This window comes from Streptomyces sp. NPDC002835 (assembly GCF_053591995.1).
Genome location: NZ_JBSFUW010000001.1, coordinates 1 through 112,117, shown reverse-complemented (window position 1 = coordinate 112,117; position 112,117 = coordinate 1). Strand labels below are relative to the sequence as shown.

Sequence of the window (112,117 nt, the reverse complement as noted above, 5' to 3'; positions counted from 1 at the left end):
ACCGACTACGCCCGCTACACCGCCGGCACGGCCATGCTGGAGACCGCCGAGCGGTTCACCGACCACGAGGGCGAGCCGGCCGTGCAGCAGTATCTGCTGCTCGTCGGCGGGCTGCGCACGCTGTCGCGGGGCGAGCACGCGCCGAACCTGGTGCTCGACGCGTTCCTGCTGCGTTCCCTCGCCGTCAACGGCTACGCCCCCAGCTTCGACGACTGCGCCCGCTGCGGGCTGCCCGGGCCCAACCGGTTCTTCTCGGTGGCCGCCGGCGGCGTCATATGCGGCGACTGCCGGGTGCCCGGCAGCGTCGTACCCTCTGCGGAGGCCGTCGGGCTGCTCAGCGCGCTGCTGACCGGTGACTGGCCGACCGCGGACGCGTGCGAGGCACGCCACGTCAGGGAGGGCAGCGGGCTGGTGTCCGCCTATCTGCACTGGCACCTGGAGCGCGGCCTGCGCTCCCTGCGGTACGTAGAGAAGTAGCGAAGCAGCGAAATAGGAGATGTGAACCGCATGGCACGACGCGGAATCCTGGGCCGGTCCCGCCGCGAGTACAAGGTCCCCGAGCCGCACCCCTCCGGCGCCCGCCCGCCCAGGATCCCGGCCGACCTGGTGCCGAACCACGTGGCGTGCGTCATGGACGGCAACGGCCGCTGGGCCAAGGAGCGGGGCCTGCCCCGCACCGAGGGCCACAAGGTCGGCGAGGGCGTCGTGCTGGACGTGCTCAAGGGCTGCCTGGAGATGGGCGTCAAGAACCTCTCCCTCTACGCCTTCTCCACCGAGAACTGGAAGCGCTCGCCCGACGAGGTGCGCTTCCTGATGAACTTCAACCGTGACGTCATCCGCCGCCGCCGTGACGAGATGGACGAGCTCGGCATCCGGATCCGCTGGGTCGGCCGTATGCCCAAGATGTGGAAGTCCGTCGTCCAGGAGCTCCAGGTCGCGCAGGAGCAGACGGTCGGCAACGACGCGATGACCCTGTACTTCTGCGTCAACTACGGCGGCCGGGCCGAGGTCGCGGACGCGGCGCAGGCCCTCGCGCGCGATGTGGCGGCCGGCCGGCTCGACCCGTCGAAGGTCAACGAGAAGACCTTCCAGAAGTACCTCTACTACCCGGACATGCCGGACGTCGACCTCTTCCTGCGCCCCAGCGGCGAGCAGCGCATCTCGAACTACCTGATCTGGCAGTCCAGTTACGCCGAGATGGTGTTCCAGGACGTGCTGTGGCCCGACTTCGACCGCCGCGACCTGTGGCGCGCCTGCCTCGAATACGCCCAGCGCGACCGCCGCTTCGGCGGCGCGATCCCGAACGAGGAGCTCGAGGCGATGCGCGGACGCCCCGACACCCCGGCCTCCTGACCCACCGGGCCGCACAGCGCGGTACGGCACGGTGCGGCCGGGCCCCGGACACCGGCCGCGGCGTACGCGCCGGGCACGGCGCGGCCCGGGTCCGGTCCGGCCGCTACGATCACAGCTCGTCGGCGGACCGGGGAGGGCCCATGGCCGAGGTGGAGCGTCAGCAGGTGGGACAGCCGGTGGAACTGGTCTACGTGCCGATGGCCCGTGACATGGTCTCCGCCCTGCGGGCCCGTACGCGGGCCACGCCCGTCGGCCGCCGCATGCGGCGACTGCTGCATTTCGCCGGCGTGCTGTGCACTGTCTGCTTCGGGTACCTCGTGCTGATGAACGCGATGACCTGGCGGCTGTGGCTCATGATGGGCGCCGGCGTCCTCGCCTTCGCCTGCCTGTACCTGCTGCCGTGGGTACAGGGACGCCAGCTGCACCAGCCGGCCGCCCGGCAGGGCGAGTTCCGTGCCGTCGTCGACGACAGCGGCATCCGGTTGACCACCCGCGACGCCGACGCCACCACCAACTGGGCGGGGTACGCGCGTTACGCGGAGACCGACGACGTGTTCGTCCTCCTCACCGGCGACAGGCACAGCATCAGAGTCATGGTGCTGCCCAAGCGGGGCGTGACGGAACCGGCCGGCACGGAGCGGCCGAGGACCCTGCTCGAAAGGCATCTGGAGAAGGCGCCGTAGTAGGCGCCGGAGAAGGCATGGGCGTGCGCGCCGGCGGCAGCGCCGCGCACTTCGCGGCCGTCGCGTTCCTGGCCCGGCTCAGCTCCGGCGGCCGTGACGACGACGGGACCTACGACTGCCTCGACCTCTGACCCGGCGTACGACAGTGGCCCGCACCCCCGCCGGGAGCGGGCGTGCGGGCCACCGTCGTACAGGTCAGCCGGTCTTCGCCGCGCACTCCGCGCAGGTGCCGAAGATCTCGACCGTGTGGGCCACGCTCACATAGCCGTGCTGCGCCGCGATCGACTCCGCCCACTGCTCCACCGCCGGGCCCTCGACCTCGACCGCCTTGCCGCACGTCCGGCACACCAGATGGTGGTGGTGGTCGTCGGTCGAGCAGCGCCGGTACACCGACTCGCCCTCGCTGGTGCGCAGCACGTCGACCTCGCCCGCGTCGGCGAGCGACTGCAGCGTGCGGTAGACCGTCGTCAGGCCCACCGAGTCGCCGCGGTGCTTGAGCATGTCGTGCAGCTCCTGCGCACTGCGGAACTCATCGACCTCGTCGAGCGCCGCCGCCACCGCGGCCCGCTGCCGGGTCGACCGGCCTCGTACCGGGGCGGTGTTCCCGCCGGTTGGCGCCGTGGTCACAGGTGCCTCCTCGCTTGGCCCGCACATACGTCGGGCCATTGTGCCAGGCCCGCGCGCGGACCCGTTCCGGGCAGGGGAGCGCGCCCCCCTGCCGGGCTCAGACCTTGACGTCGTCGCCCGGGCGTCGCGTACCCGGAACGTCGACGGTGCACTCGGCCCTGCCCGCGCCGCCCGCGCCGCTCGCCTCCATGGCCTTCGCCCGCCGCCGTGCCAGTGGTGTGGCCAGCGCGGTCAGCACGACGAACACGGCGATGGCGAGCATCACGATCGTCGCCCCCGGCGGCACGTCCTGGTAGTAGGAGGTCGTGGTTCCGGCCAGGGCGACCGCCACGCCGATGGCGACCGACAGCGCGTACGTCGCCTTGAAGGAGCGCGAGATCTGCTGGGCGGCGGCCACCGGGACCACCATCAGGGCGCTCACCAGCAGCAGGCCGACGACCCGCATGGCGACGCTGACCGTGACCGCCGCGGTGACGGCGACCAGCAGGTTCAGCGCCCGCACCGGCAGTCCGGTGACCCGGGCGAACTCCTCGTCCTGGCTGACGGCGAACAGCTGCCGCCGCAGACCCAGCGACACCGCCACCACGAACGCCGCGAGCAGCACGATCGCGACGACGTCCTGGTCGGAGACCGTCGAGAGGGAGCCGAAGAGATAGGTGGTGAGGTTGGCCGTGGAGCCGGTGTCCGAGAGCTCGATCAGCAGGACACCGCCCGCCATGCCGCCGTAGAACAGCATGGCCAGCGCGATGTCGCCGCGGGTGCGGCCGTAGGTGCGGATGAGCTCCATCAGCACGGCGCCGACGATCGAGACCAGCGTCGCCATCCAGATGGGGTTGGTCGACATCAGGAAGCCGAGGCCGACGCCGGTCATCGCGACATGGCCGATTCCGTCCCCCATCAGGGCCTGCCGGCGCTGCACCAGATAGATGCCGACGGCGGGGGCGGTGATGCCGACCAGCAGTGCCGCCAGCAGCGCGCGCTGCATGAACGCGGATTCCAGCATTTCCATGATCATGTGAGCAGTCCCGTGCGGAGCGGCTCGTCGGCCGCGTGCGGATGTACGTGGTCGTGGCCCGGCAGGGCGTGCTGGCCGACGGCCTCCGGGGGCGGCCCGTCATGGACCACGCAGCCGTCGCGCAGCACCACGGCGCGGTCGATGAGCGGCTCCAGCGGTCCCAGCTCGTGCAGCACCAGCAGCACCGTCGTACCGGCGGCGACCTGCGTACGCAGCGTCCCCGCCAGCACCTCCTGGCTGGCCAGGTCGACCCCGGCCATCGGCTCGTCCATGATCAGCAGCTCGGGTTCGGCGGCGAGCGCCCGCGCGATCAGCACCCGCTGGTGCTGGCCGCCGGACAGGGCGCTCACGGAGTCCCCGGCGCGGTCGCCGAGGCCCACCAGCTCGATGGCGCGCTGGACGGCGGCCCTGTCACCGCGCGAGGGCAGCCCGAAGCGGGCACGCGAGAGCCTGCCGGAGGCGACGACCTCGCGGATCGTCGCGGGCACACCACTCGCGGCGGTCGTGCGCTGCGGCACGTAGCCGACCCGCGCCCACTGCCGGAAACGGCGCAGCTCCGTGCCGAACAGGTCGATCCGGCCCTCGGTGAGCGGCACCTGGCCGATCACCGAGCGGACGGCGGTGGACTTGCCGGACCCGTTGGCGCCGAGCAGGGCGACGACCTCACCGCGGTCCACGGTGAGATCGATGCCGCGCAGGACGGGCCGCGAGCCGAGCGTGGCCCGGGCTCCGCGGACGGAAATGACCGGCTCGGTGCTCATGGGGGGCCGCCTCTCCTGGTGGTACTGCGTCACTTCGCGCCGAGGGCCTTCTGCAGCGCGGCGAGGTTCGAGCGCATGACCTCGAGGTAGTCATCGCCCTTCGACCGGTCCGTGATTCCCTCGAGCGGGTCGAGGACGTCGGTCTTCAGGCCGGTGTCCTTGGCGAGGGTCTTCGCGGTCTTGTCGCTGGCCAGCGTCTCGAAGAAGACGGTGGTGACCTTGTCCTTCTTCGCGATCGTCTGGAGCTCCTTGATCCGCGCCGGGCTGGGCTCGGACTCGGGGTCGACGCCCGCGATGCCCTCCTGCTCCAGGCCGTAGCGCTCGGCGAGGTAGCCGAAGGCGGAGTGGGTCGTGATGAACGTCTTCGTGGCCGAGTTCTTCAGGCCCTGCTCGAAGTCGGTGTGGAGGGCGGTGAGCTTGGCGACCAGCGCGTCGGTGTTCTTCTTGTAGTCCGCGGCGTGGTCCGGGTCGGCCTTCGCCATCTGGGCGCCGACGCCCTTGGCGACCTCGGCGTACTTCACCGGGTCGAGCCAGATGTGCGGGTCGGCGCCGGCCTCGGCCTCGTGCTCTTCGTGTCCGGCCTCTTCGTGTCCGGCCTCCTCATGGCCCGCCTCTTCGTGACCGGCCTCTTCGTGACCGTGGTCGTGGCCGCCGGAGGTGTCGAAGTTCTCCAGGTGCGTGAGCGTGGTGGCGTCCACCTTGTACTTCACGCTGCTCTGGTCGATGGCCTTGTCGACGGCGGGCTGGACGCCCTTGAGGTAGAGGATCAGACCGGAGTCGTTCAGCTCGGCGGTCTGGCGGGGCTTGAGCTCCAGGTCGTGCGGCTCGACGCCCGGCTTGGTGAGAGTGGTGACGGAGACCTTGTCACCACCTATCTGTTCGGCGAGATACTGCATGGGGTAGAACGACGCGGCGACCTTCAGCCTGCCGTCGCCGTCGACGCTCGCGGCGTCGGAGGTGGAGCAGGCGGAAACGGCCAGGAGACCGAGCGTGACTGCTCCGGCGGTGGCGGCGGTGGGTATGAGGCGTCGTACGTTCATGACACTCATTTTCAACAAAGACGGAAACGATTGTCAATAAACGTCCGTCCCGCACCTCCGTCCGATCCGATTTGATCCCGGGGGTGCCGCCGCCGGTAACCTGAGTCATTCTCCGTTCGTCGTCGTCGTAATGAAGAGAGCACCGTGGCCGCCGACAAGATCGATACGATCGTCAACCTGAGCAAGCGCCGTGGCTTTGTCTACCCCTGCAGCGAGATCTACGGCGGTCAGAAGGCCGCCTGGGACTACGGACCGCTGGGTGTCGAGCTCAAGGAGAACATCAAGCGCCAGTGGTGGCGCTACATGGTCACCTCGCGCGAGGACGTCGTCGGGATCGACTCGTCGGTGATCCTGGCCACCGAGGTCTGGGAGGCCTCCGGCCACGTCGCCACCTTCACCGACCCGCTGACCGAGTGCACCTCCTGCCACAAGCGCTACCGCGCCGACCACCTGGAGGAGGCGTACGAGGAGAAGCACGGCCGCGCCCCCGAGAACGGCCTCGCCGACCTGAACTGCCCCAACTGCGGCAACAAGGGCACCTTCACCGAGCCCAAGCAGTTCTCCGGTCTGCTCTCGACCCACCTCGGCCCGACCCAGGACTCCGGCTCGGTCGCCTACCTGCGCCCCGAGACCGCCCAGGGCATCTTCACCAACTTCGGCCAGGTGCAGCAGACCTCGCGCAAGAAGCCGCCGTTCGGCATCGCGCAGATGGGCAAGTCGTTCCGGAACGAGATCACTCCGGGCAACTTCATCTTCCGCACCCGCGAGTTCGAGCAGATGGAGATGGAGTTCTTCGTCAAGCCGGGCGAGGACGAGGAGTGGCAGCAGTACTGGATGGACCAGCGCTGGAACTGGTACCGCGACCTGGGTCTCCGTGAGGAGAACATGCGCTGGTTCGAGCACCCGCAGGAGAAGCTCTCCCACTACTCGAAGCGCACGGCCGACATCGAGTACCGCTTCCAGTTCGGCGGCAGCGAGTGGGGCGAGCTCGAGGGCGTCGCCAACCGCACCGACTACGACCTCACCGCGCACTCCAAGGCCTCCGGCACCGACCTGTCGTACTTCGACCAGGAGGCCGGCGAGCGCTGGACGCCGTACGTCATCGAGCCGGCGGCCGGTGTCGGCCGCGCCATGCTGGCCTTCCTGCTCGACGCGTACAACGAGGACGAGGCGCCCAACGCCAAGGGCGTCATGGAGAAGCGCACCGTGATGCGCCTCGACCCGCGCCTCGCGCCGGTCAAGGTCGCGGTGCTGCCGCTGAGCCGCAACCCGCAGCTCTCCCCGAAGGCCAAGGGCCTCGCCGCCGACCTGCGCAAGAACTGGAACATCGAGTTCGACGACGCGGGCGCCATCGGCCGCCGCTACCGCCGCCAGGACGAGATCGGCACCCCGTTCTGCGTGACCGTCGACTTCGACACCCTCGACGACAACGCGGTGACCGTGCGCGAGCGCGACACGATGAAGCAGGAGCGTGTCTCCCTCGACCAGATCCAGGGCTACCTGGGCAGCCGTCTGCTGGGCTGCTGACGCCCGGCCTCCGGCGCGTTCACAGCGTTCGAAGCCCCTGGTTCCGGGTAACGGAACCGGGGGCTTCGTGCACACTGGGCCCGCGCGCACCCACAGGCAGGCCGAGGTACAGGCAGGCCAGGCACAGGAGGCACATATGCCGTCCATGACGACCAGCAAGGTTCGCAGATGGGACCAGCACGGACGCGAACACGTGGTACGGGTGGAAAAGGCGGGGATGCAGCGGCAGTTGAGCTGCGGCACCTGCGACTGGCGCAAGAACGCGCAGTTCCTGCCGTGGCTCAAGGCCGAGGAACACCTGACCCAGGCCCACCAGGCGACCGTCGACCCGACGGCCGGTGAGGGCTGAGCCCGGCGGCACCGCCGTGGGGGCCGTGACGGCCCTGGCGGCCGTGAGGGCTCGGGGCCGTGGGCGGCCGTACGGCGTGAGGCCCGGTCGGGCTGGGCCCCTGCGTCGCGGCCCGGCGGCGTGGGGCGCCAGGCGGACGCGGGTTCGGCGGCCCCGGGAGGCTTGAGAGGCGCAGGTCGTACGGCGTGGGTCCTGTGGCGTGGCGGGCGGCGCGCAACACCATGCGGACGCGGGTCCGGCTGCCCCTGCCCCGGGGCCCTGCCGGGGGCTCCGCACCGCGGCCCGCTCTGCGGCGGGGCGCAGGCCGTACGGCGTGGGTCCTGCGGCGCGGCCCGGCAGCGCGTGGCGGCAGGCGAACGCGGTTCGGCGGCCCCGGCGCCTGGCCGAGGGCCCGGCGGCCTCGGAGGCTTGAGAGGCGCAGGGCTCTGCGGCGTGAGGGCTCAGGGGTCTGATGCCCTGCCCCATCGAACCCGGTCGCCCGTGGCCCCGAGACCGCGCGGCTGTCGCGCCTGCCGGCTTGCCTCAGCCCGCGGGCTTGTCCGCAGGGCGGGCCGTGAGGCCGCGCAGGCAGAGGTCCGCGACCGCCGCGAACTCCGCGTCGATTCCCGGCTTCGACCACTCGGGCGCATAGGCCGGATCGTGGAAGCGGGTCGTCGCGTCGAACACCGCCCGCGCCGCGCCCTGCGGCTCCACCAGCATGAACTGGTGTGTCTGCACGCCCTCTTCGACGATCCCACTCAACTGCCCGACCAGGTCGGCGATGTGCTCCTCCACCACGGTGCTGTTCTCGCCGATCAGTACGCCGAAGGTCTCGAACAGCTCGGGGTCGGCGCCCGCCTTCCGCCGCTTCGCCTCGAAGAGCGTCGACAGCCACTGGCGCAGCTTCTCCGGCGCGGGCCGCTCCGAGCCGCCGGCGATCTTCGCCAGCTCGTCCACCGTCCGGTGCAGCCAGCGCTCCGTGACCGCCTCCCGCAGCGCGGCCTTGGTGCGGAAGTGGCGGTAGACGCTGCCGTGGCTGACACCCAGGGCCCGGGCCACGTCCACGACCGTGGCCTTCGCCGGGCCGTACCGGCGCAGCACGTCCTCGGTGGCTTCGAGGATGCGCTCGGGGGTCAGTGCTTCGGGCGTCATGGCGGCTGGTGCCTTTCGCTGAACAGGGGGCACCGAGACGGTACCGCGCGGCTCAGTTCTCGCTGTCCAGGTGGGCCATCTGTGCTGCCGGGTACCGCTCGCCGGCCGCCGCGTCGGCCGGTACGGCCTCCTCGATCGCCGCCAGGTCGGCATCGGTCAGGGTGACCTCCAGGGCGCCCAGCGCCTCCTCGAGCCGGGCGCGGGTGCGGGCGCCGATCAGGGGCACTATGTCCTCGCCGCGGGAGAGCACCCAGGCGATCGCCGTCTGCGCGACGCTGATCCCCTTGCCGTCGGCCACCGCGCGCAGCCGGTCGACCAGCTCCAGGTTGCGGTGGAGGTTGTCGCCCTGGAAGCGGGGGCTCATCCCGCGGAAGTCGCCGGGGCCCAGCTCCCGGTCGCGGGAGAAGTGGCCGCTGATCAGACCGCGCGACAGCACCCCGTACGCGGTGACGCCTATGCCGAGCTCGCGGACGGCCGGCAGGATCTCCTTCTCGATGCCGCGCGATATCAGCGAGTACTCGATCTGGAGATCGGCGATCGGAGCGACGGACGCCGCGCGGCGGATGGTCTCCGCGCCGACCTCCGACAGGCCGATGTGCCGCACATGGCCCGCCTCGACCAGCTCGGCGATCGCGCCCACCGTCTCCTCGATGGGAACGTCGGGGTCGAGGCGGGCGAGCCGGTAGACGTCGATGTGGTCCGTGCCGAGCCGCTGGAGGCTGTACGCCGCGAAGTTCTTGACCGCGGCCGGCCTGCCGTCGATACCGGTGAAGCCGCCCTCGACGGTGCGCAGCGCACCGAACTTGACGCTGACCAGGGCCTTTTCGCGAGCGGCCGCGGGGGCGGTGCGCAGCGCCTCGTTGATCAACAGCTCGTTGTGCCCCATCCCGTAGAAGTCGCCCGTGTCGAGCAGGGTGACGCCCGCGTCGAGCGCGGCATGGACGGTCGCCTCCGACTCGGTGCGGTCGGCGCTGCCGTACAGAGCGGACATGCCCATGCAGCCGAGGCCGAGAGGGAAGACCCTCGGGCCGGTGGAGCCGAGGGCGCGGGAAGCAGGCGCGGTGGTGGTGGTCATCAGGGGGCTCCCAAGGAGTGGGTTCGAGTGACACCGACAACAGTGACATGACGGATGACAGATCGCAATATCTGTCAGCTGTCATTCACTCGCGTGAGTGAATGACGATGAATGCCGGTGAATGCCGGTGAACGCGGGTGACTGCGGAGACCCCGTCGCCGGTGCGCGAGCGCCCGCCGCGGCGCCCGCGGCGGGCGCCGCAGCGAAAAGTGGCTGCCGACCGCATCGAGGACGCGGTACCGTCAGGCCATGTCTTCGTTCTTCCAGATCTACGAGTGAGAGGGCGGCGGTCTCCCGCCCCCGTCAGACGTTTCCCGAGTCACTTCTCACCCACGATGGGAGAACCCCATGGCCAAGAGCCGTAACAACCTTCTCGGTGTCGGTGGACAGCGCAAGAAGATGTCCCGCGCCGAACAGCAGGCGAGCGGTCTCACCCGCGACGTCGACCGCAAGGCGTCGGAGGACCTGAAGCAGGAGCTCGTGCGCAAGATGCGCGAGCGCGCCCTCGATGTCGCGTCGGAGGCCGAGCCGCAGAACGACGGCGCGGCGGCGCCGCAGGAGAGCCAGGCCCAGGCCTGATCCGTACGCAGGGGCCCGGACCGCATCACGCGGTCCGGGCCCCTGCGCATGCGCCGCCGCCCGCACCCCCACCCGGCCCTCCCGTCGGCACCCCGCCCAAGCCCCTCGCCACCGCCCGCCCCCGCACCGCCGCCGGTGCGAGACAATGGGCGAATGACCACGCTCGCCCCCGCCTCCACGAACACGCTCCGGATCGGCCCGCACGCCGTGCAGCCGCCGGTGGTCCTCGCGCCCATGGCCGGTATCACCAACGCGCCCTTCCGTACCCTGTGCAGGGAGTTCTCGGGCGGCAAGGGCCTGTTCGTCAGCGAGATGATCACCACGCGGGCGCTGGTCGAGCGCAACGAGAAGACCATGCAACTCATCCACTTCGACGCGACCGAGACGCCGCGCTCGATCCAGTTGTACGGGGTGGACCCGGTCACCGTCGGCAAGGCGGTGCGCATGATCGTGGACGAGGGCCTGGCCGACCACATCGACCTGAACTTCGGCTGCCCGGTCCCCAAGGTCACCCGCAAGGGCGGCGGCTCGGCGCTCCCGTACAAGCGGCCGCTGCTGCGCGCGATCCTGGGCGAAGCCGTGACGAACGCCGGTGACCTGCCGGTCACCATGAAGATGCGCAAGGGCATCGACGACGACCACATCACCTTCCTCGACGCGGGCCGCATCGCCGTCGAGGAGGGCGTCACGGCCATTGCCCTGCACGGGCGCACGGCGGCCCAGCACTACGGCGGCACCGCCGACTGGGACGCGATCGCCCGCCTCAAGGAGCACGTCCCCGAGATTCCCGTGCTGGGCAACGGCGACATCTGGTCGGCCGACGACGCCGTGCGGATGATGCGCGAGACGGGCTGCGACGGAGTGGTCGTGGGGCGCGGCTGCCTGGGCCGGCCGTGGCTCTTCGGCGACCTGGTGGCGGCCTTCGAGGGCCGCCCGGACGGCTACGCGCGGCCGACGCTGCGCGAGGTCGCGGCTGTGATGCTGCGGCACGCGACGCTGCTGGGGGAGTGGATCGGCGACGAGTCCCGCGGAGTGATCGACTTCCGCAAGCACGTGGCCTGGTACCTGAAGGGTTTCGCGGTCGGCTCGGAGATGCGCAAGAAGCTGGCGGTCACCTCGTCGCTGGACGAGCTCGGCGCTCAGTTGAACGCGCTCGATCTGGGTCAGCCGTGGCCGACGGGCGCGGACGGCCCGCGCGGGCGGACCTCCGGCAACAACCGGGTGGTCCTTCCGGACGGCTGGCTGAAGGACCCGTACGACTGCGCGGGCATCGGCGCCGAGGCCGAACTCGACACGTCCGGCGGCTGAGCGTTGGCGCTGCCCGCCACGTAGCGGTCGTCGGTCCATTCGACCGGGCGGCCCGTGGACATGGTCGTCAGATGGCGCTGGCGCAGCAGCGGGCTGCCGCGGCGGACTTTGAGGAGGCGGGCGTCGACGCTGCCCGCCGGGACCGTGTCGATCAGGTACTCGCCGTAGTGGGCGACGATGCCGTGGTGCTCGGCGATGCTGTTCATGATCGATACCAAGCCGCACCCCGACCCCTACCGGGGCCGCGGACCGGTTCGGGGCCGCGCCGCACACCTGCGTGGCGGTCGAGGACTCCCCGGACGGCACCAGGTCGGCGGAGGCCGCCGGTTGTGCGGTGCCGGTGGTGCCCTCGCTGCTGCCGGTGTCGGCCTCGCCGGGGCGAGAGTGCTGGCCGGGAGCCTGGAGGACATGGATCTCGAGGTCCTCGGCCGGTGTGTCCCGGCGTGTTACGGGAAGCCGCCGATCGGTCCGGATGATGGAATTCCGTCGCCTCCGGCAGCGTGATCCTCGCCACCCCTGATAGGGGGTGCGCTCAGATGAGCGAAATCGGAGCGGCTGCACTTTCCAAAGGGTGGCACTGAGTGCCACCCTTTCGGCGTTCGCTCCATGGAGCATCAGGTAACGCTGTGTATGCATAGTGGCGCGCAGGCGTACCGTAACGTGATCATCCGTTCAAGAGTTGAATAAATCTCGGGCGCCCCCGACAGTCGCCGGGACTTTCGATCTGCTGGCGGACGAGTGGTTAAGGCCGTATGACGCGCAAGTGGACGTACCGAGATGCCTTCGATCTGGGTATGTTCCTCGCCGTCAGGGCAGCCACCGAGTCCTCGAGGAGTCGAGACCCGTGTCGGAAAACAAAGATCAGAAGTTCGTCTACGACTTCACCGAGGGCAACAAAGAGCTCAAGGACCTGCTCGGTGGAAAGGGCGCGAACCTCGCCGAGATGACCAACCTCGGTCTTCCGGTCCCTCCCGGGTTCACGATCACCACCGAGGCGTGCAAGGTCTACCTCGAGAGCGGCGAAGAGCCGCCCGCGCTGCGCGACGAGGTGAGTGCACACCTCGACGCTCTCGAGACGACGATGGGCAAGAAGCTCGGCCAGGCCGACAACCCGCTGCTGGTCTCCGTGCGTTCCGGCGCCAAGTTCTCGATGCCGGGCATGATGGACACCGTCCTCAACATCGGTCTCTCCGACGCCTCGGTCGCGGGCCTCGCCCAGCAGGCCGGCGACGAGCGCTTCGCCTGGGACTCCTACCGCCGCCTCATCCAGATGTTCGGCAAGACCGTGCTGGGCGTGGACGGCGACCTCTTCGAGGAGGCCCTCGAGGACGCCAAGGCCGCCAAGAAGGTCACCGTCGACACCGACCTCGACGCCGCCGACCTCAAGAAGCTCGTCAAGCAGTTCAAGAAGATCGTCAAGTCCGAGGCGGGCCGCGACTTCCCGCAGGACCCGCGCGAGCAGATGGACCTCGCCATCTGCTCGGTCTTCGAGTCCTGGAACACCGACCGCGCCAAGCTCTACCGCCGCCAGGAGCGCATCCCCGGCGACCTCGGCACGGCCGTCAACATCTGCTCCATGGTCTTCGGCAACCTCGGCCCCGACTCCGGCACCGGCGTCGCCTTCACCCGCGACCCCGCCTCCGGCCACCAGGGCGTCTACGGCGACTACCTGCAGAACGCGCAGGGCGAGGACGTCGTGGCCGGTATCCGCAACACCGTGCCGCTGGCCGACCTCGAGTCCATCGACAAGAAGTCGTACGACCAGCTGATGCAGATCATGGAGACGCTGGAGAACCACTACAAGGATCTCTGCGACATCGAGTTCACCATCGAGCGCGGCCAGCTCTGGATGCTGCAGACCCGTGTCGGCAAGCGCACCGCCGGCGCCGCCTTCCGTATCGCCACCCAGCTCGTCGACCAGGGCCTGATCGACGAGGCCGAGGCGCTCCAGCGCGTCAACGGCGCCCAGCTCGCGCAGCTGATGTTCCCACGCTTCGACGAGAAGGCGAAGACGGAGCTGCTCGGACGCGGCATCGCCGCCTCCCCGGGCGCGGCCGTCGGCAAGGCCGTCTTCGACTCCTACACCGCGGTCAAGTGGTCGCGTTCCGGCGAGAAGGTCATCCTGATCCGCCGTGAGACCAACCCGGACGACCTGGACGGCATGATCGCCGCCGAGGGCATCCTCACCTCCCGCGGCGGCAAGACCTCGCACGCCGCCGTCGTCGCCCGCGGCATGGGCAAGACCTGTGTCTGCGGCGCCGAGGAGCTCGAGGTCGACACCAAGCGCCGCCGGCTGACGGTGAACGGCACCGTCATCGAGGAGGGCGACGTCGTCTCCATCGACGGCTCCACCGGCAAGGTGTACCTCGGTGAGGTCCCCGTCGTGCCGTCGCCGGTCGTCGAGTACTTCGAGGGCCGGATGCACGCGGGCGCCGACGACGCCGACGAGCTCGTCCAGGCCGTCCACCGGATCATGGCCTACGCGGACCGCGTACGCCGGCTGCGCGTACGGGCCAACGCCGACAACGCCGAGGACGCGCTGCGCGCCCGCCGCTTCGGCGCCCAGGGCATCGGCCTGTGCCGGACCGAGCACATGTTCCTCGGCGAGCGCCGCGAGATGGTCGAGAAGCTGATCCTCGCCGACACCGACGACGAGCGCGAGGACGCCCTGAAGGCGCTGCTCCCGCAGCAGAAGCAGGACTTCGTCGAGCTGTTCGAGGCGATGGACGGACTGCCGGTGACTGTACGTCTGCTCGACCCGCCGCTGCACGAGTTCCTGCCCGACATCACCGAGCTCTCGGTGCGCGTCGCCCTCGCCGAGGCCCGCAAGGACCACAACGAGAACGACCTGCGCCTGCTCCAGGCCGTGCACCGGCTGCACGAGCAGAACCCGATGCTGGGCCTGCGCGGCGTACGCCTCGGGCTCGTCATCCCCGGCCTGTTCACCATGCAGGTACGGGCGATCGCCGAGGCCGCCGCGCAGCGCGTCGAGGCCAAGGGCGACCCGCGCGCCGAGATCATGATCCCGCTGGTCGGCACCGTCCAGGAGCTGGAGATCGTCCGCGACGAGGCCGAGCAGGTCATCGCGGAGGTGCAGCAGCGGACCGGCATCGAGCTGAAGCTCGCGCTGGGCACGATGATCGAGCTGCCCCGCGCCGCGCTGACCGCCGGTCAGATCGCGGAGGCCGCCGAGTTCTTCTCCTTCGGTACCAACGACCTCACCCAGACCGTGTGGGGCTTCTCCCGCGACGACGTGGAGGCCAGCTTCTTCACCGCGTACCTGGAGAAGGGCATCTTCGGGGTCTCGCCCTTCGAGACCATCGACAAGGACGGCGTCGGCGCCCTGGTCCGCAGCGCGGTCGAGGCCGGCCGGGCCACCCGGCCCGACCTCAAGCTCGGCGTCTGCGGCGAGCACGGCGGCGACCCGGAGTCGGTGCACTTCTTCCACGAGGTGGGCCTGGACTACGTCTCCTGCTCGCCGTTCCGCATCCCGGTGGCGCGGCTCGAGGCGGGCCGCGCGGCGGCCCAGTCGGCCGGCAGCGACTCCCGCTAGGACCAACAGACCCCGGAACCGCCACCGGGCCCGGGGCACGAAAACCCGGAGCCCGGTACCTCGACCCTCACCGGCTGCCCGGTGGCGGTTCCGGCTCACCAGAGAGGGGCGGGCGCCTGTGCGGGGCGCCCGTCCCTTCCGCATGCCGCATCCCCGTCGTGCGGCCGGCGGCTACGGGCTGCCGGTCGAGCCGGCCCGGCGGGGGATACAGAAGGTTCCTGTTGAATCCTGGGTCAGTTGAATTCCGGAGCAATTGAGCTTCCGGCCTCTTAACAATGGTCGAATTTCTGCCGTTCGCCGCGCCCGTCCAACGGACAGGAGCGCGGCCTGCGGATCCCCACCCGCCGACCGCGCTCCATTTCCCGTGCCGGACACGGAGCCGCAACCTTCGTCACCGCCGCCGGACGCGCAAAGCCCCCCACGGTCCTCGCTGCGTCACTTCGGTGAAGTAGGTTTCATGCCCGACGTCGTACAGCTTTTCGGTTGGCCCCCATGGCCCGCGAGGCGTTTCAACTGTGGCTGAAACACCGTGGTAACAACCTGTGATGACATGCATACTCAGTGATGGGGGCGATGGCGGGTGCAACAGTGGGGGTTCGGTGCTTCGTATTCATTTCAACGCGGACGATCTGGCGCGGGTGAGGATGGCGGCCAGGCCGGACGCGTTGTGGGAATCCATTCTCAGTTTTCACCGATTGCGCGACCGAAGGGGCGCACTCGTCTTCGGTGAATGGCGCGCCCAGGCGCGAACGCGGTTGAAAAGTGAAACACGACTGCTCTCCGCCCTCGTGCCCCAGCGCGGATATTTCCCGGACTTTCTCACTCCGCCGGAGTCGTCGGAGGGGCTTGACGCGGGCCTAGAGGCGCTGCGGGCGACGCCCCCGTCCCGACTGCACGCCGAAGTCGCCCTCGCCGCCGCCCACCGCTCGCCCCTGCGCTCGCTGCCGGGCCGGCTACTCTCCCTCGCCGAGGGCAGGGGCGAGTCGGTGGCCAGGCTCGTGGAGGTCCTGCGCGCGTACTACCGCGCGGCCGTCGAGCCGTACTGGTCCCAGATCCAGGGCCGGGTGGAGGCGGACCGTGTCGTCCGCGGCCGGGCGCTGCTCGACGGCGGCGCCGGGGAACTGCTCGCCTCCCTGCCGCCGGTGCTGCGCTGGCGCGCACCGGTCCTGGAGGCCGACTATCCCGTCGACCGCGAACTGCACCTGGACGGGCGCGGCCTGCTGCTCCAGCCGTCGTTCTTCTGCCGCGGGACCCCGGTGGTCTACCGCGACACGTCCCTGCCGCCGGTGCTGGTCTACCCGGTCTCGCACACCAGCGAGCAGTCCGCCGGCGACGGCGGGGGCGTCTCACTGGGCCGCCTCGTCGGCCATACGCGCTCCGCGGTGCTCCAGGCCATCCGCGGCGGCTGCACGACCAGCGAACTGGCCCGCAGGGCAGGGGTGTCCCTGGCCTCCGCGAGCCAGCACGCCGCCGTGCTCCGTGAGGCGGGCCTGGTCGTGACCCTGCGCCACGGCAACGCGGTGCTGCACTCCCTCACCCCGCTGGGCGCCGCCCTGCTGCGCGGCGGCGCCACCGCGGAGCCCGAGCTCGCTATGCGCGGAACGGACCGCTCACTTCGTAGGTGATGCCGCCCGACGAACTGCCGCTGGTGCCGCGCTGGCTGGAGAAGTACAGCCGCTTGCCGTCGGGGGAGAAGGCCGGTCCGCAGATCTCCGACGACGACTGGCCGGTGACACGCAGGAACGGCGCGACGACGTCGTCCGGGGTGATCACGCAGATCTCCATGTTGCCGCCGTCCTCCGCCACGAACAGGTCACCGGAGGCGGCGCCCGTCACGTTGTCCACACCGGTGAGCGGCGCGGAGCCGCCGACGACCAGCGAGTCGTCGTAGGCCAGCTCGTACGTGTTGCTCAGCAGGTTCAGCTGCCACAGGCGGTTGTCGCCCTTGGTGGTGAACCAGACCTTGTCGTCGGCGTAGTGGCAGCCCTCGCCGCCGTTGAACAGCTTGGCGCCGGACACCTGGTCGCGGGTGGCGGTCGGGGAACCGTCCGGGTCCGGCACGGTCGCCCACGTGAAGGAGCCGGAGGTGGCCGTGCCGGCCTTGAGCACCTGAAGGGTGCCGGACGACAGATTGCCCCACGTGGCGGGGACGAACCGGTACAGGCAGCCGTCCGACGCGTCCTCGGTCAGGTAGATCACCTTGCGCACCGGGTCGGCAGCGGCGGCCTCGTGGTTGAAGCGCCCCATGGCGGGCCGGCGCACGGCGGCGTTCACGCCCCACGGGTCCGTCTCGTAGACGTAGCCGGTGCTGACCTCCTCGCACGAGAGCCAGGTGTTCCACGGGGTGGCGCCGCCCGCGCAGTTGCGGTTGGTGTTCGACAGGATGCGGTAGGCGCCGGTGATGGCACCGGTCGAGGAGAACTTCACGGCGCTTGCGCCGCCGGTGGAGGAAATCTCCGAGTTGGAGACGTAGATCCAGCCGCTGCCGTCGGCGAAGCACGCACCGCCGTCGGGAGCCTTGTGCCAGGTGTACGAGGTGGAGCCGACCTTCTGGCCCGTCCGGGCGATCACCCGGCTGGTGAAGCCGGCCGGCAACTGGATACCGTTCGAGTCCGCCGGAAGGAGCGCCCCGTAGGGGCCGGAGCCGGGCTGTGCGGGGGCCGCGGAGGCGGCGCCGTGCCACAGGGTGAAGCCGAAGGCGGTGGCCGAGGTGCCGACGACCGCTCCGCGAAGGAAGCTGCGACGTTCCACTTGTCACTCCAGGGTGGGATGACCGCCCCGCGGCGCCGGTCGGTGCCGCGGGGTCGCGCGCTCCCGGAACATAGAAGCGGTGGGTGGCGCAGACTTCAACGGAGGGTGACCCCGGGAAGCTGTCCGAAGAATTCTCCGCGGACCCCGATGAGTCCGCCGCTGGCCGTCCGTCTACCCCTTCGAAAGCACCGCGCACACCGGCACCGCGCACACCGCGGGCCCCACAGGAGAGAGACCGTCATGGCTCAGATGATCTTCGTCAACCTGCCCGTCAAGGACCTGGAGACCAGCAAGGCCTTCTGGAGCAAGCTGGGCTACTCCTTCAACCCGCAGTTCACCGACGAGAACGCGGCCTGTCTGGTCTTCAGCGACACGATCTACGCGATGCTGCTGACGGAGGCACGCTTCAAGGACTTCACCAAGAAGGACATCGCCGACGCGGCGACCAGCACCGAGGCCATCCTCTGCCTGAGCGCGGACAGCCGCGAGAAGGTCGACGAGCTGGTGGACGGCGCGCTCGCCGCCGGCGGCTCGCCCTCCAACGACCCCCAGGACTACGGGTTCATGTACGGCCGTTCCTTCCAGGACCCCGACAACCACCTGTGGGAGGTCATGTGGATGGACGTCGAGGCCATGCAGCGGGCGATGGCCGAGGGCGAGTGACCGCAGGACGAAGGTGCTCGGGGGGCGGGGGTACCGGGGGTGCCGCTCACGCGTCGCGAAGAGTCAGGGCAGTGACAGACGACGCGTGAGCGGAGCTCTTCCGGTGGATACGGCGGATACGCCGCTCAGCCGACCCGTACCTCGTACGCCGTCACCGACACCGAGTCGTCGTCCAGGCAGCGCCCGGTCCCCAGGTCGAAGCGCTGCTTCAGCAGCGGCGAGGCGACGAACGGCCGGCCGGCCACAGAGCCGACCAGTCCGCGCGACAGCACCTGCGCGCCGCTGAACGGGTCGCGGTTGTCGATGGCGTAGGGCCGGCCCTCACGGTCGAGGAAGACGGCCACCTGACGGCCGTCCGGCAGCAGGGCCGCCACGCCCCGGCCCGGCGTCAGCCGGGACAGCGGGCACAGGGCCGCCCAGTCCTCACCCAGCCTGAGCTGGATCTGGACGTCCGTCGTGGCGGGGGCGAGGGTCGTCGCGGTCATCGGGCGGCACCTTCCAGGGTCTGGTCGAACGGTCGGATGGTCAGCAGGGGCAGGTCGGGCTTGACCTGGTCGCGCTCCGGCACGAACTTCACCGTCGGGTCCGGGACGTCGGGCGCGTTGACGAAGGACTGGAACCGCAGCAGCCGCTCGGGGTCGTTCAGCGTCTCGGCCCACTCGTCGCGGTAGCCCGCGACATGGTCGTCCATCATCGACTCCAGCTCCGCGCAGATGCCGAGCGAGTCGTTCACGACCACGTCCCGCACGTGCTCGAGACCGCCCTCGATGCGGTCCAGCCAGGTCGACGTCCGCTCCAGCCGGTCGGCGGTGCGGATGTAGAACATCAGGAACCGGTCGATGAGCCGGACCAGTTCGGCGTCGGAGAGGTCCTGGGCCAGCAGGTCCGCGTGGCGCGGCGTCGCGCCGCCGTTGCCTCCGACGTACAGGTTCCAGCCGTTCGCCGTCGCGATCACGCCGAAGTCCTTGGACTGGGCCTCCGCGCACTCGCGCTGGCAGCCGGAGACTCCCGACTTGAACTTGTGCGGCGCGCGCAGGCCCCGGTAGCGCAGCTCCAGATCGATCGCCATGCGGACCGAGTCCTGCACGCCGTAGCGGCACCAGGTCTGGCCCACACAGGACTTGACCGTGCGCAGCGCCTTTCCGTACGCGTGCCCGGACTCGAAGCCGGCGTCCACCAGGCGTGCCCAGATCTGCGGGAGCTGGTCGACGCGGGCGCCGAACATGTCGATCCGCTGACCGCCGGTGATCTTCGTGTAGAGACCGAAGTCGCGGGCCACCTCGCCGATGACGATCAGCTTCTCCGGGGTGATCTCACCGCCGGGGATGCGCGGCACGATCGAGTACGACCCGTTCTTCTGCATGTTGGCGAGGAAGTGGTCGTTGGTGTCCTGGAGGGCGGCCTGCTCGCCGTCCAGCACATAGCCGGAGGCGCCGATCGTCGGAGCGAGCGAGGCGATGATGGAGCCGACGGCCGGCTTGCAGATCTCGCAGCCGTCCTTGCCGCGCGCCGTCTCCCGGCCGTGCGCGTCCAGCAGCTGCTGGTACGACGTGATGCGCAGGGCGCGCACGATCTCGTACAGCTCCTGGCGGGTCTGCCCGAAGCAGCCGCACAGGCCCTTGTCGACCTCGACGCCCGACGCCTCCAGCTCGGCGTTGACGAGCTGGCCGAGCACCTTGACGCAGCTGCCGCAGCCGGTACCGGCCTTGGTGCACTTCTTGACCTCGGGGACCGTCGTGCACGAGTGCTCGGTGACCGCGCCGCGGATGGTGCCCTTGGTGACGTTGTGGCAGGAGCAGACGACGGCCTCGTCGGGCAGCGCCGAAGGGCCGAGCGCGACCGGCGCGCCGGCGCCGGCCGGCAGCACCAGCTGTTCGGGGGCCATCGGCGGCACCGAGCCGGTGAAGGCCCGCAGCGTGCCGTACGACTCGGCGTCACCGACGAGGATGCCGCCCAGCAGCTCGCCCTCGGGGCCGACGACCAGCTTCTTGTAGACGCCGGCGCGGGAGTCGGAGTACACGACGTCGAGGCAGCCGTCGGCCGCGCCGTGCGCGTCGCCGAACGAGGCCACGTCCACACCCAGCAGCTTCAGCTTGGTGGAGGTGTCCGCGCCGGTGAAGGTCTGCTCCTGGCCGTCCAGGGCCGCGGCCGCCGCCTCCGCCATCTCGTAGCCCGGCGCCACCAGCCCGTACACCCGGCCGTCCGACGCGAGCGCGCACTCGCCGATCGCGAAGACCGCCGGGTCCGACGTGCGGCACTGGTCGTCCACGACGATGCCGCCGCGCTCGCCGACCGCGAGGCCCGCGTCCCGGGCGAGCTGGTCCCGGGGGCGTACGCCCGCGGAGAAGACCACCAGGTCCGTCGCGAGCGTCGAACCGTCCGACAGCGCCATGCCGTTGACGGCGCCGCCCTCGTCGGCGGTGACCTCCTGGGTGCCGACGCCGGTGTGGACGGAGAGTCCCATGCCCTCGATGGTGCGCAGCAGCGCCGCGCCGCCGCCGTCGTCGACCTGCACGGGCATCAGCCGCGGCGCGAACTCCACGATGTGCGTCTCGAGGCCCAGCCCCTTCAGCGCACCGGCCGCCTCCAGGCCGAGCAGCCCGCCGCCGACGACCGCGCCCACGCGGGCCGTCTTCGCGTACTCCTCGATCTTGAGCAGGTCCTCGATGGTCCGGTAGACGAAGCAGCCCTCGGCGTCCTTGCCCGGCACCGGCGGCACGAACGGGTACGAGCCCGTCGCCAGCACCAGCGTGTCGTACGAAAGGGTCCGCCCGGCGCGCGAGGTGACCGTGCGCGCGGCGGTGTCGATGCGCTCCGCCGGGTCGTCCAGGTGCAGCTCGATACCGTGCCGCTCCATGAAGCCGTCCTCGACCATCGACAGGTCGTCGGGCGTGTTCCCGGAGAAGTACGAGGTCAGCCGCACCCGGTCGTAGGCGGGGCGCGGCTCCTCGCACAGCACGACGATCCGTGCCCGCTCGGTGACGCCACGCTCGGCCAGGGCCTCGAGGAAGCGCTGGCCGACCATTCCGTGGCCGACGACCACGATCGTGGGAGTGGTCGCGGAAGGGGACATCGCAGCCATGTCAGAGGCCTCCATCATTGGTGAGCAGGTGGAGCAGGGGGAGGGAGTCCGGCAGGGCCTCGTCGCCCTCCCAGGCCCGGGCGAGCGCGCCGACGGACGCGAGATCCCCGAGCAGTACGCCGCCGACGAGCCGGTCCCCGCGGACGACGACCTTGCGGTACGCGCCCCGGGTGGCGTCGGCGAGCTGGACGACGTCGTCCCCCGGTCGGGGGGTCGGGTCGCCGAACGCGGCCAGGTCGAGCGGGCTCGTCGCGGACGCCAGCGTGAGCCGGGTCAGCGCGCGGGTGCCGGAGTAGCGGCCGCCTCGGCCGCCGAGCACGGACGCGAGGAGGTCCGCCTGCTCCAGCGCCGGGCCGGCCAGACCCTGCACGACACCGTCGTGCTCGGCGCAGTCGCCGATGGCGTGGATGTACGGGTCGGAGGTGCGCAGTTCGTCGTCGACGACGACCCCCCGCCGCACCTCGAGCCCCGCGTCGACCGCGAGACCCACCCGGGGCCGTACGCCGCAGGCCAGCACCACGATCTCCGCGTCCAGCGCGAAGCCGTCCGCGAGGACCACCGCGCCGACCGCCCCCTCGGGGGTGGTCCGCAGCCCGCGCACCCGGCACTCGGTGTGCACCTCGACGCCGAGCAGCTCCAGATGCGCCCGGAGCAGGCCCGACGCGGACACGTCGAGCTGGCGCTCCATGAGGTGCTCGCCCTGCTGGGCCAGCAGCACCTTCGCGCCGCGGACCGCCAGCGCACGGGCCGCCGACACACCGAGCAGCCCCCCGCCGACCACCACCACCCGCGTCCCGGGGCGGACGGCGTCGGACAGGGCCGCGCAGTCGTCCAGGGTGCGGAAGGGGTGGACGCCGTCCGGGAGCCCGGGGCCGATGCCGCGGAGCGGCGGCAGCACCGGGTTCGAGCCGGTCGCGAGCACGAGGCGGTCGTAGCCGACGGCCGTGCCGTCCGCGCAGTGCACGACCCGCCGCTCGCGGTCGACCGACGTCGCCCGCACCCCGCGCCGCACCGGTACGTCCGGCAGCGCGATCACTTCCGGCCCGTACCTGCCCGCGAGCACCTCCGCGAGCAGCACCCGGTTGTACGGCGCGTGCGTCTCCTCGCCGAGGACCGTGACGCGAGCACCCGCGCCGAGCTGACGCGCCAGCCGCACGCCCGCCGTCCCGCCGCCGATCACCACGATCTCCGAAGTCATGCATGCAGCGTGCGTCGCGGGTGTTACCCGTCAGGTCCCCTTCTGTTTCCCACGGGGAACCTTGCGCTCAGCGGCCCCACTCCAGGACTGTGAGGCCCGGGCCGGGCCCTGTACCTGCCGCGCGGGGGCGGAGCCCCCGAACGGAACCTCAGGCCACGCTCAAGACTTCCGCGATCGATGGACGGCACACGTACCCCGTCCATAGGGTCACCACCGTGCCCGACATATCCCTCACCACTCTCCTCTTCCTCTGTCTCGCCGCCGCCGCGGCCGGCTGGATCGACGCCGTCGTCGGTGGCGGCGGGCTGCTGTTGCTGCCCGCGCTGCTGCTCGGGCTGCCGCAGGTCCCGGCCGCCCACATCCTCGGTACGAACAAGGCGGTCGCCATCGTCGGCACGTCGGGCGCCGCGATCACCTACGTACGCAAGGCCCCGGTGCAGGTGAAGACCGCCGTCCGCATCGGGCTCACCGCGCTCGCCGGCTCGATGGGCGGCGCCTTCTTCGCCGCGGGCATCAGCAGCGAGATGCTGCGCCCGGTGATCATGGTGGTGCTGCTGGGCGTCGCCGCGTTCGTGATGCTGCGCCCGTCGTTCGGCACGGCCCCCGCCGCGGACGCCGACAAGCGCCGTGTCACCCGGACCCGTACCGTCCTCGCGATCGTGCTCGTCGGCGGCGGCATCGGCTTCTACGACGGACTGTTCGGGCCGGGCACCGGCACGTTCCTGGTGCTGGCGCTCACCGCGGTGCTCCATCTGGACCTGGTGACGGCCTCCGCCACCGCCAAGATCGTGAACGTGTGCACCAACGCCGGCGCCCTCGCGATGTTCGCCTACCAGGGCACCGTGCTGTGGCAGCTGGGCGCGCTGATGGCCGTGTTCAATCTGGCCGGCGCGATGTTCGGGGCGCGCATGGCACTGCGGAAGGGCAGCGAGTTCGTCCGCGGCGTGCTGCTCGTCGTCGTCTTCTCGCTGGTCGCGAAGCTCGGCTTCGACCAGTGGACGGCGTGACCGCCGTCAGTACCGGTCGGCGGTCTCGGCGTACGCGGCGTTCGCCTGGGCGATGACCTCGGCCAGCACCCGGCCCGCGACGGCCAGGTCCTCGGCCGGGATCCCTCCGTACACCCGCGGGCCGAACTCCGCGGCGACGGCGGCCAGCCGGGCCTGCTCGGCGCGGCCGGTCCCGGTCAGCGCCACCCGCGGGCTCCGCTCCGGCAGCGGTTCCAGTGGTTCGAGCAGCTCGGTGGCGAGCAGCTCGGCCACGGTGTCCCGGGCCGTGGTTCCGTCGATCCTCAGGGTGGAGGTCAGCAGCTCGACGATCCGGTCCGTCTCGGCGGTGCCGCCCTCGGCGGCGGCCGCGTTCAGTGCCATCGACTGGTGGAAGGTGGTGCCGGTGCGGCTCAGTTCACGGTCGAGCAGGGCACGGACCGCGTAGTGGGCCCGCCCGATGAGCCGGCTGTCGAGCAGGATCGGTGTGGTGGACGACATGGTTACTCCTCGGGTGGCGTGGACGTGTCCTCGAAGGTGTCGGGCGGCGCGTCGAGAGGTGTTTCGAGCAGCACTCGCAGCTCCCGCGTCAGCGCCCGGGTGCGCGGTGCCTCGAGCCCGCCCAGCGGGGCCAGCAGCCGGTCGAGCAGCGTGTGGACCTCTGTGACGGCGCGGCGGGCCTTCTCCTCTCCGGCAGGGGTGAGCGAGAGCTGCACGGCCCGGGTGTCGGCGGGGTCGGGTGTGCGCCGCACGAGTCCCGACGACTCGAGCGCGCGGGCCAGCTTCGAGATGTAGAGCGGTTCGAGGCCCGTGTGGTCGGCGAGTTGCCGCTGGCTGGGCCGGTGCCCCGACTGCCCCACGCCGTGCAGGGAGGCGATCACGGCGTACTGCGCGTGCGTCAGCCCCAGGGGAGCGAGCGCGCGGTCGACCGCGACGCGCCACTTCGTCGAAAGACGCCAGACCAGGTAGCCGGGCGTGGGGCCCTCGGGTGCCGTGCTCATGCCGATACAGTACATGGACACTGTATCCATGGCTATGGTCTCAGTCCGTGCCGCCGCCCCGTACCCCGATCAGGTGCGCGTACGCCACGACGTTCCCCTGGTAGCCGGTCTCGTCCGAGAAGCCGCCGCCGCAGGTGATCACGCGCAGTTCGGCCCGGTCGCCCGCGCCGTACACCTTCCGGTCGGGGAAGGCGTCGGCCTCGTAGACCTCGATCGCGTCGATGGTGAAGACGGCGGTCCTGCCGTCCGCGCGGAGCACCTCGATGCGGTGGCCCTTCTTCAGGGCGCCGAGGCTGTAGAAGACGGACGGGCCGTGCGCGTTGTCGACGTGGCCGGCCACGATCGCGGTGCCCTTGGCGCCCGGAGTGGTGCCGTCCTCGTACCAGCCGGCCAGGTTGCGGTCGGCGGCGGGCGGGACCTCGAGGCTGCCCTTGGCGTCCAGGCCGAGGCCCGTGACGGGGGCGTCGACGTCGATCCGGGGGATGCGCAGCCGGACCGGTTCGGAGGGCGGCAGCGGGTCGGCCGCCGCGTCGGTGTGCTGGTCGGGACCGGCCGCGAAGGCCTGCGCGGCGGACGGGACCGGCGGGGTGACGTCACGGGCGCCGTTCTGGACCAGCCACAGCCCGACGCAGACGGCGACGGCCAGGCTCCACCCCTTGCTCCTGCGCCGGACGGTGTCCTGGGCGGTCATCGGTCCTCCAAGGTCGCGTCGAAGGTCGCGTCGTGCACACCGGCGGGACGCCGCCCGGCGTGCAAAGTCGCCCCGCTCCCGTCGGCTCGAGGCCTGACGGGAGCGGGGGATCCGGCGGTACGGGGACCGGCTGTGATACCGGTCCGTCAGCCACTCTGCGCGCCGCTCGCCCGGCGGCGCAGAAGGAGCGTCCCGCCCACAGCGGCCGCGGTCAGTACCGCCGCGCCCGCCGCGATCTGGGTGGTGTCGGGGCCCACGCTGCCGCCGACTCCGGTTCTGACGTGCCCGCTCGGCTGCTGGTGGTGCACCTCGAGGTCGCCGGTGGCTTCCTTGTCGTTCTTGCAGCGCACCTCGATGCCGTACGTTCCCGGCTTGGTGTCCTCGGGGACCGTGAAGTGGCCCACGACGGTCTCCTTGTGCGTGCCGGGCCGCAGCTTGAACTCGCCGGCGCCGACCGAACGGGCGTCGCCGACGGCGTGGCCGTCCTTGCCGCAGGCCGTGGTGTTCACGGTGACCTTCGTACCGGGGGTGGCGGGCGACGGGTACACCTCGAGCTCTCCGAAGTCTCCGGCGTACGCCCCGTGGGCGCCGAGTCCTATCGTGGCGATCGCCATCGCGGTGCCGGTCAACAGGCGGGCGGTGGTGCGCATGGGGTCCTCCGGAAGCGCGCTGTGCGGTGTCTCGTCTCCTTTGAGGTAAGAGGCCGGGCGTCCGGCACGCCTGCTGATGGCCCCTCAGATTCCCTCGTCCGAAGCGGCGTGTCGCCCTGGACAGATCGCGTACCCACAGGTCAAAGCCGCCAAGGCGAGGGCGGGAGTAGCCGCCGGGCACGCCGTGGCGAACGGGTGAGGCCCGCCCGTACGGCTCGTGGCGCGAAATCCCTGGACGCCGCTTGACCTCAGCCAAACTTGAGGTACCAAGCTCCTCCGCATGGACATCAACACGCCTGACCACACGTCCCCCCTGAAGCTCGCCGTCGTCATCGGCAGCAACCGCGACGGCCGCTTCGGGCCCACCGTCGCCGACTGGTTCCTCTCCCGTGCCGCGGCGCGCGAGGACTTCCAGGTCGAGGTCGTCGACCTCGCCGACGCCGAGCTGCCCACCGCGCTCTCCTACCATCCCTCGCCCGAGGTGCGCGCGGAGCTCGGCAAGGTCACCCCGAAGCTGGCCGGCGCCGACGCCTTCGTCGTGATCACCCCCGAGTACAACCACTCCTTCCCCGCCACCCTCAAGAGCCTCATCGACTGGCACTTCGGCGAATGGCAGGCCAAGCCCGTCGGCTTCGTCTCCTACGGCGGAATCTCCGGCGGACTGCGCGCGGTCGAGCAGCTGCGGCAGGTCTTCGCCGAGCTGCACGCCGTGACCGTCCGCGACACGGTCTCCTTCCACAACGCGGGCGCCCACTTCGACGACGCGGGCAACCACCGCGACCCCGCCGCCCCGGACGCCGCCGCCAAGACGATGCTCGACCAGCTCGGCTGGTGGGCCGAGGCGCTCAGGACCGCCAAGTCCGTCCGCCCGTACGCCGGCTGAGGCCGGCCCGACGCGAGGGACTGCCGGCCGCACGGACCGGTGCACGGTGGCGGCGGCCGGGGCGCGGTCCCCCGGTGCGTACGGTGGCGGGTGGGGCCGCGTTCACGGCCCCGCCCGTCCTGTGCGCGAGGCCGCGCGCCCGCGGAGGAGCCGACGACCGAGAAGGAGCCCGTGCCGTGGAACAGACCCCCGCCACGCCACCGCTGCTCGCCGTGATGACCACGACCGACAGCGCAGAGAAGGCACACCAACTGGCGCAGGGCGCCGTCGAGGCCCGGCTCGCGGCCTGCGCCCAGATCTCCGCGCCGGTGACCTCGGTCTACCACTGGCAGAACGCCATCGAGACCGCGGAGGAGTGGCAGGTGCTCTTCAAGACCACGCCCGCCTGCTACGACGCTCTCGAGGCCCATCTGACCGCGGCCCACGACTACGAGACACCGGAGATCATCGCCATGCCCGTGGTGCGCGGGAACGCGGCGTACGCAGGCTGGGTACGGGCAGAGACCGTGGCGCGATGAACAGGCGACAGGGGCTTCCGTTCTTCGTCTACGGCACGCTGCGTCCCGGGGAGCGCAACCACGACCTGTTCCTGCGCGGCCGGACCACCACGGAGCGGCCCGCCCTGCTCTGCAGCGCACGGCTCTACCGGGGCCCCGGCTTCCCGTACGCCGTCGACGACCCCGGCGGGCCGTGCACGGTCACCGGCGAGGCCGTGTGGGCGGCCCCGGAGGACTACGGACGGCTGCTCGGCGTCCTCGACCGGCTGGAGGAGTACACCGGCTCTCCGGGCCGCCCGGAGAACCTGTACGAGCGGACGGCCCGCACGGTCCTCCTCGACGACGGCACGGCCGTCACCGCCTGGGTGTACGTCGCCGCCGAGCGCGTGGCCCGCGAGCTGCGCGCCGCCGGCACCCCCGTGGACGGCGGCGACTGGCGCGGGACGGTCAGGCCCCGGCAGCCCGGTCCGCCGGCTCCAGCCGGACCGCGCACACCTTGAACTCGGGCATGCGGGAGGTCGGGTCGAGCGCCGGGTTCGTGACGGTGTTGACCCGGCCCTCGCCCGGCCAGTGGAACGGCATGAACACCGTGTCCGGCCTGATCCCGGTGGTGATCCGCGCCGGACCGGTCGCCCGCCCGCGCCGGGACACCACGGCGAGCGGCTCGCCCTCCGCGACGCCGATCCGCTCCGCCAGCTGCGGATGCAGCTCGACGAACGGGCCCGGCGCGGCGGCGTTCAGCTCGTCGACCCGCCTCGTCTGCGCGCCCGACTGGTAGTGGGCGACCACCCGCCCGGTCGTCAGCAGCACCGGGTACTCCGCGTCGGGCTCCTCCGCGGCGGGCCGGTGCCCGACCGGAACGAACCGGGCCAGCCCGTCGGCCGTGGCGAACCGGTCGAGGAACAGCCGCGGCGTCCCCGGGTGCGGGGCCCGCTCCTCCGGTTCTGCCGGGCACGGCCAGAACACGCCGTCCTCCTCCACGATCCGGCGGTAGGTGATGCCCGAGTAGTCCGCCGGGCCGCCCGCCGACGCCCGCCGCAGCTCCTCGAACACCTCCTCCGGATCGGCCGGGAAGCCCTTCTCGTGCCCCAGCAGCCCCGCCAGCGCGCCCAGTACCTCCAGGTCGCTGCGGACCCCGGCCGGCGCGTCGACCGCCTTGCGGCGCAGCAGCACCCGGCCCTCCAGGTTGGTCATCGTGCCCGTCTCCTCGGCCCACTGCGTCACCGGCAGCACCACGTCCGCGAGCGCCGCCGTCTCCGAGAGCACGACGTCCGCGACGGCCAGGAAGTCCAGCGACCTGATCCGCTCCTCGACATGCGCCGCGCGCGGCGCGGACACCACCGGGTTCGAGGCCATCAGCAGCAGCGCCTTCACGTCCCCGCCCAGCGCGTCCAGCAGCTCGTAGGCGCTGCGGCCCGGCCCGGGCAGCGACTCGGGAGCCACGCCCCACACCTCGGCGACATGCGCCCGCGCGGCCGGGTCGTCCAGCTTGCGGTAGCCGGGCAGCTGGTCGGCCTTCTGGCCGTGCTCACGGCCGCCCTGCCCGTTGCCCTGCCCGGTCAGACAGCCGTAGCCGGAGAACGGCTGGCCCGCCCGGCCCGTGGCCAGGCACAGGTTGATCCACGCGCTGACCGTGTCCGTGCCCTTGGAGTGCTGCTCGGGCCCGCGGGCCGTGAGCACCATCGCGGACGGCGCGTCACAGAACAGCCGTACCGCCTCGCGCAGCTCCGGCACCCCCACGCCCGTGATCCGCTCGACCAGCTCCGGCCAGTGCGCCATGGCGGCGGCCCGGGCGTCCGCCCAGCCGCTCGTACGGGCGGCGATGAACTCCTCGTCGGTGCGCCCCTGCGCCACCACCTCGTGCAGCAGGCCCAGGGCGAGCGCCAGATCGGTGCCCGGCCGGGGCGCCAGATGCAGGTCGGCCACCTCCGCCGTCTTCGTCCGCCGGGGGTCGACGACGATCAGTTTCCCGCCGTTCTCCTTCAGCTCGGTCAGATAGCGCAGCGCCGGCGGCATGGTCTCCGCCAGGTTCGAGCCGACGAGGATCACGCACCCGCTCTTCGGGATGTCCTCCAGCGGGAACGGCAGACCGCGGTCCACACCGAACGCCTTGGTGTGCGCTGCCGCCGCCGACGACATGCAGAAGCGGCCGTTGTAGTCGATCTGCGAGGTGCCGAGCACGACGCGGGCGAACTTCCCGAGGGTGTACGCCTTCTCGTTGGTCAGCCCGCCGCCGCCGAAGACGCCCACCGCGTCGGCGCCGTGCTGCTCCCGCGTACGCCGCAGCCCGTCGGCGATCGTACGCAGTGCCTCCTCCCAGGTGGCCGGCTCGAGCCGGCCTGTGGCGTGGCTTCTGATGAGCGGCCCGGTCAGGCGCACCCGGGAGGAGAGAACGGCGGGCGCGGTGCGGCCCTTGCCGCACAGGGCGCCCCGGTTGACGGGGAAGTCGGGGCGCTCCACCACCTCGACGGCCGTCCCGGCGTCCGCGCCGGACCGCGGGACGCCGCGCAGATTCATACCGCACTGCAGGGCGCAGTAGGGACAGTGGGTCGGGGTGGTCTCGTCGCGCATGACGCCCAGCGTGGAACATTCGTGTTACGAGGGCGGACGCGGCGCATTACAGACGAGGTACGCCGCGCTCAGGGAACGGCTCACGGCGGCGTGAGGTGCCGCCGTGAGCACGAGGGCGCGGTGGGACGCGGGAACCGTTCAGGCGCGGCGGCCGGTCATCGCCAGCAGCCGGGTCTGCGGGTCGTCGCCCGGCGGCGGCTCGATCGGCGGGGCGAACAGCCCGGACTTCGACAGCTCGGCGGCGTACGGGCCGACCTCGCCCAGCGTGAAGGCCACCAGCGCGTCCGGCAGCCGTTCCTCCGCGCCGATGGCACGCGACAGGTCCCAGGCGTGCACCACGGCGTCACTGATCATCTGCGAGCAGTAGGCCGTGACCGGCGTCTCCCCGTACGAGAGCTGGACCGTCCCCGACATGGCGCCCTCGTCGGAGAACGCCTTGCGGGCGGCGCGGGCGGCCGCGTCCCAGCTCCGCTTGGGGTGCTCGCCGAGGACGTCGCAGTCGTACGCGTCGCCGACGTCCTCGATCGTCGCGCCGTCGGTCACCAGGTCCGGCACCCACAGCTGCTCGGCGGTCAGATGGTTGACGAGATCGCGCACCGACCACTCGGTGCACGGCGTCGGACCGTCCCACTGCTCGTCGCGGACGGCGTGCACCCGGTCGGTGAACAGGGCCAGCGCCTCGGTGTGCCGGGACAGGAGTGTTGCCACGTCTGTGTTCATGGGACTCACTGTTCCGCGCCGGGGACCGCGATGCGAGCGCACCGGGCCGCGTGCCGCCCGGTCAGCGCACCGCCTGCGCGAGAGCCTCCCGAACACCCGGCTCGCGGTCCCCGAGGAAGCGCGGATCCGGCCGGAAGACGGCGTCCAGCGACGCCTTTCCCGCCGCGAACATCTCGCGTACCCCGCCGTAGTACCAGGTCGCGTCGTGCGGCTCCGCGACACCGACGCCGTACGACTCCACCCCGGCCGACCGGCACAGCGCGACGGCCCGGCGGATGTGGAAGCCCTGGCTCACCAGCAGCGCGCGCTCCACCCCGAAGATCTTCTTCGCCCGTACGCAGGAGTCCCAGGTGTCGAACCCGGCGTAGTCGCTGACGATCCGCTCGTCCGGCACGCCGCGCTCGGTCAGATACGTCCGCATGGCGTCCGGCTCGTCGTACTCCACCCGGCTGTTGTCCCCGGTGACCAGCACGACCTTGGCCTTGCCGGTCCGGTACAGCTCGGCGGCGGTGTCCAGCCGGTGCGCCAGATACGGGGAGGGCCGCCCCTCCCACAGGCCGGCGCCGAAGACGACGGCGACGTCCCGCGCGGGGGCGTCCGCGACCGTACGGACACGGCTGTCGGCGACGGCGTGCAGCCACGTCGCGGGCGCGAGCCCGAGCACGCACGCGAGCATGACGGCCTGCACGGTCCGCCGCCGCTTGGCGGTTCTTGTCACCCCGGTCGCTCTCACAGACGGTCAGACGCCCGGCGGCCGAAAAAGGTTCGCCCGGAGCGGCGCCGTTCGGCCAGCATCACCCCATGATCGACGACAGGGCGCGCACGGCCGCCCGCAACAACGCCGAATGGTGCGAGGCCATGTGCCGCGCGCACGGGCTCCCCGGTGACTTCGGCCCCCGAGCCTGGACCAACCCGCGCCGCACGCCGCTCCTCTACCCCGACGCGGTCACGCTGAGCGAGGCCGCTACGGCGGACGACGTGCTGGCTGCGGTCGACACCGCGGGCGGGGGCTGCTCGGTCAAGGACAGCTTCGCGTCGCTGGACCTGTCCGGGGCGGGCTTCGACGTCCTCTTCGAGGCCCGCTGGCTCCACCGGCCGACCGGCACCCCCGCGCCGGCCCCGCCGCCGGGCGTCGCGTGGGCGCCGCTCACCACCCCCGCGGAGCTGGCCGAATGGGCGACGGCCTGGGACGCGGACGAGGGCCTGTCTGCCCTCTTCCGCCCGGAACTCCTCGCCGACCCGTTCGTCACCTTCCTCGCCGGCCGGAGCGCCGACGACGGCCGCGTGGTCGCGGGCGCGGTGGTGAACGTGGGCGGCGGAGCGGCCGGCCTCTCCAACGTCTTCACCACGTCCGGCGACACGGACGCGGCGTGGGCGGGCTGCGTGTCGTCCGTCTCCCACCTGTGGCCGGACCTTCCGGCCGTCGGCTACGAGCAGGGCGCCGATCTGACGTCGGCGGTCCGGCACGGCTACGAGGAGGTGGGCGCGCTCCGGGTGTGGCTGGCGGGGTGACGTTGCCGGCCACGGGGATGCTGGGCCTGGGGGAGCGTGCCGGTCTTGCGGGGCGCTGCCCCGAGCCCGGCGCCTCAATCGCCGGCGGGGCTGGGTTGGCCGGTCTTGTCGGGGCGCTGCCCCGAGCCCCGCGCCTCAAACGCCGGCGAGGCTGGATGTGCCGGGTCCGGCGCCTCAATCGCCGGCGGGGCTGGAGTTGCCCCGTGGACGCTCCTGTTTCGCGCAGCGAGGTCAGGCGTGCCCAGCTCGGGCTGGGTTGCCGCGCAGCGGCATTTCCAGCCCGGCCCGGGGGTGCTCCCCCTACGCCTGGCGGCCGTGGGAGGTGTCCCTACCCACGGCGGCCAGGCCGTAGGGGGAGATCGAGGCCACCGCGCGAAGCGCGGTACCGGGCCCGGGCGGAGCCCGGCCCGCCGCCCGGAGGGCGGTGCGGGGTCCGGGGCCTGCCCCCCACGCGGCGGAGCCGTACATCCGGCACAGCGGGAAGGGGCGGGTAGGGGAACAGGCCCGCGCAGCGGCCCCCGCCTGCCCCGCCCTGGACGCGCCCACCCCGCACCGCCCCCGCCCCCCGCCGTGAGCCCCGCGCAAAGACCTGTCACCCTCACGCAACAACCCCGCAACCTGCGCCCGCCACCATCGATGCATGACGGAGCCGGAACACCTTCGTGAGTCCCCGCCCCCGCCGTTCGACAGCGCAGTCGACAGCGCCGCGCAGTTCGACACCACCGTCGGTCTGCTCACGCGTATCACCGCTCAGCTCGGCACCCAGCTGAGTCACGTCCGACTGAACGGAACCCGACCCGCATGGCATCCATCGCCGCCACCCGGCCCGCCCTCGTCGCCGTCGCACACGGCAGCCGCGACCCGCGTGCCGTGCGTACCGTCACCGCGCTCCTCGACCGGGTCCGTGAGCTGCGGCCCGGTCTCGACATCCGCCTCGGCCACATCGAGCTGAACGAGCCGCTGCTCGGCGACACGCTCGCCGCGCTGCCCGACGGCACGCCCGCCGTTCTCGTGCCGCTGCTGCTCAGCCGGGGTTACCACGTCCGGCACGACCTCCCGGAGGCCGCCGCCGCGCTGCCCGGCGCGGACATCCGGATCGCGCGCCCGCTCGGCCCGCACCCCCTGCTGGCGGAGGCGCTCGCGGACCGCCTCGCCGAGGCGGGCTGGCGCCCCGAGGACGGCGCGAGCGGCACCGCCGGTGTCGTCCTCGCGTCCGCCGGCTCCCGCGACCCCCGGTCCGCCGAGGACACCCGGCGGATGGCCGGGATGCTCGCGGAGCGGCTCGGTGGAGTGCCGGTCGTCGCCGCGTACGCCTCGGCTCTCGCGCCCACCGTCCCCGCGGCGGTCAAGGCGCTGGAGGCGCGCGGCCGGCACCGGATCGCGGTCGCCTCGTACTTCGCCGCGCCCGGCCTGTTCTCGACCCGCAGCGCCGCCGCCGCGCCCTGCGTCGCGGCGGAGCCGCTCGGCACCCACCCGGCTCTGGCCCGGCTGCTGCTGCACCGCTACGACGAGGCGCTGTGCCTCCAGGGCGCCGCGCGGGCGGCCCGGCGGCTGGAACTGTCCGCCGCGTAGTCGCCCGGTGTGGCCGGACTGTCGGCCCCTGCGGTTACCTTCGGTGCATGGACGGCACCACCAGCACCTCCGCCGAAGGCAAGGCCAACGGCACCGGCACAGCAACCGGCACAGCCACAGCGACCGGCATCGCTCCCGACGGCTACGACGACTCCGCCGCCGACCGCTGGGCCGCCGAGCCCGACAAGCGCCCCGGCCGCACCGCCTTCCAGCGCGACCGCGCCCGGGTGCTGCACTCCTCGGCGCTGCGCCGCCTCGCGGGCAAGACGCAGGTCGTCACCCCCGGCACCCGCAGCCACGCCTGGGACGCGAGCCCCCGCACCCGGCTGACGCACTCGCTGGAGTGCGCGCAGGTGGGCCGGGAGCTGGGCGCGGCGCTCGGCTGCGACCCGGATCTGGTGGAGGCGGCGTGCCTCGCGCACGACATGGGACACCCGCCCTTCGGCCACAACGGCGAGCAGGCGCTGAACGAGTTCGCCCGGGACTGCGGCGGTTTCGAGGGCAACGCCCAGTCGCTGAGGCTGCTGACCCGTATCGAGCCGAAGCGTTTCGTGCACTCCCCGGAGACGGGCGAGCCGGTCAGCGTCGGTCTGAACCTGACCCGGGCCACGCTCGACGCGGCCACCAAGTACCCCTGGCCGCGTGGCGGGCACCCCACCGAGCCTGGCTCGGGAAAGTTCGGGGTGTACGAGGACGACCTGCCGGTCTTCGAGTGGGCCCGGCACGGGGCCCCCGCGTACCGCAAGTGCCTCGAGGCCCAGGTGATGGACTGGTCCGACGACGTCGCGTACTCGGTGCACGACTTCGAGGACGGTCTGCACGCCGGCCACGTCGACCCCAACTGCCTGCTCTCCGACACCGAGCGCGCGGCGATCTGGTCCGTGGCCATCGGCCGTTACGTGCCGGACGACACCGATCCGCAGGAGCTGTCCGAGGCGCTCGACCGGCTCGTCGACCAGGAGTGGTGGCCGCACCACTACGACGGTTCCGCGGTCGCCCAGGCCCGCCTGAAGGACGCCACCAGCCAGCTCATCGGCCGGTTCGCGCTCGCCGCGGAGGCCGCCACCCGCCAGGCGTACGGGGAGGGCAGGCTCACCCGTTACGCGGCGGAGCTCGTCGTCCCGCGCGCCACGCGCAACGAGTGCGCGGTGCTGAAGGCCGTCGCGGACCGCTACGTGATGCAGCGCGCCGAGCAGGAGGCGCTCCGCGCCGACCAGCGCATCGTGCTCGCGGAGCTGGCGCAGGCGCTCACCGCCCGCGCGCCGGAGGCGCTCGAGCCGCAGTTCCGTGCCATGTTCGAGGCTGCGGCGGACGACCGGGCCCGCAAGCGGGTGATCGTCGACCAGATCGCGAACCTGACGGACGCGTCGGCCCGCACCCTGCACGCGCGCCTCACGAGACGCCGCTGAGGGCCGCCCGCCCGACGCGCCGGGCGCCACCGAATCCGGGACATCCGCCCCGCACCCGTCCCACAGCGGACGTTTCGTCCCTGTTTGACACGCCGGAGGGTCACTCCCTCTTCCGCCATAACGCTCCGTGCGGGACGCTCGCTGAAGGCTGCGCTGCGTAGAAGCAACGAGGAGGCATCACGTGGTCGACGCACATCGGACATTCGTCATCGTCGGCGGTGGGCTGGCGGGGGCCAAGGCCGCCGAGACCCTCCGTGCCGAAGGGTTCACCGGGCGAGTGATCCTCATCGGCGACGAACGCGACCACCCCTACGAACGTCCGCCCCTGTCCAAGGCGTATCTGACCGGCAAGGGCGAACGCGAGAGCGCCTTCGTCCACGAGCCCGGCTGGTACGCCCGGGCCGACATCGAGCTGCACCTTGGGCAGACGGTCGTGTCCATCGACCGCGAGAGCCGCTCGGTACGCCTCGGCGACGGCACCGTCCTCCACTACGACAAGCTGCTGCTGGCCACCGGCGCCGAGCCCCGCCGGCTGGACGTCCCGGGCACCGGCCTGGCCGGCGTCCACCATCTGCGCCGCCTCGCCCACGCCGACCGGCTGCGCCATGTGCTGGCCGCCCTCGGCCGCGACAACGGCCACCTGGTCATCGCCGGAGGCGGCTGGATCGGCCTCGAGGTCGCCGCCGCGGCCCGTGGCTACGGCGCGGAGGTGACCGTCATCGAGGCCGAGGCCACCCCGCTCCACCAGGCCATCGGCCCGGAACTCGGCCAGTTCTTCGCCGAGCTGCACCACGAACACGGCGTCCGCTTCCACTTCGGCGCACGGCTCACCGAGATCATCGGCCAGGACGGCATGGTGCTGGCGGCCCGCACAGACGACGGCGAGGAGCACCCCGCCCACGAGGTGCTGGCCGCGATCGGCGCCGCCCCGCGCACCGCCCTCGCCGACGCGGCGGGCCTCGACCTCGCCGGCCGGGAGCACGGCGGCGGGATCGCCGTGGACGAGAGCCTGCGCACCTCCGACCCGGACATCCACGCCGCCGGTGACGTCGCCTCCGTGCGCCACCCGCTGCTCGGCGTCCCGCTGCGCGTGGAGCACTGGGCCAACGCCCTGAACGGCGGTCCGGCCGCCGCCCGCGCCATGCTCGGTCAGGACGTCACGTACGACCGCGTCCCCTACTTCTTCTCCGACCAGTACGACCTGGGCATGGAGTACTCGGGCTGGGCCCCGCCCGGCTCGTACGACCAGGTGGTGCTCCGCGGCGACGTGGGCAAGCGGGAGTTCATCGCCTTCTGGCTGAAGGACCGCCGGGTGCTGGCCGGGATGAACGTCAATGTGTGGGACGTCACCGCGCCGATCCAGCAGCTCGTCCGGGCCCGGACGGAGGTGGATCCGCAGGCACTCGGCGATCCGACCGTGGCCCTCACCGACCTCGCCGGAACCGCGAACCTCACCGGCTGAGAAGGAGTGTCGCAGCGCCACCGTAGAATTCACGCGTGGCAGGCAGGATCAACGACGACGACGTGAAGGCGGTTCGGGACGCGGTCCCGATCGACGCCGTCGTTTCCGAGTATCTCCAGCTGCGCAACGCGGGCGGGGGAAACCTCAAGGGCCTGTGCCCGTTCCACGACGAGAAGTCTCCTTCCTTCCAGGTCAGCCCCAGCAAGGGGTTCTTCCACTGCTTCGGCTGCCAGGAAGGCGGCGACACGATCGCCTTCGTGATGAAGATCGACCACCTCTCGTTCTCCGAGACGGTCGAGCGCCTCGCCGCCCAGGCGGGCATCACCCTGCGCTACGAGGAGGGCGGGTACAACCCGAGCCACCAGCGCGGCGAGCGGATCAGGCTGGTCGAGGCCCACAAGGTCGCCGCCGAGTTCTACGTGGAGCAACTGGACGGCCCCGAGGCGGAGATCGGCCGGAAGTTCCTCGCGGAGCGCGGCTTCGACCAGGCCGCCGCCCAGCACTTCGGCGTGGGGTACAGCCCGGCCGGGTGGGACCATCTCACCCGCTATCTGCGCGGCAAGGGCTTCAGCGACAAGGAGCTGACCCTCTCCGGCCTCTCGCAGGAGGGCCGCCGCGGCCCCATCGACCGCTTCCGCGGCCGGCTGATGTGGCCCATCCGGGACATCACCGGCGAGGTCGTCGGCTTCGGCGCCCGCAAGCTCCGAGACGACGACAACGGCCCGAAGTACCTGAACACGCCGGAGACGGCGATCTACAAGAAGTCACAGGTGCTGTACGGGATCGACCTCGCCAAGAAGGAGATCGCCCGCACCAGCACGGCGGTCGTCGTCGAGGGCTACACCGACGTCATGGCCTGCCACCTCGCGGGCGTCACCACCGCCATCGCCACCTGCGGCACATCCTTCGGCGGCGACCACATCAAGATCCTCCGCCGGCTGCTGATGGACAACGCCACCGCCGAGGTGATCTTCACCTTCGACGGCGACGCTGCCGGCCAGAAGGCCGCGCTGCGCGCTTTCGAGGACGACCAGAAGTTCGCGGCGGAGACGTCGATCGCGATCACCCCGGGCGGTATGGACCCGTGCGAGCTGCGGCTCGCGGAGGGCGACGAGTCGGTGCGGAAGCTCGTCGAGACGCGTACACCCCTCTTCGAGTTCGCCATCCGGCAGATGGTGACTCGCCACAATCTGGAGACGCCCGCCGGCCGCGCCGCCGCTCTCGACGAGGCGGCCCCGATCGTCGCCGGCATCAAGAACATCGCCATCCAGCACGAGTCGGCCGTGCAGCTCGCCGGCATCCTCGGCATCCTCGACACCCAGTTCGTCGTCAAGCGCGTCGCCCAGCTCGCCCGTTGGGCCCGCGACCGGGGCTCCGACCGCGGGGGCCGTGGCGGCGGCCCCTCCAGGGCGCCGCACCAGGCGCCCGCCGCCTCCGCCCCGGCCGCGCCGTCGGGCCCGGCACTCAATCTGCGCAGCCCCGTCCACCGCACCGAGCGCGAACTGCTCAAGCTGGCCCTCCAGCACCCCGAGCTGGTCTCGCCGGCCTTCGACGCGTACGGCGTCGACGAGTTCACGGCCCCGCCGTACGCCGCGGTGCGCCGGACCATCGAGGAGGCGGGCGGCGCCGAGCAGGGCACCCGCGACCCCTCCGGCTATGTGGCCCGCGTCCGCGACGCCGCCCCCGACGACACGGTGCGCGCGCTGGTCACCGAGCTCGCCGTGGAATCGGTGCACGCCCGCACGGTCGACGAGGTGTACGCGGGCACACAGCTCGTCCAGGTCCGCCTGCGTGCCGTGGACCGCCGCATCCGCGAGGTCCAGGGCACGATGGCCCGCCTGGGCGCCGGCGGTGACCCGGAGCGGTACGCGGCGGTCGCGAACGAGCTGTGGGTGCTCCAGCAGTACGCGCAGTCCCTGCGCAATCAGGGCGCGGCGGCGCTGTAGCCCGGGTCAGCGGGCGAACGTCGGCGCCAGCGCGGCCAGCAGCCGCCGGGCGTACAGCTCCTCGTCGTCGGCGAACCGCGGGTAGTCCGCGGCGAAGTGGTGCCACTCCACATACCGGAGCGCGTCCTCCACGTCCGCGAACGTGACCTCCTCCCGCTGCGGGTACGGCCACTCGCCGGAGAGCCGGAACACCTCGTGGAGCAGCTCGTACCGCAGCGGATGGCGCTCCGCGAGCAGGGCGGCGTCGTAGAGGTCCTTGCCCTGGGTGTAGCAGTCGGTGAGCAGCCACTGGACCTTCCAGGCCAGCGAGAGCTCCGGGCCCGCCGCCCACAGCTCGGTGTCCGCGACCGCGACGGTGACCGGCTCGGCCGGCAACCGCTCGTTGAAGACGAAGTCGAGCTGGACCTGGCCGCCCGGCAGCCCGGGCGCCCGCCACGGCAGCACCATCCGCCGCCCCGGCACCCGGTCGTACGTCCAGATGTACTCGGACTCGGCGCCGCCCGCGTCGATCGCCGGCGGCCCGCCCCGCTCCTCGGCCACGCGCTGGGCCGCCGACGCGATCTCGTCCAGCATCGCGCCGGTGCGCTCCTCCTCGATGTTCCAGTCGGCGGGCACGACCACGAAGTCGAGGTCCTTCGGCTCACGCGCCTCCCGCCCGAACCAGACCGACATCAGCATGCTGCCGCGCAGCACCAGCGAATCGGCCCACCCCGACCGCGCGACGCCCGCCAGGACCGTCTCCAGCGCGGTACGCCGCGCCGCCTGCCAGGCCGCGGCATCGGGCACGTCGGCGTCCAGCGGCCGGAACGCCCGGTGGAAGTGCTTCAGCGCCGGGTCGAACACCTGGCGCCGGGCGCCCGCGTGGTCCATGCCCACCCGCAGCGTGCGCGGCAGCTGCGAGCCGCGCCGCCGCGTCTCCTCCACCGGCTCGGTGCGGTCCTCCGGCCCATCCGGTATCGGCCGTCTGCCGTTCCCCGTCACCGTTCCGCCCTCTCCTCGATCCAACCGTCGTCCACCGACAGATCGCTGTCGTACAGCACGAACTCCCGCTCCTCGCCGATGATTTCGTGGCCGGAGTCCTTCACCTCCGCGACGAGCGCGTCGCACGACCGTCCCGCCTGACGCGCCGACACCCCGCGGCACCGCTGCGTGACGAACCGCTCGTGCCGGCCTCCGGCCGCCACCCGGCGGGCGTTCCACGACAGATGCGCCCCGTGCCGTACGGCGAGCGCGGTCAGCGCCTCGTGGTCGAAGTCCTCGTCCAGCAGCAGCTTGAGATGGTGCTCGAAGTACCCGTCCCCGTCGGTCCTGACCTCCGGCGCCCACGGGACCGACTCGATCTTCACCCGCACCGGATCGAACCCGTCCGCCCGCAAAAGCGCCACCAGCGCCTGTGCGGCGGCCCGTTGCCCGGCGAGCCCGTCCCGGCCCCTCGACGTCAGCATCGGCTGCCGGACCATCCGCCCCCGGGCCAGCACGATCTGTGTCACCTTCAGCCCCGCGTCCCGTGCCCAGGCGTCCAGCCGGTCATGGCCGGCCTCGTCGGCGCAGCGCACCGTCACATGGGTCTCGTACTCACAGCTCTCACGCACCGGCAGAGTCTCCCAGACCCGTGCACGACGGACATCCGAGTAACCGCCCGGTCACGCACGGGTCTCAAAAAGTCGTCGCACGCCCCTCGTGGCAGTGATGTGTCGTACCCCACACTGGGGTGCGGTGCGTAGGGCCCCCCGACCGGCAGCGATCACCTGGAGGTCGCCCCGTGCAGACCCAGACCCTGTCCGAGACCCATACCGACGCCGTCGCCGCGGTCGTCGCGACCGCGGTCGAGCAGGTGCCCGCGCAGGGCCTGCCCGCAAGGCACCCCGAAGCCCTGCCGCCGAACCTGGTCGAGGAAGCCGTGGAGCCCGAACCTCCCGAGCCGCCGCGGCGCCCGGGGCGGTACACCGACAGCGGCCCGTCCTCCGACCTCTTCCGCCAGTATCTGCGGGAGATCGGCCGCATCCCCCTGCTCACCGCCGCGGAGGAGGTGGACCTCGCCCGGCGGGTCGAGGCGGGGCTCTTCGCGGAGGAGAAACTGGCGAGCACCGTCGACCCCGACTCGCAGCTCGCCGTCGACCTCGACCGCCTCGTGGTCATGGGCCGGATGGCCAAACGCCGCCTGATCGAGGCGAACCTGCGGCTCGTCGTGTCCGTCGCCAAGCGGTACGTGGGCCGCGGGCTGACCATGCTGGACCTGGTCCAGGAGGGGAACCTCGGCCTGATCAGAGCGGTCGAGAAGTTCGACTACGCCCGGGGCTACAAGTTCTCCACGTACGCGACATGGTGGATCCGCCAGGCCATGTCCCGCGCCCTCGCGGACCAGGCCCGCACCATCCGGGTGCCCGTGCACGTCGTCGAACTCATCAACCGGGTGGTACGGGTCCAGCGCCGCATGCTCCAGGAACGCGGCTACGAACCCACCCCGGAGGAGGTCGCGAGCCACCTCGAACTGACCCCGGAGCGGGTCAGCGAAGTCCTGCGGCTGGCCCAGGAACCGGTCTCCCTGCACGCCCCGGTGGGCGAGGAGGACGATGTCGCTCTCGGCGACCTCATCGAGGACGGCGACGCGGCGTCGCCCGTCGAGTCCGCTGCGTTCCTGCTGCTGCGCGAGCACCTGGACGCGGTGCTGTCCACGCTCGGCGAGCGCGAACGCAAGGTGGTCCAACTCCGCTACGGCCTCGACGACGGGCGCCCGCGCACCCTGGAGGAGATCGGCCGCCTCTTCGGCGTGACGCGCGAACGTATCCGCCAGATCGAGTCGAAGACCCTCAACAAACTCCGCGACCACGCTTTCGCGGACCAACTCCGCGGCTACCTGGACTGACCGGGGGGCGCTGCGGCCCCGGCCCGGGCGAAGCCCGAGCCCGCCGCCCGGAGGGCGGCACGGGGCCCGGGCCTGCCCCCCCACGCGGCGGAGCCGCACGTCCGGTACAGCCGGCGAAGGGGTGGGGAATCGGCCCCGCGCAGCGGCCGCGCCCGCCCGCGTTACTCCACCTCCACCACCGCCTGCGCGAACTGCGCCGAGTACAGCCGCGCATACGCGCCCCCCACCGCCAGCAACTCCTCATGCGTGCCCTGTTCGACGATCGCGCCGTCCTCCATCACCAGGATCACGTCCGCGTCCCGGACGGTGGAGAGCCGGTGCGCGATCACGAAGCTCGTGCGGCCGTGGGCCAGCCGCGCCATCGCCTTCTGGATCAGCACCTCCGTACGGGTGTCGACCGAGCTTGTCGCCTCGTCCAGCACCAGGATCACCGGGTCGGACAGGAACGCCCGCGCGATCGTGATCAGCTGCTTCTCGCCCGCGCTGACGCCCGCGCCCTCCTCGTCGATGACGGTGTCGTAGCCGTCGGGCAGGGTGCGGATGAAGCGGTCCGCGTGCGCGGCCCGCGCCGCCTCCTCGATCTCCTCGGGGGACACGTCCCGCGACGCCCCGTACGCGATGTTCTCCGCGATCGTGCCGCCGAACAGCCACGTGTCCTGCAGCACCATCCCGATGCCGGAGCGCAGGTCCTCCCGGGACGTCTTCGCGACATCGACCCCGTCGAGCGCGATCCGCCCGCCGGTCACCTCGTAGAACCGCATCAGCAGATTGACCAGCGTCGTCTTGCCCGCGCCGGTCGGGCCGACGATGGCGACCGTCTGGCCCGGTTCCACCGTCAGTGACAGGTCCTCGATGAGCGGCTTGTCCGGCTCGTACCGGAAGGAGACCCGCTCCAGCGACACCCGGCCCCGCGGCCGTCCGAGCCGCTTCGCGGACGGTGCGTCCGCCTCCTGCTCCTCCGCGTCGAGGAGCTCGAATATCCGCTCCGCGGAGGCGACACCCGACTGCACCAGGTTCGCCATCGAGGCCACCTGCGTCAGGGGCATCGAGAACTGCCGGGAGTACTGGATGAACGCCTGCACGTCACCGATCGACAGCGCACCGGACGCGACCCGCAGACCGCCGACGACCGCCACCAGCACATAGTTCAGGTTGGAGACGAAGAACATCAGCGGCTGCATCATGCCGCTGTTGAACTGCGCCTTGAACCCGGCCTCGTACAGCGCCTCGTTCTGCTCGGCGAACGCCTGCGCCGACTCCTCCTGGCGGCCGAAGACCTTCACCAGCGAGTGCCCCGTGTACATCTCCTCGATGTGCGCGTTGAGCGTGCCCGTCGACTTCCACTGCGCCACGAACTGCGGCTGCGACCGCTTGCCGACCTTGGCCGCCACGAACACCGACACCGGCACCGTCACCAGTGCGACGAGCGCCAGCAGCGGCGAGATCCAGAACATCATCGCCAGCACGCCGACGATGGTCAGCAGCGAGTTCATCATCTGACCCATCGTCTGCTGCAGGGTCTGCGAGATGTTGTCGATGTCGTTGGTGGCACGGCTCAGCACCTCGCCGCGCTTCGACTTGTCGAAGTACGACAGCGGCAGCCGCGACAGCTTCGCCTGCACCTCCTCGCGCATCCGGTACACGCTCCGGTTGATCACCTTGATCGACAGGCGTGTCGCCACCAGCATCGTCAGCCCCGCCGCCACGTACACGGCCAGCGCCAGCAGCAGGACGTCGCCCACGGCGTCGAAGTCGATGCCCCGGCCGGGGACGAAGTCCACACCGGCGAGCATGTCCGCCAGGCCGTCGCCGTCCCGCCGCATGCCCTCCACGGCCTGCTCCTTGGAGGTGCCGTCCGGCAGTTCCCGGCCGACGATCCCCGCGAAGACCAGGTCGGTCGCCCGGCCGAGGATCTTCGGGCCGACCACCGCGAAGGCCACGCTCAGCACAGAGGCGCCGAGCATCACCCACAGCGCCGCCCGCTCCGGCGTGAGCTGCCGCAGCAGCCGCTTGCCCGAGCCCTTGAAGTCCATCGACCGCTCGACGGGCCCCGTCATCATGCGTCCACCCGGCCCGCTCATGCGGCCTCAGCCTCCGTCAGCTGCGAGAGCACGATCTCCCGGTACGTCTCATTGCTCTGCATCAGTTCGTGGTGGCTGCCCGCCCCCACGATCCTTCCCTCGTCGAGGACCACGATCCGGTCCGCATCGCGGATGGTCGACACGCGCTGGGCGACGATGACCACGGTCGCCTCCGCGGTCTCCCGGGCCAGCGCCGCGCGCAGCGCGGCGTCCGTGGCGTAGTCGAGCGCGGAGAAGGAGTCGTCGAACAGGTAGATCTCCGGCCGCCGCACCAGGGTCCTCGCGATGGCGAGCCGCTGGCGCTGTCCGCCGGAGACGTTGGTGCCGCCCTGGGCGATGGGCGCGTTCAGCCCGCCCTCCAGTCCGCGCACGAAGTCGGCCGCCTGCGCCACTTCGAGCGCCTGCCACAGCTCGTCGTCGTCGGCATCGGGCTTCCCGTAGCGCAGATTGGTCGCCACGGTCCCGGAGAAGAGGTACGGCTTCTGCGGTACGAGGCTCACGGTCCTCGCCATCAGCGCCGGGTCCAGGTCGCGAACATCGACCCCGTCGACGAGGACCTCCCCGTTCGTCACGTCGAAGAGCCGGGGAACGAGGCCGAGCAGCGTCGACTTGCCGCTGCCCGTCGAGCCGATGATCGCGGTCGTCTCACCCGGGCGCGCCACCAGGTCGATACCGCGCAGCACCGGCTCCTCGGCGCCGGGGTAGCCGAAGTCGACGCCATGCATCTCGAGGTGCCCGCGGCTGCGCAGCGCCGTCACCGGAGCGAGCGGCGGCACCACGCTCGAGTCGGTGTCCAGCACCTCCTGGATGCGCTCGGCGCACACCTCGGCGCGCGGCACCATCATGAACATGAAGGTGGCCATCATCACGGCCATCACGATCTGCATCAGATACGCGAGGAACGCGGTGAGCGCGCCGATCTGTATGGCACCGCTGTCGATGCGGTGGGCGCCGAACCAGACGACGGCGACGGAGGAGACGTTGACCACCGTCATCACGGTCGGGAACATCAGCGCCATGAGCCGGCCGGTGGACATCGACACGTCGGTCAGCTCTTCGTTCGCCCCGCGGAAGCGCTTCTTCTCGTACTCGTCCCGGACGAAGGCGCGGATCACGCGGTTGCCGGTGATCTGTTCGCGCAGCACCCGGTTCACCGTGTCGAGCCGCTCCTGCATGGTGCGGAACAGCGGCCGCATTTTCCGCACGATCAGTGAGACGCAGATGCCGAGCACCGGCACGACCGCCAACAGCACCGCCGACAGCGGCACGTCCTGGCCGAGCGCCATGACGATGCCGCCGACGCACATGATCGGCGCCGACACCATCAGCGTGAACGCCATCAGCACCAGCATCTGGACCTGCTGGACGTCGTTGGTGGTGCGGGTGATGAGGGACGGCGCACCGAAGTGGCCGACCTCGCGGGCGGAGAAGCTCTGCACCCGGCCGAAGACGTCCGCCCGGACGTCGCGGCCGAGGGCGGCCGCCGTCCGCGCGCCGTAGAACACCGCTCCGATGTTGCAGAACACCTGGACGACGCTGACACCGATCATCACGCCGCCGAGGCCCAGGATGTAGCCCGTGTCGCCCTTCACGACACCGTTGTCGATGATGTCCGCGTTGAGGGTGGGCAGATAGAGGGTGGCGCTGGTCTGCAGCAGTTGCAGCGCCACCAGGAGGCCAATGGGTTTCTTGTACGGACTGAGGTAGCTCCGCAGCAGTCTTATCAGCACGCGCTGTCTCTCGGGCTCGGCAAGATCGGGGGTCACCCCATCTTCCGACACCCGGTCGGCAAACCCGAAGGGTTTTCCACAAGCAGCGGCGAAGAGCAGCTTGTGCGACCGCAGGACCTCACGGCCCGGTTGTGAACGCCCCCGGATGGATCTCGTCCCGCGTCGCGCCGTACTGCTGACGCACCGCCTGACCGATCGCCAGCTCCTCGCCCGGCTCGAACACCTGCGCCGCCGCTCCCTGCCAGGCCGGCGGCGCCTGCGGCGACAACGTGCCCTGCGCGGCGCCCAGCGCCCAGGCGGCCTGCCGGGCCGCGCCGAGCGCCGCGTAGTCCGCCGACTGCGGCACGACCACCTGTGCCCCGAAGATCGCCGGCGCGAGCGCCTGTACCGCCGGCAGGTCTGCGGCCGCGCCGAGCAGGAACACCCGGCGCACCTCCACGCCGCGCCCGCGCAGCACGTCCATCGCGTCCGCCAGCGAGCAGAGCATGCCCTCGAACGAGGCGCGTGCCAAGTGCTCGGGCTTCATCGACTCGCGGCGCAGACCGGTCAGCGTGCCCGCGGTGTGCGGCAGTTGCGGGGTCCGCTCGCCCTCCAGGTACGGCAGCAGCACCAGCCCGGACGAGCCGGGCGTCGACTTCATCGCCAGCGCCGAGAGCTCCTGGAGATCGGCGACACCCAGCATCTCGGCGCTGCCCCGCAGGGCCCGTACGGCGTTGAGGGTGTGCACGACCGGCAGATGCATCCCGGTCGCGTCGGCGAACGACGTGATCATCCCGCTCGGGTCGGCCAGCGCCTCGTGGTGCACGGCCATCACGGAACCGGACGCCCCCAGCGAGACCACCGCGTCGCCGACGGCCACGCCGAGGCCGAAGGCCGCCGCCATGGTTTCGCCGGTACCCGCGGAGATCATCAGCCCTTCCGGCGTGGTGCCCGCGGCCTCCGCCGGTCCGAGCACGTCGGGCAGCGCGCACGGCTGCCCGAGCGCCAGCTCCACGAGATCGACTCGATACGCCCCCGTGCCCGCGGACCAGTAGCCGGTGCCCGACGCGCCGCCGCGGTCCGTGGTCTTGCGGGAGGGCCGGCCGAGCAGCTGCCACACCAGCCAGTCGTGCGGCTGCATCACGGTGGCGACCTGGCGGGCCGCTTCGGGTTCGGCGCGGGCGAGCCAGCGGAGCTTCGCCACCGGCTGCCCGGCCTGCGGTACGGAACCGACGGCCTGGGCCCAGGCCTGCCGGCCGCCGAGCGCGTCGATGAGGTCGGCGGCGGCGACCTGCGCGCGTTTGTCGTTGCCGAGCAGCGCCGGCCGGACCAGAGCGTCCTGGGCGTCGAGCGTGATCAGGCCGTGCTGCTGCGCGGACACGCCGATGGCCTGCACGCCCTCCAGCAGACCGCCGGTGGCCGCCTCGCCGAGCGAGAGCAGCCACGCCTGCGGATCGATCTCGGTGGCCTTGGGCTCGACAGGGTGCGGCGCATACCCCTGGCGCAGCACCGCACCCGTGTCCGCGTCGCAGACGACGATGCGCGTGAACCCAGATGAACTGTCCAACCCAGCGACTATCCCCATGTCCGGAATTCTGCCGTACGCGGGCGCTGGGTGACGTCACGCCTGCCGAGGCCAGGCACCGGTCGCCTCAGGTATTGGTGGTTCCCCAGTCGTCCTCGGCCCCGCCGCCCCGCTCCCGGAGCGCTCGTACCCGGCCCGCCACGGACTCGGGCACCCGGTCGCCGACCTTGTCGCTGACGGCGTGGTAGGCCTTGCCCGCCGCTTCACGGCCGCCCAGCGCGGCGGATTCGGCCGCGTTGCGGACGGCGGGGTTCTGCGAGATCTGACGCGCGGACTTCTTGAGCTGTTCGTAGCGCTCGCGCCCGGCCCGTGTCCCGAGCACGAAGCCGATGGCCAGTCCGGCGACGAACGTGAGCTTGTACCGCATGGGTGACACCCTTCCGTTGCGTCGGTGCTGCCCGCCTACCCGTCGGGAGCTGTGATCACCCGGCGCCGTACCGATTGGCGGAGCACCCCCCTGCTTGCGCTAATGTATGTGTCGCAGCGAGCGCGCGCCCCCTGGGACGCCCGGGGTAGGTACGCTCGGTGCACACGCAGCAATCCCCTGTAGCTCAATTGGCAGAGCAGCCGGCTGTTAACCGGCAGGTTACTGGTTCGAGTCCAGTCGGGGGAGCGCAGTCCCCTGTAGCTCAATTGGCAGAGCATTCGGCTGTTAACCGGAGGGTTGCTGGTTCGAGTCCAGCCGGGGGAGCAGAGCAGAAGAGGGTCCCTCGGGACCCTCTTTCTCGTATCCGGTTCATGTGACTTTCATGTGTTCTGCGCTACACCCGGAACCGCGCAGGCGGCAGCGCAGTCCTCATGGTCAGACGTGGTCGGCCATGCGGAGCAGGAGATCGTATGACCGGCTATGCTGCGGCAGACGGCGCGCACAAATGTGCGCGACGCGCCGTTAGGGGCGGTAGCTCAGCCGGTTAGAGCAGCGGACTCATAATCCGTCGGCCGTGGGTTCGAGTCCCACCCGCCCCACCACGGCTCGTGGACCGCAGGAAGGTTTCGCCCTCGCGCGACCCGCGTCCACGGTGCACCCCCGGTGACCGGGGTGTCGTGGCGACACGCCAGCATCACCCGGATGCTTCCCGCGGCTTGGTGCAGAACGATCTGACCTGCCTGGTATCCGCTTCTGCGCCGCAGGACACTCACCTACCGGGCACACGCCCTCGGTGAGGCCGGCGGCGCAGCCTTCGCCCGACTCGCCCGGGACGGGATCGGCCGCAGCATCACCGAGCGCCGCATGCCCGAAGAGCTGACCACCGTGCGGGGAAGTCTTACGCTCGCTGTGGCGAACCGGCACACGCCCGAAGGTGACGCTCCAGCTCGGCCAGGAACTCCTGGGTGAGGTGGAGCAGTGGCTTCGATGAGGCGGCACGCGCCTGAACTGCCGCCTGCCCTACCGGGGCAGGGCCTGGCTGTCGTCGCCGACCTTCAGGTGGCGCTGCCTTCCGGCTGGCGTGAGGGGCAGCACCGCGGCCGACGCAGGTCAACGGCATTGCGCGTCAGCGCGCCCGGCCCACCCGCCGCCGCGGCGAGGCGCGGCGGCGGGCGGACTGACCGGTCAGGCGACGGTCAGGCGGCGCAGCCGTACTCCTTGGCGAGATTGGCGGCGGCTTCCCGCACCACGGCCGCGTTGTTGCGGATCGCGGTGTTCCGGTCGACGAGGTCCTTCTCTTCCCCCTTTTTCGAGGGTACGAGGAGCGTCACCGTGACATACGGGGCGGTCGAGCCCATGCGGGCGGCGCAGCCGGCAGGCAGCATGGCCTCGGCCTGGTCGGGGAGCGCCCAGCCGGTGAGTCCGGGGCCGAGTGGGACGGTAATCGGTGCTCTTGCCCTTGCTCTCCCACTCCTCTGCGCTGACCTCGCCCCCCTTGCCGTCGTCGATCAGCTCCGCCGTCTGCCGGCTGAGCGCGCCATGGCACAGGGTCTGCGGCAGCGGCGGTTTCTCCTCGTCGTCAGGCCAGAAGCTCGCCGTCAGGACGGCCACCCCGGCAACGCCGAGCACGATGGTCAGCGGTAGCCACTTCTTCTCCATCGGTCACTGTCCCATCGACTTGTCGGCCTCCGCTCATGCCGTTCTGGTACCACTGCTCGATGATCGCCTGGAGGTGGTCCTCGTACTCACAGGGTCTCTGCGTCGACCTTGGCGCTGTCATCGTTCAGGGACGCGCTCAGACCCCAGTCCACCGAGCGCTGGACCCCGTCGCCGACGATCGGGGTGGGGGTCGGCAGCCCGCCGACGGCGTGGCAATTGACCATCTTCTTACAGGCGTTGGGTCCCTCCGCTGTGGCGCGGATGATCCGGGTGAGGTCGCCGCGTTCGATCTCGAGCTGGTTGAAGTCGGTGGGCCCGTCCATCTGCGGGACGCCTGTTTCAGGTCGTATCGGAGTGACGAACCACTCGACCGGCCTCGCGCGACGGACGCCGGTCCGCCCGGGGGCCGGGGCCCGGCTTTGCGATCAGGGCGGCGATGTCGCCGGGCGACCAGGCGTCCGCCGCGCCGGGACAACTGGCGAGATAGCGCGTCACGGACGGTGCGTCCCGGACTCCGTCCGTGAGCAGTCCGCGGGCCAGATGCAGCAGATGCGGGCCCGACGGCTTGGTCAGGGGGACCTCCGACAGGCGCCACGGCGCGGTGAACGTGAGCACCGGGACGGTGTCGAGGTGCCCGAGGAGCACCAGGGTCTCGTAGCGGCCCGGGCCCAGCACCGACCTGCCGTCGGCGAGCACCTCCGTGAAGTCGAGGTTCGCTCCGGGGGGTTCGTACATCTCCTGGGTGGCGATGTCGGAGAACTGTCCCGGGGTGATGAGGTGCGCGCGGCCCCAGACGGCGCCGTCGGCGGCCTCGTCGTAGAAGGCCCGGCCGCCGCGCCAGACGGGCGACTCGGTGGCGAAGTACATCAGGCCCGGGAACTCGATCGCCTCCGAGCGCAGCGGCGGGCGCGGGTCGCGGCAGCCGGGATAGGTCCGCGCGGCGGCGGGCGGTCTGCCGCCGCGGAGGTAGTACCGCAGCCGGGCGGCGTCCATGTTCGAGCCGTACGACGCGTACCAGATCCGGTCCGGGGGACGCGGCCGGCCGGGTGGTGCGTGGGTGAGGCGGTGGACGGTGGCCACGGACGGCTCCGCTGCGTTCGGTCGGGGGCGGTCGGGGGGTGTACCTCCATGGGTACCACCGCCGGCCGGGTGCGCGGGGCGCATCCGGCCGGCCGGCGGGTGGGTCAGGCCTGGGTCTCGATGATGTCGACCATCCAGGAGACGCCGAACCGGTCGATGCACATGCCGAACGTGTCGCCCCACATCTGCTTCTCCAGCGGGACGCTCACCGTGCCGTCGGCGGAGAGCTTCTCCCAGTAGCCGCGGAGCTCGTCGGCGTGGTCGCCGCTGATGCTGACGGAGTAGTTGTTGCCGGGCTTGTACTCCATGCCCGGCGGGGTGTCGGCTCCCATCAGGGTGAAGCCGCGGTCGGTCTCGAGCATGCCGTGCATGATCTTGTCCGCCTCGCCGGGCGCCTGTCCGCCGAAATCACCGAAGGTGTTCAGTCGCAGGTTGCCGCCGAGGACGCTCTTGTAGAACTCCAGGGCCTCGCGGGCGTTGCCGTCGAAGCTGATGTAGGGGTTGAGGCGAGATGGCATGATCTGATCCTTTTGTTCGGTGGACCGGTTCCCGCAGGGTAAATGTCCGGGCCTCGCTCATCCGCGCCGCACACGCGGCCGTGGACGGACGCGCGCGGCGACTTCGTCAACCGGGGTCGTCGCAATGCTTCTGCATTGTTGTACTTACTCGAGTTCCAGAAAGCGTTGTCCTCGCCCGGAAGATGTCTTGACTGGCGCCTCATGAATGGTCGAAGTTCAGGAACTCTTGTTAGTCGCAGGCGAGTTGTGCAAGGGTGAGCCGTCTCACAACCGAACAAGCGCTGCCCGGATCAGCTGTTCGAATTTCTTTGCGGCGGTCAACTCCAAAAGAGTGCCGAACCGCCCGCTCGAAGGTGTGTACCAACCCGGCGCACTCCTTTCGACCGCACACAGCAACCCCCCACCGCTTTGTCATGGATGGAAAGACGTCGATGCATCATCCCCGCACGCCAGGAAACTCGCCCTCGCCGCGGCCCGGCCGCGCCGCCGGCGTCTCGGACGAGGAACTCGCCAGCGCCGTACAGGCAGGTGGCGGGGCCCAGGAAGTCCAGCCCGTGGCCACACTGCTCGCCCGGCACTGGCAGCCCGTGTTCGAGTACGCCTCCATATGCTCGGCGTCGAACAGAACCGCCTCCATGCTGACCGCCGCCGCTTTCGCGCAGCTGCTGGAGAATCTGGCACGCAACGGCGCCGCCGGCGCTCTGCGGCCCCATCTGCTGGTGACCACCCGTCATATCGCCAAGGCGTGGGCGGGCGACCAGCGGGTCGCGGCCGTGGTGACCGGTCTGCTCAATCCGGAAGGTCCGCAGGAGAATAGGCAGTTGGTCTCGCGCGCTTTCCACGCAATGCAGCCGGTCGCCCAGGTTCTGCTCTGGCATGCGGAGGTCGAGGCGGAGGGCATATCCATACCGTCTGGTTTGCTGGGAATTGATCCCCGCGCCGCCTCCGGTCAACTCGGACAGGCGCGCGAACAGTTCCGGCAGACCTGTGTACGGGTCCACCGGGAGTACGCGCCGACCGCCGAGTGCCGACACTACAACCGCCTCCTCGACATCTCGCTGCGCCGCGGCGGAGCGCTGATCCCCGACATCCAGGTGCATCTCTCCGAGTGCGCGTACTGCCGGTACGCCGCCGACCAGCTCCGGCAGGCCGACGGGCGGCTCGGCGTGCTGCTCGCGGAGGCGCTCCTCGGCGGCGCGGCCCAGCAGTACCTCGACTCGCGCCCAGGGCGGCGGCGCAAGGCCCGCGCCCAGGGCGTGGCCGGGCCCCGGCCGGGACCCGGGTCCGGAACCCCGCGCGGCGGTGGCCGGCACTCGCGCGGCACCGGCCCGCGGTCACTGCGCGGCCTCGCCCTGCGGGGCCGGCGCATGGCAGCCGCCGGCGTCGCGCCCGGAGCGTTCGCCGTCGGGGCCGCGGCCGCGGCGACCGGAATTCTCGTCATCACGCTCGCGTCCGCCCTCTGGCCGCAGGACGAGAACCACGCCGGTTCCGTCGTCCCCAGCGGCGCGGTCACGGGCACCGCGCCCCCCGCCTCCGGCGCCGGGACGTCCGCCCCGCCGGCCGCCGAGCCCCGGCCGTCCGCCACCTCGGCCAACCTCCCGGCCGGGCCGCTGAACACCCGGCTCCGCAACATCGAGGCCGGGCTGTGCCTCGACATCGCCGACCGTGAGCCGACGGCCGGCTCCGAGGCGACGATGACGACCTGCTCCTCGGCGCCCACCCAGCAGTGGGTGTACGAGACCGACGGCCGGCTGCGCAGCTCGGCCGCGCCCGCGCTCTGCCTGAACTCCCACGGGCTCGACGGCATCGTCGTCCTGGACGGCTGCACGAGCCGCACCGCACCCGACGCCGTGGACGTCCGCTACGACCTGACCATCCAGGGGCAGGTGATTCCGCGGTGGAACGAAGGGCTGGCCCTGATGCCCGTGTCGACCGAGCCGGGCACCTCCGTGGTGGTCAAGGTCCGCGACGAGTCGCCCGCCCAGGTCTGGCAGACGGGCCCCGCGCCCGGGGTGCAGCGGCAGCAGTCGGGCGCCCACGGGACCGCGCCGTACGCGGAGGAGGTCAGCGTCCCGCGCGCGGACGTGGACGGATGCGTTCCGGAGACCTGCCCCGAGAGGCCGGACGCCCCGCGCGCCGGCGCGCCCGACGTCCCGGGAGGGCCCCCTGGCGATGCCCTGCCCGGTGCCACCGGGGAGGGGAGGCCGGGGGAGCGGCCGGAGGACGTGGTCGACGGCAGTCCGCGCCTGGCCGACGACACGCCGCCCGGCCCCGGCACCGGACCCGACGCCCAGTACAGCCGTCCGCCGGTGGTGACGGCCGTCGTGGGCCGCACGCTGATCGGCGCGCCCCAAGGGCCCGCCGCCCAGGAGTCCCAGCAGCCTCACCAGTTCCAGCAGTCCCAGGGCGACCAGGGGACCCGGCCGAGCGAGCCCCGGTCGCCGCGGTGACGCCGGCGGGCCCGGGGCAGCCGGTCAGGTGAACTCGGGCTGCTCACCGGCGGTCGTGGCGGGGTCGATGACGGAGAATGCGGCGCCCTGCGGGTCCACGACCGACGCGTACCGTCCGTACGGGCTGTCCAGCGGACCCCGCCGCACCGTGCCGCCCAGCTCCGTGACCTTGGAGATGGCCGCGTCACAGTCCGCCACACCGAAGTAGACGTTCATGTACGGATGGACGTCGGAGGGGAAGTCGTCCGTCATGCGCAGCCGTCCCGCGACCGGCTCGCCGCCGAGGTGCCAGAGGCTGAAGTCGACCGACTCGTGCCGCATCCGCTTCGCCTCGTAGCCGAAGACGGCGGGGAAGAAGTGGTCCGCCCTCTCCACGTCCCTGGTGGTGACCTCCGCCCAGCAGTACGCACCCGGCTCGCCGGTAGTGCCGAAGCCGGCGTGGCTGCCCGGCTGCCACACGCTGAAGAACACCCCGCTGGGGTCCTCCGCCGTGACCATGGTGCCGAAGGAGCCGACCGGCATCGGATCCATCAGGAGCGCGCCGCCGTTGTCCTGGATCCGCCCGGCGGTGGCCGCCACGTCGTCGGAGGCGAGGTAGAGGTTCCAGGCCGGCGGCCCGCCGGTCCCGGGCAGCCGCGGCACCAGGGCCGCCGCGGCCCGGTCGTCGGAGAACGCCTGGGTGTAGCCGCCGAACTCCGGCGAGCCCTCGTCGAAGGTCCAGCCGAGCAGCTCGCCGTAGAACCGCTTCGCGGCCTCCACGTCGGGGAACATCGCATCGGCCCAGCAGGGCGTTCCTTCGGGGTGCGCTGCCATCGTCTCCCAGCCTTCCTGCGAGTCGGTCTCTCCTTGGCACGCTAGGCGGACGGGCACCCCACCGCCCGTCAGGCGCGGCGGCCGGGGAGCCCGACGGGCGACGATCTTCCTCAGCTCCCTGTTGCTCTCGCCGTTGGGGTCAATGAACTTTCGCCGACTGAGTCCAAGTGTGGCGAGGTGCCGAGTGACGGTGCGGCGGGAGATCTCGGTCCCTTCAGATGCCAGCTCATGGGTGATTCGAGCGGCAGACCACTTGTTCTCGCGTCGCATGTTCTCAATCCGGCTGACCACGTCTGCTGGAATCGCGGAGGGTTGGTGTCTGGTGCTGAGGAGCGGTCCAGCAGACCGAGGTCGCCGTGCTGGCGGTAGCGGTGCACCCACTTCGAAGCGGTCGCCCGCGAGATGCCCATCTCCGCGGCGACATGAGCGATCGGGCGTGACTTGCAGCGCTCCACAAGTCGACGTCGCCCCTCGGGAGAGAGAGTGGCGCGTTGCGGTGTGTCATCTCGTTCTCGTCAGCTCTCCGTCGGTCCTTCGGGACGATGCGATAGCCGCGAGGGCCGCGGGGAGCGACGTCACACCGTCGGACGCGAGGAAGTGGCCGGCTCCGGGAATGACCTGGGACGATGCCCCCAGGAGATCGGCAAGGCGGTCGGTGTGGCTCGGTGGTACGTAAGGGTCCGCGTCCGACCGGATCAGGGTGAGTCTGTCGACGTGGTTGCGGATCCCGGCCAGATCCAGCGGCTTGCCGATGTGAGAGTCCAGCGTCGGAAGGGCCGGCAGCGTGTCGACGAATCCTGAGACGAGCACGAGCGCACCAAGACGCCACGGACCCGCCAGGGAGCAGAGATGGCGCAGCGCCGTGATGCAGCCGAGGCTGTGCGCCACCAGGGTCGAGCCCTCATCCGGCGTACCGACGCCGGCTGCCACGGCTGCCAGCCAGCGATCAGGGTCAGGCGCCTCGGAGTCCGGAAGGGCAGGAACGGTCGTAGGAATGCCACGGGCGTCGAGCTGCGCGGCCAGCCATCCGAACCAATGGTCCTCAGGTGTTGCGGCGTAGCCGTGGATGATCGTGGCCCGCTGCCGGGTTGTCTTCAGTGTCATGGCGCTGGACGGTAAGGCTTCACGCCAGCGTGAAGGTCAAATCACAGGAGGACCCGTGCGTATCAGCCAACTCGCCGAGCTGACCGGGGTGACAGCGCGAGCGCTGCGCCACTATGAAGACTGCATGCTCCTGGTCCCCGAGCGCGACCGCAACGGCTACAGGGCCTACACCGATTCCGACATCGCGCGTGTGGCCCAGATCAAGACGATGATCGCCGCAGGCCTCGGGACCGAAACCATCCGCCGTTACCTCGATTGCGCTCGTTCGGGCGAGCACGGTGTGTCCCTCGAGATGTGCCCCGACCTTCGGGCCGAGCTGGATGCCCTGGCGCGACGCCTTGACGTCAAGGAAGCCTCGCTCAGGGAGACACGGCAGCGACTTTCGGCACTCGCCTCCGCTCGCTGGAGACCGGACATGCTGTAGCGGCAAACAGGACCTGCCTACACCAGCCGTGCATGGCCCGAACCAGGTTCCGAACCGCTTCCCGTCTGGTCACATTCGTACAGCTCCACGCGCGGCCGGGCCAATGGCAACAACGTCATGGCCAGCAAGAGCTAGTTGTTGCGGGGCGCGAGGTTGTCGACGGATCGATCGTGACCTCGACCAGGGGCGGGCTGTTCGGTCCCTTTGATATTGGAGTCGTCCTCGCCCGCGATGTGACGGGTGAGGAGGTGGAGTGCGTCTGCTGAGGATGCGTCGTTGGGGGTGTAGATCTCGAGGCGGTGGTCTGGGCTGTCGGGCTGGAGCCACACTTGGTAGGCGATGCTCGCGGTACCGACGGTGGGGTGTTGCAGGTGCATGTCGCCGGTGGTGCAGTCGGCGACCTCTCCGGTTGCCCACATCCGGGCGAACTGGTCGCTGCGCATGGTGAGCTCGCCGATGAGGTTCGCCAGTCGCGCGTCGGTCGGGAACCGGCCGGCGGTGAGCCTCAGGTACGCGACGTGGACGCGCGCGAGCTCGGCCCAGTTGCGGTGCAGGTCCCGGGTGAGCGGCTCGAGGAAGAACATCCGCGGGATGGAAGGACGACGAGCCGGGTCTGCAGGGGCGTCACATTCCATGTGCTCCGCGAGCAGCGCGTGACCCGTGCGGTTCCAGGCGAGCACGTCCCCGCGCCTGCCGAGCACGTCGCGGGAGTAGCCTCGCCCAGTGAGTCGAGCAGCGCGAGCACACGAGGATGGGGATGTTCGACGGGCGGTTCGGCGAGGCCGGACCGGTCGGTCTGGCGGGCGAGGTTGTGCAGGTGGACTGTCTCGACCTCGTCCAGTTCCAGCACCCGGGCCAGTGCGTCGAGAACCTGCGCCGAGGCTGTGCCCGCTTGCCCCTGCTCCAACCGCGTGTAATAGCCGGCGCTGACGCCTGCGAGGTGAGCCAGTTCTTCTCGGCGCAGCCCTGGAACGCGCCGACTATTGCCGACGCCGCCAGCGTCGTGACCTCCGCGGTCGGGCTCCTGCTGGCGATCTACGGCGTCAAGCACGCGGCCGCCCAAGGGCTGACAGTTACCGCCGTGGCCACCGTGCTTGCGGGCATTGCCGTGCTGGCGTGGTTCGGTCTACGGCAACGGCGACTGGAGCACCCGCTCATCGACTTCTCACTCTTCCGCGACCGGATCTTCACCGTCGCCGTCATCACCGGTCTGCTGCCGCTCGCAGCATGGTCAGCTGCCGCGTACCTGGCCGGGATCTACCTGCAGTCTGTCCTCGACGTCCCCGTCTTGCAGACCGCGCTCTGGGCGCTGCCGGGAGCCGTCGTACTCACCACCACCTGCATCGTGACCCCGCTGGTCGTCGACCGCGTCGGCAAGCGCGCCGCGCTGCTCGTGTGCCACTTCTCCATCGCCGCCGGTTTGCTTCTGCTGCCCACCACCATCACAGGCGGAATCGGCTGGTACGTCGCATCCACCGCGGTCGCGGGCCTCGGCTATGGCGTTTCCTTCGCTGTCGTCGCCGACACCGCCGTTGCCGCAGTCCCTCCCGAACGCGCCGGATCCGCAGGCGCGATCGCGGAGACCAGCAACGAGATCGGCAATGCTCTCGGCATCGCGTTGCTCGGTTCGCTGGCAGCTGTGCTGTTCCGCCTCCAAGGCCCCGACCTCGCCCCAACCCTCGACGAGACACTCCAGCTACCTGAACTGACAGCGGCGATCGTGACCGAAGCCGAGTCGGCCTTCCTCACCGGACTGCACGTCGCCGCGGTGGCAGCCAGCGTCCTGCATCTCATCCTCGGCCTCGTCGCGCTCCGCTGGCTGCCCCGACCGGCCGAAGTCACCGCGGCTGAGAATGAGACGGCTGAGACCCGATGACCACGCCAACGCACCTCTCTCAGTCGAAGGCCGGTGACGTCTTATCGAGCGCTGCACGACCGCCCGATCGCTCACGTCGCAGCAGAGATGGGAATTTCCCCGGCGTGCGCTTCGAAGTGGGTCAACCGTTGGCGACGTCACGGAGGCGCCGGGTTGCAAGACCGGCTTTCGACACCGCACGCGAGCCCGACCGCGACACCAGCCTGGGTCATCGAGCAGATCGAGACCCGGCGACGCGAGCACAAGTGGTCCGCCCAGCGGATCACCGACGAACTGGCCGACCTCGGCTTTGCGATCAACCGCCGCAGCGTGACCCGACACCTCACCCGACTGGGCCTTGGCAGACGCCGATTCATTGACCCGAACGGGGACAACAACCGCAAGCCGGGGAAGATCACCGCTCGCCGGCCCGGCCACATGGTCCACCTGGACGTCAAGAAGGTCGGCCGAATCCCTGACGGCGGAGGGTGGCGCGTCCACGGTCGCGACAGCGATCAGGAGAGCCGCTGGTCGGGCGAAGTCAGGGGGCGAAACGCGGCTACACCTACCTCCACTCGGTCGTCGACGGCTTCTCCCGGCTCTCCTGCACCGAGCCCCTCGCGGATGAGAAGGGAGCGACCGCGGCGGCCTTCTTCGCCCGAGCCAAGGTCTGGTCCGCCGCACACGGCATCACCCACGTCCGCCGGGTCGTCACCGACAACGGTGCCTGCTACCGATCAGGCGACTTCGCACGCATAGGCGGTGGCGAGCCACGGCACCAGAAGACCAAGCGCTGCACGCCCCGCCACAACGGGAAGGTGGGGCGCTATCAGCGAATCCTGGCCGAGGAACTGCTCTACGCCCGGGAGTTCACCAGCGAGGCCGCCCGTTCGGCTGCGATCGCTGGCTGGAACATCCACTACAACTACCACCGGCCCCACAGCGGAGCCGGCGGACGGCCGCCAGCCTCACGCTCGTCGGCGTGCGTCACCAACGTCCGGCCCTCATACGGCTAGTCGGTCCCTACGATGCCCCGTACGACGCCCAGTTCCACCAGGTCCTGCGGCCGCAGCCGCAGCTGGTCGGCGGTGTGCGGCACCTGGTCGGGGGTGCGCTTCAGTATCGCGGCGGCGAGCTCGGGCGCGATGACGGAGAAGTAACTGTCCGGTGTGGCCCAGGTGTTGCCCGGCGCGGCGAGCGCCAGCGCCCCTCCAGAGCCGCCCTCGCCGATGAGCAGGCTGGTCAGCGGCGTCCGCGCGGCGGCGACGGCTCCGAACAGCTCCGCGATCGCGGCGCCCGCGCCCGAGCGCTCGGCGTCCGCGCCGTTGGCGGCGCCGGGCGTGTCGATGAGCGTCAGCACGGGCAGCCCCAGCCGGTCGGCGAGCCGGACCACGCGGGCCGCCGTACGGTACCCGGCGGGCGTCGTCGCCGTGCCGCACTGCGCGGCGTACGCCACCGGCCGTCCGTCCCTGAGGCCGACACCGCACAGCATCCCGGGGTCGTCACCGCCGCACCGGTCGCCGCGCAGCGGCTCGCGCCGTGCGAAGTAGTCGTCGAGATACGCGCCGGCCCGCGGCCGCTCCGCCGCGCGCGCCTGCCGCACGGCGTCCCACCCATCCTGCGGCAGCGTCCCGCGCGCCACCAGCGCCCGCGGCGGCGCCACAGCCTCCGGACGGCTCCCCTCGGCGGCCGCGCCGAGCGCCGTCACCCAGAACGCCAGGGTGTCGCGCAGCGCCTCCGGCGGGACGACGGCGTCGATCTGGCCCGCGGCCAGCTGGCCCTCGGCCGTGTACGCCGCCGGGTCCGCGTCCGCCGGACGTACGCGGGACCCGGCGAAGCCGACCTGGGCGCCGGGCAGGGCCAGGACGACGTCCGCGCCCGCGCCCAGGGTGGCCCAGCCGCCGCCCGTGGTCGGGTCGCGCAGCACCGCGATGTGCGCGCCCCCTGCCTCGCGCAGCAGCGCGGACGCGCGCGCCACCCGTTGCAGCTGGGACAGTGCGACCATGCCCTCCTGCATCCGGCTGCCGCCCGTCGCGATCAGCGACACGAGCGGCAGCCGGTGCTCACGGGCCAGCGTGTACGCGGCCTCCAGCCGGTCCCCGGCGCGTTCGCTCAGGGAGCCGCCGAGGAAGCCGAACTCGAAGGAGATCAGCACACACGCGGTGCCGCCGACCGTGGCCGTGCCGTACACGACGGACTCCGCGGAGCCCGTCCGGCGCGACGCGCGGGCGCGCTGGGCGCCGTAGCCCTCCCAGCCGATGGGGCCGTCACCGGTGCCGGGCACCTCGGCCGGCTCCTGTTCGGCGAAGGTGTCGCAGACCGCGGCGATCGCCTCGCGGGCGGACAGGCGCTCAGCCATGGAGGGCCCGCTTCATGACCTTGCCCATGTCGTTGCGCGGCAGGACGTCCAGGAACCGGACCGTCCGCGGCCGCTTGTGCGGTGCGAGCTGGGCGGCGACATGGTCCGCCAGTTCCGCCGCGGACGGTGGCGCCTGCGGATCGGCGGCCACGATCCAGGCGACCACGCGCTCGCCCAGGTCCGTGTCCGGCTCGCCCGTCACGGCGGCCTCGCGGACGGCGGGGTGGTCGAGGAGCACGTTCTCGATCTCACCGGCTCCGATCTTGTAGCCGCCGCTCTTGATCAGGTCGGTGGCCTTCCTGCCGACGATGCGGACATAGCCGTCCGGCTCGGGCACGGCCATGTCGCCGGTCCGGAACCAGTCCCCGTCGAAGGCCGCGGCCGTCGCGTCGGGGCGGTTCAGGTACTCCGTGAACAGGTTGTCGCCGCGCACCTGGATCTCGCCGATCGTCTCGCCGTCGCGGACGGTGATCTCGGTGCCGTCCTCCTCGACGAGCCGGAGCGAGACCCCCGGCAGCGGCACGCCGACGGTCCCCGGGCGGGCCTCGCCGTCGACGCGGACGCTGGTGTTCATCAGGGTCTCGGTCATGCCGTACCGCTCGACGACCCGGCGCCCGGTCGCCGCGGCGATGCGCTCGTGGTCGGGCAGCGGCAGGGCGGCCGAGCCGGACACCAGCAGCCGCGCCCCGGCCAGCGCCTTCGTCAACTCGGCGTCGCCGTCCAGCGCCTCGGCCAGCCGGTGGTACATCGTGGGCACCCCGAAGAGCATCGTGCCGCCGGAGCCCAGCTCCCGCGCCACGCCCTCCGGGGTGAAGCGGCCCAGGTGGCGCACCTCGCCGCCACGGCGCAGCGGCCCGAGGACGCCGAGGATCAGCCCGTGCACATGGAACAGCGGCAGGGCGTGCACCAGTACGTCGTCACCGCTCCACTGCCAGGCGTCCTGCAGCGCGTCGAGCGTGGTTGCGACCGCTCGGCGCGGCAGCACCGCGCCCTTCGGCGGGCCGGTGGTGCCCGAGGTGTAGACGATCAGCGCGGGGTCGTCGGCCGCCGCCTCCGGCGGCAGTTCACCGGCGGATCCCGTCACGGGGACATCGATGCGCCCCAACGCGGCCAGTGCCGCGGGCAGTTCGTCGCCCGGCCCGGCGAGCACCACGGTCGGCGTGCTGTCGGCGACGATGTGCGCCAGCTCCCGCTCGCCGGTCCTCGGGTTCAGCGGCACCACCGGTACGCCGGCCAGCAGGGCGGCCACCGCGCCGACCGCGGTCTCCAGCGTCGGAGTGGCCCACAGCGCCACCCGCCCCGCCCCGGCGATCCGCAGCGCCAGGGCGCCGGCCGCGCCGCGCAGCCGCCCATAGGTCAGGGACCGTTCCCCGAAGCGGAGGGCGACCCGGTCGGCGTCGGGGGCCGTGGGCGTCAGCGCTGGGAAGAGGGAACTCACTCGTCGACCTCCTGGTGGTCTGGCGTGCCGTGCTCGGCTGGGTCTCCCGCGGCAGTCATTGTCTCCCCCTTGCGGTGGAGCCGCCGTGGCGGATCTCTCCTTCCGGTGAACGATGTGCCGGATCGGGCGGACGCGAAAGGATCAGAGCCACGGGGGAGCACGGGGGAGAGCCACGGCCCGGCCGGCCGTCCACGGGGAGGACGGCCGGGCCGCGGCCCCGGTGCCGGGCCCCTACGGCAGCGGCAGCGCGACCTTCACCGCGTACACGGCTACCAGTCCGTACCCCGCGCGGAACGTCCACGCGCGCGCCCGGTCCGAGATACGGGCCCCGGCGAAGCCGCCGGCCGCCACCAGCGACTGCTGCCACACGAACGAGGCGACGAACACGCCGGCGACGAAGACCGCCCCGGCAGCGCCGCCGCTGAGGGCGGCCCCCTGGGCGGTGGTGAGCGCGGCGAAGTACAGGGCCGTCGTCGGATTGACGAGGGTGAGCGCGGCGAACCGCGCGAACACCCGCACGGAGCCGCCGCCCGGCGCGGCCCCGGGCTCCGTGCCCGGCAGCGCCTTGGTACGCGCGGAGAGCAGCCCGTGCGCCGCGATGCCCACGAGGACGACCGCGGCGGCGAGCCGCACCCATGCCTCCACACCGGAGAGCGCGGACGCGACCAGCGGGCCGAGAGCCGTGGCCACCGCCGCGTACGCCGTGTCGACGACCGCCACCGCGGACGCCGCGGCCACCGCCCCGCGACGGCCGCGCATGCTCTGCTGGACCAGCAGCACGCCGATCGCTCCGACCGGTACCGCCACGCCCAGTCCGGCCACCGCACCGGCGGCCGCCGTCGCCCACAACTCGCTCATGGCGCACCACTGTCGGCCCCGGCCTGTCCGCCGCGCGACCCAATTACGCACCGGCCCCATGCGCCGGATCACGTACCGGCGTCATGCACCGCTTCCCGCACGAGACTCACGCGCCGCTGCCTGCACCAGGCTTACGCGCCGGACCCCTCCAGCGCGTGGTACCAGGTCACCGTGGTGCCCTGCTCGCCGTCGTCGGCCACGCCGTCGTCCGTGACCGTGAGCCGTACGCCCTGCTGCCCGCCCGGCAGCCGTACCGTCGCGTCGACGTCCACGTCGATCGACGAGACGCCGCTGTGGCGGTGGGCGGCGGCCAGGGCGCCGCGCAGGGCGGCGATCAGCTCGCGGTCCACGGGTGCGCGCACCAGCGTGTCGACGGCCCCCTTGAAGTGCACGGACGGCGAGAAGCCGAGCGGCACGGCGGCGCCCCGGGTCTCGTACAGCACCCGGGCCCGGAAGGTGGTCGGCGCGTCGGCGGGCGGCTGCTGGAGGGCGAAGATCGTCGTCCGCACCTCCTGGATGGTCGAGTCGAGCTCGTCGACGGCCCGGCCCAGCAACTCGTCCGTCTCCCCGGCCCCCGCCTTCCTGCGGGTCGACTCCAGCATCATCTCGGTGGCGAACAGCCGCTGGACGACCAGGTCGTGCAGGTCCCGGGCGATCCGGTCGCGGTCCTCGTAGACGGCGAGCCGCTCGCGGTTGTGCCGGGCGTCCGCGAGGACCAGCGCCGGGGCGGCCTGCGAGGCGAACTGCGTGGCCAGCAGCCGTTCCAGTGCCGTGTACGGGCGGCCGCCGCGCCGCCGCAGCAGAGCGAGGGTGCCGATCAGCCGGCCGCCGCTCTGCAGCGGCAGCATCATGCTCGGCCCGAAGCGACCGCGGACATGCGTGGTCATCCGGGGATCGGTCGCCGAGTCCTCGATGAACACCGGTTCGCCGCCGAGAAGTTGGACCAGCACCGGGGGGCCGGGCCGGATCGTCGTGCCGACGATGTCACCGGGGTCGTCCAGCGTGGAGGCCGCGACGATCTCCATGCCGCCCTGGGGGGTGGGCCGGAGCACCACACCGGCCGAGGCGTCGGCGAGGATACGGGCCTGCTCCGCGACGGTCGTCAGTGCGTCGTCGGCGCTCCCGCCGGAGAGCAGCGCCGTGGTGACGGCCGCGGCGCCCTCGATCCAGCGTTCGTGCTGCCGGGCGGTCTCGTACAGCCGGGCGTTGCCGATCGCGATGCCGGCCTGCGCGGCGAGCACCCGCAGCAGTGCCTGGTCCTCCTCGGTGAAGCGCCTGCCCGGCGGGGCGGTCAGCCGCAGGTCGCCGAAGACCTCGGAGCCGACCCGGACCGGGAGACGCAGCGGCTCGGCGGGAGGCGCGGCCGGGGCCTCGTCGCCGGCGTGGAGGGTGCCGGCCTGCTGCCGCCCCGCCGTGGCCGTGAGCTCTTCGCTGATGCGGCCGCGCTCGGGGTCGATGACGCCGAGCGCGGCGTACCGGGCGCCGGTCAGTTCGGCGGCGGTGTCCACGAGCCGCTGGAGGGTGGTCCGCAGATCGAGGTCGGTGCCGATGTCGAGCACGGCCTCGAAGAACGCGGCGAGCCGGGGCGAACCGGTCGCCCGCCCGGCGGGGACACCCCCGGTGCCGCCGCCCGGGACCTCGACGGCGTCCGGGTCGTCCGAGGCCTCCTGACCGGGCGGGCTCTGCGGATCGGGTGGGCCGGGCGGGGCGCCGTTCGCCACGGTCAGTCGGCCTCTGCCAGTGGGTCGAGGACCAGAGGCTGGATCCGGCCCTCGAGCATCGCGCCGAGGCCCTGCACCGTGCAGGTGTCCGGCCGTTCCGCGATGGTGACCGTCATCCCGGTCGCGTTGTGCAGCATCTGGTCGAGGCCCGGCAGCAGCGCGCTGCCGCCGACCATCATGATGCCGCGGTCGACCAGGTCGGCGACCAGGTCCGGCGGGCAGTCGCGGAGGACCTTGCCGATCCCGTCGAGCACCGAGGTGAGCGGGGTGTGGATCGCCTCCCGTACGGCCGCGGTGTCGACGCGGACGGAGCGGGCGAGGCCGGTGGCGACGTCACGGCCGTGGATCTCGATCGACGACGGTCCCTGCGGGGTGAGACCGTTGCCGTGCAGGGCCAGCTGGAGCGGGCGTACGGACTGGCTGGGCAGCATCAGCTCGTGACGGTGGCGCAGATGCTGGATCACCGCGTGGTCGATGGCGTTGCCGCCGATGGGGATACGGGTCGCGGTGACGATCGCGCCGAGGGAGAGGACCGCGATCTGCGTGGTCGCGGCCCCGCACACCATGATCATGGTCGCGCTGGGCTGTTCCACCGGCAGGCCGCAGCCGACGGCCGCCGCGATGAGGGTGTCCACCAGCTCGACCCGGCGGGCGCCGAGCCCGACCAGCGTCTCCACGGTGGCGCGCTGCGAGAGCGGGTCGCTGTCGTGCGGGGTGCTCGCCGCCGCGCGGAGCCGGGGCTTGCGGCGCAGCTGGCGCCGGAGCTTCTCGCCCAGCAGATGACGCAGCATCCGCTGGGCCATCTCGATGTCGACGACGGTGCCGCCGGAGACGGGCCGGACGACGCGGATGTAGCCGGGGGTGCGGCCGGTCATCTTCTCGGCGAGCGTACCGACCGCGATCAGCGCTCCCGTCCGGGTGTTGACGGCGGCCACGCTCGGTTCGTCGACGACGAGGCCGACGCCCTTCACGAAGACGCGGGTTCTGGCGGCGCCCAGATCGACGGCCAGGTGGCAACGTCGCAACTGCTCAAGGCTGACGGTCACGGCAGATCCTCCCGAGTGCGGTACTTGTTCGCATCGTGCGATCACCGCGGGCCGGACGCGCGCTGGGCTGAGCCGGTCGGGGGTACGGAGCTGACGGGGCGACAGATCAGTCCGTGAGCCGTTGCAGCAGACCCCAGGTGAACTCCGCGACCCGCATCTCCCCGCCGGGCAGGGTGAACGCGAGCCGCCATCTGGTCGGCGCCGAGCCCTCCATGGGGCGGGCCGGCGGGAAGGCCCTCGCGACCTCGTCCACGGTGCACGACCACGGCACGAGGTCGTCCGCCGTGCGCAGCTCGGGGCCGGCCGCACCCGGGGCGCGTACCAGCCACTCGTTCCACACGGCCCCGCCGCCGGTGGTGAGCACCTCGAAGCGCAGGTCCGGCCAGAGCGGTACGGGCCACAACAGGGCGTCGCACTCCAGGTCGCCGATGCGCCGCCGGTGGACGGACTCGGGCTCGCCGAGTGCCGAGCGGTAGCGCGCCAGTGCCCCGCGCGACCGGGGCGCGCGCACCTTCGCCTGCCAGCGCCGATTGGCCTCGCGCATCTGCGCGATGGAGACGCCGAGCCGCTGCCGGGCGTCCTCGACGAGACCGGGCTGGAAGTCGGCCATACGGCGCAGCAGCACCAGTTGGAAGTCGAGCGGTCCGAACGGGGCGTCAGGGGTCATGGCCGACATCCTGCCCGGTCGGCGGCGTGGACGACGGCGAGCCGCCTCGCCGTGGAGGGCTGCATTCCACACAGGATCTGCACAGCGAGACCCACCTCAGGGCCCCGGGCTGCGAATAGCCTGCGGGCGCCATGGATTACTGCCACCCGTGCGGAAGGCATCTCAACGGCGCCCTGGCCTGTGCCGGGTGCGGCACACCCGTCGAGGAGCTCCGTCGCCTCAGCCCCAGTGCCCCCGAGCCCGAACCTGTCCAGGAACTGGTCGTGACGCTCGAGCCGGCGGACAGCCCCGGGCCGCGCCGTTCGCGCCGGCAGGCCGCGCCGCGCCGCAGATCCGCGGGCCGTCGTGGCCGCAAACGGCGCGGGCGCAAGGTGCTGCTCGGCACGGTCGGCCTGGTGCTGGCGGCCGGTGCCCTGAGCCTGGCGGAGCTCGCCGTCGAAGGGTCCGGCGACGACGGCGCGGCGACGGCGGTCCGGGAGGATCCGGTCGCGGAGACGACGGAGCCGGAACCGAGCGCCTCGGACGAGTCGCCGGACGGACCGGACCGGGTGAGCGAATCGGCCACCACGAAGTCCGGCTCGCCGCGACCGGGCAAGTCCCGCACGGCCGCCGGGGACGGCGAGGGCGGCAAGAGTACGGACGGCGAGGGCGGAGAGGCTGAGGGCGACGGCCCGGAGCCGTCGGGTTCCCCGTCCGACGGTGTCGGGTCCCCGTCGCCGTCGTCCTCGGGCGACCCCGAGGCCCCCGAGCCCGGGGACTCGGATGCCCCGGCGGATCCGGGCGGCGAGGAGCCGCCACCGCCTCCGCAGCCCGAACCGGAGCCCGAGCCGGAACCGACGAAGACGTGTGAGCGCTGGCTCTTCTGGTGCATTTAGCGCGGTGCTCGTGCGTCCGGTAGCGCGGTGCTCGTGCGTCCGGGCGCCGCGCCGTAGCGGTCCGGGGCAGACGTCAGGCGTCGGGCGCCGGCCCGGCCGGGGTCTCGCCGAGCATCCGTTTGAGCAGGTCCCGCAGCACCCCGCGCTCGACCTCCGTCAGCTGCGCCAGCGGCTCGCGCGCGAAGTCCAGCGACTCGCGCAGCCGGCGAGCCGTGCTGCGGCCCTCCGGGGTGGCCGCGGCCAGCTTCACCCTGCGGTCGTCCGGGTCGGGGCGGCGCTCCACGAGGCCGCGCCCTTCGAGGCGGTCCACGATCCCCGTGATGTTCGACGGCTCGCATCTGAGCTTCTTGGCTATGCGCCGCATGGGCGTGGGCTCCATGGACAGCAGTGCCAGTACCCGCGCCTGGGCCCCGGTGAGGGCGTGGTCGGCGGCCACCTGCTCGTACTCGGAGTGGTAGCGGGCCACGACGGCGCCGATGAGCTCGACGACCTCGAGGGTCAGGGGGTCTGTTCGCTGGGCGGCCATGCGTACCAGGGTACCCGGATACTTGACATCCTTAAATATTCAGGCGCATGGTTGTTTCAGGTAATGAAGCTTTTCTAGGAGGCACGCAGCATGTCCGCACTCCCCGCGTCCGGCCGTGAATGGCACCTTGTCGCCCGTCCGCACGGCTGGCCCAAGGCCGAGGACTTCGCGCTGCGGGAGGCGCCCGTCGCCGAGCCGGCGGAAGGCCGCGTCCTCGTGCGCAACCTGCACTTCTCCGTCGACCCGTACATGAGGGGCCGGATGAACGACGTGAAGTCGTACGTGCCGCCCTTCCAGCTCGACAGGCCCATGGACGGCGGCGCGGTCGGCGAGGTGATCGCGTCGAACGCGGAGGGCTTCGCCGTCGGTGACCACGTACTGCACGGGCTCGGCTGGCGGGAGTACGCGGACGTGCCCGCGAAGCATGCGACCAGGGTCGACGCCTCGCTCGCACCGCTCTCCGCCTACCTCGGCGTGCTCGGCATGACCGGCCTCACCGCCTACGCGGGCCTCTTCGAGGTCGCCTCCTTCAAGGAGGGCGACGCGGTGTTCGTCTCCGGCGCCGCGGGCGCCGTCGGCAGCCAGGTCGGCCAGATGGCGCGGATCAAGGGCGCCTCGCGGGTGATCGGCTCGGCCGGCTCCGACGAGAAGGTCAAGCTCCTCGTGGAGAAGTACGGCTTCGACGCCGCGTTCAACTACAAGAACGGCCCGGTCGCGGAGCAGCTCAAGGAGGCCGCGCCCGACGGCATCGACGTCTACTTCGACAACGTCGGCGGCGAGCACCTCGAGGCCGCGATCTCCTCGTTCAACGTCGGCGGCCGCGCGACCATCTGCGGGATGATCGCCCAGTACAACAGCACCGAGCCGACCCCCGCCCCGCGCAACCTGGCGCTCGTCATCGGCAAGCGCCTGCGGCTGCAGGGCATGCTGGTGAACGACCACTCCGCGCTCCAGCCGCAGTTCGTCCAGGACGTCGCCGGCTGGATCGCCTCGGGCGAGCTCACGTACGACGAGACCGTCGTCGAGGGCATCGAGCGCGGGTACGACGCGTTCGCCGGACTGCTCCGGGGCGAGAACACCGGCAAGATGATCGTTTCTCTCGGCTGAGGGTTCACCCGTTAGGCTCTTGCCCAGCCGCCGCGATCGTGGGCGCGAGTCGCGGCGAACCAGCAGGAGGAAGACTTCATGTCGATCCAGCAGTCCGAGGTGCTCTACACCGCTGTCGCCACTGCGGAGAACGGCCGTGACGGCCGCGTCGCCACGGACGACGGCACCCTCGACTTCGCGGTGACGCCGCCCAAGTCCCTGGGCGGCAGCGGCGCCGGAACCAACCCGGAGCAGCTGTTCGCGGCCGGTTACAGCGCCTGCTTCCAGCAGGCCCTCGTCGTCGTCTCCCGCCAGGAGAAGGCCGACATCTCCGGCTCGACGGTCACCGCGGAGGTCGGTCTCGGCAAGAACGACGACGGCTTCGGCCTCATCGTCAAGATCTCCGCGAGCATCCCGAACGTGGACGCCGCTACCGCCAGGGACCTGATCGAGAAGGCCCACCAGGTCTGCCCGTACTCCAAGGCGACCCGCGGCAACATCACGGTCGACCTCGCGGTCTGACATCCGGCACGGCTGAGGGCCGCACCCCGACCGGGGTGCGGCCCTCGGCGCGTCTCAGCGGCCCTCAGATGTCTGGGCGGCTCTCAGCGTGTCCCGGCGCGACTCAACCGGCCAGCAGCGCCCGGCCGATCTGTGCGAAGACGCCCTTCGGATGTGCCCGGAACAGCGGCTCCGTGCCGAACAGCGCCACCGGTACGCCGGCCGCCGACGTGCCGGAGACGACGGAGGCGCGGCCCGCGGCGTCGCCCGGACCACCCGTGCCGTCCGCCGTGGCCCGCCAGTGACCCGACACCAGCGGGTCGCCCGTGCCGTACGACTGGTCCACCCGCACCCCGTCGCCGAGGGCCGTGAACCACAGCGGCGAGTAGACGAAGGTGTGCGCCGGGGCGCCGCCCGTGATGGCGCCGCCCGCGTTGCTCACCCGGACGACACCGTTGGCGTCCTCGTTGCCCGCCACCGCCGTGACGTCGAGCAGTGCCGCCGCCCGGTTGAACGCGGCGCCCCGCTCGCCGAGTCCGACCACCCCGGCGCCGCTGCTCTCGAACGCCGCGCGGGCGGCGGGGGTCAGCTTCGCGTGGTCCAGCCCGGAGGACAGGTACAGCACGTCGGCCCGCGTCCAGTCGAAGCCGGCGTTCAGCACGGCCGTCGAGACCGGGACCACGTCGAAGCCCATCTCGCGGAGCGCGAACAGCTCGCCCGCCGTGACGGCCGCCGCCACCCGGGTGCGGTGCAGCACCGCGCCGCCCTGCTCCGCGGTGGCGTGGAAGGCCACCCCCAGCCGGTCCGCGAGCACGCCCGCCCGGCCGCGCGCGGAGCCCGGGACGATCGCCGAGCCGTCGTCCGCGCGCCTGACCCGCACCCCCTGCTCCAGCAGCGAGTTGAGAGCGGCGATCTCCTTCGGGTCGTCCAGCCGCAGCCGCAGGTCGCCGTGCGGGGCGACGTACCCGGTGGGCGCTGCCGCCTGGACGGGCCGGGTGCGGACCCGCGGGGCGCCGGCGGTGACGGCGTCCACGTCCGCGCCCCACAGCAGGCCGAGGCTCCAGCCCGAGATGTCGTACATGGCCCCGACGTCGGCGCTGATGTCGCGGCCGTCCGCCAGGATCACGTTGGCCATACCGCGCTTGGGCTGGTGCATGTCGACGATGTACGACCCGGCGCGGTACGAGCGGCCGGCGAGCCGGAACGAGGTCACCGCCCGCTCCACCCGGACGTCGCCCGCGACCAGGTGGTCGACCAGCCGGGCCGCCGCGGTGGCCGACCGCTGGGGCCGGCCGGCGGGGATCACGTACGCCCTGGGGAACTCGGCGGTGTAGACGTCCTCGGGGCCGATGCCCGGCACCCCCGGGACGGTCTCCTCGGAGACCGGCCGCTGTGCCTCGCCGGCGGCGCCACGGCGGAACGTCTCGATCTGATCGGCGATCAGCGACGCGCGGTTCCTGTGCGTGTGGTCGAGCGTCGCGCGCATCGCGGCGCCCGCGATGTCGGTGTTGATCGCCGCCCGGCGGCGCAGCTCCTCGACCGCCAGCGTGTTGTACGCGTTGTTGTTGACGGCCAGTGGGAACTCGATGGTGTGCGCGGCGACGGCACCCTGGAAGGGCAGGTACTGCGGCGTGAAGATGGGCGGCCAGTCGTCCCATCCCTCCTGCTGGTCCCGGAACGGGATCACGGCGGGCCGCACCCCGTCCTTCTCCGCCGTGTAGCCGAGGCCGTTGACGGCCTTCTCCATACCGAGCGCGTTCGCGTACGCGTTCTTGAGGAACAGGTCGTACTCGTAGTTCTCGCCGTGCGGCGGGGTCGTCGGCTCGATCAGCGTGCCGTTGACGTACCCGTGCAGGTCGAGCATGACGGCGGGCTGCTTGTCGATGGCGATCTGCCGGATCGCGCGGGTCTCCGGCTGGGTGGCGGTGATGAAGTCGCGGTTGAGGTCGAAGCCGCCGGCGTTGGCGCGGGTGCCCGCGATCCGGCCGTCCGGGTTGGCCGTGACATTGAGGTGGATGCGGGTCTTCGCGAGCAGGTCCGCCGTCCCGGCGTCGTCGGCCCTCGCCAGTTCCTCGATGAGTTCGAGGGCGGCGTCCGTGCCCTCCCACTCGTTGCCGTGGATGTTGTTGTTGATGAACACGGGCGTCTTGTACGCCGCCTTGATGCGCCGGTCGCGGGCGGCCGCGGCCGGGACGTTCTCGATCCGCTCGCGCATCCGCTCCTGCTCGCGCGCCTGGCCCGCGCTCTCGGGCGCGGTGACGGTGACGAGATACAGCTCGCGCCCGCCCGCCGAGTGCCCGGCGATCTCGACGCTGACCCGGTCGCTCAGCTCCTGGAGTCCGTTGAGGCGGGGAGCGAGCGAGTGGTACGGAGCCAGACCCAGCTTTGTCGACTTGTCGGCCGGGTTCACCGGTGGTGGATCGAGCTCGGTCCTGCGCGGATAGCCGCCCGGCCGGTCGAGCCGCGGCGTACGCGAACCGAGAGCCTCGGCGGCGGCGTAGAGCGGAGCCTCGGCCGCCGCGGACGCCTCCCCGGGAGCGGCCCGCTCCCTGACCGGGTGTGGCCGGTCCGCCGCCGGAGCCGCCGCGGCGCCGGGCAGCGGGGCGAGCAGCGTGCCGGCGAGCGCGGCGGCAAGAGTTGCGGTGATCAGTGCGGTTCTGGATGAGCCCATGCGGTTACGAGCCTCCGTTGTCGGAAGAAGTCGGCACGGCGGTCGCCGAGGACGTCCGCCGTGACGATCAGTACGCCGGGTCTACCGGTTCGGCCGCCGAACGACAAGGGGCACCCCGATAGGGTGTGCGTCATGCGTGATCTCGGCGTCGGCTTCGGCTACTTGATGAAGGGCCAGCGCTGGGTCGCCGGCCACGGCCGGTGGTTCGGCTTCGGTCTGCTGCCCGGTCTCGTGACCCTGGTGCTCTACGCGGCGGCGATCACCGGTCTGGTGTTCGGCGCCGACGACGTGACGGCCTGGGCCACGCCGTTCGCCGACGACTGGTCATCGCCGTGGCTCGGCATCTTCCGCGGCACGCTCACGGCGCTGCTGTTCGCCTTCGGACTGTTCCTCGCGGTCATCACCTTCACCGCCGTGACACTCCTGGTCGGCCAGCCCTTCTACGAGAACCTCTCCGAGCAGGTCGACCGCTCCGAGGGCGGCGAGGTGCCGCACTCCGGGCTGCCGCTCTGGCGTGAACTGTGGATCTCCGCACGGGACTCGCTGCGGGTCGTGCTGCGTGTGGTCTGCTACGGCGTCCTGCTCTTCGCCTGCGGCTTCATCCCCGTCCTCGGCCAGACCGTGGTCCCGGTGCTCGCCTTCTGCGTCTCCGGCTTCTTCCTCGCGGAGGAGCTGACGGCCGTGGCCCTCCAGCGGCGCGGCATCGAACTCAAGGAACGGCTCGCCCTGCTGAAGGGCCGCCGGCTGCGCACGCTAGGGTTCGGCGTGCCGCTGACGCTGGCCTTCCTGGTGCCATTCCTCGCGGTCTTCCTGATGCCGGGCGCGGTGGCCGGGGCGACGCTGATGGCCCGCGACCTGGTTCCGGCCGCTCCGGAGGGGGAGAGCGGCGCGCAGCCGGCCCCGCCCGCCCCGTACGGCTTCCGCAAGAGCGACTAGCCGGCCGCCGGCAGCGGCCGCTACGACAGCGATTCGGCGACGACGGACGCGGCCCGGGCGATCAGCCTGTCGTCGTGGGCCGCGTCCTCCTCGGCCCGGTTCGACATGATCGCCATGACGACGGGGGCGCCGTCCGGCGGCCACACCACGGCGATGTCGTTGCGGGCGCCGTAGCCGCCGCCGGTCCCGGTCTTGTCGCCGACCACCCAGCCCTTCGGCACCCCGGCCCTGATGAGCGCGTCGCCGGTGGTGTTGGTCCGCAGCCAGGTCGTGAGCTGGGCCCGTTCGTCCTTGCCGAGGACGTCGCCGAGGACGAACGCGCGCAGATCCGTGGCCAGCGCGCGGGGCGTGGTCGTGTCCCGCGTCTCGCCCGGGGCCCACCGGCTCAGTTCGGGCTCGCGGCGCTCCATGCGGGTGACGTCGTCGCCCAGCTCCTCCAGCACGGCGTCCAGGCCCTTCGGTCCGCCGAGGGCGTCGAACAGCAGATTGGCCGCGGTGTTGTCGCTGTAGCGGACGGCGGCGTCGCACAGCTCGCGCAGCGTCATCCCCGTCGCGACGTGCTTCTCGGTCACGGGCGAGTGGGCGACCAGATCGTCACGGGAGTACGTGATCACCTTGTCCGTCCCGCTCAGCGAGTACTCGCGCAGCACCGCACCGGCGGCCAGCGCCTTGAACGTGGAGGCGAAGGGGAACCGCTCGCCGTCGCGGTAGGCGATCTCTCGCCCGGTGCCGGTGCCGATCGCGTAGACGCCCAGCCGCGCGTCGAACTCGCGCTCCAGCTTCTTGAGGTCCCGGCTGGCCGGCTGCGCCGCGGCGTCCGCCGTCGTGTCGGCGTCCGTGCTCGGGCTCGGGCTCGTCGACGCGGCGGGAGGTGAAGCCGCGCCGGGGGAGCCGTCCTGGCCGCAGGCCGCGAGCGGGACGAGGACGAGCGCGGCGAGCGCACCGAGAGCGGTGCGCCGGGCACGGGAGTCGGGCATGGTCCACACCTCCGGAGCGCCTGTTACGGCGCGGCTGCTGACGAAGCGGTACGGCCGGCCCCGGCGCGTGGACATCGGCACCGGGCCGTCACCGATCATGCCCCGACACCGGCCCCGCGGCCCGTCGCGACCCGCGTCACCGCGAGACCCGGCGCGGTTGTGCCGGCGGTCGCGAGCAGCGTGCCGTCCGGGCCCCAGACCGCGCTGCCGCCCCGGCAGTGGCCGGCGTCGCACGGGCCGACCGCGTTGGCGAGCAGCACTGGCAGGCCGTTGTCCCGCGCCCGGACCGGATAGACCGCCTCGAACGAGTCGTTTCCCTCGTCGAGCACCGAAGAGGCCACGTACACGTCGCAGCCGTCGGCCGCCGCCCGCCGCGCGACCTCGGGGAACCGGTTGTCGTAGCAGACCGCGACCGCGAACCTGACGCCGTCGAGGGTGAAGCGGCCGTCCTCGCCGCCCGCGGCGAAGACGGCCTGTTCCTCTCCGTACAGATGCCTCTTGTCGTAGCGGGCGAGCAGCTCGCCGTCCGGGCCGATCACGAACGCGGAGATCGCCGGGCGGGGGCCGGCCGTCCGCGCGGCGCAGCCGATCAGCGCCGCCGTCGACGTGGTACGGCACGCCTCCCGCAACGGCTCCAGCCGCGGGTCGTCCTCGGTCAGCCACAGTCCCGGGTCGCGGGCGATCGGCCCCAGCTCGTAGCCGGTGGCCGCCAGTTCGCAGAAGGCGACCAGCCGGGCGCCCTGCCCGGCGGCCTCCCGTACGAGCGCCGCCATGCTGCGGACGTTCGCCCCGATGTCGCCCGGTACGGACGTGAACTGCCCTGCCGCGATCCTCATACGGCCATCATCGCGTCCCGCCGCTGCCCGCGGCCACCCGGATGATCTCCCGTGTCTGGCCGATGATGTCCAGCCGGTTGCGGACGAACTCGGGGTCGGTGACCTCGGTCGTGTTGCCCGCCGCGAACTGCAGGACCGGGGTGTGCACATGGCCGCCGGGGACGTCCAGGCCGAGGCGGTCGCGCAGCAGCGTGGCGCGGTAGGCGATCTCGTTGGACAGATAGTCGCCGCCGCCCCCGGCGCGTGCGGTGGAACCCGGCGTCGGGCCGTCGGGACGGACCACGGGCGTGCTCTCGCCGGCCGGGATCTCGGTCACGGACGTGTTGTCGTACACCGGGAAGCGGCCCGTGTCGGCTGCGGTGATCGCCTCGTACGGCAGTGACGTCAGCGTCCACTGTGGCTGGGAGGCGGGGTCGGACACCGGGACGGTCTCCGTGCGGGAGACGTTGTCGTTGTCGGGGAAGCCGCCCCGCCAGGCGCCGTTGAAGCGCTCGATGTCGACCCGGCCCACCCGGCCCTGGCTGACCGTGGTGAACAGGTCCGCCTTCGGGAGCTGCCGTTCGAGGGTCCGCTCGACCGTGCCGTCCGCGAAGTCCTGCCAGCGCACCGGGAACACCGCCGTCTCGATCCGGGCCGGGCCGTCCGCGGTGCGGATCCAGGTGCCGTCGAGGGCGAGCGCGGCAGCGCCGGACGGATTGCTGATCCGGATGTCCCGGTCCAGCGTGAACGGGTCGAAACCGGTCATCACGATCCGTTTGACGCCCTTGCCGGACTTGCCGGACGGCAGGTCCATCGAGTCCTGACCGCGTGAGGAACGCTCCAGACGGTCCATCAGCCGCGTCCGCTGCGCCTGCGTGACGCCGAACGCGGGCTGCCACTGCCGAAGCCCCGCCGTCATGCCGAGCCGCGCCCAGTACAGCGGCCGGTCGTCGTCCCGGCTCAGATCGCCCCGTACCGGGCCCCTGCCCTGCGCCCGGTCCACGGCCCGCCGCCACAGCGACGACCCGTGGCGTGCCACGACGCGCTCGGCCTGCCCGTACGACGTCGCGCGCTCCAGCGCCCGTACGAAGGCCGGGGCGAGCGGGTCGAAGCCGCTGCGGCGCAGGATCTCCTGGGGCACGGCCCGTTCGAGTCGCTGCTCCTCGGCGGTGAGCGGCGGCGCGGCGAGGGCGGGCGCCGCCGACGCGAGCGGGGACGAGGTGACGGTGAGGGCGGCGGAGGCGATCAGGGCGAGCGCGAGCACGTCCAGGCGGGCGCGTATCCGGGGCACGGGGTTCCTTTCGTCGGCCGGCCCGCAGTATCGCGGCGCGGCGGCGGCGGACGGAAGGCCGCGTCGTGCTCGGAACGGATCAAGTGCCCGGGATCAGGGGGCGTGTGCGGCAGTGACGTTCCGGTACGCGATCTCCGCGAGCTGCCGCTGGCCGTCCCTGCCGGGGTGGAACCAGTCCCACCGGCTCAACTGGGCCCCGGTGAAGCGGTAGTCGAAGACGGCCCCGCCGTCGTACCGGCAGCGGTCGTCCTTCGCGCAGACGTCCTCCAGCACGCCGTTGTACGCCACGACCCGCTGCTGGACGCTGTCCCGGCGCTGCTCGGCCCGGACGCCGACGTCCTGCGCCTCGCCCAGCATCGTCGCGCAGATGCCCAGTTCCCATATCCGGCTGCCCAGCGCGTCGCCGCGGCCCACCGACCACAGCCGCTTCAGGTCCGGCACGCTCGCGACATAGACCTGCGCCTTCGGGGCGTCCTTCCGCAGCCTGGCCATCGCGGCCTCGACCGACGCGCGGAACTCCTCGACCGGAGTCATCCGGTCCACGGTGTCCGCGCAGGCGTCGTTCGCGCCGATCATCACCGTGACCAGTTCCGGGCGGTGGGCCGCCGCCCGGGCCATCTGCTCCGGCAGGTCAGACGCGTCGGCGCCGGAGCGGGCGAGGTTCCAGCTGCGCCGCGCCGCACCCGAGGGGCCCAGCAGCCGCAGAGCGAGACTGTTCACCGCGGTGTCCGTGCCGGTCGCCCACGACACCTCCGGGCAGTCCGACAGGACCATGCACGCGTCGAACCCGCGGGTGATGGAGTCGCCGACGGCCGCGAGGGACCGCGGGGCGCGGTCCCAGTCGGGGGTCGGGCTGGGACTCGGGCTCGCGCTCGGGGTGGGGCGGGCGGACGGGCTCCGCTCTGGCTTTGACGACGCGTCACATGCCGCCAGCCCGCCGGCCGCGAGCGCCGCGACGGTGAGCGCGGCGGCGGCTTTGCGGCCGGCGCCGGTGCGTGCGCGGAGCGTCCGGCTGCGCTGTCGCAAGGTCACTTTCCCCTCCACAAACCCGGCATCCGACCTCCTGCCGAGTGAAAGCTTGGTGCGTACGGGCCCCAGGACCGACATTACGTGACCCCTCGGCGCGTTCCGCACGGTAACTTTTGCCACGTCGACCCAGAGGCCGACCTCGCCCATCGGCGCCGGTAAATTACATCACGTCACATGCCGTCCCTTTTGTGGAGACTTGTTCCCGATGCTGTTTACTGAGGCCGCTGGGAAGGCGAACCTCGTCCCACACTGGAGGTCCCGGTGACGACACGTGGCGTTCTGTACGTTCACTCCGCACCGCGCGCGCTGTGCCCGCACGTCGAATGGGCGGTCGCGGGTGTGCTCGGCGTCCGGGTCCAGCTGGACTGGATCCGGCAGCCCGCATCGCCCGGCACGTGGAGAGCCGAGTTCTCCTGGCAGGGGGAGTCGGGAACGGCGTCCAAGCTGGCGTCCGCGCTGCGCGGTTGGCACCTCCTGCGCTTCGAGGTGACGGCGGAGCCGTCCGCGGCGGCCGAGGGCGAGCGCTACAGCGCCACGCCGGAGCTCGGCATCTTCCACGCCGTGACCGGCATCCACGGCGACATCCTCGTCCCCGAGGACCGGCTCCGGGCGGCGCTGGCGCGGTCCGCGCAGGGCGAGACGGACCTCGAGGCGGAGGTCGCCAAGCTGCTCGGCAAGCCGTGGGACGACGAGCTGGAGCCGTTCCGGTACGCGGGCGAGGGAGCGCCGGTGCGGTGGCTCCACCAGGTGGTCTGACGGGCCGGGGGCGCCGCGCCCGTTGCCGGCGGGGCCGGGAGTTGGGCGGTCTTGCCGGGGCGCCGCCCCGAACCCCGCGCCTCAAACGCCGGCGGGGCTGAAGTGGCCGGGCCTGCGTCCCCGAAGAGCCTGCGCCTCAATCGCCGGCGGGGCTGGAGTTGCCCCGTGGACGCTCCTGTTTCGCGCAGCGAGGTCAGGCGTGCCCAGCTCGGGCTGGTTTGCCGCGCAGCGGCATTTCCAGCCCCGGCCTGGGGGTACTCCCCCTACGCCTGGCGGCCGTGGGAGGTGTCCCTACCCACGGCGGCCAGGCGTAGGGGGAGATTGAGGCCACCGCGCGGAGCGCGGTACTGGGCCCGGGCGGAGCCCGGTTTCGGGAAGGGGCGGGATGGGGAAAAAGAACGAGGCCCGCGCCCCCGAAAGGGCACGGGCCTCGCCGCACAGCACATGGGATCAGACCGTGCGGAACGCCAGCACCACGTTGTGGCCGCCGAAGCCGAACGAGTTGTTGATCGCCGCGATCGTGCCTTCCGGCAGCGCGCGCGGCTCGCCGCGGACGATGTCCGCGTCGACCGTCTCGTCCAGGTCGTCGACGTTGATCGTCGGCGGGGCCGTGCGGTGGTACAGCGCCAGGACCGTCGCCACGGTCTCGATGCCGCCCGCGCCGCCCAGCAGGTGACCGGTCATCGACTTGGTCGCGGAGACCGCGACATGGTCCAGCTCGTCGCCGAGGACGGCGCGCAGCGCCTTGATCTCGGCGACGTCACCCTGCGGCGTCGACGTCGCGTGCGCGTTGAGGTGCACGACCTCGGACGGCTTGAGGTCCGTGGTGTCCAACAGGTTCCGCAGGGCCGCCGCGATACCGCGGCCCGTCGGCTCCGGCTGCGCGATGTGGTGGCTGTCCGCGGACAGGCCCTGGCCCAGCACCTCGCAGTAGACCTTCGCGCCGCGCGCGGCAGCGTGCTCGGCCGACTCCAGGATGACGACGCCCGCGCCCTCGCCGAGGACGAAGCCGTCGCGGGCGGTGTCGTAGGGGCGCGACGCCTTCTCGGGGTCGTCGTTGTTCTTGGACATCGCCATCATGTTGGCGAACGCCGCGATCGGCAGCGGGTGGATCGCCGCCTCCGTGCCGCCGGCGACGACGACGTCGGCGCGGCCGGTGCGGATCATCTCGACGGCGTAGCCGATCGCTTCGGCGCCGGACGCGCACGCGGAGACCGGAGTGTGCACGCCCGCCTGGGCGTTCACCTCCAGGCCGACGTTGGCGGAGGGGCCGTTCGGCATCAGCATGGGCACGGTGTGCGGGGAGACGCGGCGTACGCCCTTCTCCTTGAGCACGTCGTACTGGTCGAGCAGAGTCGTCACGCCGCCGATGCCGGAGGCGATGACGGTGCCCAGCCGGGCAGGGGTGACGGCCTCGTCCTCACCGGCGGGCGCGGTGTAGCCGGCGTCGGCCCACGCCTCGCGGGCCGCGATGACGGCGAACTGCGCGGAGCGGTCGAGCTTCCGGGCGAGCGGGCGCGGCAGAACCTCGCCCGGGTCGACCGCGGCGGGCGCCGCGATCTTCACCGGCAGGTCGGCGAAGCGCTCGCCCTCGAGCAGCTTCACACCGGAGCGTCCGGCGATGAGACCTTCCCAGGTCGATGCGCTGTCGCCACCCAACGGTGTGGTTGCGCCGATACCGGTGACGACCACGGTGCGATTGGTCGAGTTCACAGGAATTCTTTCTCCACGATTAGAGGGTGCTGAATTTTCACGGCGCCACCGGAGGGTGGCGACAAACGCGCTGAAGACTCAGGCCTGGTGCTTGAGGATGTACTCCGCGGCGTCGCCGACGGTCTTCAGGTTCTTGACGTCCTCGTCCGGGATCTTGACGTCGAAGCGCTCTTCGGCGGCGACGACGACCTCGACCATGGACAGCGAGTCGACGTCCAGGTCGTCCGTGAAGGACTTGTCCAGCTGGACGTCCTCGGTCGGGATACCGGCGATCTCGTTGACGATCTCGGCGAGACCTTCGACGATCTCTTCCTGCGTGGCGGCCATGATGGCGCTCCTTCGGTGGTTATCAGAGGGTGTGGCAGTAGCCGTCCGGAAGATCCGTACGGTGCCTAGGGGAGGGTAACGACCGTCGCGGCGTAGACGAGACCCGCCCCGAAGCCGATGACGAGCGCGGTGTCGCCGCTCTTCGCCTGTCCGGTCGCCAGGAGCCGCTCCATCGCGAGCGGGATCGAGGCAGCCGAGGTGTTGCCGGTGGTTTCCACGTCGCGGGCGACCGTGACGTGCTCCGGCAGTTTCAGCGTCTTCACCATCGAGTCGATGATCCGCAGGTTGGCCTGGTGCGGGATGAAGACGTCCAGGTCGGCCGCGGTGATTCCGGCGGCGTCGAGCGCCTGCTGGGCGACCTTCGCCATCTCGAAGACGGCCCAGCGGAACACCGCCTGGCCCTCCTGCGTGATGGCGGGGAACTTGATCTCGCCGCGCTGGTTGAGCGGCAGCTTCGTGACGTCGCCGCCGTGGAAGTCGTTCCACGGCACGGTCTGCTTGATGGTCTCGGACTTGTCGCCCTCCGAACCCCAGACCGTGGGACCGATGTGCGGTTCCTCGGAGGGGCCGACGACGACCGCGCCGGCGCCGTCGCCGAACAGGAAGGCCGTCGCACGGTCCTCCAGGTCGGTCAGGTCGCTCAGCCGCTCCACGCCGATGACGAGGACGTACTCGGCGGAACCCTCGACGATCATGCCCTTCGCGAGGGTCAGCCCGTAGCCGAAGCCCGCGCAGCCGGCGGAGATGTCGAACGCGGCCGGCTTGCCGGCGCCGATCTTGTCGGCGATCTCGGTGGCCACCGCCGGGGTCTGCTTGAAGTGCGAGACGGTGGAGACGACAACGGCGCCGATCCGGTCCGCCGTGATCCCGGCCTCTGCGATGGCCTTGCCGGAGGCCTCGACCGACATCGCGGTCACGGTCTCCTCCGGGGAGGCCCAGTGGCGGGTCGAGATGCCGGAGCGGGAGCGGATCCACTCGTCGGAGGAGTCGATCGTCTCGAGGATCACCTCGTTGGGCACGATCCGGGTGGGGCGGTAGCCGCCGACACCCAGGATCCGCGCGTACGGGGCGCCCTTGCTGGGCTTGATCTTCGACATGCTCTACGGCTCCTTGTCAGGCTGCTGAAAGCTCGGTGACGAGCGTGCGGGCCGCGTCGAGGTCGTCGGGGGTCTTCAGCGCCAGCGTCCGGACGCCCGGCAGCGCGCGCTTGGCCAGGCCGGTGAGAGTGCCACCGGGGCAGACCTCGATGAGGGCGGTGACGCCCTGCTCCTTGAAGGTCTCCATGCACAGGTCCCAGCGGACCGGATTGGCGACCTGACCGACCAGACGGGAGATGACGTCGGCGCCGTCGGCGACGATCCGCCCGTCCTTGTTCGAAATGTACGGGACGGCCGGGTCCGAGGCCACGAGGGCCTGTACGGCCTCTTCGAGCTTCGTGACGGCGGGCGCCATGTGGTGCGTGTGGAACGCGCCGGCCACCTTCAGCGGCAGCACCCGGCGGACGCCCTCCGGCTTGTCCTCGGCGAGCGCCGCGAGCTGCTCCGCGGTGCCGGCGGCGACGATCTGGCCGGCGCCGTTCACGTTCGCCGGGGTGAGCCCGAGCTTCTCGAGGTGGGCGACGACCGTGTCGGCCTCGCCACCGAGCAGGGCGGACATTCCGGTCTCGGTGACCGCGGCGGCCTCCGCCATCGCCAGGCCACGCGCCCGTACGAGCTTCAGCGCGGCGGTGTCGTCGAGGACACCGGCGAAGGCGGCGGCGGTGATCTCGCCGACGCTGTGGCCGGCGACCGCGCCGGGCGCCGTCTCACCGAGCGCCGACGCGGACAGCAGTCCGGCGGCGACCAGCAGCGGCTGGGCGACGGCGGTGTCGCGGATCTCGTCCGCGTCGGCCTTCGTGCCGTAGTGGGCAAGGTCGAGCCCGATGGCGTCCGACCAGGCCGCGATGCGGTCGGCGGCGCCGGGGAGGTCGAGCCAGGGAGTCAGGAAGCCGGGCGTCTGAGCGCCTTGGCCGGGAGCGACGAGTACGAGCACCCTCACACTCTCTCTTGTGGACGGTCCGGCACGCCCGTGAGGACAGGGACGAAGAACCGTCAGGGGATTTGTTGGTGTCCCACAAAAGTCTAGGGCTGAGCATCTCCGTCGGCCAGACGCCCGAGGATGAGGGCGATTCGCAGCGTGAAGGCGGAGCGTACATCCGAAGGCGACCATCCGGTGACGTCTGTCACACGTCGGAGCCGGTAGCGCACGGTATTGGGGTGAACGAAGAGCATCCGAGCCGCGCCTTCCAGGCTGCTCGCCTGTTCCAGATAGACACTCAGAGTTTCCAGCAGAGCCGAGCCGGCCTCTTCGAGTGGTCTGTAGATCTCCTCCACCAACTGCTCGCGCGCCGCAGGGTCGGAGGCGATGGCGCGCTCCGGCAGCAGATCGTCCGCGAGGACCGGACGCGGCGCGTCCTGCCAGGCGGAACACGCCTTCAGCCCCGCCGCAGCGGCCTGCGCGGACCGGGTCGCGGCCAGCAGGTCGGGCACGATCGGCCCGGCGACGACCGGCCCCGCCGCGTACGGGCCGATGAGGGCCTTGGCGACCTGGAGCGGATTGTCGCTGCCGCCGGCGATGACGACGAGCCGGTTGCCGAGCACCCCGGTCAGCACCTGGAGCTTGGCGTGCCGGGCGGCGCGGCGGATCGCCTCCACGGTCAGTTCGCTGTCGCCGTCCGGCGCTGTGCCGAGGATCACGCACACATGCTCGGGGGAGTTCCAGCCGAGCGCCGCGGCGCGCGACACCGCGCCCTCGTCGGCCTCCCCGGACAGCACCGCGTTCACCACGAGCGATTCGAGTCGGGCGTCCCACGCGCCGCGGGCCTCCGCGGCCTGCGCGTACACCTGGGCGGTGGCGAAGGCGATCTCCCGCGCGTAGACGAGCAGCGCCTCACGCAGTACGGACTCGTCGCCGGGGGCGGCGACCTCCTCGATCGCCGTCTCCATGACCTCGATGGTGGTGCGCACCATCTCCACGGTCTGACGCAGCGTGATCGCCCGGGTCAGTTCGCGGGGCGCGGTGCCGAAGACGTCGGTCGAGATGGCCTGCGGGGTCTCCGGGTGCCGGAACCACTCGGTGAACGCGGCGATGCCGGCCTGGGCGACCAGCCCGATCCACGACCGGTTCTCCGGTGGCATCGCCCGGTACCAGGGCAGTGACTCGTCCATGCGGGCGATCGCGTTCGCCGCGAGCCGGCCGGACGACTGCTCGAGGCGGCGCAGGGTCGCGGAGTGCGGGTGGGAGGAGTTCGCTGCAGGTTCGGGCACGGGACAAGAGTGCCTTATCGGGACGGGCGGCCCGCGTGCCGGGGTTCTTGTTCACCGTGACGACATGTACCCGCTCCCCGCTACGGTGGTGGCGTGATATCCGTTCGGCGCGCTGGTGAGCGCTACAGCGGCGGCGATCTCGCGGCCGGCATCGAGTCCCTGCACGCGTTCTCCTTCGGGCGGCACTACGACCCGGACAATCTGCGCTTCGGCGCGATCCTCGCCTGCAACGAGGAGCGGCTCGCGCCCGGCGCCGGCTTCGACGAGCATCCGCACAGCCACACCGAGATCGTCACCTGGGTCGTCGAGGGCGAACTCACCCACCGCGACTCGGCCGGCCACGCGACCGTCGTCCGCCCCGGCGACGTCCAGCGCCTCAGCTCGGCGGGCGGCGTGCGGCACGTGGAGCGCAACGACGCCGGCGTCCCGCTGGTCTTCGTCCAGATGTGGCTCGCCCCGCTGGAGCCGGGCGGGGAGCCGTCGTACGAGATCGTGCGCGGCATCGCCGACTCCACGCCGTACGCGCTCCCCGAGGCGGGCGCGATGCTCCACGCCCGGCGCCTCGCGGCGGGCGGGCGCAGCGCCGTACCGGACGCGCCGTTCGTGTACGTACATGTGGTGCGCGGTCAGGTGCGTCTGGGGGAGGCGGAGTTGGGGCCGGGGGACGCGGCGCGGATCACGGACGCGGAGGGGCCGGCGCTGGCCGCCGTGGACGCGGCCGAGGTGCTGATGTGGGAGATGGCCGCGCGGTAGCGCCGGTGCCCTGGCCGCCTTTCAGGTGCGCGGGCGGACGTGGAGGTCCGCCCCGCTGCTGCCCGGCCCCGCCGCCTCGGGCAGCAGCCTCATGTCGTGTCCGTAGTCCCCGCCGGTCAGAGTCCGGTACGGGATCGGCTCGTCGGTGAACAGCCCGTCGAGACGCCGCCCGTACGCCCGCTCCGCCGCGGCGTACCGCTCTGCCGTCAGGCTGTTCGCGTCGTACACCGCGAACGGTTCGAGCGGCGCGATGCCGGCGAACCAGAACACGCCGTGCTGCACCGGGTGGAGCAGGTCGGACAGCCGGCCGTGGATGCCGCGCTCGGACAGCGACGGCTCCGACGCGCCGATCGTCACCGACAGCAGCGCACGCCGCCCTGCCAGGGCGCCCTCGCTGTACGGCGGCGGAAGGCCCGGGCCGTGGGCGAAGCCGAAGGTGAACACCCGGTCGAACCAGCCCTTCAGGATCGCCGGCACCGAGAACCACCACATCGGGAACTGGAGGATCACCGCGTCCGCCTGGAGAAGTTTCCGCTGCTCGGCCTCGATGTCCGCGTGCAGCCGGCCGGAGAGCGTGGCCTCTTCATGGGCGGCCAGCACCTCGAGCCGCCGGTCGGCGGGACGGTCGGGGAAGTCGTCGGCGTCCACCGTCGCCTTCCACTTCATCGCGTACAGGTCGGACACCTGGACCTCGTGCCCCGCCGTGCGCAGGCGCTCGACCGCGAACGAGGTGAGGGAGGCGGTGAGCGAGCGGGGTTCCGGGTGGGCGCTGACGACGAGGATGTTCTTGCGCTGCTGCGGCGCTGATTCGGTCATGCCGCCACGTTCTCCCGGGCGCGTACGGGTAGCCAGAGCCCTGTTCGACCACGGGAACGGCGGTCCTGGTACTGCCAGGTCCACCCGGACTTGCGTGCATGCTTGAGCGCATGGACGGCGTGAAGCAGATCGAGCGCACAGGTACGGGCGGGAAGGCCACCCGCGCCGGCGGAGCGACCGGCGACGTCACCGGTGACAGGAGCGGCGACGGGATCGGCGACCCGCGGCGGGCACTCGGCGGCTTCCTGCGCGCCCGCCGCGAACGTGTCGCCCCGGAGCACGTCGGTCTCACGGGCGGCGGCCGCCGCCGGGTACGGGGCCTGCGCCGCGAGGAGCTCGCCCAGCTCGCCGGGATCAGCGTCGACTACTACGTGCGCCTGGAACAGGGCCGCGCCACCCAGCCGTCCGCCGAGGTGCTCGACGCGCTCGCCCGGGCGCTCGGCCTCGACGCGGCGGAGCGCCGCCATCTCGCCACGCTCACCACCACCCGGCGCGGCCCCGCGCCCACGGCCCGTGTCAGCCCCCTGCTCCGGCGGCTCCTGGACGGCATGGCGGACTTCCCGGCCTTCGTGACCGATCCCCGCAGCAACGTGGTGGCCTGGAACCGGCTGGGCGGCGAACTGATGGGCGGCCTCGGCCGACCCGGCGGCCGCGACCTCAACAACGCCAGATTCCTGTTCTTCGACCCCGCCTCGCGGGACGTCTCCCCCGACTGGGAGGAGCGGGCGGCGGAGGCCGTAGGCCAGCTGCGGGTCTCCACGGGGCGCTACCCCGACGACCCGGAACTGGCCGCGCTCGTCACCGAACTGCGGTCCGGAAGCGAGGAGTTCCGGCGTATCTGGGACTCGGGCGAGGTGCTGATGTGCGGCGCGGGCCGCAAACGGCTGCGCCACCCGGTGGCCGGGCTGCTCACCCTGGACTACGAGACCCTGCACGTGCCCGCGGAGCCCGGCGAGACCGGCCTGGTGGTGCACGTCTTCAGCGCCGCGGAGGGCAGCGCGGACGCCGGCGCGCTAGCGCGCCTGGCGGACGCCGTCGGCCGGCGCGGCGACGGGGACCGGCCCGGGCGGTAGGGACCCGTGGCTCCGGCGCGCGTCCGGCTACGGGTTGCGCTCGTCGGTGACCGCTGCCGGGAGCGGCGACGCACCGCCGTACGGGGTGCACACCTCGGTCTTCTTGTCCTTCAGCACCGCGCACGCGCGTACGGCCGCCGGGTAGGGCGCCTCGAGCATGGGTGAGTAGGTGTCCTTGTCGTACGAGATCGAGCGCTCGGCCGACTGGTCGTGAGGGCCTTCGACGCGTGCGGTGTCGCCGATCTGCGCTTCCGTGATCCGGGCCCATGCCGCGCGGCAGCCGGGGCTGTAGCGCAGTTCGAGGTAGGAGCTTCCGATCTTCTCGGCCGCCGCGGTCCACACCCCGATGTGGCAGTCCATGCGCTGGGCGTCCTTGTTGCGGCACTCGAAGTCCACACACTTCGCGACGCCCGCCTTCGTGACGGGCTTGCCCGAACTGGAGCCGGGGGACATGAGCATGCCCGCGACGAGGCCGGCGAGCATTCCGAGGGCCGTGCCGGCCCAGGCGATGGCCCGCCAGCGCCGGGGGGCGGCAGCCGGTTCCCCGGCGGGGGCCGGCGTCTCTTCGGCGGAGGGCGCCGCGCCGGGAGGTGCTGCCCGGGGCTCCGGCGGCTCCGGCTCGGCGTTCTCCGGAGTCTTCCCCTCCTGTTCCCGCTCGGTGACGTCGAGCAGGACCAGCAGCCGGTCCGGTTTGACCGAGACCGCTCGGGCGAACTCCTGCACCGCCTGTCTCGGAGGCAGCGCCTTCCCGTTGAGATAGCGCTCCCAGGACGACTTGCTGTAACTCGTACGTCCGGCGAGCGTGGCCAGGGTCATCCCGCTCCGCCGGCGCAGCAGCCGCAGATGCTCCACCAGGGGACCGGCCTGCTGCCGCGCACCCTCGGCGTTCTGTCTCCCGTCCTGTCCCGTCCCCACTTGGTCTCTTGCCCCCTGCCCCGTACGTCCCCCTGCTGCGGGGACTGCTGACACGTCCCGGCCTCATCATGTCCCATCCGGTTCCCACGGCTCCACCAGGGCCTCTGACACTCCGTCAGCGCGGGAGGAAACGGCCGACGATGACGAAGGGTTCGCCGCCGCGGCGAGCTCAGTCCTGCCAGTGGAAGAGCAACGTCCACACGTCCAGCGGGACGCGGTCGCCGAAGTGGTAGACGCACAGGCCGGTGACCGTGAGGTCGTGGGCGGTGTCGTCGATCCAGCGGAAGCCGGCGGCTTCGAGGGCGTCGCGGGGCGAGGCGCCGTCGCGGCCGGTCGCGAACGGGCCGAGGGTGCTGATCAGGACCGCGTGCTCCGCCTCGCCGTACGCGATCCGGTAGTACGTGCCGCCGCCCTGCCGGTAGTGGTCGCCGGCGGACACCGGTGTCCCGGGCGCGAGTCCCGCCGCGCTCAGTGCGGCCGTCGCCCGGCGGAGCTGCTCGTCCATGCCGGGGCGGGCGGGCGGCTCGGTGCACAGCGCCTCGACGCGCCAGCGCGGGTCGCTCTCCCGCCGGCAGCGGGGCGCGTACTCGTGCACGATCGCGACCCGCAACTCCTCGTCCAGGCCGGGCACCTCGACCCGGGGACGGCCGAGGCGGTCGTAGATCCGCCGGATCTCGTCCGCGTCCTCGGTGAGGCGGTGCAGGGCGCACGCCGCCCACAGACCGGCCTCCGCGGTGGGGGCCTCGTCGATACAGGCGCGCAGCCGGTCCGGGTCGCCGGCGAGGGACTGGGCGAGGTGGGCGACCGTACGGTCGGGGTCGGCGAGGGCATACGTCACGTCCTCGCCCGCGCGGGCCGCCGTGCGGACCCGGAACGCCCGGTCCTCGGGGCGTCCGTCGCCGACTTCGTTCAGGACCGCCTCGATCCCGCGCCGGGCGACCAGCCCGTCCAACCCCGCCTCACCCGCCGTCCGTTCGTGGCGCCAGGGGCTCGCCGCGAGCGTGGTGAGCCCGGTCACCGCCGTGAGGTCGCCGAGCCGGCCCCGGGTCGCCAGGACCGCGTCCGCCGTGCGATCCCGCTCGTGCCGCCGGTCCTCGTGCGTGAGCCACGGCAGCAGCTCGTCCCGGTCGCCGAGGACGGCGAGCAGCGCCCGGCGCACCTCGCCGGTCTCCTCGTCGTCCCGGATCCGCGCCAGCAGACCGGCCACGTGTGCCTCGGGCACCCGCCCGTCCAGCGCGACGACGCACGCCCTGCGCCGGAACCACGGGTTCGCGGTGTCCGCCGCGTACCGCGCGAGCGCATCGGGTGCGAGCGCGCTCAGTTCGGGGTCGATCCGCAGGGCTCCCGGCGGGAGCAGCGCTTGTGTGTATCGCATCGCGGGGATGCTACGTGTCGAGCCCTGGGAGGGGCCTTCCATTTGACGTCCCGGGCCGCTTCACAGGCGTACATGGGTCACGGGGTGGTTGCCGCAGGCCGGAACGAGTAGGCGGCTTCCAGCCGACTTGTGACGGAGAAGTGCTGCTGTGGGCACTGCTCCTTTTCGTGCTCCGCGCATTCAACTCACGCTGTGAACAAGGTATTCGCGGTATTCGCGCCGTGGCCAACCGCGCAAGCGGTTTTCCGTCGGGTGGCCCCGGCCCCGAAGTCGGCTCTTGCCGCGTGCCGTTGACCTGTGTCTATGGTGAACGCGCCCGAGGACTTCGCCACATCCTGCCCGAGGAAGGCCGGCGCTGCGGCCAAGGTCGCCCTCTACACGGTGGCAGTCAGCAGTTGCTGGGCCGATCTGACCGGGCCGGGGTGAATGGAAGGCCGAGAACGAGAGCATGAAGGCGGCTGCTCTGGCCTACCAGGTGCGGATTACCGGCGTTCCCGCGGGCATGGTGTACCGGCTCGCCGCGGCAACGAAGTCAGGATGGGTGAAGTTCGACCGGCATCAGCGTGCACCGCTTCCCGTCCGGTGGAGTCCTGGACATCGTCGCCGAACTGGCCGACGGTCTCGGCGCCGCCATCGTTGTTCCGGACGGTGGCCTGGTGAGCAATGAGGAGCAGCGCGCGAACCTGCCGGAGGGGCTGCGGAACATGGCCAGTGTCGTCGAGATGACGGGCCCGGCCGTGCGGGGGGCGCTCGAAGACTGACGACACGGCCCGAGCCGGCGGCGCACCGCCTGACGTGACGCCGCACGGTGCGGGCCGCGCACTTCCGCCGCGGCCCGCCATGGCTCAGCGCAGCGCGCTGCGCGCCTGCCAGTCCGTCCAGGAGACGTTCCACGCGCCGAAGCCGTTGCCCGGTGCGACGACGCCCTTGGTGTCCTTGCCGGTGATCTCGAACGGGTCGCCCGGCCGGACCTGGTCGTAGAACCAGGCGGCGTTCGCGTCGCTCATGCCGATGCAGCCGGAGCTCATGTTGGCCCTGCCGAAGTACCTGTCGTTCCACGGCGCGGCGTGCGCGTACATCCCGGACCAGGTCAGCCGCATCGACTTGTCGACCATCTTGTCGTAGGCGTCGCCGAGGCCGACCGTCTCGGAGTTCATGTTGATCCTTCCCTCCTTGGCCATCAGCACCGCCGTGCCGCGCCAGGAGCGCTTGTCGCCGCCGGGGGTGCCGCCGGAGACCGGGATCGTACGGACCGGCCGCCCGTCCCGCTCCAGGCTGAGCCGCTTGCGGTCGAGGTCGACCTTGACGACCTGGCCCGCGCCGACGGTGAACGCGGTCGAGTAGTCGCGGACGAACCAGCCGCCGTCGCCGGAGTCGGTGCCGTTCAGCTCGGCCCGGAGGGTGACCTTCGTACCGGGCTTCCAGTACTCCTTGGGACGCCAGTCGATCCGGTCGCGGCCCGAGTGGTCCTCCAGCCAGCCCCAGGAGCCCTCGGTGCCGTTCGAGGTGGTGAGCTTCAACTGCCGCTCCACCGCAGCCTTGTCGGTGACCGGGTGGTCGAAGACGAGCGACACCGGCTGGGCGATGCCGACGGTCGTGTTCACGCCCGGCCGCCAGTCGACCTTGTTGACCTTGTCGGCCGGCGCGGTGGTGAACGTGGACCTGGCCGTGCGCTTCGTACCGGCCTCGGTCGCCGTCACGGCGGTGACCGTGTACGAGGCGCCCGGGACGGCCTTGCGCGCCGAGGTCCAGCTCGCCCCGTCCGCCGAGAGCTTGCCGGCGACGCCGTCGCCCTCGGCGTCCGTCACGGTGACCGAGGTGAGCCGGCCGCCGGTCGCCGTGACCTTCACCGGCTCGCCGGCCGGAGCCGCCCTGCCCTTCGGGGAGACGGTCACGGTCGCTGGACGGTCCTCGACCGCCACGGACCCTCCGCCCTTGCCGTCCGCGGCGGGCGATGAGGATCCCGGGGAACAGGCGGCGAGCGGCGCGAGCAGCACCGCCGCCGCCGCCGCGACATGCACACGTACGGGCCTGCGTATGTGGCTCAACGGAGCCTCCGTCAGTGGTGATTCGGGTGGGACACGGCGACTGTAGGACGGAGGAATCGCAGGTGAGCGGCGCTGCGGCCATGTGACGGCGACTGCAGGGAAACGGTCGTCGTCCGGTCACATTCGCCGCGCCGAGCGGTCATGGACGGCTGTGAGCATCCTCGGCGTCCCCTGGAGATCCGGGCCGTCCGGCAGGGGATCCGGGCGTTCCCCAGAGAGAGGCTCACACCGTGTCTGCGCTGCTCGTGACGGCCGACCGCGGCCAGGAAACACCGCTCGCGCCCATCACCCCGGCCGCGTACCGCCAGTTCCTGGCGTCCGGCGAGGGGGCGGCGCTGGGCGCCGGGTTCCTGCAGTGTCCGTCGTGGGCGCAGGTCAAGGAAGGCTGGCGGGCCGAGCTTGTCGGCTGGGGGCCGGACCCGGTGGCCGGGATGCTGTCGGGGGTCACGCTGGTGCTGCTGCGGCAACTGCCGGGTACCCGTAAGTACTTCGCGTATCTGCCGGAGGGGCCGGTCGCCGACTGGGCGGACCCGGGCATCGACGGCTGGCTCGGCCCGCTGCTGCGGCATCTGCGCGCGGCGGGGGCGTTCGCCGTACGGATCGGGCCCTCGCCCGCGTACCGCCGCTGGAGCGCGGCCCGGCTCAAGTCGGCGACCGGGCCGGGGCGGCGGCTGGCGGACGTCCTCGCGAGCGAGGTGGACCCGCTGGGCACCGCGGTCTCCGAACGGCTCCGGGCGCGCGGCTGGCGGCGCTGCGGCGGCGAGGAGGACGGGGACGCGCAGCCCCGGCACGTCTTCCAGGTCCCGCTCACCGGCCGCACCCCGGACGACCTGTGGTCCGGGCTCAACCAGGAGTGGCGGCGCAATGTGCGGCGCGCGAATAAGTCCGGCGTCGAGGTGGTCGTCGGCAGCGCGGCCGAACTGCCCGAGTTCTACCGGCTGCTGCGGATCACGGAGGAGCGCGACGGCTTCCGGCTCGGCCGGTCGCTCGCGTACTACGAGCGCCAGTACGCGGCGCTCAATGCGGAGGAGCCGGGCCGGATGAAGCTCTACCTCGCCCGCCACGGCGGCGAGATCCTCGCCGCGCACACCATGATCCACGTGGGCCGCCGCGTCTGGTACCAGACGGGCGCCTCCGCCGACCACCGCCGCGAGGTCCGCCCCTCGAACCTGCTCCAGTGGCGGATGCTGCTCGACGCCCAGGCACTCGGCGCCGACGTCTACGACATGCGGGGAGTACCCTCCACCCTCGACCCCGACGACCGTCCGTACGGGCTGCTGCGCTGGAAGCTCGGCACGGGAGGGGAGGTAGTCGAGACGCTGGGGGAATGGGAGAGACCGTTGGACGGCACGGCCAACCACGCGCTGTACCGCGCGTTCCAGACGTACCTGGCGCGCCGGTGACGGCGGGACACACCACGGCGGTCACGTCCGCCGCCGAGGCGGCGCCGGCCCGGGGCCCGTCCGTGCTGCGCAGCGGGGCCGTCATGGCGGCCGGGTCCGTCGTGTCGCGGGCCACCGGGTTCGTGCGGTCCGCCGTCGTCGCCGCCGCGATCGGGGTCGGGGCCGTCGCCGACGGGTACGCCGTCGGCAACTCCGTACCCACCATCGTCTACATGCTGCTGCTCGGCGGCGCGCTCAACGCCGTCTTCGTGCCCGAGCTCGTCAAGGCCGCCAAGGGGCACGGGGACGGCGGCGCCGCGTACACCGACCGGCTGCTCACCGTCTGCGTCCTCGCCCTGCTGGTGCTCACCGCCGGCGCTGTCTGGGCCGCGCCCGCGATCATCGACGCGTACACCGACTACCCGCCCGGCCAGACCGCCATGACGGTCGCGTTCGCCCGCTACTGCCTGCCGCAGATCTTCTTCCTGGGGCTGTTCACGCTCCTCGGCCAGGTCCTCAACGCCCGCGGCCGGTTCGGCGCGATGATGTGGACGCCCGTCCTCAACAACGTCGTCGTCATCGCCGTCTTCGGCCTCTACCTCGCCACCGGCGACGGCGGTTCGCTCACCGCCGCCGAGACCGCGCTGCTCGGCTGGGGCACCACCGCGGGCATCGCCGTCCAGGCCCTCGCCCTGGCGCCCGCGCTGCGCGCGGCCCGCTTCCGCTACCGGCCCCGCTTCGACTGGCGCGGCAGCGGGCTCACCCGGCCGCTGCGCAACGCCGGGTGGCTGGTGCTGCTGGTGCTCACCAACCAGGCGGCGTACTGGGTGACGACCCGGCTGGCCACGTCGGCGGGCCTGCACGCGCACGCGGACGGCGTCGACGGAGGCGCGGGCTTCAGCGCGTACAACAACGCCTACCTCCTGTGGGCCGTCCCGCACGGCATCGTCACCGTGTCGCTGATGACGGCCCTGATGCCCCGGATGAGCGCGGCCGCCGCCGCCGCCGACACGGCCGGGATACGGCGCGACGTGTCGTACGCGCTGCGGGGCAGCGCGGCGGCCGTCGTCCCCGCGGCGTGCGTGCTGCTGGCCCTCGCACAGCCGGTGATGGCGCTCGTCTTCCAGTACGGCGAAACGGACGCGGACGACGTCGCCGTCATGGCGGGCACGCTGATGGCGTTCGCGCCGGGGCTCGTCGCCTTCTCGGGGCAGTACGTCCTCTCCCGCACGTTCTACGCACTGTCCGACACCCGCACCCCGTTTCTTCTCAACCTGGTGATCGCGGGCCTCAACGCGGGCCTGTCCGTGACGGCGTACGTGCTGCTGCCGGCGCGCTGGGCGGTGACCGGTATCGCCGGCGCGTACTCGCTGGCGCTGTGGACCGGCTGGGCGGTCACCGCGCTCGTCCTCCACCGCCGGCTGGCGGCGCGGGACGCGCGAACGCCCGGAGCGTGGCGTTCCGCCGCCGTCGCCGCGCAGGCCCGGCTGCTGCTCGCCGCCGTCCCGGCGACGCTCCTCGGGTACGGCGCGGCCCGCTGGGCGGCCCCCGCCGGGGCGGCCGCGGCGGCCGGGGCCGGGGTACTGGCGATCGCCGCCGTCTTCGTGCTGCTCGCCCGGCCGCTGCGGCTCGCCGAGGTGCAGGGCCTCGTCGCGGGCGCTGCCGCGCGACTGCGGCGCCGTTGACCTGGACCCGACCGACCTTCCGCCTCCGACCCCCAGGGATACTGCCCAGATGCCTCGCGTGCTCCTCATCGAAGACGACCCCTCCGTGCGCGAGGGCGTCGAACTCGGACTGCGCCGCCGCGGCCACGAGGTGCGGACCGCCGCCACCGGTGAGGCCGGGCTCGCCGCGCTGAGCGAGTTCCGGCCCGACCTGCTGCTGCTCGATCTGATGCTGCCCGGCATGAACGGCGTGCAGGTGTGCCACCGGGTACGCGAGGACAGCCAGCTGCCGATCATCATGCTCACCGCCCGCGGCGACGACTTCGATGTCGTCATCGGCCTCGAGGCGGGCGCCGACGACTACATCGTCAAACCCGCCCGCACCGAGGTCATCGAGGCCCGCATCCGCGCCGTACTGCGCCGGATCGAGGACCCCGGCGGCGGCCGGCCCGCCGTCGAGTTCCACGGCGAGCTCGCCGTCGACCGCGCCGGGCTGACCGTCGCCAAGAACGGCGAACGGATCGCCCTCGCGCCCTCCGAGATGAAACTCCTCCTGCATCTGACCGCCGCGCCGGAGCAGGTCTTCAGCCGGCAGCAACTGCTGGAGCACGTGTGGGAGCACAGCTACCACGGCGACGCGCGCCTCGTCGACGCGTGCGTACGCCGCCTGCGGAACAAGATCGAGGACACCCCGGGCAGCCCGAGCTACATACAGACCCTGCGGGGCTTCGGCTACCGCTTCGGACCGCTGTGAGGCTCCGCCGCCGCACGGATGCCGCGGCCGGTGACCGCCGGATCGCCCCCTTCGGGTTGCGCACCCGCCTCGTCCTCGCGTTCCTACTGGTCGCCGCGGTCAGCGCGGGGACCACCGCCACCCTCACCTACCGCGAGGCGCGCAACGCCGTGCTGGCCAGTGCCCAGGACATCGCGGTCGCCTCGTTCCGCGAGCAGGTCGAAACCCTGGCCCCGGAGCTGCCGATCGACCCGGAGCTGCTCCGGGAGTACCTCTTCGTCATCGCGAGCCGATCCAAGCCGCACCCCTGGGTCGTCTTCGCCGAGTACGGTTCGCTGCGCGTCTCCTCCGGCACCAACCCCACTTCGACCGTCATCACGCCGGATCTGCGACGGATGACCCTTGCCCGCTCCCGGGGCAGCTTCCAACGGGTCGTCAGCGACGGCGTTCCGTATCTGACCGTCGGGGTGCCCGTCCTGGTGCGCACCGGCCCCGGCAGCAGCATGCCCAGCGGACTCGTGCTGTTCGCCGTGATGCGGATGACCGACGAGGAGGCCAACGTCGACGCCCTCGTCACCGCCGCCCGCGACGGGGCACTGCCCGGACTCGCCGTCGCCCTGATACCGGCGCTGATCGCCGCGCGCGGTGTGCTGCGCCCGGTGCGCCAACTGCGGCGCGCCGCCCGCTCGATGGGCAGCGGCCGGCTGGACACCCGTATCCCGGTCCGGGGCAGCGACGAACTCTCCGACCTGGCCCGCACGTTCAACGAGTCCGCCGGCCAGCTCGAACGGTCCGTGGACGAACTGCAGCAGGCGGAGGCGAGGGCCCGGCGCTTCGCCTCCGACGTGTCGCACGAGCTGCGCACCCCGCTGGCCGGGATGCTCGCCGTCACCGAGGTGCTCGACGAGGACGCCGACGGCCTGGACCCGGACACCGCGCGTGCCGTGCGGCTGATCAGCGCCGAGACCGGCAAACTCGCCGTGCTGGTCGAGGACCTGATGGAGATCTCCCGGTTCGACGCCCGCGCCGCGGAACTGAACACCGACGAGGTCGACGTCGGCGAGACCGTCCGCAAGACCCTCGACCACCGCCGCTGGGGCGAACGGGTCCGCACGGACCTCCCCGACGGCATCCGGGCCCGCCTCGATCCGCGGCGCTTCGACGTCGTCGTCGCCAACCTGGTCGGCAACGCGCTGCGGCACGGCTCGGAACCCGTCACCGTACGGCTGTCGGTCCAGGGCGAAATGCTGGTCATTGACGTGGCCGACAGCGGACCCGGCATCCGGCCCGAGGTGCTGCCGCACATCTTCGAACGGTTCTACAAGGCCGACGCGGCGCGCACCCGCTCGGCCGGCAGCGGACTCGGACTGGCCATCACCGAGGAGAACGTCCGCCTGCACGGCGGGACGATCCGGGCCGCGAACGGACCGGACGGCGGGGCCGTCCTCACCGTCGAGATCCCGCTGCACGGGCCGCACGGCAGCCGGGAGGCGACGGCATGAGAGGACGGATCCGCGCGGCGACGGCCCTGGCGACGCTGCTCGCGCTCACCGGCTGCGGCATCCAGGAGACGGACGTCATCGAGGCGGGCGGCCCGGCGACGCTCGACGTCCTGCCGGCCCGCGAGCACCGCATGATGGCGTTCTTCCTCTCCCCGGACGGCTTGCTGGTGCCGTCGCCGAGAGCGATCGACACGGCGGCCTGGAATGGAACCGTCGGCCCGCAGCCGGGCACCGTCACCGAGCCCCCGTCGACCGCCAAGACGGTCGCCGCCCTGCTGGCCGGCCCGAACGCGGCCGAGCAACGGGCCGGGCTGAGCAACGCGCCTTCGCTGCCCGATCCGTCCACCGCGGCGGAGACCGAGATGTCCGGGGGCACGGCGAGGCTCACGCTGGCCACCGCGCTCGCCCCGCTGAGCTGGACCGCCCGGCAGCAGCTCGTGTGCACCGTGGCCTACGCGGAGAGCGACAACGGCGGTGTGCCGGTGGTCCTGGTGGGCACGGACGGGGCACAGCCCCCCGAGAAGTGCGACAACGGGGCCCGCCGCCCGGCGCCGACCGCGACCCCTTCGGAGACGGGGTGACCTCCGCGTACCCGCCGACTGGACGGTCAGCCGCGCAGCTCCGCCAGCACCGCGTCCGTGAACCTGGGCCACGCCTCGATCGCCCACGGGCCGAAGTCGCGGTCGGTGAGCGCCACGCACGCCGCGCCCGCGTCCGGGTCGATCCACAGGAAGGTGCCGGACTGGCCGAAGTGGCCGAACGTACGGGGCGAGGACGAAGAACCCGTCCAGTGCGGGGACTTGGCGTCGCGGATCTCGAAACCGAGACCCCAGTCGTTCGGCTTCTGGTTGCCGTAGCCCGGCAGTATCCCGGACAGGCTCGGATGCACGACCGACATCCCATCGAGGACCGTACGCGCGTCCAGCAGCCGCGGCGCCTGCACCTCGGCCGCGAAGCGGACCAGGTCGGCGACGGTCGAGACGCCGTCCTTGGCGGGGGAGCCGTCGAGGGCGGTCGCCGTCATGCCGAGCGGCTCCAGCACGGCCTGGTGGAGATACTCGGCGAACGGGATGTCGGTCGCCTTGGCGATGTGGTCGCCGAGCACCTCGAAGCCCGCGTTCGAGTACAGCCGGCGGGTGCCGGGAGCCGCCGTGGCGCGGTGCTCGTCGAAGGCCAGACCGGAGGTGTGGGCGAGCAGGTGCCGCACCGTGGAGCCCTCGGGGCCCGCCGGTTCGTCCAGCTCGATCGCCCCCTCCTCGTAGGCGACCAGCGCGGCGTAGGCCGCCAGCGGCTTGGTGACGGAGGCGAGGGGGAAGCGGTGGTCCGCCGGACCGTGCGAACCGGCGACCGTGCCGTCCGCTCGTACGACGGCGGCCGCCGCGGTCGGTACCGGCCAGTTCTCGATCATCGCCAGGCTCTGCATGGCTACGAGCCTAGACGGTGCCGCAGGCTCAGCCGCATCGCCGGGTCGGGGGTGCGGACGAAGCCCAGGGAGGCGTACAGCGGCTCGGCCTCCGGGGAGGTCCGCAGGTCGACCTTGCGGATGCCGCGCTCACGGAACCAGCCGAGCAGGCCCTCCACGCAGGCCCGCGAGAGGCCGCGGCGGCGCATGTCCTCGTCCGTGGTGACGCTGAACACATAGCCGCAGGTGCCGTCCGGATTGCCGGGGCCGCCGAGCCGGTGCTCGATGGTGCCGACCGCGCAGGCGGCGAGGCCGCCGCCCGGCCGTTCGACCACGTACGCCGTCATCGTGCCGTCCGGGTCCGCGAGGCGGTCCCGCAGGGTCGCCACCGCGGCGGGCTGCCAGCTGACGTCGGGGTTCGGGCCGAGGACGGAGTCGGTCATGACCTTGCGGAGGCGGACCAGTTCTTCGGCGTCGGCGGGGGTGGCGCGGCGGGAGGGACTCATGATCCGGCAGGCTAATTCGGGCCTCGCGGGAAATGCCAGCGGATTGAGCTTGCTTGGAGTGCACTCCAACGTTTTAGCGTGGAACGCATGACGGTGATCGAGAGCACCCCGGCCAGGACCGATCTCTGCAAAGCCGCTCCCCGCGCCCACCCCCGCCCCGAAGGGCAGGACCGCTACACGATCAGCGAGGTCGTCGCCTTCACCGGGCTCAGCGCGCACACCCTGCGCTGGTACGAGCGGATCGGGCTGATGCCGCACGTCGACCGCTCGCACACGGGCCAGCGCCGGTTCAGCAACCGCGACCTGGACTGGCTCGCCTTCGTCGGCAAACTGCGGCTGACCGGGATGTCCGTCGCCGACATGGTCACGTACGCCGAGATGGTCCGCGAGGGGGAGCACACCTTCGAGGCGCGCGCCGAACTGCTGCAGCGCACCCGGCGGGACGTGCTCGACCGGATCGCCGAACTGCGGGACACCCTCGCGGTGCTGGACCACAAGATCGAGTTCTACGCGGACGCCCGGCGGGCGCCGGAGAGGTTCTGAAACTGATGAGCAACGCCAAGATCGCACAGATACGCCTCGGCACGGACGGACCCCTCGTCGGGGTCCAGGGCCTCGGCTGCATGGGGATGAGCGAGTTCTACGGCGACACCGACGAGGCCGCGGCCCGCGAGACGCTGGAGGTGGCGCTCGCGGAGGGCGTCACCCTCTTCGACACGGCCGACGTGTACGGGCGGGGCGCCAACGAGGAGTTCCTCGCGCCCTTCGTCCGGGCCCACCGGGACGAGATCACGCTCGCCACCAAGTTCGCCATCGAACGGACCGACGACCCGCAGTACCGGGCCGTGCGCAACGACCCCGCGTACATCCGCCGGGCCGTCGAGGACAGCCTGCGCCGGCTCGGCGTCGACGTCATCGACCTCTACTACATGCACCGCCGCGACCCGGCCGTGCCGCTCGCCGAGTCCGTCGGCGCGATGGCGGAACTCGTCGAACGCGGCCTGGTCAAGCACCTCGGCCTCAGCGAGGTCACGGGCGCGGAGCTGCGCGAGGCGCACACCGTGCACCCCGTCGCGGCCCTGCAGTCGGAGTGGTCCCTCTTCAGCCGCGACGTGGAGCGCAGCGCGGTCGGCGCGGCGGCGGAGCTCGGCGTCGCGTTCGTGCCGTACTCGCCGCTCGGCCGGGGCTTCCTGACGGGCGCGTTCACCGACGCGGCGGAGCTGTCGGAAGGCGACTTCCGGCGCCACCAGCCCCGCTTCACGGGCGACAACGCCCGGACGAACGCGGCCCTCCTGGAGCCCGTCCACAAGATCGCTGCAGCCCACGGCGCGACGGCGGCCCAGATCGCCCTGGCGTGGGTCCAGCAGCGTGCCGACGTCCACGGCCTCCCGGTCGTCCCCATCCCGGGCACGCGGAAGGCCGCGCGGCTGCGGGAGAACCTGGCGGCGACACGGATCGTCCTGACGGACGCGGAACTGGCGACGCTGGAGCCGATCGCGGACCGGGTCGCGGGCGACCGCTACCCGGACATGTCGACGACGTCGACGGCCCGCGAGTAGCTGGGCACCGGCGGGGCTGGCCGGTCTCGTCGGGGCGCTGCCCCGAACCCCGCGCCTCAAACGCCGGCGGGGCTGGATGTGCCCGGTTCCGTGCCGGGTCCGGCTCCTTGAGCGCGGGCGGGGCTGGAGTTGCCGGGCCACACGCCCCCGCGCCTCAAACTCCCCCTACGGCCTGGCGGCCGTGGGAGGTGCCCCCAGCGGGGCTGATTTCGCGGAGCGAAATCCAGCCCGCCCGGCGATTGAGGGCACGGCCGAAGGCCGTACGGGGTCCGGGGCGTGCCCGCCCCCACGGGGCGGAGCCGCAAATCGGTACAGCGGGAAGGGGTGGGTAGCGGAACACGCCCCACGCAGCGGACACGCACCCGCACCCGCCCCGCGAGCCGTCACAGCTCCGCCAGTAGCTCCGCCTTCTTGCGCGTGAATTCCTCGTCCGTCACCAGCCCCGCCAGATGCAGGTCCCCCAAGTGCCGTATCCGGTCCGCGATGGCCGCCGGGTCGCGGTGGGTCGCGGGGGCCGTCAGGGCCGGGGCCGGGGTCTGGGTGCGGATGCATTCGAGGACCGAGGCCGCGAACGGCAGGGACTCGTGCACCGGCCCGTAGCCGAGGCCGAAGACGACCGCCGCCGGATCCTGGTCCGCCTGGGCCGCGCCCGCCGCGCCCCCGGCACCCGCCCCCGCCAGGGGGTCCGTGTCGCCGCGCCGCAGCAGCCGCAGATACCCGTCGAAGATCTCCGGCGAGCGCCACTCGACGCCGCACAGCTCCGACACGCCGAAACTCTGGTCGCCGGCCTTCCACTTGGCGGACGACGCACCCGTCCAGAACCACCGGAACGCGATGGTCGAGCCGTCGAAGGACGCCTTGCCGTCGTACGCCTTGAAGCCGAGCGGCGCCTGTGGCGCGGAGACGAGATAGCGGTCCGCGGGCCGGTCGGCGTCGGGGCCGAGCACGGCGCGCAGTTCGTCGGCGTAGTACTCGGCGAGGGTCTCCCGCTCGGCCGGCAGCACCAGCCGGTACGGATCGCACACTTCCTTGAGCTGCCCGGCGGCCGCCTCCATCAGCGGGTCCGCGCCGGGTCTGGGAACAGCGTGCAGCACCACCGTGCCGCGCTTGCCCGGGGTGAGCGTCACCGATGCCAGCGCCTCGTGCGGAACACGCCGTTCACGCAGCGAGGAAAGCAGCTTCGGCGTGCGGATCCCCCGTTCGAAGCGGATGAGCACGGAGTCGGCGTCGAACTCCCAGGTGGCTTGAATTCCGGCCAGCACATCACCCATGTGCCTCATCGTATGCGGCTCGCGCCTGCGCGTCGCCCCTCGACGGCCACCCCTTTTGGCCGGGCTCTACGCGCGTCAGAGGGCTCAGGCACCGGAAATACCACTGCGGCAGGCGGCGGTGCCGCCCACGCAGCTCACGTCGGCGTACGCGCCGACGCCTATGTCGGCGAAGTTGTGCACGCTTTCGGTGCCCGGCTCGAAATAGCCGGTATGCCCCACGGCGCCCGCCGCGGAGAGCCGCCGTGCGCCGAACTCCGGTACCACCGGATCCTCGCCGTGCCCGAGCCCGCCGACGTCCAGGTGCGGGACGTCCTCGATCCAGTCGTCGGCGTCGCGCATGGCCCAGACGCGCGCCGTCGTGCGCAGGCCGGCGACATTCTCCGCGCGCATCCCGGGGCTGCCGGCGACGGCCACGTCACGGACCCGCGGCGGAAGCCGGCCGGCCGCGACCCCGCACACCACGGACCCGTAGCTGTGGCAGAAGAGGGAGACGGGGGCGCGGCCGGGCAGCGCCCGGGTGAGCGCGACCAGCCGTACCGCGCCGTTCTCGGCGAGCCGGCCGATCGCGGACTCCATGCCGACGCCGGCGGGCGAGGTGTAGTCCGCCCAGGCGATGACCGCCGTACGGAGCCGGGGCGCGGCCGCCCGCTGCGCCGCGTACAGGGACTGGGCCATCCCGACGGGGGCCGAGTACTTGCGCGCGGTGCGCTGGAAGGTGAGCAGGTTGGTGTCGACGCCGGGCACGATCACCGAGACGCGCTGGGCCCGGTCGAGGTCACCGAAGACCTCGGCCACCCGGCCGGCGCCGGACGGGTCGAAGGCGAGGATCTGCCGGTCGCGGCTCATCAGGGCCTCGAACCGGTGCATCCGGCGCACCGCCTGCCGGTGCCCCGCGGCGGTCAGACCGGTTCCGGCGACCCGCTCGCGCTCGCGCTCCAGGGAGGCGGCCAGCGCCTTGCGGTTCGCCTGGTAGCGCAGGGTGAGGGGTACGCCATTGAGGTTGCCGACGATGTGCGGGTACTTCTCGGCGAGCCGCGCACCGCGGGCGCCGCCGAGCCAGGTGAAGAACGCGGCGAGCTGATGCGGCGGAGCATTCAGGCCAGGCAGCTCCCGGGTCCCGACACGCGCCTTGTCCCATTCGCCGATTTCGGCCGCGAGGACGTCGCGGGGACCGTTCTGATGTCGTACGGCGGTCCAGCCGCTGGTCGCGAGCATGACGAACACCACGGCGAGGGCCAGCAGGGCGCGCCACACGGTCGGGGTGGGGGAGGCGTCGAAAGAAGTCACTTCGAGACACCCTAGGAGAAGGGCGCGGGCGCAAGCGATCAGCGTGAGGCAGATCACGTGTCGAACGGGGGAAAGAAGGGGAGGAGGGTGACGTTCCGTGCGCGAGGCGTACGTGAGGTACGTGCCCGCCGGCGCATTCCCCGTGCGTACGGCCCCTGTTGAGGAGCCTGTGGTGTCACCCGCGCCTCATGGCCCGGACGGTGTACGCCAGTTCTCCGCGAGCGCGGGGCCGAGCTGGTCGAGGAACGTCTCCGTGAGTGCGCGGATCGCCTCCATGCTGGCGTCCGGTCCCTGCCCCCACAGCCGCCCGGTGGCCCGCATCACGCCGCTGAACGCGGCCACCGCGACCCGCGGCCGGAGGTCGGTGTTCACGTCGAGCCCCTCCCGCTCCGCGATGAGTCCGGCCAGGGCCTCCTCCATCACGGTGGAGCGGCGCATGTGCGCGGCGAGCAGCGCCGGGGTCGACTCGATCATCTGGTAGCTGCGCATGTGGAGATCGAGCGGGACGATTTCCTCGACCGCTTCCCCGATGCCGTCCCAGGACTCGAACACGGCGTTGCGGAGCGCCTCGAGCGGCGCCTCCGCCGCGGGGCGTCCGCGCAGGGCCGCCACGTAGTGCGACTCCACGACCTCCTGGACGGCGAAGGCCGCCTCCTCCTTGGAGGCGAAGTACCGGAAGAAAGTGCGCTGGGACACCTCGACCGCGTCCGCGATCTCGTCGACGGTGGTCTGCTCGTACCCCTGGGTGGTGAACAGTTCGAGGGCGACGCGCACCAGGGCGTCACGGGTGCGCTGTTTCTTGCGGGCGCGCAGCCCGGTCGGCTCTGCCGTCGTCACTTCATCGTCCTCTTCTCGACGCTTCGCCCTGCTCAGGCTATCGGTGAGTCACGTGACAGTTACCGACTAGTGAACTGGTTTGTCAACTGTCAGTCACTGACATTAATCTGCTCGCATGACTAGTCAGACCACCGTCGAAAAGGCGCCGCGGGATCCCCAGGACCCCGTCCCGGCACCGGTCAAGGGGCTGCGCGGCCACCCCTGGCTGACCCTGTTCTCCGTGGCCATCGGCGTGATGATGGTCGCGCTGGACGGCACGATCGTCGCGATCGCCAACCCCGCGATCCAGAAGGACCTCGGCGCCACCCTCGCCGACGTCCAGTGGATCACCAACGGCTATCTGCTCGCCCTGGCCGTCGCGCTGATCACGGCGGGCAAGCTCGGTGACCGCTTCGGCCACCGCCAGACCTTCCTGATCGGCATCGCGGGCTTCGCCGCCGCCTCCGCGGCCATCGGCCTGTCCGACTCGATCGCCCTCGTGATCGTCTTCCGGGTCCTGCAGGGCCTCTTCGGCGCCCTGCTGATGCCGGCGGCGCTCGGTCTGCTGCGCGCCACCTTCCCCGCCGAGAAGCTGAACATGGCGATCGGCATCTGGGGCATGGTCATCGGAGCCTCCACCGCCGGCGGCCCGATCCTCGGCGGTGTGCTCGTCGAGCACGTGAGCTGGCAGTCGGTGTTCTTCATCAACGTGCCCGTCGGCATCCTCGCCCTCGGCCTCGGCCTGGTCATCCTGAAGGACCAGCGGGCGCAGAACGCGCCGAGGTCGTTCGACATCCTCGGCATCGTGCTGCTGTCGGGCGCCATGTTCAGCACCGTCTGGCCGCTGATCAAGGCCGGCGAGTGGGGCTGGGGCTCCATGAGCACCGTCGGCTGGCTGGCCACGGCGGTGGTCCTCTTCCTGCTGTTCGCCATCTGGGAGACCAAGGTCGCGGAGCCGCTGGTCCCGCTCGGGATGTTCCGCTCCGTGCCGCTCAGCGCGGGCACCGTCCTGATGGTCCTGATGGCGTTCGCCTTCATGGGCGGCCTGTTCTTCGTGACCTTCTTCCTCCAGGGCGTCCAGGGGCTGAGCCCGGTCGACAGCGGTCTGCGGCTGCTGCCGCTGACCGGCATGATGATCGTCTCCTCGCCGCTGGCGGGCGTGCTGATCACCAAGTTCGGCCCGCGAGTCCCGCTCGTCGGCGGCATGGTCTGCACCGCGACCGCCATGTTCGGCATGACCACGCTCACCGAGGACACCGGCACCTTCGCGATGTCCCTCTGGTTCGGCCTGCTCGGCCTCGGCCTCGCGCCGGTCATGGTCGGCGCCACCGAGGTCATCGTGGGCAACGCCCCGCTGGAGCTCTCCGGCGTCGCGGGCGGTCTCCAGCAGGCCGCGATGCAGGTCGGCGGCGCGCTCGGCACGGCCGTCCTCGGCGCGGTGATGACCTCCAAGGTCAACGCGGACTTCGCGGGCAACTGGCAGGACGCCGGCATCCCCGTACCGCCGGACCCGCGACTGGAGCAGGCCGCCGAGTTCGGCACCGTGCCCGCGGAGCTGGCCCAGGCGCCCGGTATGACGCCCGAGCTCGCTACCACGATCGGGGACGTCATCCACGACACGTTCATGTCGGGCATGGGCCTGGCGTTCACCGTCGCCGGCGTCGTGGCGGTCGTCGCCGCGCTGGTCGCGCTGCTCACCAAGCGCGGCGCGAACGCGGAGGCCGGTGCGGGCGCGGCCCACATCTGACCCCGGGCGCGTCAACACACGGTCACCGACAGCCCCGCCGGGCGCCCCCGGCGGGGCTGTCGCCTATCCGGATGATTCGTCCCGCCGCCTCTTCCCCGGCCGGGACGGCGTGGGTCACGGTTCGGTCGACCGATTCGTACGACCCACGGGGACCCACCATGCGCACCGCCACCACCGCCGCGGCCCTGACCGCCGCCGCACTGCTGCCGCTGCTCCTGCTCCAGCCGCTCCCGTCCGCGTCGGCCGCGGCGCCACCACGCCTCGGGGAGTGCGCGTCCGGTGAGCTGTGCCTGTGGACGGCGACCGACTTCCGCGGCGCACGCCACGCCCACGAGCTCGCCGGGACCGACATCGAGAGCTGTGTGCCGCTGCCGCCCGGCGCCCCGGCGCAGGCCCTCGCCAACCGCACCGGCCGGCCCGTCACCACGTACCAGTCGGCGGAGTGCGCGGAGACCGGCGAGTTCGAGACGTACCCCGGCGGCGGGACCTGGGTGCCCAGCTCGCCCTACCGGGTCAGGGCGTTCAAGATCTGGGAGAACTAGGCTCCGGCACCTCGGGCGCGGCGGCGCCGGCCTCCGCGCCCGACAGCCGGGCCACCTCCGAGCGCAGCTCGCGCACCTCGACCGTCAGCGCCTCCAGCAGCTCGGTCTGCCGCCGCTCCGCCGCGTCGTCCCGCTCGAAGCGGGAGATGAACCAGGCGGCGATGTTGGCGGTCACGACACCGAGCAGCGCGATCCCGGAGATCATCAGCCCGACCGCGAGCAGCCGGCCCATCCCGGTCGTCGGTGCCAGGTCGCCGTACCCGACCGTCGTCATGGTGGTGAACGACCACCACACCGCGTCACCGAGCGTCTTGATGTTCCCGTCCGGCGCGTTCCGCTCCACCTGGAGCACGGCCAGCGAGCCGAACATCATCAGCCCGACGACCGAGCCGCCGACATACGTGGTCAGCCTGATCTGCGGCGCCATCCGGGCCCGCCGGCCCACCAGCAGCAGCGTGGAGACCAGCCGCAGCAGCCGCAGCGGCTGCAGCAGCGGCAGCAGGACCGCGAGCAGATCCAGCGGGTGGCTGCGCACGAACAGCCACTTCGCGGGCGCCAGCGCCAGCCGCACGACGTAGTCGACGGCGAACGCGCCCCACACGAACCACTCGGCCGCCAGGCACGCCCTGTGCACCCAGTCCGGGGCGCCCGGGGTGACGATCTGCACCACATAGGCGACCGCGAAGACGAGGGAGAGCGAGAGCAGGGGTGTCTGCATCCGCTGCTCCCAGCGGATCTGGGCGGTTTGCTGCTTCATGCGATGCATCGTAGGGAAACGCAGAGGGCGGCGGACCCGCCGGGTCCGCCGCCCTTTACTTGACCGTAGCCGTAGCCGTAGCCGTAGCCGTAGCCGTTACGCGTCGCCGCCGGCCGCTCCCGGGTCGGCCGCGGCCACGTCCAGCAGCTGGTAGCGGTCCACCGCCTGCTTCAGCGCGCTGCGGTCGACCTTGCCCTCGCGGGCCAGCTCGGTCAGCACCCCCAGCACGATCGACTGCGCGTCGATGTGGAAGAAGCGCCGGGCCGCGCCGCGCGTGTCCGCGAAGCCGAAGCCGTCCGCGCCCAGCGACTGGTACGTGCCGGGCACCCAGCGGGAGATCTGGTCGGGCACCGCGCGCATCCAGTCGGACACCGCGACGAACGGGCCCTCGGAGCCGGACAGCTTCCGTGTCACGTACGGGACGCGCTGCTCCTCCTCGGGGTGCAGCAGGTTGTGCCGCTCCACGTCGAGCGCCTCGCGGCGCAGCTCGTTCCACGAGGTCGCCGACCAGACGTCGGCGGCCACGTTCCAGTCCTCCGCGAGGATCCGCTGCGCCTCGACGGCCCACGGCACGGCCACGCCGGACGCCATGATCTGCGCGGGGATCGAGCCCTGCTCGGCCCGCTTGAAGCGGTGGATGCCCTTGAGGATGCCCTCCGCGTCCACGTCCGCCGGTTCGGCCGGGTGCTGGATCGGCTCGTTGTAGACGGTGAGGTAGTAGAAGACGTCCTCGGCGTCCGGGCCGTACATCCGGCGCAGACCGTCCTGGACGATGTGCGCGATCTCGAAGCCGAACGCCGGGTCGTAGGCGACACAGGCCGGGTTCGTGGAGGCGAGCAGCTGCGAGTGGCCGTCCGCGTGCTGCAGGCCCTCGCCGGTCAGCGTCGTCCGGCCGGCGGTGGCGCCGAGCACGAAGCCGCGCGCCAGCTGGTCGGCCATCTGCCAGAACTGGTCGCCGGTGCGCTGGAAGCCGAACATCGAGTAGAAGACGTACACCGGGATCAGCGGCTCGCCGTGCGTGGCGTACGCGGAACCGGCGGCGATCAGGGAGGCGGTGCAGCCGGCCTCGGAGATGCCGTCGTGCAGCATCTGGCCGGTCGGCGACTCCTTGTACGCGAGCAGCAGCTCACGGTCCACGGCCTCGTACTGCTGGCCCAGCGGGTTGTAGATCTTCGCACTCGGGAAGAACGAGTCCATGCCGAAGGTGCGGTACTCGTCGGGCGCGATCAGCACGAACCGCTTGCCGATCTCCTTGTCCCGCATGAGGTCCTTCAACAGCCGGACGAACGCCATGGTGGTGGCGATCGACTGCTGACCGGAGCCCTTCTTCACGGCCGCGTACGTCTTGTCCTCGGGCAGCGCCAGCGGCTTCGCCCGTACGACACGGGTCGGCACGTATCCGCCGCAGCTCTTGCGGTGGTCGTGCATGTACTGGATCTCTTCGGAGTCGCGCCCGGGGTGGTAGTACGGCGGCGGGCCGCTCTCGAGCTGCTGGTCGCTGATCGGCAGGTGGAGCCGGTCGCGGAAGCGCTTCAGGTCGTCGACCGTCAGCTTCTTCATCTGGTGCGTGGCGTTGCGGCCCTCGAAGTTCGGCCCCAGCGTCCAGCCCTTGATGGTCTGCGCGAGGATCACCGTCGGCTGGCCCTTGTGCGCCTTCGCCGCCGTGTATGCCGCGAAGACCTTGCGGTGGTCGTGACCGCCGCGGCCCAGGTGCAGGATCTGGTCGTCGGTCATGTTCTCGACCATCTTGCGCAGCCGCTGGTCGCCGCCGAAGAAGTGCTCGCGGATGTACGCGCCGGTCTCCGTGGCGTACGTCTGGAACTGGCCGTCCGGGGTGGTGTTCAGCTTGTTGACCAGCACGCCGTCGCGGTCCTGGGCGAGCAGCGGGTCCCAGGAGCGGTCCCAGACCAGCTTGATCACGTTCCAGCCGGCGCCGCGGAACTGCGACTCCAGCTCCTGGATGATCTTGCCGTTGCCACGGACCGGGCCGTCGAGGCGCTGGAGGTTGCAGTTGACCACGAAGGTCAGATTGTCCAGGCCCTCACGGGCGGCGATCGACAGCTGGCCCAGCGACTCGGGCTCGTCCATCTCGCCGTCGCCGAGGAACGCCCAGACGTGCGAGTCGGAGGTGTCGGCGATCCCGCGCGCCTCCATGTAGCGGTTCATCCGCGCCTGGTAGATGGCGCCGAGCGGGCCGAGGCCCATCGAGACCGTCGGGAACTCCCAGAAGTCCGGCATGGACCGCGGGTGCGGGTAGCTGGAGAGCCCGTACGGCTCCTTCGACTTCTCCTGGCGGAAGCCGTCGAGCTGCTGCTCGCTGAGCCGGTCCAGCAGGAAGGCGCGGGCGTAGATCCCGGGGGAGGCGTGCCCCTGGAAGAAGATCTGGTCGCCGCCCTTGCCGTCGTCCTTGCCACGGAAGAAGTGGTTGAAGCCGACGTCGTACAGGGAGGCCGAGGAGGCGAAGGTGGCGATGTGCCCGCCGACGCCGATGCCGGGGCGCTGTGCGCGCGAGACCATCACCGCCGCGTTCCACCGGGTCGCGTTGAGGATCTTGCGCTCGATCTCCTCGTTGCCGGGGAAGAACGGCTCGTCCTTGGTCGCGATGGTGTTGACGTAGTCCGTGCTGCGCATCTCGGGCACGGCGACACGCTTCTCGCGTGCCCGCTCGATCAGGCGGAGCATCAGGTAGCGGGCCCGCTCCCGGCCTCGCTCGTCGACGGCGGCGTCGAGGGAGTCCAGCCACTCCTGGGTCTCTTCAGGATCGAAGTCCGGGACCTGGCTGGGAAGGCCGCCAATGATGATCGGGTTGCGATCTGATCCGGAAGCCACGCTGTTCCTTCGCTGTTCGGGGGTCCTGGGACGGCAGAGCTGTCGCACCGCTCCCATCGTGTACCGCGGGGAGGCCCACGTCATCTCTACTCAGAGGTAACCCTTGATCTGAACGAGATCCGGCCCGTTCCCGGCGCACGGCTCCAGGCCGAATCGCAACCTTACGCCCGAGCCGTCCATGTGTTTCGTTCGGTCGTTCGGTTCCCATGGGGATGTGAAAGGGTAGGAATGCCGCGAAGGCGGCCGAAGGGTGTGGCCACGATCGTGGCGGGGACCCGCCGTGTGCCTGGAGATGCGTCGAGACAGCCGTAAACGTCACCGTTTCGGCGGTCTGGGCGGCCGGGTACTTGCGCGATCCGCCCCGCCCGTGTGGACTACGGCCAATGCCGCGCGTACGCGCGCGGCCGAAGCATTTGTCGAAAACGATCAGGAGGCAAGCCGTGAGCGCGACCGCGGACCACGCGGAGGAGCGGACCAACCCGGCGGCAAGGCTGGGGTTCGAGCCCGGACAAGTGGTCCAGGAGATCGGCTACGACGACGACGTCGAGCAGGAGCTCCGTGAGGGCATCGAGGCCGTCACCGGCCAGGAACTCGTCGACGAGGACTACGACGACGTCGCAGACGTCGTCGTGCTGTGGTTCCGCGACGAGGACGGGGACCTCACCGACGCACTGGTGGACGCCATCGGTCTGATCGACGAGGGCGGGGTCGTCTGGCTGATGACCCCCAAGACCGGCCGTGACGGCTATGTCGAGCCCAGCGACATCAATGAGGCCGCCCAGACCGCGGGTCTCTCCCAGACCAAGAGCATCACCGCCGGCAAGGACTGGAGTGGCAGCCGGCTGGTCACCCCCAAGGGGGCGAAGTCGGGGAAGCGCTGAGCCGCCGAGCCGCGAAGAGCAGGCACCAGGCCCCCACCGGCGCGAGCCGGCGGGGGCCTTCTGCGTAGGCTGGCCCCGCACAGCGACCGCTCACGCACACAGCTCATCCACCCGCTCATACGGCTCACGGAGCTCACAGAAGGGAAACGCTTCTCATGGCGATCGAGGTCGGCGACAAGGCGCCGGAGTTCGAGCTCAAGGACAACCACGGCCGCACCGTGTCGCTCGCGGACTTCCGCGGCGAGAAGAACGTCGTACTCCTCTTCTATCCGTTCGCCTTCACCGGCGTGTGCACCGGCGAGCTGTGCGCCCTGCGGGACGAGCTGCCGAAGTTCGTCAACGACGACACCCAGCTGCTGGCCGTCTCCAACGACTCGATCCACACCCTGCGCGTCTACGGGGAGCAGGAGGGGCTCGAGTACCCGCTGCTGTCCGACTTCTGGCCGCACGGTGAGACCTCGCGCGCCTACGGCGTCTTCGACGAGGAAAAGGGCTGCGCGGTGCGCGGCACCTTCATCATCGACAAGGAGGGCTTCGTGCGCTGGACCGTCGTCAACTCGCTGCCCGACGCCCGCGACCTGAACGACTACGTCAAGGCGCTGGACTCGCTCTGATCCCCTGCAGGGGTTTCGGCCGGTGTCCGCCGGAAATGACACGGCGAGCGGGAACCGGTCACTAGGATCCGTTCGTTGATCCGAACATCACGCACGAACAGTCACGCACGACGGGGGCCGACGCCCCTGAACACCAATGGAGGGACTCGTGGGAGTCAGCCTCAGCAAGGGCGGCAACGTCTCGCTGACCAAGGCCGCGCCGAACATGACCGCGGTGACCGTGGGCCTGGGCTGGGACGTCCGGACCACCACAGGTACCGACTTCGACCTCGACGCCAGCGCCCTGCTGACGAACAGCGAGGGCAAGGTCACCAACGACGGAAACTTCGTCTTCTTCAACAACCTCAAGAGCCCCGACGGCTCCGTCGAGCACACCGGTGACAACCTCACCGGCGAGGGCGAGGGCGACGACGAGCAGATCAAGGTCAATCTCGTCGCGGTCCCCGCCGACGTCGACAAGATCGTCTTCCCGGTCTCCATCTATGAGGCCGAGAACCGCCAGCAGTCGTTCGGCCAGGTGCGCAACGCGTTCATCCGCGTCGTCAACCAGGCCGACAACACCGAACTCGCCCGTTACGACCTGAGCGAGGACGCCTCGACCGAGACCGCCATGGTCTTCGGCGAGCTCTACCGCAACGGCGCGGAGTGGAAGTTCCGCGCCGTCGGTCAGGGTTACGCCTCGGGCCTGCGCGGCATCGCGCAGGACTTCGGCGTGAACGTCTGATTCAGGCAGCAGTCTCCGCGTCCGGCGCCGCACTCTCCGTGCGGCGCCGGACGCGCCTGGGCCCCGGACCGGGCCCTCGGCAAAAGCCACCAGGGGAGGACTCACACCATGGGCGTCACGCTCGCCAAGGGAGGCAATGTCTCCCTCTCCAAGGCCGCACCCAATCTCACTCAGGTGCTCGTAGGGCTCGGCTGGGACGCGCGCTCCACCACCGGCGCGCCCTTCGACCTCGACGCCAGCGCGCTGCTCTGCCAGAACGGGCGGGTGCTCGGCGACGAGTGGTTCATCTTCTACAACCAGCTCCAGAGTCCCGACGGGTCCGTCGAGCACACCGGAGACAACCTCACCGGCGAGGGTGACGGCGACGACGAGTCCCTGCTGGTGGACCTCGTCAAGGTGCCGGCCCATGTGGACAAGATCGTCTTCCCGGTCTCCATCCACGAGGCGGACAACCGCGGCCAGACGTTCGGCCAGGTCAGCAACGCGTTCATCCGGGTGGTCAACCAGGCGGACGGCCAGGAGCTCGCCCGTTACGACCTCAGTGAGGACGCCTCGACGGAGACCGCGATGATCTTCGGCGAGCTCTACCGCTACGGCGGCGAGTGGAAGTTCCGTGCCGTCGGGCAGGGGTACGCGTCGGGGCTGCGGGGGATCGCTCTAGACTTCGGCGTCAACGTTTCGTAAAAAGCCGCGTGCGGTGCGGGGGAGACACCCCCAGGCATCACCCGGGGGACAATTACACGATTGGGTAGCCAGTGGTTCTGAAAACCTTCGGCTGGTCGTTCGCCGTTACGGCGGCCGGCCTCGCATTCGCCGCCTGGCAGTGGGGCTGGGAGGCGTTCGGGATCGTACTGATCCTGTCGATCCTCGAGATCTCGCTGTCGTTCGACAACGCGGTTGTCAACGCCGGAATCCTCAAGAAGATGAACGCCTTCTGGCAGAAGATCTTCCTGACGATCGGCATCCTGATCGCGGTGTTCGGCATGCGGCTGGTCTTTCCCGTCGTCATCGTCGCCATCAGTGCCAAAGTGGGGCCGATCGAGGCCGTCGAGCTGGCCATGGACCAGCCGCAGCAGTACGAGGCCCTGGTCACCGACGCGCATCCCGCGATCGCCGCGTTCGGTGGCATGTTCCTGTTGATGATCTTCCTCGACTTCATCTTCGAGGAGCGGGAGCACAAGTGGCTCGCCTGGCTGGAGCGGCCGCTGGCCAAGCTCGGCAAGATCGACATGCTCTCGGTCTGCACCGCATTGATCATCCTGCTCGTCACCGCGATCACCTTCGCCACCAACGCGCACACCAGCACCGGCCACGCCGACAAGTCGGCCACGGTCCTGCTCTCCGGCGTCGCCGGTCTGATCACGTATCTCGTCGTCGGCGGCCTCTCCGGCTACTTCGAGGACAAGCTCGAGGAAGAGGAGGAGCGCGAGCACGAGGAGGAGGAGCAGGCCAAGAAGGAGGGCAAGCCCGTCTCCGCGGTCGGCCTGGCCGGCAAGGCGGCGTTCTTCCTCTTCCTGTACCTGGAAGTGCTCGACGCCTCGTTCTCGTTCGACGGCGTCATCGGCGCGTTCGCCATCACGAACCACATCTTCTGGATGGCGCTCGGCCTCGGCATCGGCGCGATGTACGTCCGGTCCCTCACGGTCTACCTGGTCCGCCAGGGCACCCTGGACGACTACGTCTACCTGGAGCACGGCGCGCACTACGCGATCGGCGCGCTCGCGGTCATCCTGCTCGTCACCATCCAGCACGAGATCAGCGAGATCATCACCGGTCTCGTCGGCGTCTTCCTGATCGCCGCGTCCTTCCTGGCCTCTGTCCGCCGCAACAAGGCGCTCGAGGCGGAGGAGAGCGCGGGGGGCGGCCCCGACGAGAAGGCCGGGGTCTCCTCCGGGGTGTGACAGCCCAACCATTGAGGAACGCTTCTCTGCGGGGCGGCCGGGTGCTCCCGGCCGCCCCGTGGCGTTGTGCACACGGTGCACGGTGTACCGGAGACTAGGGCGGGGTGGGCATGGCCATCTGGGACAACCTGTGGCGGGGCAGGGCGGCGCAGTTCGACTCGGGCAGTGCCGCGAGCAATTCCATCGAACTGACCAGGCGGAACTCGACCGTCTCGCTCACCAAACAGGGCGCGGCGACCGGGAACCTGCGAGTCAACCTCTCCTGGCGGATGCGCTCCTCCGACATCGAGGGCCGCTCACGCCAGAGCGGACGCCTGCTGGGCAACCCGATGAAACTCTTCCAGCCCGACGTGGTCCAGGCCCACACCCAGGGCGTGGTCAACGTAGACCTCGACCTCGGCTGCCTGTACGAGCTGACCGACGGCAGCAAGGGCGTGGTGCAGCCCCTGGGCAGCTTCTTCGGCGATCTGAACGGGCCGCCGTACGTGAAGCTCAGCGGCGACGACCGCTTCGGGGCGCCGTCCGGCGAGACGATCTTCGTCAACCTCGACCACCGCGAGTCGATCAAGCGGCTGCTGTTCTTCGTCTACATCTACGACCAGACCCCGGCCTTCGACCGCACCCACGCCCACGTCACGCTCTACCCGAGCAACGGCCCCCGCGTCGAGATCGAACTCGACGAACGTGCACCGCAGGCCCGCTCCTGCGCGGTGTTCTCGCTCGACAACGTCAAGGACGAACTGATCGTGCGCCGCGAGGTCAAGTTCGTCTACGGCTTCCAGGCGGAGCTGGACCGGCTGTACGGGTGGGGGCTGCAGTGGGGGCGGGGATACAAGTCGCGAACGTAGGGCGGGGCGGGTGGCGCGTGCCGCCTGCGGCGGGCCTGCCCCGTGCCGCCGGGTGGGCGGACCGGGCTCCGCCCGGGCCCGGTACCGCGCTTCGCGCGGTGGCCTCAATCTCCCCCTACGGCCTGGCGGCCGTGGGTGGGGGCACCTCCCACGCCGCCAGGCGTAGGGGGAG

103 protein-coding genes, 3 tRNA genes and 5 pseudogenes (1 of these 111 cut by a window edge) are annotated in these 112,117 nt (G+C 71.7%); 51 read left to right on the top strand and 60 right to left on the bottom strand.

The features are described from left to right. The 3 genes from recO to ACWD01_RS00545 form a co-directional block, all read left to right on the top strand. Positions 1 to 477 carry the 3' portion of a DNA repair protein RecO gene (recO, locus tag ACWD01_RS00555; RefSeq protein WP_451156582.1) on the top strand. Its footprint begins 270 nt before the window's first position, so the window shows 477 of its 747 coding nt (coding positions 271–747); its start codon lies off the left edge, out of view; its stop codon occupies positions 475 to 477. Positions 478 to 507: 30 nt separating this feature from the next. After that, positions 508 to 1,353 (top strand): isoprenyl transferase, encoded by an 846-nt coding sequence (locus ACWD01_RS00550; RefSeq protein ID WP_451156580.1) that lies wholly within the window; start codon positions 508 to 510, stop codon positions 1,351 to 1,353. A gap of 140 nt (positions 1,354 to 1,493) precedes the next feature. Then, complete coding sequence (locus ACWD01_RS00545; RefSeq protein ID WP_451156578.1) at positions 1,494 to 2,036, top strand: YcxB family protein; 543 nt, start codon at positions 1,494 to 1,496, stop codon at positions 2,034 to 2,036. A gap of 195 nt (positions 2,037 to 2,231) precedes the next feature. Here ACWD01_RS00545 and ACWD01_RS00540 read toward each other — a convergent pair whose 3' ends face one another. The 4 genes from ACWD01_RS00540 to ACWD01_RS00525 all read right to left on the bottom strand — a co-directional run bounded on the left by ACWD01_RS00540 (position 2,232) and on the right by ACWD01_RS00525 (position 5,479). Then, positions 2,232 to 2,663, bottom strand: coding sequence for a Fur family transcriptional regulator (locus tag ACWD01_RS00540; RefSeq protein ID WP_451156576.1), 432 nt, complete (start codon positions 2,661 to 2,663; stop codon positions 2,232 to 2,234). Between the two features lie 97 nt (positions 2,664 to 2,760). Continuing rightward, a complete protein-coding gene (locus ACWD01_RS00535) occupies positions 2,761 to 3,672 on the bottom strand; it encodes a metal ABC transporter permease (RefSeq protein WP_451157325.1) in 912 nt (303 codons plus the stop codon). Positions 3,673 to 3,674: 2 nt separating this feature from the next. Further along, a complete protein-coding gene (locus ACWD01_RS00530; protein ID WP_451156574.1) occupies positions 3,675 to 4,439 on the bottom strand; it encodes a metal ABC transporter ATP-binding protein in 765 nt (254 codons plus the stop codon). A gap of 29 nt (positions 4,440 to 4,468) precedes the next feature. Beyond that, the gene (locus tag ACWD01_RS00525; RefSeq protein WP_451156572.1) at positions 4,469 to 5,479 is read right to left on the bottom strand and encodes a metal ABC transporter substrate-binding protein; all 1,011 of its coding nucleotides are present in this window, start codon (positions 5,477 to 5,479) and stop codon (positions 4,469 to 4,471) included. A gap of 144 nt (positions 5,480 to 5,623) precedes the next feature. Between ACWD01_RS00525 and ACWD01_RS00520 the strand changes: the two genes are divergently transcribed. Further along, a complete protein-coding gene (locus ACWD01_RS00520; RefSeq protein WP_451156570.1) occupies positions 5,624 to 7,006 on the top strand; it encodes a glycine--tRNA ligase in 1,383 nt (460 codons plus the stop codon). Positions 7,007 to 7,142: 136 nt separating this feature from the next. Next, complete coding sequence (locus tag ACWD01_RS00515; protein WP_451156568.1) at positions 7,143 to 7,355, top strand: hypothetical protein; 213 nt, start codon at positions 7,143 to 7,145, stop codon at positions 7,353 to 7,355. A gap of 522 nt (positions 7,356 to 7,877) precedes the next feature. Here the strand turns inward: ACWD01_RS00515 and ACWD01_RS00510 are convergent. Both ACWD01_RS00510 and ACWD01_RS00505 read right to left on the bottom strand, forming a co-directional pair. After that, positions 7,878 to 8,486 (bottom strand): TetR family transcriptional regulator, encoded by a 609-nt coding sequence (locus ACWD01_RS00510; protein WP_451156566.1) that lies wholly within the window; start codon positions 8,484 to 8,486, stop codon positions 7,878 to 7,880. 52 nt (positions 8,487 to 8,538) lie between these two features. Continuing rightward, the gene (locus ACWD01_RS00505) at positions 8,539 to 9,561 is read right to left on the bottom strand and encodes an aldo/keto reductase (protein WP_451156564.1); all 1,023 of its coding nucleotides are present in this window, start codon (positions 9,559 to 9,561) and stop codon (positions 8,539 to 8,541) included. Between the two features lie 348 nt (positions 9,562 to 9,909). Between ACWD01_RS00505 and ACWD01_RS00500 the strand changes: the two genes are divergently transcribed. Further along, a complete protein-coding gene (locus tag ACWD01_RS00500) occupies positions 9,910 to 10,140 on the top strand; it encodes a DUF6243 family protein (RefSeq protein WP_451156562.1) in 231 nt (76 codons plus the stop codon). Between the two features lie 153 nt (positions 10,141 to 10,293). Then, positions 10,294 to 11,448 (top strand): tRNA dihydrouridine synthase DusB, encoded by a 1,155-nt coding sequence (gene dusB / locus ACWD01_RS00495; protein ID WP_451156560.1) that lies wholly within the window; start codon positions 10,294 to 10,296, stop codon positions 11,446 to 11,448. Here dusB and ACWD01_RS00490 read toward each other — a convergent pair. After that, positions 11,409 to 11,663, bottom strand: a pseudogene (locus tag ACWD01_RS00490) (UTRA domain-containing protein); the annotation flags it as partial. The gene dusB and the pseudogene ACWD01_RS00490 sit on opposite strands and share 40 nt — an antisense overlap. Before the next feature lie 629 nt (positions 11,664 to 12,292). On the opposite strand from ACWD01_RS00490, the gene ppdK reads away from it, so the two are divergent. Beyond that, complete coding sequence (gene ppdK, locus ACWD01_RS00485) at positions 12,293 to 15,001, top strand: pyruvate, phosphate dikinase (RefSeq protein ID WP_451156558.1); 2,709 nt, start codon at positions 12,293 to 12,295, stop codon at positions 14,999 to 15,001. A 599-nt stretch (positions 15,002 to 15,600) separates the two neighbouring features. After that, complete coding sequence (locus tag ACWD01_RS00480) at positions 15,601 to 16,626, top strand: ArsR/SmtB family transcription factor (RefSeq protein WP_451156556.1); 1,026 nt, start codon at positions 15,601 to 15,603, stop codon at positions 16,624 to 16,626. Here the strand turns inward: ACWD01_RS00480 and ACWD01_RS00475 are convergent. Next, complete coding sequence (locus tag ACWD01_RS00475) at positions 16,592 to 17,752, bottom strand: alkaline phosphatase PhoX (protein WP_451156554.1); 1,161 nt, start codon at positions 17,750 to 17,752, stop codon at positions 16,592 to 16,594. The two genes, ACWD01_RS00480 and ACWD01_RS00475, sit on opposite strands and share 35 nt — an antisense overlap. Before the next feature lie 240 nt (positions 17,753 to 17,992). Here ACWD01_RS00475 and ACWD01_RS00470 point away from each other — a divergent pair, with 240 nt between their 5' ends. Then, positions 17,993 to 18,415: a VOC family protein gene (locus ACWD01_RS00470; RefSeq protein WP_451156552.1), complete on the top strand. Its 423-nt coding sequence runs from the start codon at positions 17,993 to 17,995 to the stop codon at positions 18,413 to 18,415. Positions 18,416 to 18,540: 125 nt separating this feature from the next. Here the strand turns inward: ACWD01_RS00470 and nirD are convergent, their stop codons facing one another. Genes nirD through ACWD01_RS00455 form a run of 3 tightly spaced genes read right to left on the bottom strand, consistent with a single transcriptional unit; the run spans position 18,541 to position 22,695 of the window. Next, positions 18,541 to 18,900 carry a nitrite reductase small subunit NirD gene (gene nirD / locus ACWD01_RS00465; RefSeq protein ID WP_356890031.1) on the bottom strand — a complete coding sequence of 120 codons (360 nt, stop codon included), beginning with the start codon at positions 18,898 to 18,900 and terminating at the stop codon, positions 18,541 to 18,543. Continuing rightward, positions 18,897 to 21,512, bottom strand: coding sequence for a nitrite reductase large subunit NirB (gene nirB / locus ACWD01_RS00460; protein ID WP_451157323.1), 2,616 nt, complete (start codon positions 21,510 to 21,512; stop codon positions 18,897 to 18,899). The genes nirD and nirB overlap by 4 nt, the downstream gene beginning before the upstream one ends. Beyond that, entirely contained in the window at positions 21,499 to 22,695 is a 1,197-nt protein-coding gene (locus tag ACWD01_RS00455; RefSeq protein ID WP_451156550.1) for an NAD(P)/FAD-dependent oxidoreductase, read from the bottom strand. The genes nirB and ACWD01_RS00455 overlap by 14 nt, the downstream gene beginning before the upstream one ends. A 215-nt stretch (positions 22,696 to 22,910) precedes the next feature. Here ACWD01_RS00455 and ACWD01_RS00450 point away from each other — a divergent pair, with 215 nt between their 5' ends. Continuing rightward, positions 22,911 to 23,702, top strand: coding sequence for a sulfite exporter TauE/SafE family protein (locus ACWD01_RS00450; RefSeq protein WP_451156548.1), 792 nt, complete (start codon positions 22,911 to 22,913; stop codon positions 23,700 to 23,702). Between the two features lie 6 nt (positions 23,703 to 23,708). Here the strand turns inward: ACWD01_RS00450 and ACWD01_RS00445 are convergent, their stop codons facing one another. The 4 genes from ACWD01_RS00445 to ACWD01_RS00430 form a co-directional block, all read right to left on the bottom strand. Next, positions 23,709 to 24,179, bottom strand: a complete 471-nt coding sequence (locus ACWD01_RS00445; RefSeq protein WP_451156546.1) for a MarR family transcriptional regulator — start codon at positions 24,177 to 24,179, stop codon at positions 23,709 to 23,711. Positions 24,180 to 24,181: 2 nt separating this feature from the next. Next, positions 24,182 to 24,679: a MarR family winged helix-turn-helix transcriptional regulator gene (locus ACWD01_RS00440; protein ID WP_451156544.1), complete on the bottom strand. Its 498-nt coding sequence runs from the start codon at positions 24,677 to 24,679 to the stop codon at positions 24,182 to 24,184. A 40-nt stretch (positions 24,680 to 24,719) separates the two neighbouring features. Further along, positions 24,720 to 25,370, bottom strand: coding sequence for a class F sortase (locus tag ACWD01_RS00435; RefSeq protein ID WP_451156542.1), 651 nt, complete (start codon positions 25,368 to 25,370; stop codon positions 24,720 to 24,722). 146 nt (positions 25,371 to 25,516) lie between these two features. Further along, positions 25,517 to 26,020 carry a hypothetical protein gene (locus tag ACWD01_RS00430; RefSeq protein ID WP_451156540.1) on the bottom strand — a complete coding sequence of 168 codons (504 nt, stop codon included), beginning with the start codon at positions 26,018 to 26,020 and terminating at the stop codon, positions 25,517 to 25,519. Between the two features lie 280 nt (positions 26,021 to 26,300). Here ACWD01_RS00430 and ACWD01_RS00425 point away from each other — a divergent pair, with 280 nt between their 5' ends. The 3 genes from ACWD01_RS00425 to ACWD01_RS00415 all read left to right on the top strand — a co-directional run bounded on the left by ACWD01_RS00425 (position 26,301) and on the right by ACWD01_RS00415 (position 27,900). Next, positions 26,301 to 26,903, top strand: a complete 603-nt coding sequence (locus ACWD01_RS00425; RefSeq protein WP_451156538.1) for an NADPH-dependent FMN reductase — start codon at positions 26,301 to 26,303, stop codon at positions 26,901 to 26,903. Between the two features lie 215 nt (positions 26,904 to 27,118). Next, positions 27,119 to 27,421, top strand: a complete 303-nt coding sequence (gene cutA, locus ACWD01_RS00420; RefSeq protein ID WP_356890263.1) for a divalent-cation tolerance protein CutA — start codon at positions 27,119 to 27,121, stop codon at positions 27,419 to 27,421. Then, positions 27,418 to 27,900, top strand: coding sequence for a gamma-glutamylcyclotransferase family protein (locus ACWD01_RS00415; RefSeq protein ID WP_451156536.1), 483 nt, complete (start codon positions 27,418 to 27,420; stop codon positions 27,898 to 27,900). Before cutA ends, ACWD01_RS00415 begins: the two co-directional genes overlap by 4 nt. Here the strand turns inward: ACWD01_RS00415 and ACWD01_RS00410 are convergent. The 3 genes from ACWD01_RS00410 to ACWD01_RS00400 all read right to left on the bottom strand — a co-directional run bounded on the left by ACWD01_RS00410 (position 27,848) and on the right by ACWD01_RS00400 (position 31,367). Then, positions 27,848 to 29,971 carry a molybdopterin oxidoreductase family protein gene (locus ACWD01_RS00410; protein ID WP_451156534.1) on the bottom strand — a complete coding sequence of 708 codons (2,124 nt, stop codon included), beginning with the start codon at positions 29,969 to 29,971 and terminating at the stop codon, positions 27,848 to 27,850. The genes ACWD01_RS00415 and ACWD01_RS00410 overlap by 53 nt on opposite strands. Positions 29,972 to 30,109: 138 nt before the next feature. Beyond that, positions 30,110 to 30,691 (bottom strand): TIGR03086 family metal-binding protein, encoded by a 582-nt coding sequence (locus ACWD01_RS00405; protein ID WP_451156532.1) that lies wholly within the window; start codon positions 30,689 to 30,691, stop codon positions 30,110 to 30,112. A gap of 61 nt (positions 30,692 to 30,752) precedes the next feature. Then, positions 30,753 to 31,367, bottom strand: a complete 615-nt coding sequence (locus ACWD01_RS00400) for a SanA/YdcF family protein (RefSeq protein WP_451157320.1) — start codon at positions 31,365 to 31,367, stop codon at positions 30,753 to 30,755. A gap of 125 nt (positions 31,368 to 31,492) precedes the next feature. Between ACWD01_RS00400 and ACWD01_RS00395 the strand changes: the two genes are divergently transcribed. The 5 genes from ACWD01_RS00395 (at position 31,493) to dnaG (ending at position 38,592) form a co-directional block, all read left to right on the top strand. Next, entirely contained in the window at positions 31,493 to 32,203 is a 711-nt protein-coding gene (locus tag ACWD01_RS00395; RefSeq protein ID WP_451156530.1) for a hypothetical protein, read from the top strand. 801 nt (positions 32,204 to 33,004) lie between these two features. Continuing rightward, complete coding sequence (locus tag ACWD01_RS00390) at positions 33,005 to 33,775, top strand: sirohydrochlorin chelatase (protein ID WP_451156528.1); 771 nt, start codon at positions 33,005 to 33,007, stop codon at positions 33,773 to 33,775. Between the two features lie 47 nt (positions 33,776 to 33,822). Further along, entirely contained in the window at positions 33,823 to 35,184 is a 1,362-nt protein-coding gene (locus tag ACWD01_RS00385; protein WP_451156526.1) for a deoxyguanosinetriphosphate triphosphohydrolase, read from the top strand. 181 nt (positions 35,185 to 35,365) lie between these two features. Further along, the gene (locus ACWD01_RS00380; protein ID WP_451156524.1) at positions 35,366 to 36,646 is read left to right on the top strand and encodes an NAD(P)/FAD-dependent oxidoreductase; all 1,281 of its coding nucleotides are present in this window, start codon (positions 35,366 to 35,368) and stop codon (positions 36,644 to 36,646) included. A gap of 35 nt (positions 36,647 to 36,681) precedes the next feature. Next, positions 36,682 to 38,592 (top strand): DNA primase, encoded by a 1,911-nt coding sequence (gene dnaG, locus ACWD01_RS00375; RefSeq protein ID WP_451156522.1) that lies wholly within the window; start codon positions 36,682 to 36,684, stop codon positions 38,590 to 38,592. Positions 38,593 to 38,598: 6 nt separating this feature from the next. On the opposite strand, the gene ACWD01_RS00370 is transcribed toward dnaG, so the two are convergent. Both ACWD01_RS00370 and ACWD01_RS00365 read right to left on the bottom strand, forming a co-directional pair. Next, entirely contained in the window at positions 38,599 to 39,573 is a 975-nt protein-coding gene (locus ACWD01_RS00370; RefSeq protein WP_451156520.1) for a nucleotidyl transferase AbiEii/AbiGii toxin family protein, read from the bottom strand. After that, positions 39,570 to 40,184 (bottom strand): hypothetical protein, encoded by a 615-nt coding sequence (locus ACWD01_RS00365; RefSeq protein WP_451156518.1) that lies wholly within the window; start codon positions 40,182 to 40,184, stop codon positions 39,570 to 39,572. The genes ACWD01_RS00370 and ACWD01_RS00365 overlap by 4 nt, the downstream gene beginning before the upstream one ends. Positions 40,185 to 40,354: 170 nt before the next feature. On the opposite strand from ACWD01_RS00365, the gene ACWD01_RS00360 reads away from it, so the two are divergent. After that, positions 40,355 to 41,458 (top strand): RNA polymerase sigma factor, encoded by a 1,104-nt coding sequence (locus ACWD01_RS00360; protein ID WP_451156516.1) that lies wholly within the window; start codon positions 40,355 to 40,357, stop codon positions 41,456 to 41,458. A 161-nt stretch (positions 41,459 to 41,619) separates the two neighbouring features. Here the strand turns inward: ACWD01_RS00360 and ACWD01_RS00355 are convergent, their stop codons facing one another. The 4 genes from ACWD01_RS00355 to ACWD01_RS00340 form a co-directional block, all read right to left on the bottom strand. Further along, positions 41,620 to 43,539, bottom strand: a complete 1,920-nt coding sequence (locus ACWD01_RS00355; protein WP_451156514.1) for an ABC transporter ATP-binding protein — start codon at positions 43,537 to 43,539, stop codon at positions 41,620 to 41,622. Continuing rightward, positions 43,536 to 45,269 (bottom strand): ABC transporter ATP-binding protein, encoded by a 1,734-nt coding sequence (locus tag ACWD01_RS00350; protein ID WP_451156512.1) that lies wholly within the window; start codon positions 45,267 to 45,269, stop codon positions 43,536 to 43,538. The genes ACWD01_RS00355 and ACWD01_RS00350 overlap by 4 nt, the downstream gene beginning before the upstream one ends. Positions 45,270 to 45,387: 118 nt before the next feature. Further along, positions 45,388 to 46,833 carry an FGGY family carbohydrate kinase gene (locus ACWD01_RS00345; RefSeq protein WP_451156510.1) on the bottom strand — a complete coding sequence of 482 codons (1,446 nt, stop codon included), beginning with the start codon at positions 46,831 to 46,833 and terminating at the stop codon, positions 45,388 to 45,390. A 67-nt stretch (positions 46,834 to 46,900) separates the two neighbouring features. After that, positions 46,901 to 47,200, bottom strand: a complete 300-nt coding sequence (locus ACWD01_RS00340; protein WP_451156508.1) for a YtxH domain-containing protein — start codon at positions 47,198 to 47,200, stop codon at positions 46,901 to 46,903. Between the two features lie 173 nt (positions 47,201 to 47,373). Between ACWD01_RS00340 and ACWD01_RS00335 the strand changes: the two genes are divergently transcribed. The 3 genes from ACWD01_RS00335 (at position 47,374) to ACWD01_RS00325 (ending at position 47,802) form a co-directional block, all read left to right on the top strand. After that, positions 47,374 to 47,446: transfer RNA gene (locus tag ACWD01_RS00335), tRNA-Asn, on the top strand. Positions 47,447 to 47,451: 5 nt separating this feature from the next. Then, a tRNA-Asn gene (locus ACWD01_RS00330) sits at positions 47,452 to 47,524 on the top strand. A 201-nt stretch (positions 47,525 to 47,725) separates the two neighbouring features. Continuing rightward, positions 47,726 to 47,802 (top strand) — tRNA-Ile (locus ACWD01_RS00325). A 594-nt stretch (positions 47,803 to 48,396) separates the two neighbouring features. Here ACWD01_RS00325 and ACWD01_RS00320 read toward each other — a convergent pair. The 4 genes from ACWD01_RS00320 to ACWD01_RS00305 all read right to left on the bottom strand — a co-directional run bounded on the left by ACWD01_RS00320 (position 48,397) and on the right by ACWD01_RS00305 (position 50,457). After that, a complete protein-coding gene (locus tag ACWD01_RS00320) occupies positions 48,397 to 48,585 on the bottom strand; it encodes a hypothetical protein (RefSeq protein ID WP_451156506.1) in 189 nt (62 codons plus the stop codon). 360 nt (positions 48,586 to 48,945) lie between these two features. Further along, entirely contained in the window at positions 48,946 to 49,182 is a 237-nt protein-coding gene (locus tag ACWD01_RS00315; protein WP_451156504.1) for a hypothetical protein, read from the bottom strand. 16 nt (positions 49,183 to 49,198) lie between these two features. Continuing rightward, entirely contained in the window at positions 49,199 to 49,939 is a 741-nt protein-coding gene (locus ACWD01_RS00310; protein WP_451156502.1) for a histone deacetylase, read from the bottom strand. A 104-nt stretch (positions 49,940 to 50,043) separates the two neighbouring features. Then, positions 50,044 to 50,457 (bottom strand): VOC family protein, encoded by a 414-nt coding sequence (locus tag ACWD01_RS00305; protein WP_451156500.1) that lies wholly within the window; start codon positions 50,455 to 50,457, stop codon positions 50,044 to 50,046. Positions 50,458 to 50,888: 431 nt separating this feature from the next. On the opposite strand from ACWD01_RS00305, the gene ACWD01_RS00300 reads away from it, so the two are divergent. Beyond that, a complete protein-coding gene (locus ACWD01_RS00300) occupies positions 50,889 to 52,907 on the top strand; it encodes an RICIN domain-containing protein (protein ID WP_451156498.1) in 2,019 nt (672 codons plus the stop codon). Between the two features lie 24 nt (positions 52,908 to 52,931). On the opposite strand, the gene ACWD01_RS00295 is transcribed toward ACWD01_RS00300, so the two are convergent. The 3 genes and pseudogenes from ACWD01_RS00295 to ACWD01_RS00285 form a co-directional block, all read right to left on the bottom strand. Beyond that, the gene (locus tag ACWD01_RS00295) at positions 52,932 to 53,720 is read right to left on the bottom strand and encodes a VOC family protein (protein ID WP_451157318.1); all 789 of its coding nucleotides are present in this window, start codon (positions 53,718 to 53,720) and stop codon (positions 52,932 to 52,934) included. 93 nt (positions 53,721 to 53,813) lie between these two features. Then, positions 53,814 to 54,225: pseudogene (locus tag ACWD01_RS00290) on the bottom strand (helix-turn-helix domain-containing protein); the annotation flags it as partial. Further along, the gene (locus ACWD01_RS00285; RefSeq protein ID WP_451156496.1) at positions 54,222 to 54,824 is read right to left on the bottom strand and encodes an RBBP9/YdeN family alpha/beta hydrolase; all 603 of its coding nucleotides are present in this window, start codon (positions 54,822 to 54,824) and stop codon (positions 54,222 to 54,224) included. The pseudogene ACWD01_RS00290 and the gene ACWD01_RS00285, both read right to left, overlap by 4 nt. A 55-nt stretch (positions 54,825 to 54,879) precedes the next feature. Between ACWD01_RS00285 and ACWD01_RS00280 the strand changes: the two genes are divergently transcribed. Next, positions 54,880 to 55,248, top strand: coding sequence for a MerR family transcriptional regulator (locus ACWD01_RS00280; RefSeq protein WP_451156494.1), 369 nt, complete (start codon positions 54,880 to 54,882; stop codon positions 55,246 to 55,248). A gap of 131 nt (positions 55,249 to 55,379) precedes the next feature. Here ACWD01_RS00280 and ACWD01_RS00275 read toward each other — a convergent pair. Beyond that, positions 55,380 to 56,299: pseudogene (locus ACWD01_RS00275) on the bottom strand (helix-turn-helix transcriptional regulator). On the opposite strand from ACWD01_RS00275, the pseudogene ACWD01_RS00270 reads away from it, so the two are divergent. Both ACWD01_RS00270 and ACWD01_RS00265 read left to right on the top strand, forming a co-directional pair. Beyond that, positions 56,237 to 57,124, top strand: a pseudogene (locus tag ACWD01_RS00270) (MFS transporter); the annotation flags it as partial. The pseudogenes ACWD01_RS00275 and ACWD01_RS00270 sit on opposite strands and share 63 nt — an antisense overlap. Continuing rightward, positions 57,102 to 58,119: pseudogene (locus ACWD01_RS00265) on the top strand (IS481 family transposase). The pseudogenes ACWD01_RS00270 and ACWD01_RS00265, both read left to right, overlap by 23 nt. Here ACWD01_RS00265 and ACWD01_RS00260 read toward each other — a convergent pair. The 6 genes from ACWD01_RS00260 to ACWD01_RS00235 form a co-directional block, all read right to left on the bottom strand. After that, positions 58,116 to 59,462 carry a carboxyl transferase domain-containing protein gene (locus ACWD01_RS00260; protein WP_451156492.1) on the bottom strand — a complete coding sequence of 449 codons (1,347 nt, stop codon included), beginning with the start codon at positions 59,460 to 59,462 and terminating at the stop codon, positions 58,116 to 58,118. The pseudogene ACWD01_RS00265 and the gene ACWD01_RS00260 overlap by 4 nt on opposite strands. Further along, complete coding sequence (locus ACWD01_RS00255; RefSeq protein ID WP_451156490.1) at positions 59,455 to 60,900, bottom strand: acyl-CoA synthetase; 1,446 nt, start codon at positions 60,898 to 60,900, stop codon at positions 59,455 to 59,457. Before ACWD01_RS00255 ends, ACWD01_RS00260 begins: the two co-directional genes overlap by 8 nt. 231 nt (positions 60,901 to 61,131) lie before the next feature. After that, positions 61,132 to 61,758 (bottom strand): LysE family transporter, encoded by a 627-nt coding sequence (locus tag ACWD01_RS00250; protein ID WP_451156488.1) that lies wholly within the window; start codon positions 61,756 to 61,758, stop codon positions 61,132 to 61,134. 131 nt (positions 61,759 to 61,889) lie between these two features. Then, positions 61,890 to 63,317, bottom strand: a complete 1,428-nt coding sequence (locus tag ACWD01_RS00245; RefSeq protein WP_451157316.1) for a GAF domain-containing protein — start codon at positions 63,315 to 63,317, stop codon at positions 61,890 to 61,892. Positions 63,318 to 63,481: 164 nt separating this feature from the next. Further along, positions 63,482 to 64,525 carry a rod shape-determining protein gene (locus ACWD01_RS00240; RefSeq protein ID WP_451156486.1) on the bottom strand — a complete coding sequence of 348 codons (1,044 nt, stop codon included), beginning with the start codon at positions 64,523 to 64,525 and terminating at the stop codon, positions 63,482 to 63,484. Between the two features lie 106 nt (positions 64,526 to 64,631). Then, positions 64,632 to 65,192 carry a hypothetical protein gene (locus tag ACWD01_RS00235; protein ID WP_451156484.1) on the bottom strand — a complete coding sequence of 187 codons (561 nt, stop codon included), beginning with the start codon at positions 65,190 to 65,192 and terminating at the stop codon, positions 64,632 to 64,634. A gap of 131 nt (positions 65,193 to 65,323) precedes the next feature. On the opposite strand from ACWD01_RS00235, the gene ACWD01_RS00230 reads away from it, so the two are divergent. Beyond that, positions 65,324 to 66,067 carry an SCO2400 family protein gene (locus ACWD01_RS00230; RefSeq protein WP_451156482.1) on the top strand — a complete coding sequence of 248 codons (744 nt, stop codon included), beginning with the start codon at positions 65,324 to 65,326 and terminating at the stop codon, positions 66,065 to 66,067. Positions 66,068 to 66,140: 73 nt separating this feature from the next. On the opposite strand, the gene ACWD01_RS00225 is transcribed toward ACWD01_RS00230, so the two are convergent. After that, on the bottom strand, positions 66,141 to 66,593 hold the full coding sequence (locus ACWD01_RS00225) for a MarR family winged helix-turn-helix transcriptional regulator (RefSeq protein WP_451156480.1): 453 nt from the start codon (positions 66,591 to 66,593) through the stop codon (positions 66,141 to 66,143). 90 nt (positions 66,594 to 66,683) lie between these two features. On the opposite strand from ACWD01_RS00225, the gene ACWD01_RS00220 reads away from it, so the two are divergent. Both ACWD01_RS00220 and ACWD01_RS00215 read left to right on the top strand, forming a co-directional pair. After that, positions 66,684 to 67,700, top strand: coding sequence for an NADP-dependent oxidoreductase (locus ACWD01_RS00220; protein WP_451156478.1), 1,017 nt, complete (start codon positions 66,684 to 66,686; stop codon positions 67,698 to 67,700). A 78-nt stretch (positions 67,701 to 67,778) separates the two neighbouring features. Continuing rightward, entirely contained in the window at positions 67,779 to 68,201 is a 423-nt protein-coding gene (locus tag ACWD01_RS00215) for an organic hydroperoxide resistance protein (protein ID WP_451156476.1), read from the top strand. 103 nt (positions 68,202 to 68,304) lie between these two features. Here the strand turns inward: ACWD01_RS00215 and ACWD01_RS00210 are convergent, their stop codons facing one another. Beyond that, positions 68,305 to 70,851 (bottom strand): M14 family zinc carboxypeptidase, encoded by a 2,547-nt coding sequence (locus ACWD01_RS00210; RefSeq protein ID WP_451156474.1) that lies wholly within the window; start codon positions 70,849 to 70,851, stop codon positions 68,305 to 68,307. A gap of 132 nt (positions 70,852 to 70,983) precedes the next feature. Between ACWD01_RS00210 and ACWD01_RS00205 the strand changes: the two genes are divergently transcribed. Next, positions 70,984 to 71,787 (top strand): EI24 domain-containing protein, encoded by an 804-nt coding sequence (locus tag ACWD01_RS00205; RefSeq protein ID WP_451156472.1) that lies wholly within the window; start codon positions 70,984 to 70,986, stop codon positions 71,785 to 71,787. Between the two features lie 20 nt (positions 71,788 to 71,807). Here the strand turns inward: ACWD01_RS00205 and bla are convergent, their stop codons facing one another. The 4 genes from bla to ACWD01_RS00185 all read right to left on the bottom strand — a co-directional run bounded on the left by bla (position 71,808) and on the right by ACWD01_RS00185 (position 75,896). Then, complete coding sequence (gene bla / locus ACWD01_RS00200) at positions 71,808 to 72,764, bottom strand: class A beta-lactamase (RefSeq protein ID WP_451156470.1); 957 nt, start codon at positions 72,762 to 72,764, stop codon at positions 71,808 to 71,810. 95 nt (positions 72,765 to 72,859) lie between these two features. Then, positions 72,860 to 73,600 carry a carbon-nitrogen hydrolase family protein gene (locus ACWD01_RS00195; protein ID WP_451156468.1) on the bottom strand — a complete coding sequence of 247 codons (741 nt, stop codon included), beginning with the start codon at positions 73,598 to 73,600 and terminating at the stop codon, positions 72,860 to 72,862. A 7-nt stretch (positions 73,601 to 73,607) separates the two neighbouring features. Beyond that, entirely contained in the window at positions 73,608 to 74,870 is a 1,263-nt protein-coding gene (locus tag ACWD01_RS00190; RefSeq protein ID WP_451156466.1) for a pyroglutamyl peptidase, read from the bottom strand. Positions 74,871 to 74,963: 93 nt separating this feature from the next. Continuing rightward, positions 74,964 to 75,896: an SGNH/GDSL hydrolase family protein gene (locus ACWD01_RS00185; RefSeq protein WP_451157314.1), complete on the bottom strand. Its 933-nt coding sequence runs from the start codon at positions 75,894 to 75,896 to the stop codon at positions 74,964 to 74,966. A 264-nt stretch (positions 75,897 to 76,160) separates the two neighbouring features. Here ACWD01_RS00185 and ACWD01_RS00180 point away from each other — a divergent pair, with 264 nt between their 5' ends. Continuing rightward, positions 76,161 to 76,655, top strand: coding sequence for a DUF3145 domain-containing protein (locus tag ACWD01_RS00180; RefSeq protein ID WP_356890125.1), 495 nt, complete (start codon positions 76,161 to 76,163; stop codon positions 76,653 to 76,655). 450 nt (positions 76,656 to 77,105) lie between these two features. Here ACWD01_RS00180 and ACWD01_RS00175 read toward each other — a convergent pair whose 3' ends face one another. The 5 genes from ACWD01_RS00175 to ACWD01_RS00155 all read right to left on the bottom strand — a co-directional run bounded on the left by ACWD01_RS00175 (position 77,106) and on the right by ACWD01_RS00155 (position 82,000). Next, positions 77,106 to 78,368: a beta-ketoacyl-[acyl-carrier-protein] synthase family protein gene (locus tag ACWD01_RS00175; RefSeq protein WP_451156464.1), complete on the bottom strand. Its 1,263-nt coding sequence runs from the start codon at positions 78,366 to 78,368 to the stop codon at positions 77,106 to 77,108. Between the two features lie 78 nt (positions 78,369 to 78,446). Further along, entirely contained in the window at positions 78,447 to 78,695 is a 249-nt protein-coding gene (locus tag ACWD01_RS00170) for an acyl carrier protein (protein WP_138055468.1), read from the bottom strand. 65 nt (positions 78,696 to 78,760) lie between these two features. After that, a complete protein-coding gene (locus ACWD01_RS00165) occupies positions 78,761 to 79,792 on the bottom strand; it encodes a beta-ketoacyl-ACP synthase 3 (RefSeq protein WP_451156461.1) in 1,032 nt (343 codons plus the stop codon). A gap of 16 nt (positions 79,793 to 79,808) precedes the next feature. Then, on the bottom strand, positions 79,809 to 80,726 hold the full coding sequence (locus ACWD01_RS00160; protein WP_451156459.1) for an ACP S-malonyltransferase: 918 nt from the start codon (positions 80,724 to 80,726) through the stop codon (positions 79,809 to 79,811). A gap of 89 nt (positions 80,727 to 80,815) precedes the next feature. Further along, entirely contained in the window at positions 80,816 to 82,000 is a 1,185-nt protein-coding gene (locus ACWD01_RS00155) for a PucR family transcriptional regulator (RefSeq protein WP_264243175.1), read from the bottom strand. Between the two features lie 93 nt (positions 82,001 to 82,093). On the opposite strand from ACWD01_RS00155, the gene ACWD01_RS00150 reads away from it, so the two are divergent. Beyond that, complete coding sequence (locus ACWD01_RS00150; protein WP_451156457.1) at positions 82,094 to 82,753, top strand: pirin family protein; 660 nt, start codon at positions 82,094 to 82,096, stop codon at positions 82,751 to 82,753. A gap of 21 nt (positions 82,754 to 82,774) precedes the next feature. On the opposite strand, the gene ACWD01_RS00145 is transcribed toward ACWD01_RS00150, so the two are convergent. Then, positions 82,775 to 83,569 (bottom strand): NAD(P)H-dependent oxidoreductase, encoded by a 795-nt coding sequence (locus ACWD01_RS00145; RefSeq protein ID WP_451156455.1) that lies wholly within the window; start codon positions 83,567 to 83,569, stop codon positions 82,775 to 82,777. A gap of 110 nt (positions 83,570 to 83,679) precedes the next feature. Between ACWD01_RS00145 and ACWD01_RS00140 the strand changes: the two genes are divergently transcribed. Continuing rightward, positions 83,680 to 84,642, top strand: coding sequence for a helix-turn-helix transcriptional regulator (locus ACWD01_RS00140; protein WP_451156453.1), 963 nt, complete (start codon positions 83,680 to 83,682; stop codon positions 84,640 to 84,642). Between the two features lie 27 nt (positions 84,643 to 84,669). On the opposite strand, the gene ACWD01_RS00135 is transcribed toward ACWD01_RS00140, so the two are convergent. Next, complete coding sequence (locus ACWD01_RS00135; protein WP_451156451.1) at positions 84,670 to 85,557, bottom strand: helix-turn-helix domain-containing protein; 888 nt, start codon at positions 85,555 to 85,557, stop codon at positions 84,670 to 84,672. A gap of 169 nt (positions 85,558 to 85,726) precedes the next feature. Further along, positions 85,727 to 86,932, bottom strand: a complete 1,206-nt coding sequence (locus ACWD01_RS00130; RefSeq protein ID WP_451156449.1) for a hypothetical protein — start codon at positions 86,930 to 86,932, stop codon at positions 85,727 to 85,729. Between the two features lie 303 nt (positions 86,933 to 87,235). On the opposite strand from ACWD01_RS00130, the gene ACWD01_RS00125 reads away from it, so the two are divergent. Together ACWD01_RS00125 and ACWD01_RS00120 are read left to right on the top strand one after the other, a co-directional pair. Further along, entirely contained in the window at positions 87,236 to 87,358 is a 123-nt protein-coding gene (locus ACWD01_RS00125) for a hypothetical protein (RefSeq protein WP_451156447.1), read from the top strand. Positions 87,359 to 87,495: 137 nt separating this feature from the next. After that, complete coding sequence (locus tag ACWD01_RS00120) at positions 87,496 to 87,693, top strand: hypothetical protein (RefSeq protein WP_451156445.1); 198 nt, start codon at positions 87,496 to 87,498, stop codon at positions 87,691 to 87,693. Positions 87,694 to 87,777: 84 nt separating this feature from the next. On the opposite strand, the gene ACWD01_RS00115 is transcribed toward ACWD01_RS00120, so the two are convergent. Next, positions 87,778 to 88,980, bottom strand: a complete 1,203-nt coding sequence (locus ACWD01_RS00115; protein WP_451156443.1) for a L,D-transpeptidase family protein — start codon at positions 88,978 to 88,980, stop codon at positions 87,778 to 87,780. A gap of 230 nt (positions 88,981 to 89,210) precedes the next feature. Between ACWD01_RS00115 and ACWD01_RS00110 the strand changes: the two genes are divergently transcribed. The 5 genes from ACWD01_RS00110 to ACWD01_RS00090 all read left to right on the top strand — a co-directional run bounded on the left by ACWD01_RS00110 (position 89,211) and on the right by ACWD01_RS00090 (position 94,842). Then, a complete protein-coding gene (locus ACWD01_RS00110) occupies positions 89,211 to 90,383 on the top strand; it encodes a lipid II:glycine glycyltransferase FemX (protein ID WP_451156441.1) in 1,173 nt (390 codons plus the stop codon). An 83-nt stretch (positions 90,384 to 90,466) separates the two neighbouring features. Further along, positions 90,467 to 92,047: a murein biosynthesis integral membrane protein MurJ gene (gene murJ / locus ACWD01_RS00105; protein ID WP_451157313.1), complete on the top strand. Its 1,581-nt coding sequence runs from the start codon at positions 90,467 to 90,469 to the stop codon at positions 92,045 to 92,047. Between the two features lie 49 nt (positions 92,048 to 92,096). Beyond that, the gene (locus ACWD01_RS00100; protein ID WP_451156439.1) at positions 92,097 to 92,780 is read left to right on the top strand and encodes a response regulator; all 684 of its coding nucleotides are present in this window, start codon (positions 92,097 to 92,099) and stop codon (positions 92,778 to 92,780) included. After that, positions 92,777 to 94,261, top strand: a complete 1,485-nt coding sequence (locus ACWD01_RS00095; RefSeq protein WP_451156437.1) for an ATP-binding protein — start codon at positions 92,777 to 92,779, stop codon at positions 94,259 to 94,261. The genes ACWD01_RS00100 and ACWD01_RS00095 overlap by 4 nt, the downstream gene beginning before the upstream one ends. After that, a complete protein-coding gene (locus ACWD01_RS00090; RefSeq protein WP_451156435.1) occupies positions 94,258 to 94,842 on the top strand; it encodes a hypothetical protein in 585 nt (194 codons plus the stop codon). The genes ACWD01_RS00095 and ACWD01_RS00090 overlap by 4 nt, the downstream gene beginning before the upstream one ends. 26 nt (positions 94,843 to 94,868) lie before the next feature. On the opposite strand, the gene ACWD01_RS00085 is transcribed toward ACWD01_RS00090, so the two are convergent. Both ACWD01_RS00085 and ACWD01_RS00080 read right to left on the bottom strand, forming a co-directional pair. Beyond that, positions 94,869 to 95,684 (bottom strand): serine hydrolase domain-containing protein, encoded by an 816-nt coding sequence (locus tag ACWD01_RS00085; protein WP_451156433.1) that lies wholly within the window; start codon positions 95,682 to 95,684, stop codon positions 94,869 to 94,871. A 2-nt stretch (positions 95,685 to 95,686) separates the two neighbouring features. Continuing rightward, entirely contained in the window at positions 95,687 to 96,169 is a 483-nt protein-coding gene (locus ACWD01_RS00080) for a GNAT family N-acetyltransferase (RefSeq protein ID WP_451156431.1), read from the bottom strand. Positions 96,170 to 96,256: 87 nt separating this feature from the next. Between ACWD01_RS00080 and ACWD01_RS00075 the strand changes: the two genes are divergently transcribed. Both ACWD01_RS00075 and ACWD01_RS00070 read left to right on the top strand, forming a co-directional pair. After that, entirely contained in the window at positions 96,257 to 96,712 is a 456-nt protein-coding gene (locus tag ACWD01_RS00075) for a MerR family transcriptional regulator (RefSeq protein ID WP_451156429.1), read from the top strand. Positions 96,713 to 96,717: 5 nt separating this feature from the next. Next, complete coding sequence (locus tag ACWD01_RS00070; RefSeq protein ID WP_451156427.1) at positions 96,718 to 97,728, top strand: aldo/keto reductase; 1,011 nt, start codon at positions 96,718 to 96,720, stop codon at positions 97,726 to 97,728. Positions 97,729 to 98,111: 383 nt separating this feature from the next. On the opposite strand, the gene ACWD01_RS00065 is transcribed toward ACWD01_RS00070, so the two are convergent. From ACWD01_RS00065 to ACWD01_RS00055, 3 genes are all read right to left on the bottom strand, one after another. Beyond that, positions 98,112 to 98,999 carry a DUF4429 domain-containing protein gene (locus tag ACWD01_RS00065; RefSeq protein ID WP_451156425.1) on the bottom strand — a complete coding sequence of 296 codons (888 nt, stop codon included), beginning with the start codon at positions 98,997 to 98,999 and terminating at the stop codon, positions 98,112 to 98,114. An 84-nt stretch (positions 99,000 to 99,083) separates the two neighbouring features. Further along, on the bottom strand, positions 99,084 to 100,286 hold the full coding sequence (locus tag ACWD01_RS00060) for an alpha/beta hydrolase (RefSeq protein WP_451156423.1): 1,203 nt from the start codon (positions 100,284 to 100,286) through the stop codon (positions 99,084 to 99,086). A gap of 186 nt (positions 100,287 to 100,472) precedes the next feature. Next, positions 100,473 to 101,123: a TetR family transcriptional regulator gene (locus tag ACWD01_RS00055; RefSeq protein WP_451156421.1), complete on the bottom strand. Its 651-nt coding sequence runs from the start codon at positions 101,121 to 101,123 to the stop codon at positions 100,473 to 100,475. Positions 101,124 to 101,238: 115 nt separating this feature from the next. Between ACWD01_RS00055 and ACWD01_RS00050 the strand changes: the two genes are divergently transcribed. Both ACWD01_RS00050 and ACWD01_RS00045 read left to right on the top strand, forming a co-directional pair. After that, complete coding sequence (locus ACWD01_RS00050; protein ID WP_451156419.1) at positions 101,239 to 102,849, top strand: MFS transporter; 1,611 nt, start codon at positions 101,239 to 101,241, stop codon at positions 102,847 to 102,849. A gap of 158 nt (positions 102,850 to 103,007) precedes the next feature. Continuing rightward, a complete protein-coding gene (locus ACWD01_RS00045; RefSeq protein ID WP_451156417.1) occupies positions 103,008 to 103,391 on the top strand; it encodes a peptidase inhibitor family I36 protein in 384 nt (127 codons plus the stop codon). Here the strand turns inward: ACWD01_RS00045 and ACWD01_RS00040 are convergent. Further along, a complete protein-coding gene (locus ACWD01_RS00040) occupies positions 103,372 to 104,157 on the bottom strand; it encodes a potassium channel family protein (RefSeq protein ID WP_451156415.1) in 786 nt (261 codons plus the stop codon). The two genes, ACWD01_RS00045 and ACWD01_RS00040, sit on opposite strands and share 20 nt — an antisense overlap. An 87-nt stretch (positions 104,158 to 104,244) precedes the next feature. Beyond that, positions 104,245 to 106,977, bottom strand: coding sequence for a pyruvate dehydrogenase (acetyl-transferring), homodimeric type (gene aceE, locus ACWD01_RS00035; RefSeq protein WP_451156413.1), 2,733 nt, complete (start codon positions 106,975 to 106,977; stop codon positions 104,245 to 104,247). A 440-nt stretch (positions 106,978 to 107,417) separates the two neighbouring features. On the opposite strand from aceE, the gene ACWD01_RS00030 reads away from it, so the two are divergent. The 6 genes from ACWD01_RS00030 (at position 107,418) to ACWD01_RS00005 (ending at position 111,945) form a co-directional block, all read left to right on the top strand. Beyond that, positions 107,418 to 107,858 carry a DUF3052 domain-containing protein gene (locus tag ACWD01_RS00030; RefSeq protein WP_264243144.1) on the top strand — a complete coding sequence of 147 codons (441 nt, stop codon included), beginning with the start codon at positions 107,418 to 107,420 and terminating at the stop codon, positions 107,856 to 107,858. A 155-nt stretch (positions 107,859 to 108,013) separates the two neighbouring features. Beyond that, entirely contained in the window at positions 108,014 to 108,472 is a 459-nt protein-coding gene (locus ACWD01_RS00025) for a peroxiredoxin (protein ID WP_451156411.1), read from the top strand. Between the two features lie 148 nt (positions 108,473 to 108,620). Beyond that, positions 108,621 to 109,196: a TerD family protein gene (locus tag ACWD01_RS00020; protein WP_451156409.1), complete on the top strand. Its 576-nt coding sequence runs from the start codon at positions 108,621 to 108,623 to the stop codon at positions 109,194 to 109,196. Positions 109,197 to 109,304: 108 nt separating this feature from the next. Next, a complete protein-coding gene (locus ACWD01_RS00015) occupies positions 109,305 to 109,880 on the top strand; it encodes a TerD family protein (protein ID WP_451156407.1) in 576 nt (191 codons plus the stop codon). A 71-nt stretch (positions 109,881 to 109,951) separates the two neighbouring features. Then, on the top strand, positions 109,952 to 111,097 hold the full coding sequence (locus ACWD01_RS00010; protein ID WP_451156405.1) for a DUF475 domain-containing protein: 1,146 nt from the start codon (positions 109,952 to 109,954) through the stop codon (positions 111,095 to 111,097). A gap of 110 nt (positions 111,098 to 111,207) precedes the next feature. Beyond that, positions 111,208 to 111,945: a TerD family protein gene (locus ACWD01_RS00005; protein WP_451156403.1), complete on the top strand. Its 738-nt coding sequence runs from the start codon at positions 111,208 to 111,210 to the stop codon at positions 111,943 to 111,945. Positions 111,946 to 112,117 lie beyond the last annotated feature (172 nt).

Bases quoted from the DNA above. Each gene is read 5' to 3' on its own strand.
- ACWD01_RS00435 (WP_451156542.1), bottom strand. From the start codon at position 25,370: ATGACCGCCCAGGACACCGTCCGGCGCAGGAGCAAGGGGTGGAGCCTG.
- ACWD01_RS00260 (WP_451156492.1), bottom strand. From the start codon at position 59,462: ATGGCTGAGCGCCTGTCCGCCCGCGAGGCGATCGCCGCGGTCTGCGAC.
- ACWD01_RS00395 (WP_451156530.1), top strand. From the start codon at position 31,493: ATGATCGACGACAGGGCGCGCACGGCCGCCCGCAACAACGCCGAATGG.
- ACWD01_RS00070 (WP_451156427.1), top strand. From the start codon at position 96,718: ATGAGCAACGCCAAGATCGCACAGATACGCCTCGGCACGGACGGACCC.
- ACWD01_RS00040 (WP_451156415.1), bottom strand. From the start codon at position 104,157: ATGCATCGCATGAAGCAGCAAACCGCCCAGATCCGCTGGGAGCAGCGG.
- ACWD01_RS00505 (WP_451156564.1), bottom strand. From the start codon at position 9,561: ATGACCACCACCACCGCGCCTGCTTCCCGCGCCCTCGGCTCCACCGGC.
- ACWD01_RS00170 (WP_138055468.1), bottom strand. From the start codon at position 78,695: ATGGCCGCCACGCAGGAAGAGATCGTCGAAGGTCTCGCCGAGATCGTC.
- cutA (WP_356890263.1), top strand. From the start codon at position 27,119: ATGACCACGACCGACAGCGCAGAGAAGGCACACCAACTGGCGCAGGGC.
- ACWD01_RS00210 (WP_451156474.1), bottom strand. From the start codon at position 70,851: ATGGGCTCATCCAGAACCGCACTGATCACCGCAACTCTTGCCGCCGCG.
- ACWD01_RS00075 (WP_451156429.1), top strand. From the start codon at position 96,257: ATGACGGTGATCGAGAGCACCCCGGCCAGGACCGATCTCTGCAAAGCC.
- ACWD01_RS00165 (WP_451156461.1), bottom strand. From the start codon at position 79,792: ATGTCGAAGATCAAGCCCAGCAAGGGCGCCCCGTACGCGCGGATCCTG.
- ACWD01_RS00140 (WP_451156453.1), top strand. From the start codon at position 83,680: ATGGACGGCGTGAAGCAGATCGAGCGCACAGGTACGGGCGGGAAGGCC.
- ACWD01_RS00250 (WP_451156488.1), bottom strand. From the start codon at position 61,758: ATGAGCGAGTTGTGGGCGACGGCGGCCGCCGGTGCGGTGGCCGGACTG.
- ACWD01_RS00525 (WP_451156572.1), bottom strand. From the start codon at position 5,479: ATGAACGTACGACGCCTCATACCCACCGCCGCCACCGCCGGAGCAGTC.
- ACWD01_RS00285 (WP_451156496.1), bottom strand. From the start codon at position 54,824: ATGACACTGAAGACAACCCGGCAGCGGGCCACGATCATCCACGGCTAC.
- ACWD01_RS00550 (WP_451156580.1), top strand. From the start codon at position 508: ATGGCACGACGCGGAATCCTGGGCCGGTCCCGCCGCGAGTACAAGGTC.
- ACWD01_RS00205 (WP_451156472.1), top strand. From the start codon at position 70,984: ATGCGTGATCTCGGCGTCGGCTTCGGCTACTTGATGAAGGGCCAGCGC.
- ACWD01_RS00005 (WP_451156403.1), top strand. From the start codon at position 111,208: ATGGCCATCTGGGACAACCTGTGGCGGGGCAGGGCGGCGCAGTTCGAC.
- ACWD01_RS00025 (WP_451156411.1), top strand. From the start codon at position 108,014: ATGGCGATCGAGGTCGGCGACAAGGCGCCGGAGTTCGAGCTCAAGGAC.
- ACWD01_RS00130 (WP_451156449.1), bottom strand. From the start codon at position 86,932: ATGCGATACACACAAGCGCTGCTCCCGCCGGGAGCCCTGCGGATCGAC.
- ACWD01_RS00455 (WP_451156550.1), bottom strand. From the start codon at position 22,695: ATGACTTCGGAGATCGTGGTGATCGGCGGCGGGACGGCGGGCGTGCGG.
- ACWD01_RS00405 (WP_451156532.1), bottom strand. From the start codon at position 30,691: ATGAACACAGACGTGGCAACACTCCTGTCCCGGCACACCGAGGCGCTG.
- nirD (WP_356890031.1), bottom strand. From the start codon at position 18,900: ATGACCGCGACGACCCTCGCCCCCGCCACGACGGACGTCCAGATCCAG.
- nirB (WP_451157323.1), bottom strand. From the start codon at position 21,512: ATGGAGGCCTCTGACATGGCTGCGATGTCCCCTTCCGCGACCACTCCC.
- ACWD01_RS00230 (WP_451156482.1), top strand. From the start codon at position 65,324: ATGGATTACTGCCACCCGTGCGGAAGGCATCTCAACGGCGCCCTGGCC.
- ACWD01_RS00225 (WP_451156480.1), bottom strand. From the start codon at position 66,593: ATGGCCGCCCAGCGAACAGACCCCCTGACCCTCGAGGTCGTCGAGCTC.
- ACWD01_RS00510 (WP_451156566.1), bottom strand. From the start codon at position 8,486: ATGACGCCCGAAGCACTGACCCCCGAGCGCATCCTCGAAGCCACCGAG.
- ACWD01_RS00470 (WP_451156552.1), top strand. From the start codon at position 17,993: ATGGCTCAGATGATCTTCGTCAACCTGCCCGTCAAGGACCTGGAGACC.
- ACWD01_RS00535 (WP_451157325.1), bottom strand. From the start codon at position 3,672: ATGGAAATGCTGGAATCCGCGTTCATGCAGCGCGCGCTGCTGGCGGCA.
- ACWD01_RS00015 (WP_451156407.1), top strand. From the start codon at position 109,305: ATGGGCGTCACGCTCGCCAAGGGAGGCAATGTCTCCCTCTCCAAGGCC.
- dusB (WP_451156560.1), top strand. From the start codon at position 10,294: ATGACCACGCTCGCCCCCGCCTCCACGAACACGCTCCGGATCGGCCCG.
- ACWD01_RS00355 (WP_451156514.1), bottom strand. From the start codon at position 43,539: ATGAGCGGGCCGGGTGGACGCATGATGACGGGGCCCGTCGAGCGGTCG.
- ACWD01_RS00080 (WP_451156431.1), bottom strand. From the start codon at position 96,169: ATGAGTCCCTCCCGCCGCGCCACCCCCGCCGACGCCGAAGAACTGGTC.
- ACWD01_RS00545 (WP_451156578.1), top strand. From the start codon at position 1,494: ATGGCCGAGGTGGAGCGTCAGCAGGTGGGACAGCCGGTGGAACTGGTC.
- ACWD01_RS00320 (WP_451156506.1), bottom strand. From the start codon at position 48,585: ATGCTGCCTGCCGGCTGCGCCGCCCGCATGGGCTCGACCGCCCCGTAT.
- ACWD01_RS00340 (WP_451156508.1), bottom strand. From the start codon at position 47,200: ATGCGGTACAAGCTCACGTTCGTCGCCGGACTGGCCATCGGCTTCGTG.
- ACWD01_RS00400 (WP_451157320.1), bottom strand. From the start codon at position 31,367: ATGCTCGCGTGCGTGCTCGGGCTCGCGCCCGCGACGTGGCTGCACGCC.
- ACWD01_RS00125 (WP_451156447.1), top strand. From the start codon at position 87,236: ATGGTGAACGCGCCCGAGGACTTCGCCACATCCTGCCCGAGGAAGGCC.
- ACWD01_RS00045 (WP_451156417.1), top strand. From the start codon at position 103,008: ATGCGCACCGCCACCACCGCCGCGGCCCTGACCGCCGCCGCACTGCTG.
- murJ (WP_451157313.1), top strand. From the start codon at position 90,467: ATGGCGGCCGGGTCCGTCGTGTCGCGGGCCACCGGGTTCGTGCGGTCC.
- ACWD01_RS00100 (WP_451156439.1), top strand. From the start codon at position 92,097: ATGCCTCGCGTGCTCCTCATCGAAGACGACCCCTCCGTGCGCGAGGGC.
- ACWD01_RS00315 (WP_451156504.1), bottom strand. From the start codon at position 49,182: ATGGACGGGCCCACCGACTTCAACCAGCTCGAGATCGAACGCGGCGAC.
- ACWD01_RS00415 (WP_451156536.1), top strand. From the start codon at position 27,418: ATGAACAGGCGACAGGGGCTTCCGTTCTTCGTCTACGGCACGCTGCGT.
- ACWD01_RS00235 (WP_451156484.1), bottom strand. From the start codon at position 65,192: ATGACCCCTGACGCCCCGTTCGGACCGCTCGACTTCCAACTGGTGCTG.
- bla (WP_451156470.1), bottom strand. From the start codon at position 72,764: ATGCCCGACTCCCGTGCCCGGCGCACCGCTCTCGGTGCGCTCGCCGCG.
- ACWD01_RS00410 (WP_451156534.1), bottom strand. From the start codon at position 29,971: ATGCGCGACGAGACCACCCCGACCCACTGTCCCTACTGCGCCCTGCAG.
- ACWD01_RS00385 (WP_451156526.1), top strand. From the start codon at position 33,823: ATGGACGGCACCACCAGCACCTCCGCCGAAGGCAAGGCCAACGGCACC.
- ACWD01_RS00295 (WP_451157318.1), bottom strand. From the start codon at position 53,720: ATGGCAGCGCACCCCGAAGGAACGCCCTGCTGGGCCGATGCGATGTTC.
- ACWD01_RS00085 (WP_451156433.1), bottom strand. From the start codon at position 95,684: ATGCAGAGCCTGGCGATGATCGAGAACTGGCCGGTACCGACCGCGGCG.
- ACWD01_RS00145 (WP_451156455.1), bottom strand. From the start codon at position 83,569: ATGACCGAATCAGCGCCGCAGCAGCGCAAGAACATCCTCGTCGTCAGC.
- ACWD01_RS00065 (WP_451156425.1), bottom strand. From the start codon at position 98,999: ATGGGTGATGTGCTGGCCGGAATTCAAGCCACCTGGGAGTTCGACGCC.
- ACWD01_RS00050 (WP_451156419.1), top strand. From the start codon at position 101,239: ATGACTAGTCAGACCACCGTCGAAAAGGCGCCGCGGGATCCCCAGGAC.
- ACWD01_RS00345 (WP_451156510.1), bottom strand. From the start codon at position 46,833: ATGGGGATAGTCGCTGGGTTGGACAGTTCATCTGGGTTCACGCGCATC.
- ACWD01_RS00090 (WP_451156435.1), top strand. From the start codon at position 94,258: ATGAGAGGACGGATCCGCGCGGCGACGGCCCTGGCGACGCTGCTCGCG.
- ACWD01_RS00430 (WP_451156540.1), bottom strand. From the start codon at position 26,020: ATGCGCACCACCGCCCGCCTGTTGACCGGCACCGCGATGGCGATCGCC.
- ACWD01_RS00195 (WP_451156468.1), bottom strand. From the start codon at position 73,600: ATGAGGATCGCGGCAGGGCAGTTCACGTCCGTACCGGGCGACATCGGG.
- ACWD01_RS00215 (WP_451156476.1), top strand. From the start codon at position 67,779: ATGTCGATCCAGCAGTCCGAGGTGCTCTACACCGCTGTCGCCACTGCG.
- ACWD01_RS00220 (WP_451156478.1), top strand. From the start codon at position 66,684: ATGTCCGCACTCCCCGCGTCCGGCCGTGAATGGCACCTTGTCGCCCGT.
- ACWD01_RS00425 (WP_451156538.1), top strand. From the start codon at position 26,301: ATGGACATCAACACGCCTGACCACACGTCCCCCCTGAAGCTCGCCGTC.
- ACWD01_RS00390 (WP_451156528.1), top strand. From the start codon at position 33,005: ATGGCATCCATCGCCGCCACCCGGCCCGCCCTCGTCGCCGTCGCACAC.
- ACWD01_RS00500 (WP_451156562.1), top strand. From the start codon at position 9,910: ATGGCCAAGAGCCGTAACAACCTTCTCGGTGTCGGTGGACAGCGCAAG.
- ACWD01_RS00440 (WP_451156544.1), bottom strand. From the start codon at position 24,679: ATGAGCACGGCACCCGAGGGCCCCACGCCCGGCTACCTGGTCTGGCGT.
- ACWD01_RS00530 (WP_451156574.1), bottom strand. From the start codon at position 4,439: ATGAGCACCGAGCCGGTCATTTCCGTCCGCGGAGCCCGGGCCACGCTC.
- ACWD01_RS00515 (WP_451156568.1), top strand. From the start codon at position 7,143: ATGCCGTCCATGACGACCAGCAAGGTTCGCAGATGGGACCAGCACGGA.
- ACWD01_RS00305 (WP_451156500.1), bottom strand. From the start codon at position 50,457: ATGCCATCTCGCCTCAACCCCTACATCAGCTTCGACGGCAACGCCCGC.
- ACWD01_RS00300 (WP_451156498.1), top strand. From the start codon at position 50,889: ATGCATCATCCCCGCACGCCAGGAAACTCGCCCTCGCCGCGGCCCGGC.
- ACWD01_RS00445 (WP_451156546.1), bottom strand. From the start codon at position 24,179: ATGTCGTCCACCACACCGATCCTGCTCGACAGCCGGCTCATCGGGCGG.